The organism is Maribacter huludaoensis (assembly GCF_029350945.1).
GTDB lineage: Bacteria > Bacteroidota > Bacteroidia > Flavobacteriales > Flavobacteriaceae > Maribacter > Maribacter huludaoensis.
The window spans coordinates 32,145-147,487 of the sequence record NZ_JARKMS010000002.1; the positions used below are offsets into that span (position 1 = coordinate 32,145).

105 protein-coding genes and 1 tRNA gene (1 of these 106 only partly in view) are annotated in these 115,343 nt (G+C 34.1%); 34 read left to right on the forward strand and 72 right to left on the reverse strand.

Going from position 1 to position 115,343, the window contains the following annotated elements:
* Positions 1–209 precede the first annotated feature (209 nt).
* The 8 genes from PXC01_RS05250 to PXC01_RS05285 form a co-directional block, all read right to left on the reverse strand.
* Entirely contained in the window at positions 210–560 is a 351-nt protein-coding gene (locus tag PXC01_RS05250) for a hypothetical protein (RefSeq protein WP_276471278.1), read from the reverse strand.
* Positions 561–1,052 carry a DUF6265 family protein gene (locus PXC01_RS05255; protein ID WP_276471279.1) on the reverse strand — a complete coding sequence of 164 codons (492 nt, stop codon included), beginning with the start codon at positions 1,050–1,052 and terminating at the stop codon, positions 561–563.
* Positions 1,053–1,103: 51 nt separating this feature from the next.
* Positions 1,104–1,484 carry an SMU1112c/YaeR family gloxylase I-like metalloprotein gene (gloA2, locus tag PXC01_RS05260; RefSeq protein ID WP_276471280.1) on the reverse strand — a complete coding sequence of 127 codons (381 nt, stop codon included), beginning with the start codon at positions 1,482–1,484 and terminating at the stop codon, positions 1,104–1,106.
* A gap of 91 nt (positions 1,485–1,575) precedes the next feature.
* Complete coding sequence (locus tag PXC01_RS05265) at positions 1,576–2,085, reverse strand: outer membrane beta-barrel protein (protein ID WP_276471281.1); 510 nt, start codon at positions 2,083–2,085, stop codon at positions 1,576–1,578.
* Positions 2,086–2,285: 200 nt separating this feature from the next.
* Positions 2,286–2,840: a hypothetical protein gene (locus PXC01_RS05270; RefSeq protein ID WP_276471282.1), complete on the reverse strand. Its 555-nt coding sequence runs from the start codon at positions 2,838–2,840 to the stop codon at positions 2,286–2,288.
* Between the two features lie 25 nt (positions 2,841–2,865).
* Positions 2,866–3,417: a hypothetical protein gene (locus tag PXC01_RS05275; RefSeq protein WP_276471283.1), complete on the reverse strand. Its 552-nt coding sequence runs from the start codon at positions 3,415–3,417 to the stop codon at positions 2,866–2,868.
* A gap of 7 nt (positions 3,418–3,424) precedes the next feature.
* The gene (locus tag PXC01_RS05280; protein WP_276471284.1) at positions 3,425–3,643 is read right to left on the reverse strand and encodes a DUF6500 family protein; all 219 of its coding nucleotides are present in this window, start codon (positions 3,641–3,643) and stop codon (positions 3,425–3,427) included.
* 3 nt (positions 3,644–3,646) lie between these two features.
* Positions 3,647–4,219, reverse strand: coding sequence for a pentapeptide repeat-containing protein (locus PXC01_RS05285; protein WP_276471285.1), 573 nt, complete (start codon positions 4,217–4,219; stop codon positions 3,647–3,649).
* A 190-nt stretch (positions 4,220–4,409) separates the two neighbouring features.
* Between PXC01_RS05285 and PXC01_RS05290 the strand changes: the two genes are divergently transcribed.
* Positions 4,410–6,998, forward strand: a complete 2,589-nt coding sequence (locus PXC01_RS05290) for a cyclic nucleotide-binding domain-containing protein (protein ID WP_276471286.1) — start codon at positions 4,410–4,412, stop codon at positions 6,996–6,998.
* A gap of 135 nt (positions 6,999–7,133) precedes the next feature.
* On the opposite strand, the gene PXC01_RS05295 is transcribed toward PXC01_RS05290, so the two are convergent.
* Positions 7,134–7,337 (reverse strand): CDGSH iron-sulfur domain-containing protein, encoded by a 204-nt coding sequence (locus tag PXC01_RS05295; RefSeq protein WP_276471287.1) that lies wholly within the window; start codon positions 7,335–7,337, stop codon positions 7,134–7,136.
* Between the two features lie 150 nt (positions 7,338–7,487).
* Between PXC01_RS05295 and PXC01_RS05300 the strand changes: the two genes are divergently transcribed.
* Positions 7,488–8,123 carry a CatA-like O-acetyltransferase gene (locus tag PXC01_RS05300; RefSeq protein ID WP_276471288.1) on the forward strand — a complete coding sequence of 212 codons (636 nt, stop codon included), beginning with the start codon at positions 7,488–7,490 and terminating at the stop codon, positions 8,121–8,123.
* Positions 8,124–8,136: 13 nt separating this feature from the next.
* Here PXC01_RS05300 and PXC01_RS05305 read toward each other — a convergent pair whose 3' ends face one another.
* Positions 8,137–9,630: a sensor histidine kinase gene (locus PXC01_RS05305; RefSeq protein ID WP_276471289.1), complete on the reverse strand. Its 1,494-nt coding sequence runs from the start codon at positions 9,628–9,630 to the stop codon at positions 8,137–8,139.
* A 214-nt stretch (positions 9,631–9,844) separates the two neighbouring features.
* Here PXC01_RS05305 and PXC01_RS05310 point away from each other — a divergent pair, with 214 nt between their 5' ends.
* The 3 genes from PXC01_RS05310 to recQ all read left to right on the forward strand — a co-directional run bounded on the left by PXC01_RS05310 (position 9,845) and on the right by recQ (position 13,235).
* Complete coding sequence (locus PXC01_RS05310) at positions 9,845–10,531, forward strand: GNAT family N-acetyltransferase (RefSeq protein ID WP_276471290.1); 687 nt, start codon at positions 9,845–9,847, stop codon at positions 10,529–10,531.
* Between the two features lie 235 nt (positions 10,532–10,766).
* On the forward strand, positions 10,767–11,099 hold the full coding sequence (locus PXC01_RS05315; RefSeq protein WP_276471291.1) for a single-stranded DNA-binding protein: 333 nt from the start codon (positions 10,767–10,769) through the stop codon (positions 11,097–11,099).
* A 51-nt stretch (positions 11,100–11,150) separates the two neighbouring features.
* Positions 11,151–13,235, forward strand: a complete 2,085-nt coding sequence (gene recQ, locus PXC01_RS05320) for a DNA helicase RecQ (RefSeq protein ID WP_276471292.1) — start codon at positions 11,151–11,153, stop codon at positions 13,233–13,235.
* Positions 13,236–13,254: 19 nt separating this feature from the next.
* On the opposite strand, the gene PXC01_RS05325 is transcribed toward recQ, so the two are convergent.
* The 3 genes from PXC01_RS05325 to PXC01_RS05335 form a co-directional block, all read right to left on the reverse strand.
* On the reverse strand, positions 13,255–14,088 hold the full coding sequence (locus tag PXC01_RS05325; RefSeq protein WP_276471293.1) for a phosphatase PAP2 family protein: 834 nt from the start codon (positions 14,086–14,088) through the stop codon (positions 13,255–13,257).
* A gap of 78 nt (positions 14,089–14,166) precedes the next feature.
* Positions 14,167–15,069, reverse strand: coding sequence for a histone deacetylase family protein (locus PXC01_RS05330; RefSeq protein ID WP_276471294.1), 903 nt, complete (start codon positions 15,067–15,069; stop codon positions 14,167–14,169).
* Between the two features lie 7 nt (positions 15,070–15,076).
* Positions 15,077–17,200, reverse strand: a complete 2,124-nt coding sequence (locus PXC01_RS05335; protein WP_276472108.1) for a Tex family protein — start codon at positions 17,198–17,200, stop codon at positions 15,077–15,079.
* A 184-nt stretch (positions 17,201–17,384) separates the two neighbouring features.
* Between PXC01_RS05335 and PXC01_RS05340 the strand changes: the two genes are divergently transcribed.
* Positions 17,385–19,676, forward strand: a complete 2,292-nt coding sequence (locus tag PXC01_RS05340; protein WP_276471295.1) for a toxin-antitoxin system YwqK family antitoxin — start codon at positions 17,385–17,387, stop codon at positions 19,674–19,676.
* A gap of 78 nt (positions 19,677–19,754) precedes the next feature.
* Here the strand turns inward: PXC01_RS05340 and metG are convergent, their stop codons facing one another.
* Positions 19,755–21,842 carry a methionine--tRNA ligase gene (gene metG, locus PXC01_RS05345; RefSeq protein WP_276471296.1) on the reverse strand — a complete coding sequence of 696 codons (2,088 nt, stop codon included), beginning with the start codon at positions 21,840–21,842 and terminating at the stop codon, positions 19,755–19,757.
* A gap of 211 nt (positions 21,843–22,053) precedes the next feature.
* Between metG and PXC01_RS05350 the strand changes: the two genes are divergently transcribed.
* Positions 22,054–22,233 (forward strand): hypothetical protein, encoded by a 180-nt coding sequence (locus PXC01_RS05350; RefSeq protein ID WP_276471297.1) that lies wholly within the window; start codon positions 22,054–22,056, stop codon positions 22,231–22,233.
* A 55-nt stretch (positions 22,234–22,288) separates the two neighbouring features.
* Here the strand turns inward: PXC01_RS05350 and PXC01_RS05355 are convergent, their stop codons facing one another.
* A complete protein-coding gene (locus tag PXC01_RS05355; protein ID WP_276471298.1) occupies positions 22,289–23,992 on the reverse strand; it encodes a DUF1501 domain-containing protein in 1,704 nt (567 codons plus the stop codon).
* Between the two features lie 11 nt (positions 23,993–24,003).
* On the reverse strand, positions 24,004–25,497 hold the full coding sequence (locus PXC01_RS05360; RefSeq protein ID WP_276471299.1) for a DUF1800 domain-containing protein: 1,494 nt from the start codon (positions 25,495–25,497) through the stop codon (positions 24,004–24,006).
* A 186-nt stretch (positions 25,498–25,683) separates the two neighbouring features.
* Here PXC01_RS05360 and PXC01_RS05365 point away from each other — a divergent pair, with 186 nt between their 5' ends.
* Both PXC01_RS05365 and PXC01_RS05370 read left to right on the forward strand, forming a co-directional pair.
* The gene (locus PXC01_RS05365; protein ID WP_276471300.1) at positions 25,684–26,043 is read left to right on the forward strand and encodes a YraN family protein; all 360 of its coding nucleotides are present in this window, start codon (positions 25,684–25,686) and stop codon (positions 26,041–26,043) included.
* Between the two features lie 88 nt (positions 26,044–26,131).
* Positions 26,132–26,791: an aspartate kinase gene (locus tag PXC01_RS05370; RefSeq protein WP_276471301.1), complete on the forward strand. Its 660-nt coding sequence runs from the start codon at positions 26,132–26,134 to the stop codon at positions 26,789–26,791.
* On the opposite strand, the gene PXC01_RS05375 is transcribed toward PXC01_RS05370, so the two are convergent.
* From PXC01_RS05375 to mfd, 6 genes are all read right to left on the reverse strand, one after another.
* The gene (locus PXC01_RS05375; protein WP_276471302.1) at positions 26,788–28,107 is read right to left on the reverse strand and encodes a TlpA disulfide reductase family protein; all 1,320 of its coding nucleotides are present in this window, start codon (positions 28,105–28,107) and stop codon (positions 26,788–26,790) included. The genes PXC01_RS05370 and PXC01_RS05375 overlap by 4 nt on opposite strands.
* A gap of 130 nt (positions 28,108–28,237) precedes the next feature.
* On the reverse strand, positions 28,238–28,570 hold the full coding sequence (locus PXC01_RS05380; protein WP_276471303.1) for a tellurite resistance TerB family protein: 333 nt from the start codon (positions 28,568–28,570) through the stop codon (positions 28,238–28,240).
* A gap of 8 nt (positions 28,571–28,578) precedes the next feature.
* The gene (locus tag PXC01_RS05385; protein WP_276471304.1) at positions 28,579–28,908 is read right to left on the reverse strand and encodes a hypothetical protein; all 330 of its coding nucleotides are present in this window, start codon (positions 28,906–28,908) and stop codon (positions 28,579–28,581) included.
* 228 nt (positions 28,909–29,136) lie between these two features.
* Complete coding sequence (gene yiaK / locus PXC01_RS05390; protein ID WP_276471305.1) at positions 29,137–30,150, reverse strand: 3-dehydro-L-gulonate 2-dehydrogenase; 1,014 nt, start codon at positions 30,148–30,150, stop codon at positions 29,137–29,139.
* A gap of 99 nt (positions 30,151–30,249) precedes the next feature.
* On the reverse strand, positions 30,250–30,576 hold the full coding sequence (locus PXC01_RS05395; RefSeq protein ID WP_276471306.1) for a TerB family tellurite resistance protein: 327 nt from the start codon (positions 30,574–30,576) through the stop codon (positions 30,250–30,252).
* A gap of 1 nt (position 30,577) precedes the next feature.
* Positions 30,578–33,946: a transcription-repair coupling factor gene (mfd, locus tag PXC01_RS05400; protein WP_276471307.1), complete on the reverse strand. Its 3,369-nt coding sequence runs from the start codon at positions 33,944–33,946 to the stop codon at positions 30,578–30,580.
* A gap of 125 nt (positions 33,947–34,071) precedes the next feature.
* On the opposite strand from mfd, the gene PXC01_RS05405 reads away from it, so the two are divergent.
* The gene (locus tag PXC01_RS05405) at positions 34,072–35,421 is read left to right on the forward strand and encodes a dihydrolipoyl dehydrogenase family protein (protein ID WP_276471308.1); all 1,350 of its coding nucleotides are present in this window, start codon (positions 34,072–34,074) and stop codon (positions 35,419–35,421) included.
* On the opposite strand, the gene PXC01_RS05410 is transcribed toward PXC01_RS05405, so the two are convergent.
* Genes PXC01_RS05410 through PXC01_RS05430 form a run of 5 tightly spaced genes read right to left on the reverse strand, consistent with a single transcriptional unit; the run spans position 35,418 to position 42,239 of the window.
* On the reverse strand, positions 35,418–36,221 hold the full coding sequence (locus PXC01_RS05410) for a tryptophan-rich sensory protein (RefSeq protein WP_276471309.1): 804 nt from the start codon (positions 36,219–36,221) through the stop codon (positions 35,418–35,420). The genes PXC01_RS05405 and PXC01_RS05410 overlap by 4 nt on opposite strands.
* Positions 36,222–36,279: 58 nt before the next feature.
* A complete protein-coding gene (pdeM, locus tag PXC01_RS05415; RefSeq protein WP_338089447.1) occupies positions 36,280–36,990 on the reverse strand; it encodes a ligase-associated DNA damage response endonuclease PdeM in 711 nt (236 codons plus the stop codon).
* A gap of 52 nt (positions 36,991–37,042) precedes the next feature.
* The gene (locus tag PXC01_RS05420; protein ID WP_276471310.1) at positions 37,043–39,511 is read right to left on the reverse strand and encodes a ligase-associated DNA damage response DEXH box helicase; all 2,469 of its coding nucleotides are present in this window, start codon (positions 39,509–39,511) and stop codon (positions 37,043–37,045) included.
* Positions 39,508–41,217 (reverse strand): ATP-dependent DNA ligase, encoded by a 1,710-nt coding sequence (locus tag PXC01_RS05425; RefSeq protein WP_276471311.1) that lies wholly within the window; start codon positions 41,215–41,217, stop codon positions 39,508–39,510. Before PXC01_RS05425 ends, PXC01_RS05420 begins: the two co-directional genes overlap by 4 nt.
* Positions 41,214–42,239, reverse strand: coding sequence for a ligase-associated DNA damage response exonuclease (locus tag PXC01_RS05430; RefSeq protein WP_276471312.1), 1,026 nt, complete (start codon positions 42,237–42,239; stop codon positions 41,214–41,216). The genes PXC01_RS05425 and PXC01_RS05430 overlap by 4 nt, the downstream gene beginning before the upstream one ends.
* 102 nt (positions 42,240–42,341) lie before the next feature.
* Here PXC01_RS05430 and PXC01_RS05435 point away from each other — a divergent pair, with 102 nt between their 5' ends.
* Entirely contained in the window at positions 42,342–42,764 is a 423-nt protein-coding gene (locus PXC01_RS05435; RefSeq protein WP_276471313.1) for a tellurite resistance TerB family protein, read from the forward strand.
* Between the two features lie 50 nt (positions 42,765–42,814).
* On the opposite strand, the gene fbp is transcribed toward PXC01_RS05435, so the two are convergent.
* A complete protein-coding gene (fbp, locus tag PXC01_RS05440) occupies positions 42,815–43,825 on the reverse strand; it encodes a class 1 fructose-bisphosphatase (protein ID WP_276471314.1) in 1,011 nt (336 codons plus the stop codon).
* A 107-nt stretch (positions 43,826–43,932) separates the two neighbouring features.
* Between fbp and PXC01_RS05445 the strand changes: the two genes are divergently transcribed.
* The 3 genes from PXC01_RS05445 to PXC01_RS05455 all read left to right on the forward strand — a co-directional run bounded on the left by PXC01_RS05445 (position 43,933) and on the right by PXC01_RS05455 (position 47,598).
* A complete protein-coding gene (locus tag PXC01_RS05445; RefSeq protein ID WP_276471315.1) occupies positions 43,933–44,418 on the forward strand; it encodes a GNAT family N-acetyltransferase in 486 nt (161 codons plus the stop codon).
* Between the two features lie 30 nt (positions 44,419–44,448).
* Positions 44,449–45,696: an aspartate kinase gene (locus PXC01_RS05450; protein ID WP_276471316.1), complete on the forward strand. Its 1,248-nt coding sequence runs from the start codon at positions 44,449–44,451 to the stop codon at positions 45,694–45,696.
* A gap of 81 nt (positions 45,697–45,777) precedes the next feature.
* Positions 45,778–47,598, forward strand: coding sequence for a lysophospholipid acyltransferase family protein (locus PXC01_RS05455; protein WP_276471317.1), 1,821 nt, complete (start codon positions 45,778–45,780; stop codon positions 47,596–47,598).
* 1 nt (position 47,599) lies between these two features.
* On the opposite strand, the gene PXC01_RS05460 is transcribed toward PXC01_RS05455, so the two are convergent.
* The 17 genes from PXC01_RS05460 to PXC01_RS05545 form a co-directional block, all read right to left on the reverse strand.
* Complete coding sequence (locus tag PXC01_RS05460; RefSeq protein ID WP_276471318.1) at positions 47,600–48,100, reverse strand: GNAT family N-acetyltransferase; 501 nt, start codon at positions 48,098–48,100, stop codon at positions 47,600–47,602.
* A 9-nt stretch (positions 48,101–48,109) separates the two neighbouring features.
* The gene (locus PXC01_RS05465; RefSeq protein ID WP_276471319.1) at positions 48,110–48,433 is read right to left on the reverse strand and encodes an ArsR/SmtB family transcription factor; all 324 of its coding nucleotides are present in this window, start codon (positions 48,431–48,433) and stop codon (positions 48,110–48,112) included.
* Between the two features lie 79 nt (positions 48,434–48,512).
* Entirely contained in the window at positions 48,513–48,896 is a 384-nt protein-coding gene (locus PXC01_RS05470; protein WP_276471320.1) for a TM2 domain-containing protein, read from the reverse strand.
* A 55-nt stretch (positions 48,897–48,951) separates the two neighbouring features.
* Positions 48,952–49,338 carry a VOC family protein gene (locus PXC01_RS05475; protein ID WP_276471321.1) on the reverse strand — a complete coding sequence of 129 codons (387 nt, stop codon included), beginning with the start codon at positions 49,336–49,338 and terminating at the stop codon, positions 48,952–48,954.
* A gap of 6 nt (positions 49,339–49,344) precedes the next feature.
* Positions 49,345–49,800 carry a DUF1801 domain-containing protein gene (locus PXC01_RS05480; RefSeq protein ID WP_276471322.1) on the reverse strand — a complete coding sequence of 152 codons (456 nt, stop codon included), beginning with the start codon at positions 49,798–49,800 and terminating at the stop codon, positions 49,345–49,347.
* A 1-nt stretch (position 49,801) separates the two neighbouring features.
* Complete coding sequence (locus PXC01_RS05485; protein ID WP_276471323.1) at positions 49,802–50,746, reverse strand: 2-hydroxyacid dehydrogenase; 945 nt, start codon at positions 50,744–50,746, stop codon at positions 49,802–49,804.
* A gap of 10 nt (positions 50,747–50,756) precedes the next feature.
* Positions 50,757–51,122: a cupin domain-containing protein gene (locus PXC01_RS05490; protein ID WP_276471324.1), complete on the reverse strand. Its 366-nt coding sequence runs from the start codon at positions 51,120–51,122 to the stop codon at positions 50,757–50,759.
* 96 nt (positions 51,123–51,218) lie between these two features.
* Positions 51,219–52,571: a magnesium transporter gene (mgtE, locus tag PXC01_RS05495; protein ID WP_276471325.1), complete on the reverse strand. Its 1,353-nt coding sequence runs from the start codon at positions 52,569–52,571 to the stop codon at positions 51,219–51,221.
* Positions 52,558–53,424, reverse strand: a complete 867-nt coding sequence (rsmA, locus tag PXC01_RS05500; protein WP_276471326.1) for a 16S rRNA (adenine(1518)-N(6)/adenine(1519)-N(6))-dimethyltransferase RsmA — start codon at positions 53,422–53,424, stop codon at positions 52,558–52,560. The genes mgtE and rsmA overlap by 14 nt, the downstream gene beginning before the upstream one ends.
* A gap of 20 nt (positions 53,425–53,444) precedes the next feature.
* A complete protein-coding gene (locus tag PXC01_RS18410; protein ID WP_338089448.1) occupies positions 53,445–54,077 on the reverse strand; it encodes a DUF4286 family protein in 633 nt (210 codons plus the stop codon).
* A 75-nt stretch (positions 54,078–54,152) separates the two neighbouring features.
* Positions 54,153–55,940: a tetratricopeptide repeat protein gene (locus PXC01_RS05515; RefSeq protein WP_276471327.1), complete on the reverse strand. Its 1,788-nt coding sequence runs from the start codon at positions 55,938–55,940 to the stop codon at positions 54,153–54,155.
* 64 nt (positions 55,941–56,004) lie between these two features.
* The gene (locus tag PXC01_RS05520) at positions 56,005–56,331 is read right to left on the reverse strand and encodes a DMT family transporter (protein WP_276471328.1); all 327 of its coding nucleotides are present in this window, start codon (positions 56,329–56,331) and stop codon (positions 56,005–56,007) included.
* A gap of 44 nt (positions 56,332–56,375) precedes the next feature.
* Positions 56,376–57,278, reverse strand: a complete 903-nt coding sequence (locus PXC01_RS05525) for an endo alpha-1,4 polygalactosaminidase (RefSeq protein WP_276471329.1) — start codon at positions 57,276–57,278, stop codon at positions 56,376–56,378.
* A 103-nt stretch (positions 57,279–57,381) separates the two neighbouring features.
* On the reverse strand, positions 57,382–58,923 hold the full coding sequence (locus PXC01_RS05530) for an amidase (RefSeq protein ID WP_276471330.1): 1,542 nt from the start codon (positions 58,921–58,923) through the stop codon (positions 57,382–57,384).
* 246 nt (positions 58,924–59,169) lie between these two features.
* Positions 59,170–60,441 carry a serine--tRNA ligase gene (gene serS / locus PXC01_RS05535; protein ID WP_276471331.1) on the reverse strand — a complete coding sequence of 424 codons (1,272 nt, stop codon included), beginning with the start codon at positions 60,439–60,441 and terminating at the stop codon, positions 59,170–59,172.
* A gap of 80 nt (positions 60,442–60,521) precedes the next feature.
* The gene (locus tag PXC01_RS05540) at positions 60,522–61,853 is read right to left on the reverse strand and encodes an HTTM domain-containing protein (RefSeq protein ID WP_276471332.1); all 1,332 of its coding nucleotides are present in this window, start codon (positions 61,851–61,853) and stop codon (positions 60,522–60,524) included.
* 2 nt (positions 61,854–61,855) lie between these two features.
* The gene (locus PXC01_RS05545) at positions 61,856–62,782 is read right to left on the reverse strand and encodes a bifunctional riboflavin kinase/FAD synthetase (protein ID WP_276471333.1); all 927 of its coding nucleotides are present in this window, start codon (positions 62,780–62,782) and stop codon (positions 61,856–61,858) included.
* 53 nt (positions 62,783–62,835) lie between these two features.
* Here PXC01_RS05545 and PXC01_RS05550 point away from each other — a divergent pair, with 53 nt between their 5' ends.
* Both PXC01_RS05550 and PXC01_RS05555 read left to right on the forward strand, forming a co-directional pair.
* Positions 62,836–66,600, forward strand: coding sequence for a zinc-dependent metalloprotease (locus tag PXC01_RS05550; protein ID WP_276471334.1), 3,765 nt, complete (start codon positions 62,836–62,838; stop codon positions 66,598–66,600).
* On the forward strand, positions 66,597–67,283 hold the full coding sequence (locus tag PXC01_RS05555; protein WP_276471335.1) for a hypothetical protein: 687 nt from the start codon (positions 66,597–66,599) through the stop codon (positions 67,281–67,283). Before PXC01_RS05550 ends, PXC01_RS05555 begins: the two co-directional genes overlap by 4 nt.
* Here PXC01_RS05555 and pth read toward each other — a convergent pair.
* The 3 genes from pth to PXC01_RS05570 all read right to left on the reverse strand — a co-directional run bounded on the left by pth (position 67,280) and on the right by PXC01_RS05570 (position 69,610).
* Positions 67,280–67,909 carry an aminoacyl-tRNA hydrolase gene (gene pth / locus PXC01_RS05560; RefSeq protein WP_276471336.1) on the reverse strand — a complete coding sequence of 210 codons (630 nt, stop codon included), beginning with the start codon at positions 67,907–67,909 and terminating at the stop codon, positions 67,280–67,282. The two genes, PXC01_RS05555 and pth, sit on opposite strands and share 4 nt — an antisense overlap.
* 86 nt (positions 67,910–67,995) lie before the next feature.
* Positions 67,996–68,628, reverse strand: a complete 633-nt coding sequence (locus PXC01_RS05565; protein ID WP_276471337.1) for a 50S ribosomal protein L25/general stress protein Ctc — start codon at positions 68,626–68,628, stop codon at positions 67,996–67,998.
* Between the two features lie 40 nt (positions 68,629–68,668).
* Positions 68,669–69,610: a ribose-phosphate pyrophosphokinase gene (locus tag PXC01_RS05570; protein WP_276471338.1), complete on the reverse strand. Its 942-nt coding sequence runs from the start codon at positions 69,608–69,610 to the stop codon at positions 68,669–68,671.
* Positions 69,611–69,801: 191 nt separating this feature from the next.
* Between PXC01_RS05570 and PXC01_RS05575 the strand changes: the two genes are divergently transcribed.
* Positions 69,802–69,881, forward strand: a tRNA-Leu gene (locus PXC01_RS05575).
* A 692-nt stretch (positions 69,882–70,573) separates the two neighbouring features.
* Positions 70,574–71,647: a hypothetical protein gene (locus PXC01_RS05580; protein WP_276471339.1), complete on the forward strand. Its 1,074-nt coding sequence runs from the start codon at positions 70,574–70,576 to the stop codon at positions 71,645–71,647.
* A gap of 76 nt (positions 71,648–71,723) precedes the next feature.
* Here PXC01_RS05580 and PXC01_RS05585 read toward each other — a convergent pair whose 3' ends face one another.
* The 16 genes from PXC01_RS05585 to PXC01_RS05660 all read right to left on the reverse strand — a co-directional run bounded on the left by PXC01_RS05585 (position 71,724) and on the right by PXC01_RS05660 (position 85,948).
* A complete protein-coding gene (locus PXC01_RS05585; RefSeq protein WP_276471340.1) occupies positions 71,724–72,536 on the reverse strand; it encodes a glycosyltransferase family 2 protein in 813 nt (270 codons plus the stop codon).
* A 12-nt stretch (positions 72,537–72,548) separates the two neighbouring features.
* Complete coding sequence (locus PXC01_RS05590) at positions 72,549–73,583, reverse strand: DUF4872 domain-containing protein (RefSeq protein WP_276471341.1); 1,035 nt, start codon at positions 73,581–73,583, stop codon at positions 72,549–72,551.
* Positions 73,580–74,590 (reverse strand): hypothetical protein, encoded by a 1,011-nt coding sequence (locus PXC01_RS05595; protein ID WP_276471342.1) that lies wholly within the window; start codon positions 74,588–74,590, stop codon positions 73,580–73,582. Before PXC01_RS05595 ends, PXC01_RS05590 begins: the two co-directional genes overlap by 4 nt.
* A gap of 2 nt (positions 74,591–74,592) precedes the next feature.
* On the reverse strand, positions 74,593–75,057 hold the full coding sequence (locus tag PXC01_RS05600; protein ID WP_276471343.1) for an acyl-CoA thioesterase: 465 nt from the start codon (positions 75,055–75,057) through the stop codon (positions 74,593–74,595).
* Entirely contained in the window at positions 75,047–76,129 is a 1,083-nt protein-coding gene (locus tag PXC01_RS05605; protein ID WP_338089449.1) for a DUF4872 domain-containing protein, read from the reverse strand. Before PXC01_RS05605 ends, PXC01_RS05600 begins: the two co-directional genes overlap by 11 nt.
* Positions 76,116–77,078 carry a glycosyltransferase family 2 protein gene (locus PXC01_RS05610; protein WP_276471344.1) on the reverse strand — a complete coding sequence of 321 codons (963 nt, stop codon included), beginning with the start codon at positions 77,076–77,078 and terminating at the stop codon, positions 76,116–76,118. Before PXC01_RS05610 ends, PXC01_RS05605 begins: the two co-directional genes overlap by 14 nt.
* Positions 77,079–77,080: 2 nt before the next feature.
* Positions 77,081–77,902 carry a PIG-L deacetylase family protein gene (locus PXC01_RS05615; protein WP_276471345.1) on the reverse strand — a complete coding sequence of 274 codons (822 nt, stop codon included), beginning with the start codon at positions 77,900–77,902 and terminating at the stop codon, positions 77,081–77,083.
* Positions 77,899–79,143, reverse strand: a complete 1,245-nt coding sequence (locus PXC01_RS05620) for a beta-ketoacyl-[acyl-carrier-protein] synthase family protein (protein WP_276471346.1) — start codon at positions 79,141–79,143, stop codon at positions 77,899–77,901. Before PXC01_RS05620 ends, PXC01_RS05615 begins: the two co-directional genes overlap by 4 nt.
* A gap of 1 nt (position 79,144) precedes the next feature.
* The gene (locus tag PXC01_RS05625) at positions 79,145–80,581 is read right to left on the reverse strand and encodes a phytoene desaturase family protein (protein ID WP_276471347.1); all 1,437 of its coding nucleotides are present in this window, start codon (positions 80,579–80,581) and stop codon (positions 79,145–79,147) included.
* A 122-nt stretch (positions 80,582–80,703) separates the two neighbouring features.
* The gene (locus PXC01_RS05630) at positions 80,704–80,967 is read right to left on the reverse strand and encodes a phosphopantetheine-binding protein (RefSeq protein WP_276471348.1); all 264 of its coding nucleotides are present in this window, start codon (positions 80,965–80,967) and stop codon (positions 80,704–80,706) included.
* Positions 80,968–80,999: 32 nt separating this feature from the next.
* A complete protein-coding gene (locus PXC01_RS05635; RefSeq protein WP_276471349.1) occupies positions 81,000–81,755 on the reverse strand; it encodes an SDR family NAD(P)-dependent oxidoreductase in 756 nt (251 codons plus the stop codon).
* Positions 81,756–81,757: 2 nt separating this feature from the next.
* Positions 81,758–82,822 carry a hypothetical protein gene (locus tag PXC01_RS05640; protein ID WP_276471350.1) on the reverse strand — a complete coding sequence of 355 codons (1,065 nt, stop codon included), beginning with the start codon at positions 82,820–82,822 and terminating at the stop codon, positions 81,758–81,760.
* Positions 82,823–82,839: 17 nt separating this feature from the next.
* On the reverse strand, positions 82,840–83,283 hold the full coding sequence (fabZ, locus tag PXC01_RS05645; protein ID WP_276471351.1) for a 3-hydroxyacyl-ACP dehydratase FabZ: 444 nt from the start codon (positions 83,281–83,283) through the stop codon (positions 82,840–82,842).
* Positions 83,265–84,311 (reverse strand): ABC transporter permease, encoded by a 1,047-nt coding sequence (locus PXC01_RS05650; RefSeq protein ID WP_276471352.1) that lies wholly within the window; start codon positions 84,309–84,311, stop codon positions 83,265–83,267. The genes fabZ and PXC01_RS05650 overlap by 19 nt, the downstream gene beginning before the upstream one ends.
* Positions 84,312–84,315: 4 nt before the next feature.
* Entirely contained in the window at positions 84,316–85,233 is a 918-nt protein-coding gene (locus PXC01_RS05655) for an ABC transporter ATP-binding protein (RefSeq protein WP_276471353.1), read from the reverse strand.
* Complete coding sequence (locus tag PXC01_RS05660; protein ID WP_276471354.1) at positions 85,223–85,948, reverse strand: 4'-phosphopantetheinyl transferase family protein; 726 nt, start codon at positions 85,946–85,948, stop codon at positions 85,223–85,225. Before PXC01_RS05660 ends, PXC01_RS05655 begins: the two co-directional genes overlap by 11 nt.
* A gap of 253 nt (positions 85,949–86,201) precedes the next feature.
* On the opposite strand from PXC01_RS05660, the gene PXC01_RS05665 reads away from it, so the two are divergent.
* From PXC01_RS05665 to PXC01_RS05735, 15 genes are all read left to right on the forward strand, one after another.
* Complete coding sequence (locus PXC01_RS05665; protein ID WP_276471355.1) at positions 86,202–87,455, forward strand: ABC transporter permease; 1,254 nt, start codon at positions 86,202–86,204, stop codon at positions 87,453–87,455.
* Between the two features lie 3 nt (positions 87,456–87,458).
* The gene (locus PXC01_RS05670; protein WP_338089450.1) at positions 87,459–88,697 is read left to right on the forward strand and encodes an ABC transporter permease; all 1,239 of its coding nucleotides are present in this window, start codon (positions 87,459–87,461) and stop codon (positions 88,695–88,697) included.
* A 4-nt stretch (positions 88,698–88,701) separates the two neighbouring features.
* Positions 88,702–89,418 (forward strand): outer membrane lipoprotein-sorting protein, encoded by a 717-nt coding sequence (locus PXC01_RS05675; protein WP_276471357.1) that lies wholly within the window; start codon positions 88,702–88,704, stop codon positions 89,416–89,418.
* 125 nt (positions 89,419–89,543) lie between these two features.
* The gene (locus tag PXC01_RS05680; RefSeq protein WP_276471358.1) at positions 89,544–90,587 is read left to right on the forward strand and encodes a hypothetical protein; all 1,044 of its coding nucleotides are present in this window, start codon (positions 89,544–89,546) and stop codon (positions 90,585–90,587) included.
* 1 nt (position 90,588) lies between these two features.
* Positions 90,589–91,257: an ABC transporter ATP-binding protein gene (locus PXC01_RS05685; protein ID WP_276471359.1), complete on the forward strand. Its 669-nt coding sequence runs from the start codon at positions 90,589–90,591 to the stop codon at positions 91,255–91,257.
* A gap of 308 nt (positions 91,258–91,565) precedes the next feature.
* A complete protein-coding gene (locus PXC01_RS05690; protein ID WP_276471360.1) occupies positions 91,566–92,168 on the forward strand; it encodes a hypothetical protein in 603 nt (200 codons plus the stop codon).
* The gene (locus PXC01_RS05695) at positions 92,155–92,436 is read left to right on the forward strand and encodes a winged helix-turn-helix domain-containing protein (protein WP_276471361.1); all 282 of its coding nucleotides are present in this window, start codon (positions 92,155–92,157) and stop codon (positions 92,434–92,436) included. Before PXC01_RS05690 ends, PXC01_RS05695 begins: the two co-directional genes overlap by 14 nt.
* Before the next feature lie 161 nt (positions 92,437–92,597).
* Positions 92,598–92,921, forward strand: coding sequence for a hypothetical protein (locus tag PXC01_RS05700; protein ID WP_276471362.1), 324 nt, complete (start codon positions 92,598–92,600; stop codon positions 92,919–92,921).
* 245 nt (positions 92,922–93,166) lie between these two features.
* Complete coding sequence (locus PXC01_RS05705) at positions 93,167–93,451, forward strand: helix-turn-helix transcriptional regulator (protein WP_276471363.1); 285 nt, start codon at positions 93,167–93,169, stop codon at positions 93,449–93,451.
* 5 nt (positions 93,452–93,456) lie between these two features.
* Positions 93,457–93,897 carry a helix-turn-helix domain-containing protein gene (locus tag PXC01_RS05710; protein WP_276471364.1) on the forward strand — a complete coding sequence of 147 codons (441 nt, stop codon included), beginning with the start codon at positions 93,457–93,459 and terminating at the stop codon, positions 93,895–93,897.
* On the forward strand, positions 93,894–94,646 hold the full coding sequence (locus PXC01_RS05715; RefSeq protein ID WP_276471365.1) for a P-loop NTPase family protein: 753 nt from the start codon (positions 93,894–93,896) through the stop codon (positions 94,644–94,646). The genes PXC01_RS05710 and PXC01_RS05715 overlap by 4 nt, the downstream gene beginning before the upstream one ends.
* 178 nt (positions 94,647–94,824) lie before the next feature.
* Complete coding sequence (locus tag PXC01_RS05720) at positions 94,825–95,298, forward strand: BfmA/BtgA family mobilization protein (RefSeq protein ID WP_276471366.1); 474 nt, start codon at positions 94,825–94,827, stop codon at positions 95,296–95,298.
* 16 nt (positions 95,299–95,314) lie between these two features.
* Entirely contained in the window at positions 95,315–96,193 is an 879-nt protein-coding gene (locus PXC01_RS05725) for a DUF5712 family protein (RefSeq protein WP_276471367.1), read from the forward strand.
* 16 nt (positions 96,194–96,209) lie between these two features.
* Complete coding sequence (locus PXC01_RS05730) at positions 96,210–97,919, forward strand: type IV secretory system conjugative DNA transfer family protein (RefSeq protein ID WP_276471368.1); 1,710 nt, start codon at positions 96,210–96,212, stop codon at positions 97,917–97,919.
* Positions 97,920–98,059: 140 nt separating this feature from the next.
* Entirely contained in the window at positions 98,060–98,509 is a 450-nt protein-coding gene (locus PXC01_RS05735; protein ID WP_276471369.1) for a JAB domain-containing protein, read from the forward strand.
* A 118-nt stretch (positions 98,510–98,627) separates the two neighbouring features.
* Here PXC01_RS05735 and PXC01_RS05740 read toward each other — a convergent pair whose 3' ends face one another.
* From PXC01_RS05740 to PXC01_RS05775, 8 genes are all read right to left on the reverse strand, one after another.
* Positions 98,628–101,840: a type I restriction endonuclease subunit R gene (locus PXC01_RS05740; protein WP_276471370.1), complete on the reverse strand. Its 3,213-nt coding sequence runs from the start codon at positions 101,838–101,840 to the stop codon at positions 98,628–98,630.
* A gap of 9 nt (positions 101,841–101,849) precedes the next feature.
* Positions 101,850–103,640, reverse strand: coding sequence for a GmrSD restriction endonuclease domain-containing protein (locus PXC01_RS05745; protein ID WP_276471371.1), 1,791 nt, complete (start codon positions 103,638–103,640; stop codon positions 101,850–101,852).
* A gap of 2 nt (positions 103,641–103,642) precedes the next feature.
* A complete protein-coding gene (locus PXC01_RS05750; RefSeq protein ID WP_276471372.1) occupies positions 103,643–106,816 on the reverse strand; it encodes a P-loop NTPase fold protein in 3,174 nt (1,057 codons plus the stop codon).
* A gap of 14 nt (positions 106,817–106,830) precedes the next feature.
* On the reverse strand, positions 106,831–108,030 hold the full coding sequence (locus PXC01_RS05755; protein ID WP_276471373.1) for a restriction endonuclease subunit S: 1,200 nt from the start codon (positions 108,028–108,030) through the stop codon (positions 106,831–106,833).
* Positions 108,020–109,573 carry a type I restriction-modification system subunit M gene (locus PXC01_RS05760; RefSeq protein ID WP_276471374.1) on the reverse strand — a complete coding sequence of 518 codons (1,554 nt, stop codon included), beginning with the start codon at positions 109,571–109,573 and terminating at the stop codon, positions 108,020–108,022. Before PXC01_RS05760 ends, PXC01_RS05755 begins: the two co-directional genes overlap by 11 nt.
* Positions 109,574–109,832: 259 nt before the next feature.
* Positions 109,833–111,005: a hypothetical protein gene (locus PXC01_RS05765; RefSeq protein WP_276471375.1), complete on the reverse strand. Its 1,173-nt coding sequence runs from the start codon at positions 111,003–111,005 to the stop codon at positions 109,833–109,835.
* 1 nt (position 111,006) lies between these two features.
* Positions 111,007–113,553, reverse strand: coding sequence for an N-6 DNA methylase (locus PXC01_RS05770; protein WP_276471376.1), 2,547 nt, complete (start codon positions 113,551–113,553; stop codon positions 111,007–111,009).
* 59 nt (positions 113,554–113,612) lie between these two features.
* Entirely contained in the window at positions 113,613–114,614 is a 1,002-nt protein-coding gene (locus tag PXC01_RS05775; RefSeq protein ID WP_276471377.1) for a helix-turn-helix transcriptional regulator, read from the reverse strand.
* A 359-nt stretch (positions 114,615–114,973) separates the two neighbouring features.
* On the opposite strand from PXC01_RS05775, the gene PXC01_RS05780 reads away from it, so the two are divergent.
* Positions 114,974–115,343, forward strand: the 5' portion of a protein-coding gene (locus tag PXC01_RS05780) for a hypothetical protein (RefSeq protein ID WP_276471378.1). It continues 344 nt past the right edge of the window; the window shows 370 of its 714 coding nt (coding positions 1–370); it begins with the start codon at positions 114,974–114,976; its stop codon lies off the right edge, out of view.

Sequence of the window (115,343 nt, forward strand, 5' to 3'; positions counted from 1 at the left end):
AAGTACAAAGTAAGAAGTACAAAGTAAGAAGTACAAAGTAAGAAGTACAAAGTAAGAAGTACAAAGTAAGAAGTACAAAGTAAGAAGTACACCTATAAAAAAAGTCTCCTTAAAAGGAGACTTTTTTTATAAAGTTTATATTCCAACAACCAACAACCAACAACCAACAACCAACAACCAACAACCAACAACCAACAACCAACAACCTACTACTCCCTTTTTACGATCATGTAAAAATCATTGTCCAAGGGTAGATATCCTAGATCATATAGAAAGTAATAAGTAGTCCCTTTTTTAGTGGTGTATAGATTGGTGATAAAGTCAAAGTCAAATCCTTTATCTATTAAACGCATACGGGTGGTTTTTGTTTTACCGTCCTTTAACTTGTAACTGTCAAGTATACGGTAGTTTTTGCGAAGTTTATTATTAATATTTCTAATGAGGTTTTTACTGGCAGGATTAATCTTGTTGTTATATGCATTTCTGCATTGGTCATTACAGAATTTTTTGTCTATTCTGCCCATGACCTTGCTCCCACATTCTAAACATGCTCTTTCCATTTATTGTCTGTGGTAATTAAATGTTACTTCATTTGATGATCCTTCTTCTTCACTGACCTGCACATACATGTTTATCTCTTGATCAGATATGCGTTCAATGGTAAAATCATCAAAGTAAAACTTATCTCCTTCAATTTTTACAAGCTTAAAATCTATGTTTTCATCTTTTTCTTCCCAGCCACTTAAATTGCCATCAAAATGTTTTAGTTGAAGAATTAGAGTACCGTCTATTTCAATCAAATGTCCGAATTCATAAAAACTGACCGCGCCTTTATCCAATAACCTAAATGAGAACATCATAGAACCATCTGCGGGCGGACTCCAAATTTCCTCCGCAATTCCACCAAATGCTTCTCCCTTCCAATGCCCCGCTAGCCATTCTATATCGTTTAGCGTTGCGGCAGGACTCATCATGCCTTCTTCAAAGGATATTGTGTTTTGTGCTTGTAAAAAATAAGTTGTTGAAAGAAAGAAAAGCAGTAATAGTTTCATGAGTTCATATTTGTAACAAGATACAAATTAAACGTTTACAAACGGTTTTACTTATTTTTCATAAAACTCTATAGGTAAGTCATCTGGGTCTGCTATGAAAGTAAATCGTTTATTAGTGAACTCGTCTACCCTTATAGGCTCTGCAATAACTTGATGTTTTTTACAATGGGCAATTGTTTTTTCTATATCATCTACCTCAAAAGCTAAATGGCGTAAACCACATGCTTCTGGTCTTGACGGTCGTTTTGGTGGATTAGGGAAAGAGAACAGTTCAATGATATAATCTCCGTTTAAAGCCAAATCTAACTTGTAAGATTGACGTTCTTCGCGATAAACTTCACGAATTATTTCTAAACTCAATACATCTAAATAGAATTGTTTTGAAACCTCGTAATTAGAGCAGATTATGGCAGTGTGGTGTACTTTGTTCATTGCGTTTTAACTTAAACGTTAAATGTAATATAAAGAAAAAGGGTGGCTTACATTGTTGTAAGCCACCCTTATATTATTATGAAAAGTGTTTTTATAACTTGTAAGTGATTCCTATTCTTCCTCCACTTACAACATTACCACCACCTACTTGAAGGTTTATTGCAAAGTTGTCATCAAAGAAATAGCGGCCACCAACTTGTAAACCTATACCAAAACTATCTGCACCACCATAATCAACGGTGTTGCCGTCAATTTTAGTAGACCAGCTATAGTAAGTTAAATTAGCACCGGCATATAAATCCCATTGACTTGGAATTTCAAATACTTCATTAAAATGGTAATTACCATTACCTGTAATACCAAATATGGAGCTCTTAAAATCGCTACCAAAACCACTACCGTGATTGTAAGTTTGATAAGATAATTCACCACCAACAGAGATATTTGGTGCAACACCATATTCTAAACCTGCGTAAATAGGTACGCCCCATCCTGAGAAGCCTACTCCAGCATTTGCCTGTAATGCTCCTTCTTCTAATGGTGATTGGGCGTAAGTAAACCCAATTGTAAATAATGCTACTAATAAAGTGATTTTTTTCATGGTTAACGTTTTGACTAATAATCAGTTAAAAAATTGTTGTTTTTTAAATTAAATATGTGCGAAAGATAAATAAATTAAATAAGTGTTAATACGAATCGATAAATAAAAAAAAAGGATGTTATGATAAACGAATTCTTTTGTTTAAGTAAGTTGACTCATCGTCTAAATTTTATTTTTAAGATAAAGAAAAGTGAGTTATATTATTGTTCAAATTGTTTTTTCCTTTTCCAAAGTTGAAATACTCCAATTAATAACCCAATTAAACCTCCTAGGTAACTGAAATTATGAATAGTTTCTGCTCTTAAAAATGCATAAGGCGAAGTCATTATTTGAAGCGAATCATCATTAATTTTTCCATAATTAGGAAGATTAATGACTTCATAATATCTTTTTGGTTGCCATTGAAAGTAAGCAATTAGAAATCCTATGAAACCGAACATAATAGCAGTAATACAAACTGTTAGCAATGCTTTAAATTTATCTTTAGTTGTAAGAATATCATTCCATATCCATAATAACCCAAGGATAAATCCAATTATTAGCCCTATCCACCAAGTAGAATTCCAGCCAATTATACTGGCACCTAATCTTGCTGGTTGTGTAAAGTATTCTGGAAGGTCATTTTGAATAAATTTGAAATGTGTATAGTATTCAGAAGATATGCTAAATGTTACTTGATTATGGATAATACCGTATAAGCCAGCTAACAAAACAGTTAAAAATATAAATAAGAATAAACTTAAAAGTTTTCTCATTGTTAGGATTCAATCTTATTGATTCTTACTTTTCAAACAACTCAATCGCTTTTAAGTAATTAGTAGCGCCGTTCATAGTCATGTCATTTACAAAACCATCTAGTTTTGGGTGCTTTGTTTTAATAAAACTAACTAACGAATCTTTAGTTTGGTTCCATGTATCCCAATTTACATCAATATAATCTAACTCTTTAAACTTTGAAATTTTTCCTGAAGCAAAAGAAACTTTGACTTTCAATTGTAAAGGATTGTTTTTTAAAAACGAATTACGGATGTTCTTTTGACGTATAGTTACTATAATGTCATCGTTTTCTTCGCTCAATTCAAGTATTTCATATGACGGATCAAAAATAGAATCCCACTTATAAAATTCGTAAAAACCAATTTTGTCAAATGGCATGACATAATCACCGGAAACTATTGTAACACTATCATTGACAACTTCTTTAATTCTGTTGTACGTACCACTGTCTAAAGCTTTATAGTATGTGGTTACAACATCTTTACGGCTTAGTTTTTCTTTGCTGCAGCTGGTTAATATAACAATGATAGCCAAAATTAGAAATGAGTTTTTCATAGTTCTATTACTTAAAAGCTTGTATCATCTGTTTGATTTTTACCGCTTTTTCAAAATGGTCTAGTTTATGCTCTAAGATCCACCACTTGGCCACCTCCATTAAAAGCTCCGGATTGTCATTTTTATTTTTGAAAAAAGCATAGAAAGACAACCCTACATTTTCTCCTTTAGCAGCTATTTTAGCATCGCAAACCTGTATAATTTTTAATTTAATGTCTTTGTTCATGTGTTATTCCAAGATTTTCAATTGGTATTTATGTAATAATCCTTCGAGCATATCTTTTGAAAATATAGCACCTTTAATCGTGTTGTTTTCTGGGTCTATGCTAAAATCGGTTGCAGTGCTAAAATCTGCCTTTTGTAAATTTGTTCTTGAAAAGACGGTACGTTTTAAGTTACAGTCCATGAATTTGGCACTGCTTAAATCACAGTCACTAAAATCTGCCTCTTCAAGTTTACATGAGTTAAAAAGTTGACCTACCAACTTTAAATCCGTGAAAATGGAAAAACTTAAATTACAGTCAAAAAAGGCAAAACTCATTAAAAAACTGTTGCAGGTGTGGAACGCTAAACCCATAAGTTTACAATGCGAAAATTTTACTTCGTTAAATGTGGTGTTTACTATATTGGCATTGCTAAGATTACAATCAATAAACTCGCATTCCAGAAAAATTTGGTTGTCTAAATATCCTTTAGAAAAATTACAACCTTTAAAAATGCAGTTTTCATATTCTGCCTTTGGTAGTCCTTGGCTTGTGTAGTTCTCTCCTTTAAAGGTTTTATCTAATATTAGTGTATTCACAGAATATTGAATTCTAATTAAGGGTAGGTAAGATAGTAAAACAGAACATTAAAAATTGAATTTAGTTATTCTAAGTTTAATGGGGTATATTTTATCTTTTTCGTCAATATCAATTTGTTAAAATGACAAATTGGTTTTAATGTTGACAACACTTCTTTTTTCAACTTTATCTGGTTAAGTTAGAAGGAGTATGATACACAATAATAGACTTTTAAGGCAAGAGATTACTACTGACAAATTGAAAACATATTTTCCAAAAGGAAAAATAAATACCTATAGCAAAGGATATGCTATCAGTTATATTCATAAAAAGGTTAAAACATTTAGATGGTTATTGGAAGGTAGTGTCAACTACTATATTTCATTGGATAATCCGGAAAGCGATATTCTGGTTTGCCAAAACTCAGAGCCATTTTCTACTGTTGGCCTAAACGGTTTCAATACTCCCAAAAGGTTTACTTATAAGGCTACCGTTGCTTCCCCAAAAGCTTCATTCTTTGAAATTCCGTTTCAAGATTTGGAAGCGTATTTGAAAAAAGGACATCAAAATATATTATTGAAGAATATTGGGGCAAAGTTGTACCGTGTTCTACATACGGCATTGTCAAAGCAAACAGAATTACTGAGTCCTGTAAGATTTCAACCTTTTGTGGAAGACAGGAAGTTTTTTATATCGCCTGTTTCTGAACAAGAAGAAATTGTTTCGTTAATGAGGCGCTCACCGTTTTTAGATTATTTCGAGGAAAAAAACTTGGAAGCTTTGGCCGCATTGGCAGAGCGAAGAGAATATGAGCCAGATGAGGTATTGTACGTACAGGACGGCTCTAGTAACGGGTTATTTATATTGATCCATGGAGCAGTGACTATTAAAAGAATAGAGAACACTATCGAGATCAAACAACGCTCTATTAAAAATTCTGGTTTTGTGTTTGGATGGTCTTGTCTATTAAAGGAAAAAGATATTTGTTCGGCAATAACCAATACAAAGACCTCTGCCTATTTTATTCCTGAAGGTGATTTAATGAAATTGTTTAAAGATGACGATGTCTTTGAAGGTCAATTCTTTAAGCGATTACTTTGGCTTATGGGCAACCAGCTCAACGCCGCTTTTGTTCGTTATGTCGGTTTATTGGGCAAACATAATTTACAAGCGGTATATCAATTGATCAAAAATAATAAGTCTCGGTTATTACTGTCATCGCCCTTACACCAAGTGCCTCATCTATTAAAGAGTATTACGACCAAACCACTGGCTTATGATGCTTTGAACACGTTGGTAAAAAAGGGATCGTCCTTAGAACGTCATATTGCATCTTTAAGCTTAGAGCTACTGGTTGAAGATCAAAAAGAGCATGATTTTGTGAACGGTTTACAGCAAATTTATGAAAGCGTAGCGGAAAAGAGCGGTAAAAATCCAAAACTGAACAGAAAGATATGTGCAGAAGAGACTATTAAAGTTTTTAAAAATGTACCGTATATTATTGAGGGGAAAGAGAATTTGCCCAATGATTCTGGTAATATCTTTATTTATAACCATCTTTTGAACGACCCATACTATACCCTAAACAATAATTTTCAGATTACTTTAGATTCACATTTTTTAAGTGCAATGGTATTATATGAAAAATATAAAGAGCCAGGAATAAGGACAGTGCGTATTGGGCAAGGGCAAGAATATGGCCATCAGAATTATTATGACAATCTTGGTTATATAAATGTATATACCAAAGAGTCCGAACAACCTAGTGCCAATAGTAAAGAAGAGGCAAGAAGTATATTTTATAGGGAAGCATCAAAACATTTACAACAAGATTATAATTTGATCATTAGCCCAGAAGGTACTTCATACAGAACCGATGAATCACCCGGACCTTTTAAAATGGGCGCGTTTAAATTGGCACTGCATACAGAGCCTGAACCTTATATTATACCCGTGGTCATGGTAAATTTTGATCATAGAATAGGTAGGCCTTTATATTACTGTGCAATAAAAGAACCTTTTTTGTTGAGCGAAAAAGTACCTTCTAAAAGTAATGCGGATTTGTATGCGTTTATGGAAGAATACCAAAAGAAATACGTTGGTTATGTACAACAGGCCATAGAAAGGGCAGAACAATTAAACGTTTCTTCTTCTGGGGCGGACAGTTTAGAAGAACCGCCTGCCATTTGGTGTAATGAAATCAAAAGATTGAAAAGGAGAGTAGCCAAATTAGAGACTCAAGAGAATTTAATAGCTTTTTATGGTAGCTCTTCGGTACGTTTGTGGGTAAACATGAAAAGAGATCTTAGTCCGTTTAATGTGGTAAATTTAGGGTTTGGGGGATCTACATTTGCTTGGTGTATTCATTATTTTCATGAAATATTTGCCGATGCCAATCCTTCAAAAATTGTGCTATATGCAGGCGAGAATGACCTAAACGAAGGTAAAACTCCACAGGAAGTACTTTCTGGGTGTATGGAATTGGTTGGTTTAATACAGCATAAATATCCTGGAGTAGAGCTTGCGCTGATCAGTTTAAAGCCCAGTGTAGAACGTGAGGCATTAATTCCACTGATTATGGAGACCAACCTAATGCTATCAAAATATTTCATTACAGAGCTGAACGCGCAATATATCAACGTATTTGCACAAATGATTACTACGGATAATAGACCGATACCAGAATTATACCTTTCTGACGGATTACATTTAAACAAACAAGGCTATGCACTGTGGAGCAATGCTATTAAGAAAGCACTACAGGCAGCAGATAGCCTTGAGTTAGAACAACAAATGTAATTTTCAATTTTTGTTGACCTTTTTACAACTACAAATATTACCGGTAATTTTAAGTTGAATATAGTATTGTACCTATGTTCATTACAATGGGTGACCGTTACCCTTTATACGTAGATTTGTATGATGTAAAATAGCCTACCCTTGCCATTCTATTTTTCTGTGCGATCCATCACAAAATGGTTTGTTTTCCGAGACACCACAACGACAAAAACCTGTAGTCCCTTCTTTGGTGACAATTTCACCCGATGCTAATTGAATCTTTAAATTTCCTTTGATTTTTAACGGCCCATTGTTTGCCACAATAATATCTGTAACACATTGATCTTTGTTTTCTTCCATAGTATTTTTAGTAAAATAAATTAATAAAAGTGAAGTAACGTTCTTTATTTAAAAGACACAAGTTATCATAATTTTAAATTGAAATTTGAGGTTGTATATTTAATGCCGCAAGAAACCGATGATAACTTATTGTCAAAGTATAGAACATAGATGAAAAAGGAAATAGATATAGCTGAGTGGAATAGAGCGGGTCATTTTAAGTTTTTTTCGCAGTTCAGTGAGCCCTTTCATGGTGTAACCGTTAAGATTAACTGTTCTAAAGCTTATGATTATGCCAAACAAACCGGTAATTCATTCTTTCTTGTTTATTTACATAGAACATTAAAGGCGGCAAATTCCATTGCCCCGTTTAAATATCGTATTGAAGAGGGTAAGGTTTTTGAGTATGATGAGGTTCATGCATCACCTACCATTGGTAGAGATAACGGTACTTTTGGTTTCTCTTATATTAAGTATAAAACGTCTTTTATTGAATTTAGAGATGCGGCCAATAAAGTAATTGCAGATGTAAGGAAATCAACTGGATTGGAACTGCCTGAATGCGGATTAAACGTTCTACATTGCTCTAGTATGCCGTGGTTAGACTTTACGTCTGTTTCCCATGCACGACATTTTGAATTTGCAGACAGTTGTCCCAAGATTTCATTTGGTAAAATGACGGGTGAAGGAGAGAAAAGGACTATGCCCGTTTCAATACACGCCCATCATGCTTTAATGGACGGTTATGAAGTTGGTTTGTTCGTTGCAGAGTTTCAAAGGTTAATGTCCTTAGAAGGTGAAGCTTAAATTAGAATTTAATTCATTCACCAGCCTTAGATTTTTTAAAACGTAAAATGAATTCGGTGCCCTTATTGATTTCGCTTTTACAAATTATTTCTCCATCGTTCATTTCTACGAAATCTTTGGTGATCATTAACCCAAAACCAGTGCCTTTTTCCCCACTGGTACCTTCACGAACCATAGCGCTATGGTTGTTCTTGTTTTTTGAGTCGTCATGCCAATTCGTATGCATACCCAGTCCAAAATCTTTGACCCTTATTTCCACATTGTCAGAAATGCATTCAGAAGTCAATAGTACTTTTTGACCCTTTTCACTGAACTTTATGGCATTGGAAACTAAATTACGGAGCATAACTTTCAACATGTTTTCATCAATAAAGAGTTCATGGCAAGAAATGTCTAGCTCTATTTCTATGGCCTTATCATCTGCCATACGTTGAAACTCATTTTTTATACTTTTAAAAAGTGTAGCTAAATCGCAATTTTTTTTATTTAGAGTCACCCCTTCTAATTGCTTATAAGACCAATCTAGCAAAACATTGACCATAGAAATTCTTTCAATTACTTCATTTTTTAATTTAATCGTAATATTCTTCAGGTCACTTTCATCTAACTGGCTTTCTATCATTTCAATGATCGTACTTACGTTATTCAGCGGACCCCTAACGTCATGGGTAAGTAGCGAAAATAATTTGTTTTTAAGTTTATTTACCTTTTCAAGTTCTCTGTTTTGGTTTTCTAAGTCTTCTTTGGCTAGTTGCAAGTGCTTGGTCTGTTTTGCTACTTCGGTTACCAGTTTATTGTTCGCCTCTATTTGAATTTTAATAGTATTATCTTCAATAGATTTATACTTATAACTGACCAAAATGGAGAAAAGAATTAATTGTAGTGTAACAAGAGTGGAAGTAATCAATATGATAAGGTTTGAATCTATTTCATAATATTTCTGTAAAAACCATGCTCCAATATAAAATATAGAGCCAAGTAAATATGGGGAATAAGAGTATAAGTAGTATTTATTGAATTTTTCTGCATGATATAAACGCAGTCCTGAAAATAGACTTAAGAGTGCAGTTGAAAGCGCTGTAACTGCAGCCAGCATTACAAAAGAGGTATTCAACCAATTAACTTTAGTAAACAAATTATTTAAAATGTGCACACAAGGTAGAAATATCATGATAATTGAAAATGCGCTATAGACTGCAGATAACTTTGGGTGGTTGTTTTTGGTAATGTTCAAATAGCTTTTAGTAAACATTAATAATCCAAAAGTGGAAATCATTGCCGTGGTAAGCGTAGCTTTTTCAGCAATTAAGAGAATTTGGTCACTATAAGCACCCTTTAAAAAAATAGATAAACTCCAATGCAAGGTCAACCCGAATATTAAAATAGAATAGTAGAGTAATATCTTGTGCCTTAGAACAAAATAAGAGAGAAGGTGGTAAACACCAAAAACGCCAAAAATTGACGTGAATATTAATGGTATTAAGTTTCTAAAATCAATTGTATTCATCTAATGCTTGAGAATTGATTGAGAGCTCAGATTATATTTGCATTGCTATATTATTGATGCCTCTTTCTCCTTGAATTTATGATATTTAATTGAGAATTCTACAATTATCTTTATGATAGTTTGCTGATAAAACGATTTTTTCACATTTTTTATTTAATAAATGTATAGTTGAGATAGGAATCAATATTTTGGCAATGATTATAATTTTGTTACAATGGCAGACTTAGATACACAACTTAAAAACCCTGTTTGGTATGCATTAAATGAAACACATAAAAAGTTTTGTGTTGAATACGATGGAGTGCAATTCTATGATCAAGAGGTGTGCACTTTTGGAGCTTTTTTTGATGAAGGAAAAACTGCGAACGCTTCAAAACAATATTCAAAAACTACCGACAGTTTCTTTTTTGTTTCAGAAAATAAAACACCAGTAGTAGATGAAACTAAAATAATTTTAGAGAAGAAAGTTGATGGTTGCCAAATGGTATTAAATGAATTGTCAGATGTTTTGATAACAGAAGATATAGTTCTGTTGAGCGATGAATATATAGATGAGGTGTATGATTTGGTATGGTTGGTAATGCCCGGTTATTACCGTAGAAGAACTTTTAAAATGGGTAATTATTACGGAATTTTTAAGGATGGTAAATTGGTTTCCATAACTGGCCAAAGAATGCAGACCAATCTTTTTATTGAGGTAAGTGCCGTGGTAACCCATCCTGATTATACCAGAAGAGGTTTGGCAAAACAACTTATAGCTCATACAACAAAAGAGATTTTGAAAAAGAATAAGCAGCCTATTCTACATACCAATAAAGGAAACTTGGCAATACCACTTTATAAGAAGTTAGGGTATGAACTTACTAGGGATATGAACTGGTGGTTGTATCGTAAGATTTAAGTTACACTACTTTTTATGCAATTTATTTCTCTTTTTAAACTTTCTACTTACTAGTAATTATATTTTTTAAGTAATTGTAAATCAGTTATAAAAACATTTTTAAACGACTGTAAACGAATACAAACGACAGTAAACGTTTATTACCCGAATTTCATATCAATGCTGTTCTAGGTTTGCAGTGTCAAGTCAACCAGGCTTGGATTTTAAAAACTTTAAATCTATAAAAATTAGTAAAATGAACGCATTAAAAAACAAAGTACAGTTAATTGGAAATTTAGGTCAAGACCCAGAAATTGTAAACTTAGAAGGAGGTACTAAACTAGCTAAGTTTTCAATAGCGACCACAGATAGTTATAAGAACGCAAAAGGCGAAAAGGTTGATGATACCCAATGGCACAATATTGTTGCTTGGGGAAAAACGGCCGAAATTGTAGAGAATTATTTGGCTAAAGGAAAACAAGTAGCCATTGAAGGTAAGCTTACCCACCGTTCATATGAAACCAAGGAAGGTGAAAAAAGATACATTACCGAAATACGGTGTAATGAGTTGTTGATGTTAGGTAAGTAATATTGAACGATCATCTAGTTAAGACAATTTCAAACACTATTTTTGCAGAACATGATAGCAATAGAAAAGGACCTACTACCATTATTAAAAAAACATTTTGGTTATGATTCGTTTAAACCGAATCAGTTATCTATAATTGAAGATGCACTTGGTAAAAAAGATGTATTGGCAATTATGCCTACAGGTGGTGGTAAGTCTCTTTGTTATCAATTAACGGCACTGGCACTTGAAGGTACTGCGATTGTAATATCACCGCTGATAGCATTGATGAAGGATCAGGTAGATGTGCTGAAGGCAAACGGAATTCCAGCAGAATATTACAACAGCTCACAGTCCGTAGAAACACAACAAGAAATCCTAGGGAAGTTAGAACGAGGCGAGTTGAAGCTGTTTTATGTAGCTCCAGAGAGTTTAGGTTTTTTTAATACTATTCTAGGTAACTTAAGGATTAGTCTTTTTGCCGTAGATGAAGCACATTGTATCTCTTCATGGGGTCATGATTTTAGACCTGCTTACACTCAGTTAGGCGGATTAAAAAGAAGATTCCCCAATATTCCTGTTATGGCGCTTACTGCAACTGCGGATAAGACTACACAAGATGATATCGCAGATCAATTACAGATTGTAAATGCCAAGCGTCATTTGGCATCTTTTAATAGGCCTAATCTATATCTTGATGTAAAACCCGCTCAGGATAGAATAAAACATATTCTAGATTTTTTAGATGATAGACCCAATGAAAGCGGAATCATCTACTGCCTAAGCCGAAAAAGTACAGAATCTATTGCCGAGAAATTACGTAATGCCGGTTTTAATGCTAAAGCATATCATGCAGGTATGTCCTCTGATGAACGTTCTTCGGTTCAAGAAGAATTTATTACGGATAAGGTTCCCATTATTGCGGCTACCATTGCTTTTGGTATGGGTATAGATAAGAGTAATGTACGTTGGGTAATTCATTATAATCTACCCAAGAATATTGAAGGGTATTATCAAGAAATTGGTCGTGGTGGTCGCGACGGTCTCCCTGCTCATGCGTTGTTGTTCTACAGTTTTGCAGATGTAGCACAATTACGTAGGTTCATTACCCAAAGTGAAAATGCAGATGTTGAATATGCCAAGTTAGAGCGTATGCAGCAATTTGCAGAGGCATTGAGTTGCAGGAGAATTGCCTTGTTGAACTATTTTGGAGAACAGGTTAGCGAAGGTTGTGGTAATTGTGATATCTGTAATTCGCCACCTGCTTATTTTGATGCTACTTTGTTGGCTCAAAAAATTTGCTCCGGGGTTGCACGGTTAAAGGAACGCGAACCTATGGGAATGGTAATAGATGTTTTAAGAGGAGCCCAGAATGCACAGGTATTGGAAAAAGGATATCAGAATATAAAAACCTATGGTGCCGTGAAAGATGTCTCTTGGTTAGACTTACAGCAATATGTTATTCAATTGTTGAACCAAGGTGTGTTGAATATTAATTTTAGGGAAGGTGCCAGGCTTGGCTTGACCCCTCAGGCAAAAGAAGTATTATTTTCAGGTAAAAAGGTTCAATTGGCCGTGCTTCAGAAAGAAAAAGAAAAGAAAAAAGCGGTTGCCAAATCAAAAGTTAAGAAAACTGACTTGTTCGAAAAGTTACGATTGCTCAGACAACAGATAGCAACGGAACAGAATGTTCCTGCCTATGTAGTTTTCGGTGATGCCAGTTTAAAGGATATGGAAGCCAAATTACCTAAGAACGAAACGGAATTTATGGAGGTGTCCGGAGTAGGGCAGGCGAAACTAGAGAAGTATGCCGATGTGTTTTTACAGGAAATTAAAAAGCATGTAGGCACTAAAAAATCTAAAAAGAAAACTCACGATCAAACTTTTGAATTGTTTTCTGATGGATTATCGGTTTCTGAGATAGCCGCCCAAAGAAACCTATCTGAAAATACCATTTACGGACATTTAATGAAACAGCATGCCGAAGGTGAGGAGCTAGATTTAGATCAGTTTGTTGACGCTAAAGAAATAGCACAAATAGAAAAAGCCAAAATAGAACTAACCGATGCTACAGGGTTAAAAGACTATTTTGAATATTTTGAAGAAAAAGTGCCTTATTGGAAAATTAAGTTTGCACTATACATGTTAGATTCTTAGTAATGGATATTTGTCCGATTTAAAAATTAACGGTAACACCCAATTGACCTGGTCCAAAATTGAGATTCCAACTTACCATTTTGGTATGGTCGTTATATTTTTCATCATACCTTTTATCTAGATATCGATCTATAGACTCTACGGTAGCAATACTTATGGCAAAGGCAAATACCATATCGCTTAAATAATGCTGGCCATCCCAAACACGAGATATTCCCGGTATGGCACCAATAGTATATATACCGGCTTTTACCCACGGATTTTTAAATTGCTTACCTATAGCATATGCATTCGTAAATGCAAGTAGGGCATGCCCAGATGGAAACGAATGAAAGTTTCTGCTAGAGTTGAACGGGTCAAAAGTGTCTTTGCCTAAATTTGCCAAAGGTCTTGCCCTACCTACTACAGATTTTAAAACTTGTTGTAAAAGACCTGCAGAAGTGGCCGATGATACTAAGAGCACCCCTGTACGTCTTAATTTTTCATTCTTGGTTATTAGACCTACAGCATAAACACCAGAAGTAGCTATATAATTGTTTGAAGGACTTCCGTAGAATTCACCGTAATCACGAACAACCTTAGGTATACCTTCTCTATTATTTCTTATAAAACGAGATGTTTCATCATCTGCCAAGTAAACTAATCCGGTACCTGCAACTACAGCCCCAAATTGCGCCCATTGATTACCTTTCCAATGAAAAGGGCGTGCGTATGAGTATCCTACACCACCAACCATACTGCCCAAATCATGGGTAAACATCTTCCAACGGGTTTCTGTGGAGTCTTTAATGGAGTCTTGCGCATTTAATGAAAGACAAAAAGTTATTCCCAAAAGGATTATTAGATTTTTCATACCGCAAATTTAAAGTTATGGTGCTTTAGAATATAGTCAATTTAAAACAATGTTTTGCTCTAAACATTCCGCATCTCTTTAAAAATAAAGATTCTGGGCTATTCTAAACGTATTTGCATGGGCATTTACAATGATTTTGATATCTGGGGAATAACCACCGCCCATGCTGCATTGTACGGGTATTTTTAGTCTATGGCAAGTGCTTAGAACAAACTCGTCCCGTTTTTTGCATCCTTCTACACTCATTCCTAAAGTTCCTAATTTGTCACTTTCAAGAATGTCTACGCCGCAGAGATAAAAGATGAAATCTGGCTGTTCATTTTTAATTAGTTGGGGTAATTCTTTCTTTAAAGTAGAAAGGTAGGTCTCGTCGTTGGTTCCTTTTGGTAGGGCAATATCAAGATCAGATTCTTCTTTTTTGAACGGGTAGTTACTAGCCCCATGCATAGAGAACGTAAAGACCGACTCATCATTTTGAAATATTTCTGCAGTTCCATTGCCTTGGTGGACGTCCAGATCAACAATGAGAATTTTTTTCGCCAGCCCTTTATTCAGCAAATACCTTGCGCCAATAGCCTGGTCGTTGAGCATGCAAAAGGCTTCACCATGGCCGCTATAGGCATGGTGGGTGCCACCGGCAATATTCATGGCAATGCCATTTTTTAATGCATATTCACAACCTCGTATGGTGCCGTCGGCAATAATACGTTCTCGTTCTACCAGTTCTTCCGATAGCGGAAAACCTATTTTCCGTGCCATTTTTGGCGAAATCATAATGTTCAACAAATCATAGAAATACTCAGGATCGTGTACCGCTACAATATACTTGTCATTTGGTATTTCTGGCTCAAAGAAATTAGCCTCGGTACATGTGCCTTCATGAATAAGTTGCTGTGGTAGCAGTTCATATTTTAGCATTGGAAACCGGTGCCCTTCCGGCAATGGATGTTTGTAAATAGGGTGATAGGCTATTTTTAGCATTACATTTCTATTTCTGAAGCTTCAATTGAATTCTTTTTCTTGAAACATCAACATCTAATACCTTTACAATAATTTGTTGATGTAAATGAACATGCTCGTTAACATCTTTTACGAAGCTGTCCGAAAGATTTGAAACATGGATCAATCCGCTTTCCTTTATACCTATATCCACAAAACACCCAAAGTTGGTAATATTGTTTACAATACCTGGTAGTAACTGCCCACTGTGTAAATCGGTGATCGATTTAATAGTTTGATCAAAGGTGAACACCTTTGCCTTTTCTCTACGGTCTAGTCCAGGTTTTTCCAATTCTGAACGTATATCCTCCAAGGTGAGTAATCCAACTTCGGCGGTGCAATATTTTTGAAGGTCAATGTCTTTAAGGAGCGTTTTGTTGCCAATTAAGGAAAGAATTTCGGTTCCTTTATCTTTTGCCATTTGTTTTACGATACCGTAACTCTCTGGGTGAACGGCAGAATCGTCAAGCGGATTTTCCGCATCTTTAATACGTAGGAATGCTGCCCCTTGTTCAAACGCTTTGCCGCCTAAACGAGGAACATCCATAATATCTTTTCGGCTTTTAAAAGCTCCTTTTTCCTTTCTTTGGCTTACAATATTCTCCGCTAATTTAGGACCAATACCAGATACATAGCTCAATAAGGGAACACTGGCAGTATTGATATTTACGCCGACGGAGTTCACACAACTTTCAACTACCGTATCTAACGAAGTTTTTAGCTTGTTTTGGTCTACATCATGTTGGTATTGCCCTACACCAATAGATTTAGGGTCTATTTTTACCAGTTCGGCAAGTGGATCAGCCAAACGCCTACCAATAGAAACGGCGCCACGTACGGTAACATCGTAATCTGGAAACTCTTCTCGCGCAATTTTAGATGCGGAATAGATAGAGGCACCAGCTTCGCTCACTACAAAAACTTCTACGGGATTGTTGAATAGTACTTTCTTTACAACTTGTTCTGTTTCTCTTGATGCTGTGCCGTTGCCAATAGCAATTGCTTCTATTTTGTATGCATTTGCCAATGAACTTAATTTCTTGATTGCTCCAGCAACATCATTTTGTGGCGCATGCGGATAAATAGTTTCGTTATGTACCAAATTGCCCTGTGCATCTAAACAAACCACTTTACAGCCTGTTCTAAACCCAGGATCTATGGCAAGAATACGTTTTTCGCCTAGAGGTGCGCCCAGTAATAATTGTCTTAGATTATTAGAGAAAACAGCAATGGCATCATCGTCTGCTTTTTCCTTTGCCGCTTTTAAAAGTTCGTTGGATAAAGAAGGAAACAATAATCTCTTATAGGCATCTGCCAAAGCCATTTCAATTTGTTGGGCACAGGCATTATTTGTTTTTATAATTCTGTTTTCTATTCGGTCTAATAATCGTTCATCATCCAATTCAATTTTAACCCGAATGAATTTTTCAGATTCGGCGCGAAGTATGGCTAATAATCTGTGTGACGGACATTTGTTCAAAGGCTCGCTCCAATCAAAATAATCACGGAATTTCTGCGCCTTTTCATCATCTTTTTTTGTACCGATTACTTTGGTGCTAATAATGGCAAATCTTGCTAATTGAGATCTGATAGATGCTCTAATATCTGTTCTTTCATTGATCCATTCAGAAATAATATGGCGTGCACCTTCTAAAGCATCATCTTCATTTTCAACACTATTGCTAAGGTATTTAGAAGCCGTATACTCAATATCATCATTACGTTGCGCCATAATGATTTTTGCCAAAGGCTCTAGTCCGTTTTTACGGGCAACTTCGGCTTTTGTTTTTTTGCTTTTTTTGAAAGGCAAATAAAGATCTTCTAATTGGGTAAGGTCTTCAGCGCGCTCAAATTTTTGTTGTAGTTCCGTTGTAAGTACGCCTTGCTCATCAACCGCCTTTATAATTGCTTTTTTGCGTTTTTCAAGCGCTTCAAATTGTTCCTTGAATTGAACAATGGCTCCCACTTGTACTTCATCCAAATTTCCGGTTTTTTCTTTACGGTATCTAGATATAAAAGGTATGGTGCAATCGGCATTTAAAAGCTCAATGGTATTCTGTATTCCTTTTTCGGGCAGTTGGGTGTGTTTAAGTATAAAGGGCAGTAATTGCATGTAAAATCGTTTAGAACTTTTAAAAATACCCATTATTAGGTATTGAAATCAAGCTGTACAAGGTATTTATTTGTCAATAGCATCTCCCCTGTATAATTCTCCCCCGGTTATGGTATATAATAATCCAGTTATGTGGTATAGCTGAAATTATATTTTAATAATCATTAACTAAAACTAAACCATTATGAAAGTAAAAGTATTAACTATTTTCTGTGCCGTGCTGCTCACCATTGGGTGTAATAAAAACGATGACACAGTAGAAGAAACACAAGTAGAAAAACCAGAAGAGCAAGAGCTGCCCAATGAACCTACTTCTGTTACGGTATTGACCGGTAAGTTTATTGATGCTGCCGTCCAAGGACTATCTTTTGAAACCGCTACCCAAAACGGAGTTACCAATGAGAATGGAGAGTTTTCATATGTTGAAGGGGAAGAAATCACCTTTAAGGTAGGTGAAGTAGTATTAGGCTCTGTAATTGCAAAAGAGGAAATTACACCAATAGATATTGCTAAGGTGGCAGATGCTAGTGCGAGTATTGAAAGTCCGATAGCAAAAAACATAGCGGCTTTTTTGCAAACGTTAGATGATGATCAAAATCACACAAATGGTATTAATTTAAAGGCGGATGTTACCGCTACATTGGGCGTACAAGATGTAAATTTTTCAGGGAGCATATCATCTACACTAGCAGATATAGTTATTAATGTATCTCAACTTACGGGGGCTTATTTAGAGATTGTTTATCCTGAAACAGCTGCAGCGAATATGGCAACTGCTTTGGGCTTAGAATATACTCCACAGGAGAATTTGGCATTAACACATTTACTGCCTCTTCTTGAGTCTCTATATGCTTCTGATGTACCAAAGTCAGCTGTTTATAAAAATGTTTTTAATGCAGATGGTTCATTACTTTCTACTACAATCATTTTAAGATATTCAGGAAGAGTTTTGAATGAACTTACATTTTCTGCCTATAATGAGGTAGGGTTGCCTGTTAAGTTTACCAATTCATATGTAAGTCAGAAACTTTTAGGGGACATAGCTTTTTATCCTATAAGTTCATATTCACAATCATTTGATTTGGTTTATAATTTAAACAATCAAGTGGAACAACTTGTATTTGATAGTGGAGCAACAAACTCAGAACATCTTTTTCAAATTTCTGAATGGAATGAAGAGAACAAGGCTTTAACATATATAGAAAGTTTTACCGAAGAAACCAATGTTTATAGTCAAGAGAAAACCTATATAAACACATATGAAGAAGGAAAACTTAAATCTCAATCGATAATTGATGTTTCTGAAACTAATGATGTTTTAGGGCAGTTTTATTCTAATAGGAATTATACAATAACTACTAATTATCAATATAATGAGAAAGAAAATTTTTCAGAAATCAGTAATTCCTCTAGTAGCGAGTATTCATCGCAATATCAAAATGATTTGCCATATGAAAGCGTGTCCAGTTCTACTCAAGTTTGGGCGTTAAGCTATAGTGATGCATTTACTCTTACGGAATTAAATATTGAAAGCAATACGGTAGGTCAAGATTATATTTCTTCATTCGAAAACAATTTTATGTATGATGAAAATGAATTGGTAGTTGCCAATACTTTTACAAATAGTGATGGTTTTCAGCAAGTACGAACCTTACAAGGAGGATATTTACTTACTTCTGAAAATTTTAATAATGGAGTATTAACTTATAGCACCACTTATAAAACTGATGGTTCATATGTTGAAATGATAAATCAGTATAATTACAATTCGGAAATTACTTTTTCATATGCCAATAGCTGGGTCATACTTTCTACAGGATATTATGCAATTCAAAAAACTGAATATTTTGACGAAGATGGGGTTTTAACTGACTATTTAAGTTATGAATTTCATGATAATGGATTTGTTAAAGAAACACGTTCATACGATGCTTCAGACGAACTCAATTGGATCGATTATTATGACGAAACTGGCTACTTAATTAAAACTGAGTATTTTGATTTAGGTTCAATTTACTATACGTATCTCTATGAAAATGATGAAAATGGGCATAGGTTAAGTTCAGAAGGTTATGATGTGAATGGAATCTTGTCTGTAGCATTTTATTACAATGATTTAGGTGATGTTTCTTATGAAGAGTACTATGTAGAAGGAGTTTTAGCGGAATATTTCAATTATAACTATGAGAACAATATTCTTATAACGGTAGAAGGTTATTTAGCAAATGGGCAACTATTTTTAATTGAATATTATGAAGATGGTATTTATGTAAGATCTGAGTTTTATGATGCAGATGGTAACGTGACAAACAACTCTACTGGAAAGTCATTTAACATTCAAGCAAATAGACGTTCGGCATCCTTAAAATTAGACGTTGCTAAAAGGTTACATGACGTTTATGAATCTAAATCGGTTAAGCGTATCATTAAATCTAAATACGCTCTTAAAGACAAACGCATGCTAGATCAGTATTAAGCGATGATATAATATGATAAAATAAAAAGCCTTGGTGAAGATTTCACCAAGGCTTTTTAAATGTATAAAAATTGTGTGCTAATTTATCCCTTCACCATTACCAACTCCATCCTCATCTGGGTTGACGAATACCAATTTTCCATCGGCATTTTCAGTCATTAGAATCATACCTTCACTTTCAACACCGCGCAATGCTCTTGGTGCCAGGTTGACTAACACTGTTACCTTTTTACCAACTATTTCTTCTGGTTTAAAGCTTTCTGCAATACCGGAAACTATGGTTCTAACATCTAATCCGGTATCAACTTTAAGTACTAAAAGCTTTTTGGCTTTCGCCATTTTTTCAGCTTCGATAATGGTACCTACTCGCATATCCAATTTAGAAAAATCATCAAAGGTAATCGTATCTTTTTGTGGCATTACTTGTTTGTTTTCGTTCTCGTTGGCTTTTTTGGTCGCTTCTAATTTATCTAACTGAGTTTGTATCTCGGCATCCTCAATTTTTCTGAAAAGTAACTCTCCTTTATTTATTTGATGTTCAGGTTTCAATAATGCTTCTTTATTAGAAACATCTTTCCAGTTAAGACTTCGGCTACGCTCAGTCCCAGAAGAAGATAGATTTAAAATATTCTTTAATTTATTAGAAGTAAATGGTAAAAATGGCTCACTTAAAACAGCTAAACCTGCAGCTATTTGTAAAGCCACGTTCATAATTGTTTTTACGCGTTCTTCATCTACCTTGATGACCTTCCATGGTTCTTCATCGGCTAAATATTTATTACCTAAACGAGCCAAATTCATTAATTCTTGACCAGCTTCTCTAAAACGGTAGCGCTCAATAGAACTTGAAATGATTTCAGGGTATTTTGTTAATTGTTCTAGGGTTTCAGTATCAACGTTGGTTAAACTACCTGTAGCTGGTATTTTACCATCATAATATTTGTTGGTCAGTACAACTACCCTGTTAATGAAATTACCTAAAATGGCAACTAATTCATTGTTGTTACGTGCTTGAAAATCTTTCCAAGTAAAATCATTATCCTTAGTTTCTGGAGCGTTTGCTGTAAGTGTATAACGTAGCGAATCTTGCATTTCTGGAAAATCCACTAAGTATTCATGTAACCAAACCGCCCAGTTTTTGGATGTGGATAGTTTGTTGCCCTCTAAATTTAAAAACTCGTTTGCCGGTACATTTTCCGGTAAAATATAGCTTCCTTCTGCCTTTAGCATGGATGGGAAAATAATACAGTGAAAAACAATATTATCCTTTCCTATAAAGTGAACTAATTTAGTGTCTTTATCTTTCCAATAGGGTTCCCAGTCTTTACCTTCACGGGCAGCCCATTCTTTGGTAGATGAAATATACCCTATAGGGGCATCAAACCATACGTATAATACTTTGCCTTCTCCACCTTCAACAGGTACAGGTATTCCCCAGTCTAAATCCCTGGTGACAGCCCTTGGCTCTAAGCCACCATCGATCCAAGATTTACATTGGCCGTAAACATTTGGTTTCCAATCGTCTTTATGCCCTTTTAATATCCAATCTTTAAGAAAATCCTCATATCTGTCTAATGGTAAGAACCAGTGTTTTGTTTCCTTGGTGGTCGGTACCGTTCCGGTATTGGTCGACTTCGGGTTTATTAAATCCGTCGCATTTAAACTAGATCCACAATTTTCACACTGATCACCGTATGCTTCTTCATTTCCACACTTTGGACACGTACCTATTACAAACCGATCAGCTAAAAATTGCTGGGCTTCCTCATCATATAATTGAGCCGTAGTTTCCTCTATGAAGTCTCCTTTCTTGTAGAGTGTCGTAAAGAAATCTGACGCTGTTTTGTGATGAACGGGCGCAGAGGTTCTAGAATAATTATCGAACGTAATACCAAAATCCATAAAGGATTGTTTGATAATTGCGTGGTATTTGTCAATAATATCTTTAGGGGTAACTCCTTCTTTTTTGGCTTTCATTGAAATGGCTACGCCATGTTCGTCGCTACCACAAACAAATGCGACATCCTTACCAGTTAATCTTAAATAACGGGCGTAAATATCTGCAGGCACATAAACACCGGCCAAATGACCAATGTGTATTGGACCATTTGTGTATGGTAATGCTGCGGTAATCGTATATCTAGAGGGTGTTTTAATATTGGACATCAAAAATTAATTAGGCCACAAAAATACTGAATTTGCGGGGAGAATTACTACTATCCAAACAATTGAAGTTCTCGTTTTATTGAAACCGACGTCAACATTTGTTTGTCAATGGACGTAAAAGCTGATGTCACAATTGAAAATTATACTAAAACGATTAAAAAAAAGTTCTATTGTAAGAAAAAACTTATTTTTTAATCTAAACATATAAGATATGGGTGTTGGTAATTCTAAAAAAATTTTATTGGACAACGGTCTGGACGAAATAGAAAAGGCCATTGAAAACTCTAGTACCAGTAAAGAGGATGTGGTAAGACTTTACAAGGACAAAAATCACAGGGTTAAAAAGGAACTGCGGTTCGAGTCTAAAATGAACAATTCTAAGTTAACATAATTAAAAAGCCCTATTCAAAGAAATTGAATAGGGCTTTTTACATTTGGGAAACAAATTAAGCTACCATCACTGATTTACTCATATTTTGGTTTTGTACATTGATACGATAAATGTACTTACCTGTTGATAGCTGTTCGGGCATGCGCTCTCGTATATTTATTTCGGTAGAACCTTCAAACATCATCTCATTGAAAATGGTACCTACTTTTTGTCCTAAAATATTATATAGCTGAATATCTACATGTGCAGAAAATGGCATTTCCAGGTAAATATGTGGTGTACTATCTGTTGGGTAAAATGGTTTATGAACCACGGCGTTCAGCAAATCTGGAGTTATAGGGGATTGTGATTCTTCGTCCGGGTAAACCGGCGGTGTAACTTCACCATCACTATATGCAATGTCAGGAAAAGCTTCGCCGCTACAGCTAAATCCTAAATCTACCGGTACATATGGTTTGTAGTTCAGTAAATGAGCTTCTACCAAAGGTATATCTACACACAACCATTCAGCAAGAACAGTGGCATATAAGTCCCTAAAATCCATGGTATATTCTAAATTTCCCCTTCCGTCCGGATCATCTAAGGTGGGGTGGTCACCTACAAATGCACTACCATTTAAGCCTGATCCAAAGAACAATGTTGGTGTGGCCTTACCGTGATCGGTACCATTTGATCCGTTTTCAAAAATACGTCTTCCAAATTCAGAAAAAGTCATGCTCAACACTTTGTCATCTTGTTGGGTAAAGGCAATATCTTCATAGAAATTATTTACCGCAACAGATAAAGTTGTCATTAATTTGGCATGAGTCTGTGGTTGATTACCATGTGTGTCAAAACCACCCATAGAAATCATATATACTTTGGTACCTAAGTTACCTTTGATCAGTCTTGCAATAAGTGCCAATTGGCGTGCAAAACTATTATCCTGATATTCAACTTGGTTTTGCCCACGTGTATAAGCATCATGTATAATACCGGAATATTCATAGGTTGTGTTGGCAACGCCCCTTAAAAATTTAAGTTGATCACCATACATACAATCATTGAACAAGTTATCTTCTAGACCATATACTACACCAGATTCTGCAATTTCTTCTAATTGATCTACATTTGATGTTACAAAGGCATAATTAGTTTCGTCCCCTTGAAAGACCAAACTACCGAATTGACCAATTTGAATGGCTGCCGGTGCCGCTGGCGGATTTACCAAATAATCTGGGTAAATACTTTCAAAGTGCCTGCCCATCCATCCGGTATTTAAACCGCTAAAACCTGTTGTTTCTATATCAGTATTGGCAAAAATATCCGAGCCGGTAAAGTGTGATAGACTTTGTCCTTCATAACCTACACCATGTACAGCCTTAAACTGCCCTTCTTCCCACATAGGTGCCAGAGCACTCATATAAGATGGTACACCAAATTCATCGGTCAATTTTAAGATTTTACTTTCCGGTACATAAATGTTGGGCCTGGCATTTGCATAACTATCATATTGTTCTATGGGTATTACGGTACTTAGGCCATCATTACCGCCAGATAGGCGAATGAGTATAAGTATATTATCTGTCTCCGCTCCAGAAATAGCGGCTGATAAGGGCGATGGCGCAGATGCCGAAAGCATATTCGATCCTAACATCATAGAGCCAGAGCCAGCGATGCCCATTGCTTGTAAAAATGAGCGTCTGCTCCAAGTTTTATGTTCTTCATCATGGCCTTCATGATGTAGGCCTTTAAATGGGGTATGGTGTGTATTGCACATAGAAGTAGGTGTTATTTTAATTGAAACTCAGGTTGTCTTGCTAAATATTGAAAAAGTAGATATACTTGAAACGGACCTTGTGGCCAAGTAGCCAATGTCCATGATTCTTGATTACCACCTTCGTAGTAAACATCTTCTACATCACTTCTGAATATAGCAAACGCTTTGGCATATTCTTCTTCGTTTAGCAGTCCCTTCGTTAAAACGAAATCTATAATCAATCTTGCAACGACATCTGGATTAGGATTAGTTAGTCCTTCATTGCCAGAAATTGCAAGGCCAAATGAACGAAACTGCTCATTATCTGCCATATAGAATTCCTCTAGAATACTTTCAATGGTCAGCCAACGGCCGATCATAAAATTTGTGTTGATCCAAGATCTGTCTCTTTGCCAACCGGCAACGTCAAATGGTTCAAATATTTCTTGACTTAACAATGCACTATAGTTGACCATTTCGGAAACGTTAGTGTCAGTGTAGTTAAAATTAGATTCATTTAATGTGTTAAAATAGAAGTCTACAGGGCTCTTTATGATTACTCCAATAGCTTCATCATCAAAAAAGTGTTGGCTTTTGAACAAAAGCCTTAGTACTGGTGCCAACTCAAAATTATTGTTCATAAATGTTGCTGCCAGACCATCTATGATCATCTGGGCATTATTTGCATCGTCCCTAGAATCTGGGTGTACAAAAAACTCATATAGTTTTCGGCATATAAATTCTGCAATTTCCGGAGCTCTTTGTTCAAAAAGAATATTGATGACATCGTCATAGCCCCAGTTGCCTGTTTGGCCTAATATAGTTTTGGGACCTGCATCATGTTTTGTAGGGTCAAAAGTAACTGCCGAACACCCCACTTCACCACGTTCAACATAACCACTTAGGGCTTTTGCGGTCTCTATAATATCTTCTTCGGTATAACCGTTGCCTTCACCTAGGGTAAAAAGTTCGTATAGTTCACGAGCATAATTTTCATTAGGGTTGTTACCGTTATTATACACGCCATCTAGGTAATATAGCATGGCATTGGACAATCCAATTTCGCTAGTGAATGTTTTAAAGTTACCAAGAGAATGTCTTTGTAGGCAATCTATATACTCGTACAAAAATGCATTACAGTTATAGACTTCCAACTCGGTTACAAAATGGTTGCTCCAGAAAAAACTTAATCTATCCCTTAGATTATTGTTCAGTAAACCTTTGGCATAATTAAGTTGAAATTCCGTTTTTTGCTCTCTTTTTAGTTGATTTCTTGCATCATTATCTGCGGGGTAGTTGTCATTGTTCCAGTTGGCCCAAGTAGGTGCCGCAATTTCCGGCATACTTAAGGCTTCATCTATTAAGGTGTCTACCAACGCACCGGCAGATTGTCCAACAGCTTGGTTAATTGTTTCCACAGAGGCACTAAATCCTAAGCGGCGATATAAATGGGCTGCTCTTAGCTGATCTAGATTAGCTGTGTACGGAGCAAGAGTAGAAGTATTACAATTAATGAAATATTCCATATTCTTAAATAGGCGTTTGTATTACGTTCGTAGAGTTGGGGCTTCTATGCTAAACGTTAGGAAATTAGGTATAGTATTTAAAACTATCTATTTTCGATAATCACATTTCAAATAACGAGATTTATTGATAAAAAGGCGTTGAAATTCCTATATTTTCGATGAATTACTTAATCTGTTAACTATATCATGGGAAAACATAACGAATTTGGAAAAGAAGGGGAGCAGATAGCTGTAGATTACCTTATAAAAAACGGGTATGCCATTAAATACAAAAATTATAGATATTTAAAGGCCGAGGTAGATATTATAGCAATGAAGGATGATATTTTGGTAATTGTTGAAGTGCGTTCTAGAAGTACGGACTTTATTAAGAACATTGCCGAAACGGTAACACCTAAGAAAATAAAGCTATTGGTGATGGCTGCAGATCATTACGTAACGGATAATGATCTTGATGTAGAAGTGCGTTTTGATATTGTTACGATACTAAAAAACAGAAATAAATTTGAGCTAGAACATTTAGAATCTGCCTTTTATCATTTCTGAATAATCTACTAAAATAGTAGATTTATTAAAAAACATTTTGTTTTATTTATAACAAGTTGTTATATTTGCACAACAACCATACAATAAAATGAAAACAATATCATCAGTCGTTGAGGAGTACATCAAGAAAAAGCCATTTTTACAAAGTGCTCTAGCACAGGGTATAATCAATCTTACATCACTATCTAGAATAGTAAAACCAGAGATCGAGCATGAATTAGGAAAAGATATTCGTAATGGCGCTATAGTAATGGCGTTAAAACGTCTTTCAGATGACCTGGAGTTTAGGGCAACCCATAAAATTCTAAAAGTGCTTAAGAATATTGGCGAGATAACCGTAAGATCTTCTTTGACGGATTATACTTTTTTAGCTTCTGATAAAATATTGGTACACCAAGCTAAATTACTTGAAGAAATCAATGACAACCAAGATGTTTTCTATACTTCTAGCCGTGGTGTCAACGAGATTAATATTGTTATCAGTAATTTGATGGATAAAACGGTAGAAAGACTATTTAAGGATGAAAAGTGTACTCAAAAGGCTGAAGAGCTATCATCCATTACCGTAAAGTTGCCTGCAGAAAATGTATCGGTACCTGGTATCTATTACTTTATCTTTCAAAGGTTGGCCTGGGAAGGTATCGTTCTTTATGAAGTAATTTCAACGACCAATGAATTTACCATCTTAGTTAACGATGAGCAAGTGGATATGGCGTTCAAAACAATCAAAGATTTAAAATCTCTTTAATTCTTTAGAAATTCAACTACTTCTTTATCAGATTCAGGTTTGGCAATAAATCGTTTTTCGCTGTCCAGAATGAAATAGGTAGGTGTGCTTTGTATGCCAAATATTTTAACGTATTCATTATCCCATCTACCTAAACCTATTGCGTGATTGAAATTGGGCATTGTTGCAGATACATTTTTCCAGTTTTCTTCTTCTAGTTCCAGTCCTACGGCAATTACTTTAAGATTTTCGTAATCTTTTAGTTCTTTGTGAAGCTGAGGCAGCTCTTTTAGGCAATGTGAGCATGTACTGCTCCAAAAAACCAACACATAGTTTTCTGCACCTTCCAAAGTTAAAAGAGAATGTTCCTTGCCATTTGACTGCCAAGTAACATCTGGGGAAATTGCACCAATTCTTAACCGCGTTGCCATTTCTATCTCATCCACCAACTTTTGATTATTGTTCGTGATCGCAAGCTTTTTCAAATGATTTTTGAAGATATAGTCTTGTACCGCTGGCAAACCATTCACTTCTGCTATTTGCCATAATTGGTATACGGCTCTTTCTTTGAAACCAATAGGGGTAGGTTTTATAAACGCTACCGTTGTTTCTATATTTTTAATAACCTCAACGGTCAATTGCTCTTTTGAGGTAATATCTGCAGGTAACGCAGAAAAGACATAGCTAGCAAATTTGTCAGTTAAAAAATTAGAGCCCTGTAGAACCGGGTCGTTTATTGCTAAATGATCAAAATGATGTTGTTTCTTGTGTTTAAGAAATGTTTTTAGATCTTCAAATTCAGCCGGTATGTAATTTCTATTTGCCTTTATGAATTTGTGGGCAATTGTTGTTGTATGTTTTTCTTCAAAAGTGGTCTGTATCGTATTCAGTTCTTTAATGATATTGTTGAATTCCCTATTAGGTTCATTTTGGTTTTCATAGAATTCAATTAACTTATCCTGTGCGGCCGTAATTTTAGAAAAGTATTCATTGTACCACTTATTCTCTACAGAATTGGTAATGGTTAACCCATCTTTTAGATTAAAATTGAATGTTACATCTTCTTCTTTATTGTAGATTACATCTATATAAAACTCATCTTGCGGTACAGCATAAACCAATCTATACATACCAGCTTGAGCGCTTACTGGCATTTCTAATTTAAAAGTACCATCTTTTACGGCAGTGTCAGTGCTATAACGTTCACCGTTTGCAGTTAGCTCATAGGCAATTAACCATTTAAAATCTTTGGCAGGGGAAAAGTTTCCGGAGATGGAACCTTGTGCTTTAATACTTAATGAAAAAAATAACAGGCAAATACTAATGAGAACTTTCATATATTTTAAAAAACAATTATCGGACCAATGTGTATATTTTATTCTTAATAATATGGATTTTATCAAGAATACTACAAAGTCAATAAAAATAATATTTGGAAAGCAATTGTGGACTTAAATTTTGAAAAGCTTATGAAAATTCCTTTTCTATCTCCATATGAGCAAGTGCCTCGGTTATTTTTAGAAGCTCCTTATCATGAACAAAACCGTCAGAAATGGCCACTTCATCTAATAGTTTGGCAAGTTCTCTTTTTTTAGGAAGAGACATTAAGCTTAGAATCTTAAAAGCTTTTTCTTTATTCAGATTTCTAGCATGGCCTACAAAGAAACTATCAAAAGAAAAACGATCCATAAGTTGGGTTAGATAGCGCATTTCCGCAGGGTCTACTTTGCTATCTGCTAAAATAACATAGTCTACCATCTTAACAACAGCTAATTTTTCTTCTTCTGTGTACTCTATCATACTATTATTTACTCCGTTTCTTCTCCTAATCCTATATTTATAAAAGTATCTATAATAAGGTCCATTTCTTTTTTATGGATAGCACCATCTGAAATAGCGACTTCATCAAGAATTTCTGCTAGAGCCGTTTTTTGCTCATGAGGTATATTATAAAGGGTGATTAAAGCATTGTCATAATCCAATAATTTTGCGCGTTCTAAAAATGCGTCGTCAAATCCAATACCAACTTTTAGTTTGTTCAATATTTCTAGCTCGCCTGGGTGAATTTCACCATCAGCCTCTATAACCTCGTAAATCATCTTAACAAAAGCTGCCTTTACAAACTCTTCAAACTCCATTCTTTAATTTTAGGAGCTGAAAGATATGAAAAACAAGAGGATCTAGCATAGATTTTAACTTCTACTTATTCACTAAAATGATGTTGTTCAATTTCTGCATTTGAAAAAAGATTTGCTAAACGTAGTAATCTTGATGTTATGTAGGCTAACATTAAATGATAAAATATAGGCTTTACAGAAAGTACTATTTACTATACTTAATTTTCACTATTGGGTCAGCATTCTTTTTTAATCTACTAATTCAAGAATTTCTTCCCATATTTTTGAGCTTACCTGCATACCTTCTACTTCAGATTTTTTTCTGGTAGCCAAGGTTCGTTCCCCTGGGTAGAATGTTCTGCCATCCTTTTTCATATAAGGGCCGTCATGTGTAAATTTAATAATTTCGTTCAATAGATTTTGTTGTATCTCCGTATCTGAAAAAGTACTTGGGTCTATACACATAAATACCTGCGAGAGTGCGGTTTCATTTTTCTTAAGCCCTATTTTGTAGGTAGAATTTCCTGCAGACAATAATGTTGCCAGCATATCCAATATCATAGATAGTGCAGATCCTTTCCAATAGCCAACGGGTAATGCGCGCCCAGAATCCATTATATCCTTAGGATGTTTGGTAAGCTCATTGTAATTGTCCCAACCTCCATGAAAGGGTAGTTCTTCATTTTTTAATTCCAAGCTTTGCATTTTTCCGAATGAAAACTGTGAAAGTGCCATATCTAAAACTACATGGCCATTTGGTCTTGGTATGGCAATAACTAATGGATTATTGCCAATTCTGTTCTCTTTTCCTCCCCAAGCGGGCATATTGGGTATGGTATTGGTAAATAGTATTGAAATACAACCTTGTTCCGCTGCACGCCAACCATAAGTTCCACCACGCATCCAATGGTTGGTGTTTTTTAGGGCAACTAAGCCCAAACCGTAGGTTTTGGCCAATTTAATGGCTTGATCCGTACATGTAAGTGCATTTAAGATTCCGGACCCCAAATTGCCGTCCCATCTTTCAATGCTGCCCATTGAAGCTGTTTTGGTGGCAATAGCATCGGTTTTTATCAAACCTTTCTTTATATAATCTATAAATACCGGAACCCTGTTTACACCGTGGGAGTAAACACCATCTAAGGTGCTTTCTGTGTGAATTTTAGCCAATGTAAAGGCTTGTTCTTTTGTAAAAGAGTGCTTTTGGAACAAAGACTCTAAAACAGATTTCATTTTTTTAGATGAAACTCTAATCTCGCTCAAAACGGTAATTTTAAATTTAACCGTTAAGATACATAAGTTGTTTAGCTCCGTAAATTATATAAAGAACAATGTAGCTAAAAGGTTTTAAATAAAGTAGAACTAGGCTTTCTTGGATAGACCTATTTGTGAGAAGACATGACGTATGACCACACTTTCTTTTTCATGAATATAACCGTCGGAAATTGCAACTTCTTCCAATATTTCCGCTAGCTTACTTTTTTTTGATTCTGACATGTCTTTTAGAATATGTACGCTTTGGTCTATATCTATGGTACGGGCCTGAATTAAAAAGTTACTGTCAAAATCTATGATAGGCATTAATCTACTTAACGCGTTTATTTCACCATTATGGACTTCGCCATCAGCTACAATAACAGAGTCAATAAGATGTACGATCGCTAATTTCTCTGGTATATCAAATTTCATATTATCCAGTTGTTTTTTCTTTAATTTCAAATGGCTTCAGTGCCAAATATGCCCTGTCTACAGATCGTATATTTTCAAATACCAATAATAATCGTAAACCGTTACGGGTCTTTTTTTCTTTTATTTTACATTGTTGTGCATGTGATTGCACGTATTGCAATACTCTTGTAAATGTTGAAGTTTGATAAAATGCCGATTGTTGGTCACTTATAAAGTACCCGATCATTTTACCTTGCTTCATTACTATTTTCTCTAGACCTATACCATTGGCAATCCATTTTATACGAACTGAATTTAATAAGTCTTGAGCTTCTTCCGGTAATTCACCAAAACGATCAACTAATTGTGCTTCAAACTTTTGAAGTGCTGCTTCGTCTTTTACCTGGTTCAACTCTGTATATAACGTAAGTCTTTCAGTAATATTATTGATATAGTCATCAGGAAAAAGAAGTTCAAAATCAGAATCTATCTGGGTTTCTTTTACAAAAACCTTCTCCTGTTTGCCTTCTACCTCTTCATACAGGTCCTTAAATTCGTTTTCCTTTAATTCATCTATGGCTTCTGCTAAAATTTTCTGATAGGTCTCAAAACCAATTTCATTTATAAAACCGCTCTGTTCCCCTCCCAGTAAATCTCCTGCACCTCTAATTTCCAAGTCTTTCATAGCAATATTGAAACCACTGCCCAATTCTGTAAATTGTTCCAAAGCTTCAATACGTTTGCGGGCATCTGTAGTCATTACTTCATAGGGCGGTGTAATAAAATAACAGAACGCCTTTTTATTTCCACGACCAACTCTACCGCGCATTTGGTGCAAATCGCTTAACCCAAAATTGTTGGCATTATTAATGAAAATTGTGTTGGCATTGGTAACATCTAAACCACTTTCAATTATTGTTGTCGATACCAGAACATCAAACTCACTGTTCATGAAGCCCAGCATTAACGCTTCTAATTTTTTGCCTTCCATTTGACCGTGGCCAATACCTACTTTTGCATCGGGTACCAATCTTTGGATCATAGCGGCCACTTCTTTTATATTTTCAATGCGGTTATGTATGAAGAAGACTTGTCCGCCTCTTTCGATCTCATAGCTTACCGCATCCCTAATAGTTTCCTCGTTAAAGCGAATAACTTGACTTTCAATTGGATACCTGTTTGGTGGTGCGGTGGTTATGGTAGATAAATCTCTGGCGGCCATTAAACTAAACTGAAGTGTTCTTGGTATTGGCGTAGCTGTTAGCGTTAAAACATCTACATTCTCTTTAATAGATTTTAATTTGTCTTTTACCGCAACCCCAAATTTTTGTTCCTCATCAACGATCAATAGACCTAAATCCTTAAATTTTACATTCTTGTTCACCAGTTGATGTGTACCTATGATGATATCAACTTTTCCTTCACCTAAACGCTGTATCGTATCTTTTTTCTCTTTAGCCGTTCTAAACCTGTTTAAATAATCTACGGTTACAGGCATGTCTTTTAATCGTTCAGAAAAGGTTCTGTGATGTTGAAAAGCCAATATGGTAGTTGGTACTAAAACCGCAACTTGTTTGCCGTTATCTACTGCTTTAAATGCCGCACGTATGGCAATTTCCGTTTTTCCAAAACCTACATCGCCACATATTAAGCGATCCATAGGACGCTCGCTTTCCATGTCTTTCTTAACATCTTCCGTAGCGGTACTTTGGTCTGGCGTATCTTCATAGATAAAAGATGCTTCTAGTTCATTTTGTAAGTAGCTGTCAGGGTTGTATTGAAACCCCTTTTCCAGCCTTCTTTTTGCATAGATTTTAATAAGGTTGAAGGCAATTTTTTTGACGCGGGATTTGGTCTTGTCCTTAATTTTTTTCCAGGCACCAGAACCTAATTTGTAAATTTTAGGCGGTGCGCCATCCTTACCGTTAAACTTGGATATTTTATGTAAAGAGTGAATGCTCACGTATAAAATATCTCGCTCGCCGTACATTAATTTAATGGCTTCTTGCTTTTTACCTTCAACATCTATCTTTTGTAATCCGCCGAATTTTCCAATTCCGTGGTCTATATGGGTTACATAGTCTCCAATTTCAAGCTTATTCAGCTCTTTTAACGTTATGGCCTGTTTTTTTGCATAACCGTTCTTTAAATGGAATTTATGATAGCGTTCAAAAATTTGATGGTCGGTATAACAAACTAATTTTTGGTCATCATCAATAAAACCTTGAAAAAGCGGAGAAACAATGGTTTGGTAATGAACTTGTTGGTTCACTTCTTCAAAAATGTCATGAAAACGTTTTGCCTGCTGCTCACTGGCGCAAAAGATATAATTGGTATACCCTTGTTCTTTATAACCATTTAAATTTTCGATCAATAAATCGAATTTTTTATTGAAAGATGGTTGTGGTTTTGAGTGGAACTCAATTAGATTAGGTGCGTCTCGCTTGGCATCTTGGGTTAAAACCGTAAAATTAGATAGTTGCTGATTAAATTCTTTGCCGCCCATGAACAACTCTTCGGGTTCGGCGTGTTTTATGTCTTTTGATAATTTTGTAAAGGCTTCTTTTGCTTTACCAAAAAAGTCATCTAAACGATCGTAAAGAAAATCTGTATTCTTGGCAAAGACAAGTGTATTAGATGCTATATAGCTCAAAAAACTTTGTCTTTTGTCTATCAAGAACTTATCTGCCATGTTAGGTACAATCGTAATGGACTTCACTTTTTCTTTGGACAGCTGTGTTTCTACATCAAAAGTTCTAATACTATCTATTTCATCACCAAAAAATTCAATTCTATAGGGTTCATCATGAGAAAATGAATAGACGTCCACGATACCTCCACGAACAGAAAATTCACCAGGTTCGGTAATGAAATCTACTCGCTTAAATTTATATTCAAATAAAATTTCGTTTAAAAAGTCTAAAGAAAGTGTATCCCCTAGTTTCATTTTTAAGGTATTCTTGTCCAACTCCTTTCTTGTTACTACTTTCTCAAATAACGCATCTGGGTAAGTGACGATTACCGCAGGCTTTTTTCTAGAATTTATTCTGTTCAATACCTCTGCCCGTAAAAGCACATTGGCATTGTCCGTCTCTTCAATTTGATAAGGTCTTCTATAACTTCCGGGATAAAAAAGTACTTTGTCTTCCCCGATCAATCGTTCAAAATCGTTTAGATAATAGGCAGCCTCTTCCTTATCGTTCAAAATCGCCAAAAATGGGCGGTCTTCCGATTCAAAAATACTGGAAAGTACAAAGGATAACGACGACCCTACAAGACCCTTTAATTGAACATTTTTATTACCTGAATTTTCAGATTTGGAAATAGCTGCTTGCAGTTTCCCTATTTGGGGAGACTGGCTATACCGTTGTTGGATAGAAGAATGACTCAACAGTTTAAATTTTTGCAAATATACGTATACCTAATTAATGGATACCACTCATTATTATCACATATGGGCTACACATTGCCCTTAAAAAGTTGGAAATTGTGGCGTAGCTAATAAAGTAAGGTTTTATGGAAGAGAATAATTTTGATGTTTTTGTAATAGGTAGTGGTATTGCAGGGCAAACCGTGGCAAAATCTTGTACGGAAGCTGGTTTGAAGGTTGCCATTGCGGACAATCGTGAATTTGGCGGTACTTGTGCAAATAGAGGTTGTGATCCTAAGAAAATATTATTGGGTGCAATAGAGGCTTATGAGCTAGGAAAGAATTTAAAGGGAAAAGGTATTGGAAAAGTTGCCAAAATTGATTGGAAACAATTGCAGAAGTACAAGCGTAATTTTACTGTAAATATTCCAGTTTCTACAGAGCGTGTGCTTAAGGAACTGGACATAAAACTCTTTCATCAATCTCCGAGCTTTTTAGACGAACATACACTTCTTGTAGAAGGTAAAATTGTTACTGCCAAAAAAATAGTAATTGCCACAGGGCAAGTTCCAAGAACCCTGGCTATTCCTGGAGCCAAACATTTTAAAAATAGCGATGACTTCTTGGACCTTAAAAAATTACCAAAGAAAATTGTCTTTGTTGGTGGTGGTTATATTGGAATGGAATTTGCCCATATGGCCGTTAGGGCCGGTGCCCAAGTTACTATTGTGGATACCGGCAGTAGACCATTACATGCTTTTGATCCAGATTTAGTAAAAGAACTTAGAAAATATTCCGAATCCATTGGTATAAAATTTATTTTCAATGCAGAGCCTACAAAACTTAAAAAGAAGGAAAAGAAGCTCACATTAACTTATGAAGTTAATGGTAATGAAAAGACCATTGAAGCTAACATTGTATTTAATACCGCTGGTCGTGTACCGGCATTGGCCGGTTTAGACTTGGGCAACGGTAATGTACAGTTTACTGATAAAGGTGTGGAAACCAATAGTTATTTACAAAGTATTAGTAATGCTAATGTTTATGCTTGTGGGGATGTTTCCGATAAGAATTTACCACTTACGCCACTTTCGGGTAGACAAGGTTATGTGGTGGCGGAAAATATTATAAACGGTAATAAAAAGGAATTGGAAGTACCCAAAATACCTTCTGTAGTATTTACTCTACCGAATTTGGCTACGGTAGGCTACTCTGAAGAAGAAGCGGCCTCTAGATATAAGAATATTCGAGTAGCTTATAATGTAGCTACAGATTGGTTCAATGCCAAACGGATCAATGCGCCTCTATATGCTTATAAAATAATTATGAACGATAGAACGGGTGAAATTGTAGGAGCTCATTTGGTGGGTCCCGATGCTGGGGAGACCATCAATATTTTAACCATGGCAATCAATAACGGAATGACGGATAAGGATATAAAATCTACAATTTTCTCATATCCGTCCTGGGTAAACGATATTAAGAATATGGTTTAAGGTTGGTTGTTTAAACGTTGTTGAAGCTTTTTTAGCGGACTTGTTTCGTGATTTTTTATGCCGTGTATGGCAGCTGCAATTAACAGAATTATTGCACCTGTTATTGCTGAGTAGGCTATGTAGATATTAGACCCGTTATGTCTTATGAAAATTGCGAACAATGCCCAAACACCAACCAAGGCAAACTCTCGCATGTTTCTTTTCCAAATCATCAGAAGATTAATGAATGTTGCCGCTACTATCATATTAATTGTCCAGGCCTGTTCGGTTAGGATTCCACCGTTCCAGTCCAGTTTACTTAGATAAGCAGAAATATTGGCAATTGTGGCAACCGATATCCATCCGCTATAAAGACATATTGGCCACCAAACAAAGGCCAGTATTTCTATAGGTGCATCCCAACGCTCCATATTCGTGTTCAGAATAATTTTTATCAGGGAAAGCAGAATGCCAAACATAATTATAACTGAAACGCCAGTGTAATTGTACATAAAAGCAAATACCCAGCAGCAGTTTAAAATGTTGGCAATAAAGAACCAATATCCTGTTTGTTCAATAAAATCACTTGGTTTATCACTAAAAAAAGCTCTTCTTACTTGAAAAATGCCATAAGCCAGTAAGCCTAGAAATATTACACCCCAAATGGCAAAAGCGTATCCTGCCGGGGTAAATAAGTTTTCATATTGGGCGCTCATTTCACCTATGGTAGTATCATTAAGTGAAAATGCTTGTGAAATATAATTGACGGCAATAACCAAAATAACCGATGCCAAATTAAGAACAGATAATTTCTTTTTCATAAGGGTAAAAGTATAATGGTTATCTTATAAAGTTATGCTCTTTAGCACATTAAACGAACTATTTTCGGTAAGAACGCTTCTTTTTTACCTCTTTTATGGGCACGGGCAATACTGCATCACCTAAAAGCGCATAGACTTCACAGCCATCGCAAGGTTCTAATGTATACGTTCCCGTAAATTCTCCAAAAGCGGGTACAATCATTTGATGTTCCGTTTTGTAGAAGCACGGTAAACGTACCGATTGTCTACCTAATCCACTCAATTTAATGGCAGGATGTATGTGCCCCGAAAAATTGAATAAGCCGTCTCTTTCTTCAGGGTGATGGGTTAGAAGAAATGATTCTAAAATTAACTCAGGAATTACTTTAATATGTAATTCTTCATATTTCAGCGGAGAAATAATATCGTGATTACCACTCACTAAAATTATTTCTTGAGCGGTTTTCTGTACCCAATTTTCAAATAACAGCCATTCCGTATTTAAGGCAGAATGGAATAAATCTCCTAAAAAAACAATCGTTTTAGTTTTAAAATGGTCTACAACTGCAGTTAAGGCATCAAAATTTTGTTGTACGGCTTGTTGTGGTACCGCTGCACCATATTTTCTAAAATGGGAAACTTTGCCCAGATGCACATCACTGATCAACAGCATTGATTGTTCTGCCCAATAGAGCGCTCCAGAAAAGTGCATTTCAAAAGTTTGCTTATGAAGGGTAATGGAATGAGTCATTGATGCAAAATTACGAGAAAGTCCGGATTTAAAATTCATTTTAAACTCAAGAACATGAATTCCCCCGTTGTGGGTTAAGGGGCAAGGTTCTTTATTTCTTCATCAATAGTGCAGCCATTTTTTTAATTCGGTCTGCTAGTTTCTCGCTAGATAGTTTTTCGCGCCCAACACGTTCTGTAATTAACGGGAAGGAGAATGGTGTGGGTTGCTTACAAGCTTTCCAAATAATTTCTTGTGTTGCAATTCTTTCTAAGGATAATCGTAATCGCCCTTCTTCCAACTGGTGTTCAAAGGTTTCTGTAAAGGCTTGTTGGAAGAGTAAATTTTCTGGTTCGTAATCCCTAAATACATCGAACAATAGCTGGGAACTACTTTGCAAGTGCTTCATTTTAATACCTTTTTTTGGGTATCCGGTAAAGACCATACCGCTTATAATGGCAACATCCCTGAATCTTCGGCGAGCCATTTCTGTGGCATTCAGACTTTTTTGCAAATCATCCAGCATAAAATCTGTAGTGAACAGGTCATTGTCCAATACTTGCTTAATGTCTATGGGTTGGTCAGACAATAGTTCAAAACCATAATCATTGAATGCCAGCGAAAATGTAATAGGCGATAATAAACTTATGCGATAGCCCAATAAACTGCCCATGGCTTCATGAACAAATCTGCCTTCAAAAGGGTAGAAGAGGTGGTGATATCCGTCTCTGGTCTTAAAGGTTTCAATTAAAAATTCTGATGGTTTGGGTACAATGCTATCTCGTCTTTGTCTTTCAAAAAGTGGTGCCAAAGCCCTTATTTCCTCAGATTGATTTTTTATTGGTTCACCCGAGCTATACAGTTCGTTTCTCAATAACTCTGACATTTGTGCGGAAAGGGTGAGTCGGCTCCCCATCCAACTCGATATTTTGTTGGTTTTCTTATTGCTATTACGCACCTGCACCGTCATTTCTTTTATTCGGATGAATTCTAAGTTTCTACCGGCAAATGTAAACACGTCGCCTGTGTTGAGTTTAGAAACAAAAAACTCTTCTATAGACCCTATATATCCTCCTTTTTGATATTTAACAGATAAATTTACATCGCCAACAATAGTACCTATTTGAAAACGGTGCCGCATGGCAACACCACGGTTATTGACCTTAAATTTGCCATCCTCCTCAATTTCTACCTTTTTGTACTCATCATAACTTTGCAGACTTTGACTGCCCATCACCAAAAAATTCAATAACCATTGCCATTGGTCTTCGGTCAACGTTTGGTAGCAAAAAGTTTGCTTCACCTCTTTAAAAATTTCTTTAGGGTAGAATCCGTCAGATATGGCCAAGGTGGTCAAATATTGCAAAAGCACATCATAGCTGTTAAGGTAGGGTATACGGTCTTCAACAGAATTCATTTTTACCGCTTTTTGTAAAGCCGATGCTTCAATAAGCTCAATGGCGTGTGTGGGTAAAAAATAAATGACACTTTCCTTACCGGGACTATGACCACTGCGACCGGCACGTTGTAAAAAACGGGCAACACCTTTGGGTCCTCCTATCTGTACTACCGTTTCTACAGGGGCAAAATCTACTCCAAGATCTAAACTAGAGGTGCAAACCACCGCTTTCAACTGTTCATTGCGAATTGCATTTTCAACCCAAACGCGAGTTTCTTTATTAATGCTGCCATGGTGCATTGCCATTTCTCCCGCATATTCTGGGTGCTTTTCCAAGATTTTTTGAAACCAAATTTCACATTGGCTACGGGTATTGGTAAAGAGCAAAGTGGTCTTGCTATTATTGATGATGGGGACAACATCTTCTAAAAGGTGTAAACCTAAATGACCACGCCATGGAAAGGTTTCCATTTTTTTTGGAATGATACTTTTAACCGTAATCTTTTTGTTGAGCTTGGCTTTTATGAGTACCGAGTTTTCTATCGTTTTAGAATCAATGCCCAACAAAACATCTCGTGCCTGTTCTAGATTGCCAATGGTTGCAGAGATGCCCCAAATTCTTAATTGCGAGGATATATTTTTTAAACGTGATAAGGCAAGTTCCATTTGTACGCCACGCTTGGTGCCCAATATTTCATGCCATTCATCTACTACAATTGCCGAGCAGTCTTTAAAAATTTTGTCATAACCTTTTGTAGCAAGAAGTAACTGAAGACTTTCTGGAGTGGTGATCAACAGATCGGGCATATTCTTTTTTTGCTGCGCCCGCTCTTTGGTGGTAGTATCTCCAGAGCGAATACCCACGGTCATCTGTGTTCCCAGGTCTTGTGTAATGCGTTCTGCCGATTGCTTAATTTCTTGCGATAATGCACGTAATGGCGTTATCCAAATAGCTTTTAGCCCTTTTTTATGTTTGGTCTTGTAGTTGGGATTGTTCTTTATGTAATTTAAAACAATAGGAAACCATAAAGCATAGGTTTTACCACTACCTGTTGGAGCATTTAGTAATCCGTCTTTACCTTGTAGAAACGCTTTCCAAGTATCTTTTTGAAACTTGAAGGGTTTCCAATGCTGTTCGGCGAACCAGTTTTCTGCGATGTTGTATAATTGTTCTCGGTTCATTGCGGAATTAGGTTTTTCAAATCATCCAAGGTATTTGCTTCATGGATGTTCTTATCTTTTCTCCAGCGTAGCATTCTGGGAAAACGGGTAGCAACACCACTTTTATGTCTTTTTGATAATGCTATACCCTCAAAGGCGATTTCAAACACGTGATGAGGAGTAACACTACGAACGGGTCCAAATCTTTCCAAAGTATTTTTCTTTATCCAAGCATCTAGTTTTCTGAATTCTGCATCGGTTAATCCGGAATATGCCTTTGCAAAGGTTACCAGTTCTTTTTCTCCTTCTTCATTATCCTTCCAAAGGGCAAAAGTATAATCTGTAAAAAGATTACTTCGCCTACCATGACCGCGCATGGCATAGGTAAGAACCGCATCTATGGTTAGTGGGTCAACTTTCCATTTCCACCAATCGCCCTTCTTACGACCAACTAAATAGGGCGAATCTTTGCTTTTTAGCATTAAGCCTTCACTGTGCATTTCGCGAGAGCGGTCTCTTTCTTCAGCCATCTCTTCCCATGAATTAAAATACATGGTTTTAGAGAGGTGAAGGGGAACATCACTTCGACTAGGCTCAGTGACCTCGTTTCGGCTACGTTCAGTGTCCTCACTTCGGCTACGCTCAGTGACCCCACTTTGGCTATGCTCAGTGACCGCATTTTGGTTTTGCTCTGTGACATTTTTAAAAAGATGTTCTAAAATTTCTCTACGTTCTACAAAAGGTAATTGGCGAATATCTTCTCCTTCCCATTCAAGAATATCATATGCTTTTAAAATTACCGGAACTTTTTTTAAAAGTGCGGCGGTTACGTTTTTTCTACCAATGCGGGTTTGTAAATCGTTAAAGGTGCCAATAGCACCGTTTGGAAAAGGTAGAATTTCACCATCTATGACCGTACCGTTTGGGATAACGCGTATGAATTTTTCAAACTCGGGATACTTATCCGTTACCAATTCTTCGCCACGGCTCCAAACAAATAATTCATTGTTTCTTAAGATCACTTGAGAACGAATTCCGTCCCACTTATGTTCTGCAGACCATTCTTGTATATCGCCTAAGTCTGACACTTCACCTTCAATGGCATACGCCAAATAGAAAGGATATGGTTTTGAAAGGTAATCGCTCTCATTTTCCTCTAAGACCAATTGCTGAAAAGTAATTTTATTCGGGTCCCAGTTGCCCATTAATTTATAGGCTAGAATATCTTCGTCAATTTCGGTGGCTTTTGCAAGGGCACGTGTCATTAGTTTTTGACTTACCCCAATTCTGAATCCGCCAGTAATCAGTTTAGTGAATACAAACCGTTCGTAGTAGTTTAAAACACTCCAATTTTCGCAGAGATATGCTCTTTTTTCTTCGTCTGTTTTCTTTTTAAGAGCAATCATTTCTTGAAGAAAATCGGTTAAACTTTTGTCCGATGATTGGTCAGCTGCCGGAATGACCAAGGCGATAGTTTCTGCAAGATCACCAACAATATGATAGCTTTCTTCAAATAACCACAGTGGAATATTTGCCAGTTCTGAAGCCCAAGTTCTTAATAGCGTTGTATTTACCGGTCTTGGTGGTCTACGATGCGATAAAATTGCGATGGTCCAAACCTTATCGGCATCATCGGCTTTAAGAAAATAGTCGGTCAATGCCTGTACCTTAACCGTAGTTTTATTGGTACTATCCAAGGTTTTTATAAGCTGTGCAAAATTTCTCATACAGATGCTGTCGATTTTGAAGCTAATGCAGCTTCTGTTTCTTCTTCACCGTATTGCGTTGCTTCTGTACGGGCATCATAACCTTGTTCCCGTAAATATTTCGAGAATATATCTGTATAGCCATGTGTACAGATAATTTTTTCGGCGCCTGTGGCTTCAATACTTTCTAAAAGACCGGGCCAATCGCAATGATCGCTTAAAACAAAACCTTTGTCAATAGCCCTTCTTCGTCTTGCTCCCCTAAAGGTCATCCATCCGCTTGCGGAAGCAGTAACATAGGGCACCATTTTTCTAATCCAAGTACTACCATGTGCACTTGGTGGTGCCAATACTATATTGCCCAATAGCTGCTCTTTTTTGGTGTCTCTGGTAATTAAAGTGGTCTTGGGAAAATCTACCAACGGTCTTAGTACCTGGGTCATATTTTCAATGGCGCCATGGGTATATATTTCTCCAATGTCGGTGTCTAGGTATTTTAATAATCGTTGTGCTTTGCCCAAACTATACCCAAAGAGTATGGATGTCTTACCTTCAGCTCTATTTTCTGCCCACCAATTGTTAATGTTTTCTAGAACTTTTGCCTGGGGTGTCCATTTAAATGCGGGTAATCCAAAAGTACATTCTGTAATAAAGGTGTTACATTTTATAGGTTCATAAGGTGTGGAAATACCATCATTTTCAGTTTTATAATCTCCTGTAAAAACCCAAACTTCACCTTTATGTTCTACCCTAATTTGTGACGATCCAATAATATGCCCGGCGGGATGTAGGCTAAATTTTACGTTGTTAATGATAAAAGTTTCGCCCCATTCTTTTCCAATAACGTTTATTTCACCTAAACGATGTTGTATAATGGGTACATTTCTGTGATGGGTTATATATTTTTTGTGCCCATATCTACTATGGTCCGCATGCCCATGTGAGATTATGGCATGGTCTACAGGTTTCCAAGGGTCAAGATAGACATTGGCCGTTTCGCAATATATGCCATTGCTTGTAAATTGTAATAAAGGAGATTTCATAGCGATAACAAGTTACGAATTTCACATGCAAACAAAGTTGATGTCAAACTAAACTATGACCTCTAAAAAATTTATATTTGCTCAATAATTAAAAAATAAGATATGTCTTTTGCAGATTTATATACCAGTGGGGAGCATAGAAGAAACCTGGCTCACTTTGCGGCCTTGGCAACTTTAGCTTCTATTGATGGTGAAATTAGTACTGAGGAAAAAAAATTATTAGACCGTTTTGCTAGTAAACTGGATATTACCGAGACGGAGTATAACGAAGTATTTAAGAAAGAAAATAAGTACCCAATAGATTCTACACCAGATTCTGAGAAGAGGTTAGAGCGTTTATATGACCTATTTAGAATTGTTTATTCTGATCATGAAATTGATGATGAAGAAAGGGTGCTGATTAAAAAGTATGCGATCGGTCTAGGCTTTACAGATGAAAAGGCAGATAAAATTATTCAACGTTCTGTTGCTATTTTTGGTGGTAAAATAGACTTTGATGATTATTTATACTTAGTAAAGCGCTAAGTGTTTATTTGAACGATATAAAAAAAGGGAGCCAAAGGCTCCCTTTTTATTTAATGATATTTATTCAAGAATTCTTGGAGTTTTTTGACCATATTTTTGCTTCCACAGAAGAAAGGAACACGTTGGTGTAATTCAGTTGGTTGAATATCCATAATTCTATTTTTACCGCCAATGGCCAATCCATTTGCCTGTTCGGCCAGAAAAGCCATAGGGTTGCATTCATACAACAATCTTAATTTTCCACTTTCACTAACACTACTCTTAGGATACATATAAATACCACCTTTGATCATGTTTCTATGAAAATCCGATACTAAAGAACCTATATACCTAGAAGTATAGGGTCTGTCATCTTCTTCCATTTGGCAGTATTTAATATAATCTTTTACACCTTGGTGAAAATGAACGTAGTTACCTTCGTTTACGGAGTAAATTCTACCATCTTCTGGAAATTGCATATTTGGGTGCGATAGATAGAAGGTGCCTAATGCCGGGTTTAGTGTAAACCCGTTTACGCCGTCACCTGTTGTGTACACCAACATGGTAGATGTACCGTAAACCACATAACCTGCAGCAACCTGCTTGTTGCCGGGTTGTAGAAAATCTTCCATTGTTACCGGTGTGCCTACGGGAGTAACACGTCTATAAATGGAAAAAATAGTACCTACGGATACATTTACGTCTATGTTGGAAGAACCGTCCAAAGGGTCTATAAGTACAACATATTTGTTTTGATGATTTTCATCGTTACTGTTAATACTGATGAAGCTGTCTTCTTCTTCAGAAGCAATACCACAGACAATTTCTCTGTTCTTTAATGTTTGAATGAATTTGTCGTTCGCGAAAAGATCTAATTTTTGTTGGTCTTCACCTTGAATGTTGGTTTCTCCAACTCCGCCTAAAATATCTATTAGCCCTGCTTTGCTTACCTCGTGGTTAACAACTTTTGCAGCTAATCTAATTGCATTGATAAGTTTTGATAATTCACCTGAAGAGTATTGAAATGAATCTTGATTTTCAATAATAAACTCCCCTAGGGTCTGATTTCTTTTTGGAGACATTTTTTAGTTTATGGTTTATACAAATATCGTGTATTTTGTTAAACGTTTCATTTTCATTTTAATTACATTTTTTAAATTTATAACTTTGTGTTTTATTTGTAACAATTATGGATTATACAATTAGAGTTGCCCAAAGAGAAGACATGAAGCAAGTGCTTCGTTTAATTCAGGAATTGGCCACGTTTGAAAAGGAAGAAGATGCTGTAGAAGTAAGTGTGCAAAATCTAGAGGAAGATGGGTTTGGTAAACAAAAATTGTTTCATTGTTTTGTTGCTGAAAGTGACAATAAAATTGTTGGTATGGCATTGGTGTACCCTAGGTATTCTACTTGGAAAGGACCGGTCATACATTTAGAGGATTTAATTGTTACCAAAGAAATGCGCGGTACGGGTTTAGGTACTGCTCTATTAAACGAGGTAGTGAAATATGGTGATGAATTGGGAGTGAAGAGAATATGTTGGGAAGTATTGGACTGGAACGAACCTGCCATAGGTTTCTATGAAAGTAAAGGTGCCAACGTAATGAGAGATTGGGACGTGGTTCAATTAGATGAAGCCGGTATAAAGGAGTACTTAAGTACTCTGGCGAATTAAAAATCAAAAGAATTTAGATAGATATTGAGTATGAGGGTTTTTAAATTTGGGGGAGCATCCGTTAAAGATGCAGATGCTGTTAAAAATGTAGTAAAGGTTTTAAAAGAAGTAGGGTATGAGAATACGCTTTTGGTTGTTTCTGCAATGGGCAAGACTACCAATGCTATGGAAGATATCATAAATGCTTATTTCAACGATAAACAGGAAATACCTTCCAAGGTCGCTGAGATGGTAGATTATCATTTAAGTATTGTTTCAGAATTGTTTCCAAATTCGCAGCATGCCATTTATAAAGATATAAAAGTATTGGTCGATGAGATCAATGGTTTTTTGGTGTGGAACAAGTCACCCAACTACAATTTTGTTTATGATCAAATTGTTGGTTACGGAGAATTGATCTCTACCACCATCATTAGTGCTTACTTCAAAGAAGTTGGCATTAAGAACAATTGGCTAGATGTAAGAAACTTTATTAAGACTGATAGTAATTATAGGGATACTACGGTTGATTGGGAACGTACTCAAGAAAACGTTACTAAAATAGACCAAAAGGTTTTAAACATTACCCAAGGTTTCTTAGGTAGCGACGACAATAACTTTACAACAACTTTAGGTCGTGAAGGTTCCGATTATTCCGCTGCAATACTTGCGTATTGCCTGAATGCAGATTCAGTAACTATTTGGAAAGATGTACCCGGTGTTTTAAATGCCGATCCAAGGTATTTTGAAGAAACCCAATTGCTAAACAACATCTCTTATAGAGAGGCTATTGAATTGGCGTTTTACGGTGCATCTGTAATTCATCCAAAAACATTACAACCATTGCAACGTAAAGAAATTCCGTTACACGTAAAATCTTTTGTAAACCCTAAGGGAAAAGGTACAACGGTTGGTAAAGGAGTTGGTATTGAACCAAAGGTTCCTTGCTTTATTGTTAAAAAGAACCAGGTATTGGTAAAATTATCTTCGCTAGATTTTTCTTTTATTGTAGAAGATAGTATCAGCGAACTTTTTAAACTGTTTCATCAGCACAAGATAAAAGTAGATTTAATTCAGAATTCAGCTATTAGCTTTTCCGTTTGTATCGATAATAAATTTGGAGGTTTGGAAAAACTTTTGCAACAATTAAAAAGTAGGTTCAAGGTAGCTCATCATGAGAACGTATCATTATATACCATTAGGCACTTTGATAACAAAGCGTTAGAAACTTTACAGAATGGGCACGAGCTGCTATTGGAGCAACGTGGTACGGAAACCGTTCAGCTTGTGGTGAAGTAAAATCAAGGTCATTTCAGACATGTTTAATAGGTAGCTGCAAAAGCTATTTTCCTATATTTACAGTCTAATCGATGATGATTTATGGGTTTAGTTACCGCGAAGGAAGTTGCCAAGGCTATCAACCTCTCTAAATACGGAGTGTTAGGTACCTTTATTGGTTGGATATTGTTGAAAGTTACCAGAATATCCAGTATTAATCGATTTTATGATACTATTGCCCATTTAGAGGGTGAGGACTATGCCAATGCCATTCTAGAGCATTTTGAAATTGATTTTGAAATTCCTGAGGAAGATTTTAAGCGTTTGCCCAAAGAAGGGTCTTACGTAACCATTAGTAATCACCCATTGGGTGCCATCGATGGTATTTTGCTGTTCAAACTAATGGTCAAGCAACGACCGGATTATAAAATTATGGCCAATTTTCTTCTGGAAAGAATGGTGCCTTTAAAACCCTATATATTACCGGTCAATCCTTTTGGCGACCATAAAGATGCCAGAAGTAACTTGGCCGGATTCAAAAAAACACTGGAACATTTACAAAACGGCCATGTTTTAGGTGTATTTCCGGCAGGAGAAGTTTCTACCTATAAAGACGGCAAGCTCATAGTTGACAAACCATGGGAAGAGGCGGCTATAAAATTGATAAGAAAAGCTGAGGTACCCGTTGTGCCTATATATTTTCATGCCAAAAATAGCTCTTTGTTCTATCGCATTTCTAAGTTAGGAGATTCGTTACGGACGGCCATGATTCCTTCTCAAGTGTTTTCCCAAAGAAATAGGCCAATTAAAGTGAGAATAGGGCAACCTATCTCCGTAACAGCACAAAAAGAACAGAATAGTTTAGAAGAGTATACAGATCTATTACGACGTAAAACCTATATGCTCTCCAATGCTTATGAAAAAGAGCGTTTGATCGATCAAATACCTACATCGCTTAAATTGCCCAAGCAACCTAAGAAAATTGCGGATGCTGTTCGTAAAGAGGTTATGGAGGGTGAAATAGAGAAGCTTAGGGAGAAAGAATGTCGTTTGCTTCAAAGCAAAAATTACGAAGTGTTTCTTGCAAAAGAAAAGGATATGCCTTTTATTTTAAAGGAAATAGGGCGGCAGCGAGAAGTTACCTTTAGGGCAATAGGGGAAGGGACTAATAAGGCTATTGACCTGGATAGTTTTGATAGTTATTACCACCATTTGTTTTTATGGGATGATGAGGCTAAATGCATTGTTGGCGCTTACAGAATGGGAATGGGTTCTGAAATATTTGCCCAGCACGGGATTAACGGTTTTTATGTTCAAGATCTTTTTAGGGTTGAGCCAGAGTTGTATGATATGATGGAGCACTCTATTGAAATGGGACGTGCCTACATTACCAAAGAGTATCAACAAAAACCTATGCCTTTATTTTTACTTTGGAAAGGTATTGTGCATACTACCTTAAGATTTCCTGAGCATAAGTATTTAATAGGTGGCGTAAGTATCAGTAACCAGTTTTCCAACTTTTCTAAATCGTTGATGATCGAATTTATGAAGTCTAATTACTGGGATCCCTATGTTGCACAATATATAAGGCCAAAGAAGGAGTTTAAGGTAAAGCTGAAAGATGCTGATAAGGAGTTCGTTTTTGATGAAACCCAAGCCGATTTAAATAAATTTGATCGTTTAATAGATGAGGTAGAGCCAGGTAGTCTTCGTTTACCGGTTTTGATTAAGAAGTACATTAAACAGAATGCAAAGGTGGTTGCTTTTAACGTAGATCCCTTATTCAATAATTCAGTTGACGGATTAATGTATATCAAAATCGCCGATTTACCAGAGAGTACCGTAAAACCGGTTATGGAAGAGTTTCAGGCAGAGCTGGAGCGAAAATTGTTGGAATCTCAAAACCCCGAGCCGGAAGTATAATCTAGTCTACACCAACAACGCTACTTCGCCTCTCAAAAAGTACATTGTCTACCCATTGCCCGTGTAATTTGCCAACGCGCTCACGTTTGCCGATCATTCTAAATCCTGTGGTTTCATGAAGTTTAATGCTACCATGGTTAGTTGGGAAAACACCGGATTGTAGTGTCCAAATACCTTCTTGTTCACTAGCGGAGACTACGTGTTCCAATAATACCTTGCCCAAACCTTTACCCCTGCTATTTCTAGAAACATAGACACTTATTTCGGCTACGCCGCCATAGACGCATCTATTGGAAACTGAGGATAGGGCTACCCAACCCAATATTTCATCTTTTTGTTCCGCCACAAAACGGCAGTTGCTCATATGTGCTTTGTCCCAATTTTCAAACGTGGGTACCTTGGTTTCAAAAGTGGCAATGCCGGTATCAATACCTTCTTGATATATTTTGGCAACAGAATCCCAGTCCTCAGCCAACATCTTTCTTATAATTAAATCCTTCATATGTAGTTTTTAGCAACAATTATCTTTAGTGGTTTCAAAAAAAGAATTTAGAAGTGTTTGTACCGCCGTCCATTGTTTAAGATTAATACAATAGCATACTTTCTTGCCTTCAATTTCACCTCTTATTAAATCTATACTCTTAAGTTCTTTTAAATGCTGTGAAATAGTAGGCTGTGCCAATCCTATTTCATCTACAATATCATTACAAATACAAGCATTTTGCTGACTTATATATTGTAAAATAGCAATACGGGCAGGGTTAGAGAGTACTTTGAACATGATTGCAAGTTCATTTTGCTCTGTATTGAATATTTGCGTTTTGGTTATTCCCATTTCATATTTTAATATTGCTATATTACGATGATATATGATGTAAAAAAAGCCAGATGAGTTCTCATCTAGCTTTTGTAGTTTAGAACCAAGGTTTTCTACCTACCTGGTATGTGTTGTAAAATTCTTCGTCTGATTTTGTTAGGTATATAATACCTTCAATAATGCCTACCACCCACATAGCAGATGCACCAATACCACAGGTTACAGCTCCCAATACCAGGGTAATAACTAACATTATAATTCCTTCTTTCTGATATCCTAGAATAAATTTGTGAATACCTAACGAACCTATTACGATAGCCAATATACCAGCTAACATTTTTTTGTTTTCTCCTCCAGGGCCTCCACTGAAAGCTTCTTTTGCTCCTGCGGTAAAATCACTGGCTGCTTTTTTAGCTCCTTCGCTAAATTCTTTTGCAGATTCCTCTGCCTTATCTCCGAAATCTTTGTTTTCTTCTGACATTTTAATTGTTGTTTGGTGGTTATTATAAGTTTTAAATGTAACGATTATATTAACATCATAAAAATGCTTTATCAACTGGTTCCGAAAGTTCTATCTTGTTTCCATCTGGGTCTAAAATCCAACCAAATTTTCCATATTCAAATTCTTGGATTTCACCAACCACTGTTACCCCCTCTTCCTTAAGCACTTTTAATAATTCTACAAGATTCTTCACCCTAAAATTCATCATAAAACTTGATTGACTTGGTTCAAAATACGATGTATTTGCATTCATAGGGCTCCATTGAGTAGAACAGTCGTTTCCTTCTTTATCTTTCCACCAAAAAGTACAACCGTATTGGTCAGTGTTTAATCCTAAATGCTTGTTATACCAATTTTTAGAATAATCGGGATCTTTAGTTTTGAAAAAGAAGCCTCCTAAGCCTGTTACTCTGTTTTTCATAACTGTCTATTTTTTGATGTTATTCTCGTATAAATCAATCCATTGTTGGGGAGTCATTTTAGTGCATAGTTCGGCAATAAGCTCGTATGGTATATCATCCATGCTTTTAAATCTGATACAACTTTTGCCCATATCTAGTTTGCGTTTGCAGTGTTTAGGGTATTCGCTCTTAAACCAGTTCATTAAAGTAATATCTGCATAAATACCAGAGTGATACAAGGCGATAAAATTCTTTTGTGAAGCCAAATTGATAAACGGTAACGGTAGTTCAGGTTTTACATGATAACCTGCCGGATAAATATAATGTGGCACTACATAGCCCAACATACCATAACTTAATTGCTCTTCAAAACGATGGGGTAATTCTTTTAAAATAATACCTCTTAGTTTTTCAATTGCCACTTTACGTTCCGGTGGCAATTGTGCAATATAATCATTTGGTGAGTTGGCTTCATATTTCATATCACTCTAAAAATTTAGCTTTTACTTTATCGACTACCGTTTGGGCAAGTTTAATTTTACTTTCTACCGTCCAACCTGCTACGTGTGGCGATAGAATTACTTGGTCAGAATTTATCAAGTATTGAAAAGCTTCTGGTAAAGTATCATCGGTAAACATATGTTCAAAAGATGCTTTTTCGTATTCCAAAACATCTAAACCTGCACCAAGAACCTTGCCCGATTTTATAGCATCGACCAAATCTGAGGTAACTATGCATTTTCCTCTGGCGGTATTTATAATCCAAATAGGGTTATCGAACTTTTCTAGAAATTCGGTATTTACCATACCAATGGTCAGTTCTGTCTGTGGTACATGTAAGCTTATAACATCAGCTCTATTTTGAAATTCCATAATACCTACTTGGCGCGCATTTTCATCTTCTACACCACCTTTTATGTCATAGCAAATTACCTCTTCCACATCAAAGCCTTTTAACTTTTTAGCAAAAGCTTTTCCCATATTGCCATAACCTATAATACCTACTACTTTGCCTTCTAGCTCTATGCCACGGTTACCTTCACGGTCCCATTTGCCACTTCTAACTTCTTTGTCCGCACTGTTCAATTTATTAAAAAGTGATAATAGCATACCTAAGGCGTGTTCGCCAACCGCGTTACGATTGCCTTCTGGCGCTGCGGCAAGAAAAATACCAAGAGATTTGGCATATTTTGTATCTATATTTTCAAGTCCCGCGCCTAATCTGCCTATAAATTTTAGATTTTTTGCCTTATCCAAAAAATGCTCGTCTATGGTAAACCTGCTTCTAATAATGAGTCCGTCATAATCTTCTATCTTAGCTTCAATCTGTTCTTTGGTAGAGCTATAATCTTCATAGTTCTGAAAACCTAATTCTGAGAATTGCTCAATAATCAATGGGTGATTGATGTCTACGTGTAATACTTTCATTTAAACTTTATTATATTTCGGGGTAATCTGTTTTTGTTTTTTCGTCTTTAATGTTTCCGGTGTGGGAAGTGCTTAATTTTTCAAAAAGCATAACGTGTACTTCTTCATTATTTTTGGTCATAGGGCAATGCTCAACACCTTTGGGGACTATAATAATTTCGCCTTGTTGTACTATTTCTGTACGTTCTCTAAACTGCATGTATAAAGTTCCTTTTAGAACTTGAAAAAGCTCATCTTCATTTTCGTGTGCATGCCATACAAATTCACCTTTTAACTTTGCCAGCAATACTTGCATATTATCTACAACACCTATTTGGTGCGGATGCCAATGCCCGTCTATAAAATCAAATTTTTCTTTTAGTTTGATGCTTTTCATGGGTATGTACATTCTATCTTAAACTATGAACGAAAGAAATTCAATATAGTAATATACGGAAAGCCACAGTATTCTAAAAAGGAGAAGGGCAGTTTATTATATGCCCAAAATCAATTTGGCTATAGAGAAATAAATTAAAATACCAAAAATATCATTACTTGTGGTAATGAACGGGCCAGTTGCAATGGCGGGGTCAATGCCCCTTTTATCTAAAAATAGCGGTACGAAAGTACCTATGAATCCGGCAACAACGATTACCGCGATCAATGAAATTGAAATTGCCAATGAGGTAAGAAAATCTCCTTTCCAGATCCACGTAAAGATCAGTAATAAGCACGAAAGAATAAATCCGTTCAACAATGCTAAAAGCATTTCCTTAATTAAACGGCTGCTTATACTTCCTTTAATATCGTCATTGGCAAGACCTTGAACTATTATGGCACTAGACTGTACGCCAACGTTACCGGCCATTGCGGCTATTAAGGGCGTAAATAGAAATAGTACCGTGTACTCACGAAACATTTCTTCAAAGCCGCCCATAATCAAGGCTGCACCTGCACCACCAAAAAGTCCTAAAATTAACCATGGTAAACGCGCACGTGTAAGATCCCAAATACTATCATCTGCTTCTACATCTTGAGATATACCTGCCGCCATTTGGTAATCTCGCTCTGCTTCTTCCTTAATAACATCAACGATATCGTCAATAGTAATACGACCCACCAATCTGCCAATTTCATCAACTACAGGTATGGCTTCTAAATCATATTTACTCATTATTCTAGCAACTTCTTCTGGATCTTCATTAACGTTGACAGAATCTACGTTTTTTATAAAAACATCTTTAATATGTGTTTTGGTTGAAGTGGTCAATAGATCTTTTAACGATAATCTTCCTTTTAGCTTGTCCTCATCATCTACCACATAAATGGAATGTACGCGCGTTACATTTTCTGCCTGTGTGCGCATTTCCTTAACGCAAGTAAGCACATTCCAGTTTTCATTGACCTTTACGAGCTCTTTTGCCATAAGACCACCTGCGGAATCATCTGCATATCTTAAAAGATCAACGATATCTTTTGCGTGTTCTCTATCTTCAATTTTAGAGATGACGTCTTGTATCTGATCTTTTGGAAGCTCGCCAATAATATCTGCAGCATCATCGGTGTCCAGTTCCTCTAATTCGTCTGCTATTTCTTTTGTAGATAGGCTGCTTAATATGGCTTCACGGACATCTTCATCTAGTTCTGTAAGAACATCGGAGGTCTTGTCACTATCCAATAATTTAATAAGATAGGTTGCTTTGTCCTTGTCTAATTCATTGATGATTTCAGCGACATCGGCATAATGAACGGCACTTAACATAGAATTTAGTTCAGTATCATTGTTTTGTTCAATGAGCTGTTCTATCTCTACTACAAGTTCTTCGGTAAGCTTAAAGGGTGTCATCTGCTATTTTCTTCGTCAATGCTATAAAATCGGCAACTGCCAACTGTTCCGGTCTAAGGTCAAATATAGCATCTTCTCTTAGATTATCTGATAAAGAGAATGTTTTTAAACTGTTACGTAACGTCTTTCTTCTTTGATTAAAAGCTGTCTTCACCACTCTGTACAGCAATTGCTCATCACAAGAAAGCTCAAAGTTAGTTTTGCGTGTTAATCTAAGAACGCCGGACTGTACTTTTGGCGGAGGTTCAAACACATCCGGTTCTACCGTAAAAAGGTATTCAGCGTCGTAAAACGCTTGGACCAAAACAGATAGAATACCGTAAGCCTTACTACCTTCTGATGAACAGATACGTTGCGCAACTTCTTTCTGAAACATTCCCGAAAATTCAGGAATTTGATGGCGTAGCTCCAACATTTTAAAAACGATCTGTGTAGATATGTTATATGGGAAGTTGCCGGTAATGCCAAATTGCTCATCACCGAACAAACTAGCAATATCAAAATTTAGAAAATCTGCTTCAATCACTTTAAAAGAGCCTTCGCCTTCAAATGCCTTTGGGTGTTCTAAAGGAAAAGTTTCGTTTAGGTACGTAATGGACTCCGTATCTAAATCCATAGCTACCAAATTACTATTATTTCGTAAAAGGTATTTGGTCAAAACACCGGTACCCGGACCAATTTCTATAACATTCTTGTACCCTTGTTGTAATAGGGTTTCTGCAATTTGTTTGGCAATGTCCTCATCTTTTAGAAAATGTTGGCCTAAATGTTTCTTTGCTTTTACAGGACCTTTTTCATGATGTTTTTTATGAGCATACTTATCACCTTTGTTCTTCTTTCTCTTCGTTCCCATAAATCTCTTTTAACGGTACCTTATTTTGCAATATAGGCCCATGCATTTTTTCCTGAAGCCAATTGGATCTGAATTCTTTCGTAAGCTTCACCTTCATATCTATCCGCTTTTTGTAATTCTTGATGAGATAGGGTGTATACTTGACCTTTAATAGCATCTTCTTTTGATCCCGTATGTTGTAATGTTGGGTACAGTCCCGCCACCTTACTATCAGATATGGTGTACAACGGTAATTCATCTTCAGAGCCGATCAAAGGCCTGGCGAATACGTCTAATTGTACTTCTCTTTCCTGTAAAGTGCCATAAGTGAACAAATAGTGTGTTGCCGCCGCTCTTTGCACAAAGAATTCATCTACCACTTCTAATTCAGTTTTAAAAGAAACCAACTGACCGGCAAATTTTTTCTGAATACTTTCTATTAGTGCCGGTGCATCTTCCTCATAATACCTTTCTAGAGTAGCTTTGTCCGGTACGGTATACTGAACAGAATATGTGAAGCCTCCCATATCTTCTTCAACCAAAACTTTGGTAAATTTTGCGCTTAAGAATTTACCTGTTGAAAGTACTTGCGGTATATGGCTTTCTTTCATCCATTGCAACCAAGCATCATGGGCAGATTCTTCTATATTGGTGGTAACGTTATAAATATACATGCGTTATATCTAGTTCTATTTGAATTGCAAAGTTAGTTCAACTAGGTCTTATAACGAATTTGATAACGTGCGATTTTAATTTATGGCGTCTCCCCTTAAAATTCTGAAGTTTTTTCGGGCTTCTGGAAAGTAGTAACTGTCTTGATAATTATAGATAATTTTCTCGTACTGCTCTTTTGCTTTAGTAGGGTCGTTGAATTCTTTTCGGTAAAGTTCTCCTAGTGCATAATAGGCATCATCGGCAAGAATACCATTGCCATAAAACGTGATAATCTTTTGATAGTTTAATTGGGCATCCTCGTATTTCTTTTGCTTTTCATATAGCTGTGCTTGTTTTAAAAGCGCCTCGTCTTCAATTTTTTCGCCCTTATGATTTTCTAAAATGTCGCCCAATGCGGTAATGGCTTCATTGGTTTTATTCTGATAGGCTAAAAAATCTGCCCTGGCATATTTTTTCAATGCGGTTTGTGTAGAATCTTCTAATGAATTGTCCGATATCAATAGGCTCAACTGCATGGCATCATTTGCAATAAGCTGAGAAGTAGAACTTCTAAGTACCTTTAATTGGGTTAAGGCCCATTCAAAATCACCTTTGTAAAAACTGGTTTGCGCCACCTTAAAACGAGCATCTTGACCTAATACATCGTTTTTTAATTTCGATTGTATCTGTGAGAAATAGATGAGAGCTTCGTTAAACTTTTTATTATATACCAAAATATCGCCCAATGCCAATTTTAAATACGCGGTACCCCTGTCGCTCAAGGGTAATTCTAGACTATTTTTCAGTAATTTTTCCGCAGGTGCGGGATTGTTCTTGTTAAACGTAAGAAAATTTGCGTAGGCAACTTGTAACTGCAGTGATTGCGATTTATACCCATAAACATCAACAAGTGCGTCATACTTTTTTTGAATAGCATCTAACTCTCCGTTTGTTGCGTTTATTAAATCAATATCAATAAGGTTTAGTTCTGCGTCTAATTGCGTAATCTTATTACTGGTGTTCTCAATAATGTAGCTGTAAATATCTTTTGCAGTGTCATATTCTTCATTAGCTAGGGCATCATTGCCCAAATTTTCCAAACGTGTGGTAGAGCTGCCGTTCATACGTTTAAAAATGGCTTTTTCTTGTCTAAACGCGCTTCCATATTGTTTCTGTTGAATGAATAGCCAACTTAGAAGCTCGTTCCAGAGAATATCAGGATTTTTCTGTGCACGCTCTAGCAATACTTTTTTTAACAGGAGGTTATTTTTATTCTCGGCATTTTCGGAAATAAAATCATCTATACTTCTTAGAATGTTAGATTTAGATGTTTTGCCATCAATAACAAGGTTTAAGTAAGAATTGTACATGGCTTCAACATTTCCTTGTTCCCCATAGATTCTTGCCATTTGAAAATTAAAGTTCAACGCAGGATTCAGTTCCATGGCATTTTTAAAGGCTTCTATGGCAAGGTCCAATAAATTATACTTTTGAAATTGTAGGCCTAGAGCATAACCATAATTAGGATTTTTAGAGATGATCTTCAATGCTTTGTCATAATAGGTCTGTGCCATTGTCTCATTCTCCTGAAGGGTGTGATTATAGCCTAAATCAATCAATAGCGTAGGGTAGGGGTTGCGGTCCTTTAGTCTTGCGTTCAAAAAGTCTTCTGCTTCTTTATAGCGTTGTAACTGCTGGTAACATGCAACTAAGTCCTGGACATACTCAGTTCTTCGTGGGTTTTTTTCAACCAATTTTTCATAAAAAACCACAGCTTTTTCAAAATTACCATCGGCAAAATATTGCTTTGCCAAAAAATCATCTTGGGCAAAGGCGAATGTAGATAACGTAATATATGCAAAAATGAAAAGGATAAACCGCATATTCAAAGATACATAGAAAGCCGTAAGATGTTGTTAACGCTTTGATAAGAAGTGCATAATGGAATTAATGCGATACTACCTTTAAGCCTATTATAGAGCCTATTAATGTGCTGATAAAAAGAATACGTAAGAAGGTTGCCGGTTCTTTGAATACAAATATGCCTACCAGTACGGTTCCTACCGCTCCAATACCTGTCCAAACTGCGTAAGCTGTACCTATTGGTAATGTTTGTGTCGCTTTCACTAATAGTATCATACTTATGGCAAGTGCAACTAAAAAACCAACATACCAAAGATACATTTCGTTGCCAGTAGTTTCTTTGGCTTTGCCTAAACAGAAAGCGAAGGCTACCTCGAAAAGACCGGCGATTATTAATAGTGCCCAATTCATAATATACCTGTTTATTTATACTAAAGGTCGGCATTCTCTCTAGTTTACTGATTATAATGCAGGTATTTTTTTAGATCAATGTCCTCACAGATATATGAAAGATTTTCGTTGTAAATAGCCTGGTAGTCCGTATATACTTGGTCGCAGTTGCTTTCGTTATAATGAATAATAACAACTGGTTTTTCATCATCCAAAAAACTTTGTGCACCAGAGGCATCCCACCAATTTTTATCGTCATTATAAGATTCATAAGTAACGCCATCAAAATCTTCGGCATTTTCAACGAAGTTCTTAGCCATACACTTCATTCCTTTTTCATGTACATAATTGCAAAGTTCTTGAAAATAGGCTATGCTTTGTTCTTTTGTTACTTGTATGCCATATGTTTCTCTTGTTTCATCATACAAAGCCCAGTCCATATTATCGAATTCTACCCAATCATAGCCTAGATCGGCAATCTTATCTATTCTGGCTTTCATCACATCAACTATTCCTGTGGTAGTCGTATTTACGAAATATTCCCCTTGCCATTCCGCCCACTGTTGGGTAGTGAGAAAAGGCTGTAAATCTGAAAAATCATCTCTCCAATCTTCACCTGTACCAATACTTATGTAAGCTGCAATTTGATTTCCGTTCTCTTTTATTTCTGCTATAGATTCAATAACGTCATCATTGAATGGGTCTACCAAAACATATGCGTTGGATGCATTTAATACTATGTATGCTACCTGGTCTACTTCATAATTTTCAATATATGCATGGTTGAAAACTGGTATGGCGTTAAAATTTTCATTTTCTTCCGATACGTCATCCGATACGTCATCCGATACGTCATCCGATACATTATCCGATACTTCCTCGGTTACAGTTTCTGTAATACTACTGTCATCTTGATTGTTGCAGGCTATAATAGTTAAAAGTATAATAAGTAGAATACTGTTTTTCATACGAGTTATTTAAAAGCAGTGTGTCCACAGATTTTTATCTGCTTGTTTATATACGCCTTAGAATAACAAATAGTCTATATATCTTTAATTTATCTTTTGTCAACTAGTTTAACTTGGGCGGTTTTCTGTGTTTAGTGCCTTGTTCATAAGAATACGTAAGTCCTATCAAAATTGGTTCGTCATACATTCTGCCTAAAAATTGGAGTCCCGCTGGTAAATTTCCACTTGTAAACCCCATAGGCACTGTAAATGCAGGTTGACCGGTATGCGGACTAATTACCTGACTATTATCTCCTTTGTATTCCTTTTGAAATTGATCAATTGGGGCTGGTGGGTTGTTCCATGATGGGTAAACAATGGCATCTAGTTTTAAAGAATCCATTACATTTTCAATAGCTTCCCTAAAAGCTATCCTACGTATATCTGTGTAGGCATCTAAGCATGGGATTTCTGAATCTTCCCATCTGCCCGAGTGTGCCGCGTTTCTAACTAACCTTTCTCTAGCAAAATCAGATGTACTGCCAACAGCAATAATATCTTCAATAGTTTTTAAAGAATCATTTTTAACGTAGTCTTCTAAAAAGGTTTCTACATCTGTTCTAAATGTTGCACACCATTGGTTCTGTCTTAAATCTTGAAATTGGGGAACGACAACAGAATCTATAACCGAAGCACCTAAAGAGTCTAACTGTACAAGGGCATTATTAAATAGCTTGGTAATTTCAGGGTGGGGGTTATCTTCACTTAATGTTCTAAAAACACCTATTCTAGAACCTTTAAGTGCATCTTTTTTAAGAAACTGCGTATAATTTTCAGGTTTTTTACCTTCTGAATATTTTGTAAGTGGATCCTTAGCGTCTATGCCTGCAATGACTTCTAATACCTTGGTAGCATCTTCAACTGAACGGCACATTGGTCCTACTACATCATTTCTTAAATAAAGCGGAACAATAGCACTACGACTTACCAAACCTAGTGTTGTTCTAAAGCCTACCAGGGCATTATGGGAAGATGGTCCTCTAATAGAATTCCCCGTATCTGTACCTAGACCTATGGTGCCAAAATTGGCAGCTATCGACGCGCCAGTACCACCACTGGATCCCGCCGGCACATAATCTGTGTTATATGGATTTCTAGTAGTACCGGCAGTAGAACTTTCGCTATGCATTGGGCTAAATGCCCATTCTGCCATGTTAGATTTTGCTATGATTATAGCGCCTGCATTGACCAGTTTTTCAATAATAAAGGCATCTTCCTCTGGTATGTAGTTTTGTAAAGCCAAAGAGCCTGCCGTAGTTGGTAAACCGGCGGTATTAATGTTATCTTTTACAATTAGGGGAATACCGTGCAACGGACGTAAAACTCCTGTACTTGCATATTCTTCATCAAGAGATCTGGCAATGTTAAGAGCATTTTCATTTATTGTGGTAAGAGCATTCGTTAAAGTGTCATATTTTTCAATTCTACTTAAATATGCTTGTACTAATTGTTGGCTATTATAGGTTTTGGCTTCATACGCTTTATGAATGTCAGAAATAGTCAGTTCTTCAATATCAAATTCTTTATCTTCTGTAATTTTTTCATCAGAACAACTGAATAAAACCATACTGATAATCAACAAATAGTAATTGAATTTAAAATTCATAATGTAGAAGATTTTAAGTTTATGCCAATTTGCGTTACCAATGAAAATTGAACGTTCTACTAAAATAATGAATATAGATGGGGATGGGTGGTAGCGTTAGGAATGAAAAGATAATTTTATCATTTCCATATTTTTAGATATATTTTTTTAATATAAAACGCCGTAAAACAGAGGTTGTACGGCGTTTTATTCAATATTATATGTTGGCAAAATCTATTAGTTACTAGAAGACAGCTTTTTTAGTGGTTAATCAATCATATCAAAACCACAATAAGGCACTAAAACATCCGGAATTTTAATTCCGTCTGCAGTTTGGTAGTTTTCCAGTATTCCGGCCAGAACACGTGGTAAGGCCAAAGAGCTACCGTTTAATGTATGTGCCAATTGGTTTTTACCGTTTTCATCCTTAAAACGTAGTTTTAATCTATTGGCCTGGTATGTTTCAAAGTTAGAGACAGAGCTAATTTCTAACCATCTATCTTGTGCAGTTGAAAATACTTCAAAATCAAAAGTTAGCGCAGCGGTAAAGCCTAGATCACCACCACATAGTCTAAGAATACGGTATGGTAATTTTAATTCTCTAAGAATATTCTTTACATGCTCAACCATGCCATCCAATGCATCATAAGATTTTGTAGGGTGTTCTACACGTACAATTTCTACTTTATCGAATTGGTGTAAACGATTTAATCCGCGTACATGTGCCCCGTAACTACCTGCTTCTCTTCTAAAGCAAGGTGTGTAGCCGGTATATGTTATAGGAAAATCGCTTTCGTTTACAATCGTATCCCTAAAAATGTTGGTTACAGGTACCTCTGCCGTTGGTATTAAATAAAGATCATCTGCAGTTACATGGTACATTTGACCTTCTTTATCCGGTAATTGACCGGTGCCATAACCAGATAGTTCGTTTACCAAATGTGGCACTTGAATTTCTGTATAACCAGCCTCGGTATTTTTGTCCAGGAAATAAGCAATTAAGGCACGTTGTAAACGAGCGCCTTTTCCTTTGTAAACTGGGAAACCTGCACCGGCTATTTTAACACCTAGTTCAAAATCTATAATGTCGTATTTTTTTGCCAGCTCCCAATGTGGTAAGGCACCTTCTGTTAATTTAGGTATTTCGCCTTCACTGAATATTTCTTCATTGTCCTCTTCTGTAGAACCTTTTTTAACAGATAAATGTGGGGCGTTTGGTAGTTGGTATAGCAGTGTTTGTAACTCTTCTTCCGCTGAGCTTAGCGCTTCACTTAACTGCTTTGATTCTTCCTTTAATTTAACCGTTTGTTCTTTAAGGACATTGGCTTCCTGAGCTTTTCCGGTTTTGTACAATACGCCAATTTCTTTGGAAATTTTATTCGATTCTGCTAATACATTGTCCAAACTTGTTTGGGCAGCACGTCTATTTTCATCTAATTGAAGCACTTTTTCAATTAAAGGCAGTGCGTCAATGTTTCTTTTTCCAAGGGCAAGGATAATATCTTCTTTATTATCTCTTATGGTCTGTATTTGTAACATTGTAAAAATCTATTTGACTGCAAATTTACATTAATCCTACATTTATAATGGGCACTTTTAGGTACTAAAAACGTATAGAATTATTTTTTAGGCTTTTCAAGGTTAGACGGTAGGATCCAGTCATGGTGTTTTGTTCTGTACCAAGTCTCGGCAGCTAAATCCGTACTGGAATCTATAAAAGGAACATAAGGTTTGCGGTTAATACTGATTTTTGAATTTTCTATATATACCGAAACGTTTCTGTCTTCTTTTTTAAACTCCTTTTTTAAGTATTGGGCAAACTGCCATGTAAAATCTGGATAGGCAAATATTTTCCGTTCTTGGCTTTTAGATACAAAATCTTTAGGTTTTATGATAAATACTTCTTTAGTGTCCTTGTCAACTACTTTAAACCTGCCTTTGCCTTGTCTGCTGCGTAGCATCATGCGCCAGCTCATTCTATGGCCTTCTTCTGTCCAAAGAACATTGTCGTTAATTGCATGGTGCCTTACTGGTAGCAGTAATTGAATGATAAAATATACAGTAAAGCCTGATAGAAGTGCGTTTTTGTGTCTTGGAACAATTAGTTCTGACGAAGTATACGGTCTCTTAGATTTGAAAAATATCTTGCGAATAGTTTCTGGTTCAAAAAAGAATACGCTAAAGGCAATGGATAGGTAGGGGAAAATGCCGATCTGAAATATAATAGAATTGAATAGATGAAAGAACAGTGAAAGAAAGAATGCAATTTTTCTTGTTGGTTTCCAGAGTAATGCAGGTACAATAAGCAAATCGAACAAAATACCAACTGATCCAATGATACTATGGATCCATGGTTCTTGTAAAATATTGCCTACAAGCCAATAATTCTTTTTTGCATGCATTAAAACGGCTATGGTGCTGAAGTCTAACCAGTCTCCATATAATTTTGCTACCGAGGCATAAACGTAAACGATGAAGAGTTGTAGTACTACTATCCATTTTATATAGGCGTACATGGAATTACTTTCCAGTTCCGGATTCATTTTTACATCATACGACCGACTTCTTTCCGCTGGAAAAAAACACATGATCAACGAAATAAGTATAAGTAGGTAGTAGTGGTTGTTGTAAGCTGTTTTTTGCATTAAATAGGTAATAGTCCATAATACGGTAAACGATATAATACTGGCTCGGTATTTAAATCCAATGGCTATAAAGAGACCAAGTAGCCCCATCAGTACAAAATAAAAATACATGCCGTTGCCGGGCAATGGCCGTAAAAACTCAAAATCAATGAAAGGGAACGTGTATTTGGGTGAAATTAAATTTCGGTTTACCCAACCTGTAGCAATAGCTCCAAAACATTCTAGGGAAATAAGAATACCAAAAAATATACGGAAGATAATTAATGGGCTATTATCTATACGTTGAAATAATAACCTGTTGAGCATAATTACCGATTAATGAATTGTAAAGATTTTTCTTTGTCCCTTCCCAACTGGGTTTTAAGGGCATCTATAGACTCAAATTTATGTTCATCTCGTAAACGAACCAAAATATTAACTTGAATTTTTAAGTCGTACAGATCTGCATCAAAATCGAAAAAATTAATCTCTATAGACTGGTCCGTGCCATTTACGGTTGGGTTGTACCCTATGTTCATCATTCCATGAACAACTTTTCCGTTCAATGAACTATTTACAATGTAAGCCCCGTTTTTTGGTATTAGCTTATAATCTTCGGCTATGGACAGATTTGCCGTTGGGTAGCCCAACTGTTTGCCAATGCCTTTGCCTTTAATGATGGTGCCGGTAAGCATATATTCATAGCCCAAGTAGCTATTTGCTGTTTCAATATCACCGTCTTCTAGCGCTTTTCTAATTTTCGTTGAACTTACGGATACATCGTCAATTTCTTGAGCAGGAATTTCATCTACCGCAAAATCATAAGTGCCGCCAAAAGTGATCAGGTCTGATATATTGGCATTTCTATTGCGGCCAAATCTATGGTCATAGCCAATGATGACTTTTTTGATCTTCAAGGTGTTTACAAGCATATCTCGAACAAATTCTGTTGCCGTAAGTCTAGAGAATTCTTTGGTAAACGGGTGAATAATAAGTATATCAAGACCTAATTTTTCCAAAATGCCAATTTTTTCGTCTATCGTATTCAGCAATTTTATATTGGTGTCTTTTTGTAACACCATTCGCGGATGCGGAAAAAATGTAAGTACCGAAGATTTCAATTCGGTATTCTTGGCATGATTTATGATTTTGTTAAGTATTTTAAGGTGGCCTATATGAACCCCGTCGAACGTGCCTATGGTAATGACCGTAGGATGTTCTTCTTTGTATTTAGAAATGTTGCGGACTGTAATCACCTATGATAGAAAATAAAAAGACTTATATTTGATTTTGAGTTAAAAGCCTCTTAATGATTGCAAAATTACGCCTTGTTTTTACAATTACCATAGTATTTCTTTCCTTTTCCGGTTTGGCTCAAACTGCTTATTGGAAAAATACGGAATTGAACAATACGGCCAAACAATTCACTAAGCAACAGTTGCGAGTAAATAAAGGAACTGCTTTTAAGCTTGATCAGCAACAGTTTTTACGGTCGTTAACAAAGAAAGAAGTATCTAAGATTGTTTATTTTCCGGATGAAACGGGAAAGCTAATTCCTTTTTTGGTGGAAGATGCCCACCTTTTTTCTAAAGAACTTGCGCTTAAATATCCATCTATAAAATCATACAAAGGTGTTGCTTTGCATGATACTACCAAGCAAATTAGATTTAGTGTTTCTGATAGGGGAATACAGAGTACCATGATGACTTCTGGTGAAAATGGAGCGTTATTTATGCAAAAATCTACCGATGACACCTATATTTTGTACCGCAGGACAGAGCAAGATGAACGCGATGTGGATTTTGTATGTAAAACTATGCCAGAGGTCAAAGAATATTCACAAAACCTTACCGCAAAACTTGTAGATGATCAAAAATTGAGAAAGTTTAGGGTTGCCATTTCAGCATCGGGCGAGTATACCGAGTTTCATGGTGGTACAAAAGCAGACGCCCTTGCGGCAATCAATGCTACCTTAACCAGGATCAATGCAATTTTTGAGCGTGATCTGGCAATAACCCTAGAGTTAATAGCCAATACAGATCTTGTAATCTATACCGATCCGGATACGGATCCATATACAGGTAGTTTAAGTAGCCAAGTACAAAATACATTGACCAGCGTAATAGGTGAGGCCAATTATGATATAGGACACCTTTTTAATCAACAGAATAATACTTTGGACGGTAACTCTGGGTTCATAGGTGCTGTCTGTATAGATAGTAGAAAGGGCAGTGGTTATACCACATTATCCTCTCCCGTGGGCGATGCTTTCGATATTGATCTGGTGGCACATGAAATGGGACATCAGTTTGGGGCAAATCATTCTTTTTCACATATATCTGAAGGTACAACGGTACAGGTAGAACCTGCTAGTGGAACCACTATTATGGGGTATGCCGGTATTACGGGAGTAAATAATGTTGCCTCTAACAGTGATGACTATTTTCATTACGTGAGTATTGTGCAGATACGTGATTATCTTGAAACGGTTTCATGCGGTGAGACAGAGGTGCTTGTAAATAATCCGCCAATAATTTCTCCGCTAACAGATTATAGCATACCCAAAGGAACTCCTTTTGTTCTTACGGGCGAGGCAACTGATGTTGATGCCACAAACGTATTAAGCTATACTTGGGAGCAAATTGATAACGGTATAGTTACCCAAGCTACATTTGGTCCCGATAATCCTGCCGGGGCAAATTTTAGGTCATTACCGCCAAAACTGACTCCGGAAAGATATTTTCCTAGTTTAAAAAGAATCTTAAATGGAGAGCTTACGCAAACGGTACCTTCCTCTGGAACTGCTTGGGAAACCCTGGCCAATGTTGGTCGCGATTTAAATTTTTCATTGACCGTTAGGGATAATGCTATAAATGGAGGGCAGTCAGCTTCAGATGAGATGACGGTGTCCGTAATCAATGAAGCCGGTCCGTTTTTAATTAATTCTCAAAGCACCGAAGAATCTTTTGAGGCAGGTACTGTACAAACTATTACTTGGGACGTAGCCAATACCGATATATCACCTATAAATGCCCAAACTGTTTCTATATACTTATCTACGGATGGTGGTGACACTTTCCCAATCGCTTTGGAAGAAAATACATTGAACGATGGCAATCAGGCTATAATTATACCCAATATTGCAACAAGCGAGGGGCGTTTTATAATCAGGGCAGATGACAATATTTTCTTTGCGGTCAACGATGTAAACTTCTCTATTACACCATCAGAAATTGTATTGGACTTTGACGAGGTTATTTTTGATATCTGTAAGCCGGACGATCTTAGTGTCGATTTTACATATGAAACGGATCTGGGCTTTAATGAAGAGAGTACTTTTAGTGTGCTTAATCTGCCTATAGGTATGACCGGGACCTTTACACCTGCAGTTGCAGATGCGGACAATACCTTGGTTTCTATTGATTTTGAGGGTGTTTCTGCGGTAGATGCAGGTATATATCCTGTAAGGGTCTTGGCAATTGCAGAAACGGTAACCAAGGAAATCATGCTTCAGCTGAGAATTTATGATGATGATTTTGAAGAGGTTGTTCTGATCTCGCCTGTTGATGGATTTGAAAATGCCTCTACCGATGTTTTGTTGGAATGGGAAACTTCTGTGGGAAATACGCTATATGATATAGAAATTTCAGATGATGCCGCATTTACGAATATTATAGAATCAACTACCGTTAGCGGTAGTTCGTTCTCGCCCACACAAATAGATAACAACAGTACTTATTTCTGGAGGGTTAAGCCAAAAAATGACTGTGGGGAGGGTGTATTTAGTGCTTCATTTAGTTTTTCTACGGTGCAGTTTAACTGTGCTACAAAAAGTGCTACAGGTACGCCAATTGCCATTTCTAGCAGTGGCACACCGGTAATTACCTCTAAAATCGTTTTTCTTGAAGATTTGCCGGTAGCAGATATTAATGTACAACTTGATATAGAACATACATTTTTGGCAGATTTGGTAGTAAGTTTAACCTCACCGGCAGGTACTACCGTAATACTGGTTTCTAATTCTTGTGGAGATTCAAGGGATATCAATGCGGTATTTGATGATGATAGTCCCGCATTTACATGTTCGGTAAATCCAGGTATTAGTGGTTCCGTAAAACCATTGGGTAGTTTAAGTTCTTTTAATGGAGAATCTATATTGGGCGAATGGATTTTGGAAGTAAAGGATAACGCTCCTTCTGACGGTGGTAGTTTAAACTCATTTTCTATTGAGGCCTGTGTAGAGGGTGTGTATAGGCCAGATGCCGATAATGATGGTGTTTTTGATGATGGTGATGATCTTTGTTTGGGTACACCGGCGGGTCAAGAAGTAGATGCTTCAGGTTGTTCTATTTACCGTTTTCCGGTAGAGAATTTCATAATCAGTCTAGAAAGTGAGACCTGTAGTGATAATAATGATGGTTCTTTGTCAATAGTTCCAAAATTGGCTCTTGATTATGAAGTTATAGTGTCGGGTAATGGTTTAAGTCTTGCACAGAGTTTTTCAAATGCCTTTAATTTAGCCAATTTAGAGTCTGGCGTCTATACCTTATGTATAACGGGTACTGATGGCATAGTTGCATATCAAGAGTATTGTGTTGAGGTGCAGATTACAGAGCCTTCACCGCTAAGCGTAACCTCTAAGGTGGCAATAGATGGCTCTCAGGTAACATTGGAAATGAACGGTTCATCATTTTACACTATAGAATTGAACGGTGTAGCGGTACAGACCGAAGAATCGATCGTTGCGTTAAATCTGGAAAAAGGATTGAACACATTAAAAGTGTATACGGATATACCTTGCCAAGGTGTCTATGAAGAAAAAATTGGTTTTTATGCAGAGCCTATTGCGTATCCAAATCCTGTGAAAGATATTGTAGAGGTGTATTTAGGCGTTCAACAAGAAGAAGTGAATGTCAGCATTTTTAGCGCCGATGGAAGATATATTTCTAATAAATCGGTTAAGGTTACCGGTGGTGTAATGCAGTTAGATTTAAGTTTGCTCTCTACGGGTATTTATTATTTAAAATATGAGGGTAGAACAATTAATGGAACTTCTAAAATAATTAAGGAATGATGCGTTTTGTAGCACTTATTATATGTTTGTTCTTGGCCGTAACCAGCTGTAAAAAGAAAAGCGCCGCGAACCCTCCGGAAGCTGTTCTTTTGGTGTTTCCAGAAGAGAATTCCGAGTGTACTACAGGTGTTAGTTTAGGTGAGGAAACCAGTCAAGTAGAGTTTAGGTGGAATTTGGCAGATAATACGGAAACCTATGAGCTGCGTGTTACCAATATAGCAACAGGTACGGTTCAGACTATTGTATCAGCTTCTAGTTCGGCTAGATTACCTTTGGCCAAAGGGGAGCAATTTTCATGGTTTGTACGCTCTAGAAATAGTGAGGTAGAAGAAACGGTCTCTAGTCAAGAGTGGTATTTTTATAATGCTGGCTCAAGGTCAACATTTGCACCTTTTCCCGCAACTATAATAACGCCTGCTTCGTCGGATAATGTTTTTAAAGATATTAATAACGAAGTAGAGCTATCATGGTCCGCATCTGATCTAGATGACGATATTGTAGGTTTTGAAGTATATTTTTCGGTAGAAACACCACCAATAGATTTAATTAGAGAGCTATCGTCAACAGAAACAAGTGTAAAGGTTTCCGTAACTACGGATACTGTTTATTATTGGAAAGTCATTGTAATTGATGAAGAAGGTAATAGATCGGATACCGGGGTGTATAGCTTTAAGGTCCTCTAAGAATTATTGAATTGGTTCATGGTTCTTGCAATTCCTGCAAGGGCAAATGAATTTATGATTTCAGTCGATTTTTTTAAACGTTCTGGTAGGAGCGCTTTTTCTTCATCGTTCCATTCTCCTAAGACGTATTCTACCTGTCTGCCTTTACCAAAATCTGCTCCTACACCAAACCTATACCTATTGTATAGTATTGTTTGTAGATAGAGCTCTATGTCCTTTAATCCGTTATGGCCTCCATTACTACCCTTGGTTTTAATGCGAATAGTGCCAAAAGGTAAATTAATGTCATCTGTTATCACCAAAACATTACTTTGAGGAATTTTTTCTTTATCCATCCAGTATTTTAAAGCTTTGCCACTACGGTTCATGTATGTAGATGGTTTTAGGCATATGATCGTTCTGCTTTTTACTTTGTAAGATCCTATGTCGCCAAGTTTAGCGGTTTCAAAAGTAAAGTCATTTACTTTGGCAACTTCATCAAGTACTTTAAAGCCTATATTGTGTCTTGTTTCAGTATATTCTTCTCCTATATTGCCAAGGCCAACGATTAAAAATTTTTTCATGGGGTCTTTCTCTTCGGTAATTATGTTCTTGTCGTTAAAAAATGATTTTAAAAACTGAAACATTGGTAGTTTAATTTAGGTTGCAAAAATACAAAAGCATCCTGATACAAGTACCAGGATGCTTTAATGTATAATTTAGACTGTTAAGACTATTCTTGAGCAGCTTCTTCAGATGCGCCTTCTGCACCTTCTGCACCTTCTTCTCCATCTTCATCTTCATCGTCTGTAACAACAGCAGTACGAGCAGTTTTAACTTGTACAACAACTTGACTTTCTGGATGTAAAATTGTGAAATCTTCACTCATAAGAGATCCAACGGAAATGTTTTGACCGATTTTCAATTTAGAAATATCGACATTGAAGAAATCTGGTAATTTACTTGGTAAAGCTTTAATGGCAAGTTTACGTTTTCTGAACAATAAACGGCCACCGTTACGTACACCTGGAGAATTTCCTTCTAATGTTACAGGAATATTCATAGTAACCATTTTGTCATCGAACAATTGATAGAAATCAATATGGATGATGGCATCTGTTACAGGGTGAAACTGAATATCTTGCATAATGGCTTTAACCGAAGCTCCACCATCTAATTCAATTGCAACTGTGTGTGCATTTGGAGTGTAAACCAAATCTCTGAACGCTAGTTCATCTGCTGAAAAGTGTAATGGTTTATCCCCTCCGTATACCACGCAAGGAACCTTTCCAGCATTACGTAGGGCCTTTGTTGCCTTTTTGCCCACGCTTTCTCTTTCTGATCCTTTAATTGTAATTGCTTTCATTATATATATTAAAAATTAATATTCTTGTTTTGCTTCTAACTTACATTAAGAACTTAGAAGAAATAGAGTTATTGTTATGAACCTTGTCCATTACCTCTGCGAATAAATTTGCACAGGTCAACACTCTTACTTTATCACTCTTAACCTCTACCGGTATAGAATCCGTAATGATCAACTCGGTCAGTTTTGAGTTTTCTATTTTTTCATATGCGTCACCAGATAAAAGACCGTGAGTTGTAATGGCCCTAACACTAATGGCGCCACGCTCCATCATTAAATCTGCTGCTTTTGTCAATGTACCTGCGGTATCTACCATATCATCCACAAGAACCACGTTTTTGCCCTGTACGTCACCAATCAATTCCATGTGCGATATTACATTGGCTTTTGCCCTTTGCTTATAACACACTACAACATCACTATCTAAAGCTTTAGAATAAGCGTAGGCTCTTTTAGAACCTCCCATGTCCGGTGAAGCTATGGTTAGGTCTTTCAAACCTAAACTTTTTAAGTATGGTAAGAAAAGTGTTGAAGCGAACAAATGATCTACCGGTTTTTCAAAGAAACCTTGAATTTGGTCTGCATGAAGATCCATGGTAATAATCCTGGTGGCACCTGCCGTTTCAAGCATTTTTGCAACAAGCTTTGCCGCTATAGGTACTCTAGGTTTATCTTTTCTATCTTGTCTTGCCCAACCAAAGTATGGCATTACTGCTGTAATATGTCTTGCAGATGCTCTTTTTGCGGCATCTATCATTAACAACATTTCCATTAAATTCTCTGGACCTGGGTGTGTAGAACCTATAATGAAAATTCTTGTTCCACGGATAGATTCTTCGAACGAAGGTTGAAATTCTCCATCGCTATAACGAGAAAAAGATATCTTGCCTAATTCAGTTCCGTAAGCCTTGGCGATTTTTTCGCCTAAGATTTCACTTTGTGTACAAGCAAATATTTTCGGTTGAGGAACTTGGTATGGCATGTCTTTCTAGTTGTTTTCCAAATAGTTGGTTCAATAAAATATTGAGGCTTTTATTTTAAGAAGGTGCAAATTTAAAAATTAAATTTGGTTGCTAATGCATAAATCTTGATATTTTTGGTGTTGAAAAGAAAATAATTATTTAGTTTTGCAGTCCTGTTTTGACAGTGTGCCGGTTTTATCTGGTAAATTATGCTCGAGTGGCGGAACTGGTAGACGCGCTGGATTCAAAATCCAGTTCTTCGGAGTGCGGGTTCGATTCCCGCCTCGAGTACTTGTAAACCCTCTTAATCATCTGATTAAGAGGGTTTTTACTTTTTTGCAGTAACAGTATGGTAACAAAAAAAGAGATTATATAGGTAATGTTATTATTATCTATCTAGGTTTTTTAAATCTAAAAATAAGTCTTCAATTGAAATTGATAAATTTTTATTAGATTATGTAGTGAATCCTAAAGCTATTTCAAATTCAGTAGTATCTTCGTTTAAACATTTAAGAATTATATCTTTTTATTCTGCTCAGCGGTAAAGGAGCATAAAAAATTCAATAAAAGTGCTCCGTGTCTTTTTCTTTTTTTAGTAAAAAAATTCTAGCAATTGCTAAGATGTCCTCTTTGTATGGTCTAAATCTAAATTGCAAACCAATTTTTGCTCCAAAATTTATTTTATTTATAGAAGAACGCCTTGCCGGTGGTGTTTTGTAAAGGAATTGTTTTTGTAAATACTTGCTCAGTTCTATTATCAAGTCATTAATCATGTGTATTTTTATCACTTTCACTATTATTAAAATATTTTTAATATTCCAGATTATATTATTTGTTAAATTTCAAAAAAAAAATGAAAATTTAGAATATACTTTTTTCTGCAATTGCGACATTTAAAAAATTTGAGTGCGTGCCATGGATTTTGATGAGATTAGCCAATGATGGAATAGTTTTTGTTTTATTTAATAATTTAAAACCACTAGATGAATATTACCAATACTCAAGCGTCTATTAGTCCTAGTAATTTAAGTTATAGTTACATTTATCATGAATTGCGAGATAAATTGATTAAAGGTTTAATTTCATATGAATTCTATCATGTAATAGGTGAAGAAACTAGGGAGAATGATAAAAATGAATATGTTTCGTATCAGGAAGTTTCAAAATACATTAAGGAAGAATTATTACCCTTTATTGATTCCATCTTTAATTATAATTTATTTGATAGTTATGTAAATACTCAACCAGTTAATTCTTTACAGATTGTCGATTCAATTCAGCAAGGTTTTATAAGTTTAATATATAATGAAGCCAACGAAATAGCATCTTCAATTCTGATGTTTCAGAAAGGTAATGAGAGATTTTATAAAGAATATTTCGGTTTAGAGGAGATATTGTTGACAAAAATTTTTCGCTTTATCTTTCATAATATGAGATTTACAAATGTTGAAGGTAATTTTGTTTTTAACGCTAATTCAAATCAATTTATAAAGGAATATCTTAATTTGGTTTTAATCAAAGTAAGGGAAAAACCAAATTCTACTAATTCCGGGTTATTAGAGGTTGAAATTAATCGAGTTCAAACTTTAATTCTTAAAAATGCCAATTTCAATTTCTTGAATTGGTATCTGAGTGAATTAAAAAGTGTTTTGACTGATTTAAAATATATACATAAAAATCAACATAATTACGGATTAAGTTGTTCAGTACAAAAACTAAAGAAGCTCTATTTAGAATTAAAAAAGTATGATTTTATTCAGTTAGAGTATACTACTCAAACTGATTTTATAGATGTCTTTTTAGAAGATTGGTATTCGCACGATTCTATCTGTGTTTTAAAAATGGACAATCCACAAACAAAATGCTTTATAAATAACTTTAAAATACACGTTGATAGTAAGCTGTCCATGGCAGCTGTCGAAAAAGCACATAATATATCAAATAATAGTGGTTACATTAAAAGTTCATCATTAAGCTCTTCATCAAGCAGGAATAAATTAATTGGTCCTAAAAGAGAGCATGATATCATGACTGCTTTTAAAGAAATAAGAGGTTAAATTTTCAAATTTCTTTGGTTGACTATTTCTTTTAAATAGTATTTAAGTTCATAATTAAGTTAATTAATAATTTAAACTACCATAAAATCGGCTTCCATCCTTTTTCGAGAACATGATATTTTAAAACTTGTTCCCTTAATTTAACAAAATTATTTTGCCTCCAAGAGGCTACATCATCACTTCCATAAGCTTTTTTTACGTTTCCACAACTATCTTTATCAACTTGAGCAATTACATAGGTTTGCACACCTGCAATACTTTTTGCTGATGCTGATAAATGCATGTCCTCTCCAGAAAGAAAGGTGGTTGGCCAAATTGCCCAGAATAAGCTCAACCATTCTCTTTTAAAGAAATAACTATTGCATCCATAATCGACAACTGTATCTTGGCTACAATAGTTCTTGAATAGATAGGTCATATCTCCAATAAAATATTTTGATCTTTCTACTGTGCCAGGTAGCTCTGGACAAAAATTTTCTTTCGGTAGGATTCTACCTGTGCAAGATATAATTGCATTAAATTCATTACATTTTTTAAAAGCATTATTAAGCCATTTTCTACCGGGAATGACGTCATCGTCAACGATAAATATATATTCAGTGGTTACGTTTATAGCTATAGAAAATCTTCCAAAATATTTGAGGTTTTTAGATGAATGAATATGGGATAATGACGGAAAAAATTCTTTATATTCTTCAATTAAATTTTTGAGGTCAAGATGTTTCTCATACTGTATTACCCAAATTTCTTTTGGTAATAATGTTTGATTAAAAATGGAATTGAGTTGCTCAATGAAATGGTTTCGTTTCCATATGTTAAGAATTACAGTAATATCCAAGCTGTTTTTATTTTTTATTTCTTTTAGAATAGTTTCGTCAATTTTTATCATGATAAAATTATTTTAGCTTACGAGTTTTCCTATTATATTAAATCCATCATTTTCTGACTGAAATACTTTATTCAAAGAGGAAGTTAAATTTGACTTTTCGTGTTCAAAATCAGTCGGAATATCTTTATTTAATATTTTTTTTAATGCTTTAGCAAATTCATTCCAATGAAAAGCGGAATCTCTAAATAGTTTAGAAGCTGTTGCTAAATCAGAAGAGCTAGATTTGTTTGCTGCTGTTTTTAGAAAGTCTGCGTATAAGAGTCGATACCCTCCTTTTATACCACCGGCACCTGTAATTGACAGCAGTATCCTATTTAGGGTCTCAACCAATTGTTGAGGGGTCATTATTTTATCCCAGATAGCAATATGTCTTGATAACTTTTCTAAACCATAACTGCCAACATATAATGATTGTATGTTCTTTATTTGGGCAAAGTTCATAAAAGTCTTCCGCAATGAGAGATCAATCGAAGATTCAATTGGGTATAAACTGTCATTGAACATAACATCATAATAGTAGTTTTGTGGATTTTGTTCACTATTTCCTGAATTACGAGCTAGTAGAAATGTATCGAAGCTGATTTTGACAGAATTAAACTGTCTGTTGTCATATGTTATTAATATTTCTTCTGCTTCATTGTAGTCAACTATTATTATCCAGTGAGTTGGCAAATATTGCTTTAAGCTTTCAGGGGTAACCCTAATTAGACCTTCACAATAATTAGGGTTAAGTTGAACCGCTACTGGTGATTTAGCATCAAGGGATTGTTTTATTAAATTTAGACATTGCTCACCGTTGGAAAACTGTGTAATATTTAAATCTACACCAGTATTTATTAAAAAATCTTCAACTAAACTTGAAGAGGTTAAACAGATGTCAAAATACTTAAGATTGGTCAAAGCACAATAACCTAGATATAAACCACTTCCTAAACCGAAGACCTCGCCTTCGTTAAAGTTGTAGCCTTGTTGTCTATATACTCCACTCCAGGATACACTAGCACAGCTACCTCCAGGATTATGAGAATAAGATTTCTTTATTATCATTTTTTTAGTATTGATTTTAAACTATATAAAATATTTTTCTCGGCATTATATAATTCGTTGTATATATTTTTAAGATTATCAGCTGAAACCATAGGATTTATATTTAATTCTGAATATGTATTACTCCAAATTAGTCCAGATTTTTTAAATAGAATACTGGATTTTTCAAATCCCTTCATATTTAATTGTTTTCCTAATAAATCAAAGCATTTTCCTGCATAATTTCGGCTCATATCATATTGTCCAGATATGCTATTTATTTCAATAGAATCAATTAACAATCTTTTGTGAAGGTTTAGGTTCTCGGGTGATTTATTCAGATTCAAGTCTTTTACAAGATTTAAAAATAAATTCGGACCTATTTCATTATTTTCACGATTAAGGTTTAAGACATTTCTTGTTAAAGAATTTATAATCATTAAACGCATGGATTTACTAAAATCGTGAAAAGTAGGAGGTATTATTACAAATCTATTTATACCGAGAGGTCTAGAATTCGAAGTGTTTTCCCAGTATTTTAAGAATTTTGAACCGGTCAGCTCGATTGAAAACTTGTTATCTAATTCAAAATTTATTTTTTTATTGGAAAAAGGTTCCTCAGTAGACTCTCCAATTGGATGCACTAAGCTATAAATTAATTGGGGAGAATCCTTTTTTTTTTCCTTGATTATAGAATTGGGTAAGGTTATTAAGGTCTTAGCACCTTCTAAATTATAGTAATCATTGATTATCCATTTTAAATCTCTTGTGCCATTTCTTGGTTCTACTCTAAGAACAGAATTAATAACTGTTGCAAAATTTTGAAGTGCTAAAGTATTTGTTCCGGAAATATAGAATGATTTTGTTGCCAGTAAATCATTATTAAAATTTACGACATGTCCAGTATTTTTTGATAGTAATGATAGGTTATGACATGACCCTAATACGAATACAAGTTCTTCATTAAATGTATAATTATGTGTATTTTTAAAATAATTAGAAATACAATATGAAAAATTTTCTCCCATATTTATATCTTTTGAGGTTTAATGAAAGCTGAAGGCTCTTCCATAATTGAACGTTTAATGGAATCTTTGAAAAAGCTGGGCGTTTGAAACTTCAGTTTAAAATTCTCATCTACAAATGCTTTTTTTACATAAGATTTGCATAAAGGATTTGATTTGTCCTTATCATGTGAAAAATAGATTTCTTGATGAAAAATGAAATAGGGTGATTTATTTAATTCTAGAACAGTTACTATCACGAATTCATTACCCCATTTTATTTTGTTTATATATGAACAACTGCATTCTATTACAGGCAAGAAAATTTTTGATGTTTCAAGATCACCTACGGACATACCGAGTACATTTTCGATAAATGCAAACCTAGCTTCCTCGAACCACACCCAGTACCTTGAGTGATGTACTACTTGCATCATGTCTGTTTCTGCGAATCTCGGTTTAAATATGAAATAATTTTTTTTAGTCAACATATCCCCAATTTTTTTTAAGCCATAATCGAAGTTCTTCCATACATACTATTTCATCAGAAACAATTTGATCAATCTGTAATTTTAGGGATTGACTAAAACTTCTAGTATCCTTTTGATTTATAGCTGTATATGATATGTCTTTGACAAAACTCTTCCACTTATTACCCAATTTGGAAAACTCTGAGGCGATGATTTTTAAATCATCGCAACCTATTAAAGATGAAAAATCTGAAAGAAAATAACCATATAATTTTCTGCCTAGACCACCACCACTCATCCCGCTTTCCATAGCGTTCATTAAAAGTATCGAATCTTTAAGCCTGTCAATAGAGTTTTGATCTTCCACAAGTGTATATACCATTTGCTGAAAATTTAATAACGCTTGATATCCAAAAATGAAATCAACTGGAGAATGAAAAAAATTAATTATGACTTTTTCAATTCCTTGATAACAAGCAGAGATAAGTTTGTCATTAGTCAATTTTTTATTACAGAAAAAAGCATACCATTGCCCGTCAACCAATTGTAAAGGATCAATATAATCGCGAGTTGATTTTAAATCAGAAAACCAAATTGTCTCCAATTGTTCTTCTGTTATTACTATAGGTTTTGCTGAGTCAGTTTCGAAAATGGTTATTTTTCTTTTCTTTGTATCATAATCAGTAATTGTTACATAATGGAACCCCATATTGATTTGATGCGAATTTAAACCTAGTATTTCTTGGAGTAAACCTCTGTTAATGGCTACATTAATAGGTAAGCCCATGTTTAAGAATTGAGGTATTTTACTACGAAAATCTTCAATTCCTAGCATCCTACCTCTAATTAAATAGATATTCATGTTAAATGCAAGTCCCTCCAGTGATTGGTCATTTATACCTGCCACAACAAAATGTGGCAATCGTGAATAAATTTTACCATCATTATAACAAAAAATCAAAGAACCGGCTAGTCCTAAGATCATAGAATTAGATAGCACTATGTCGTTAAGTGCAAGGCAATTGCGAAATGTTGAAAGCCTACAGTCGAAACCAGGAATATATTTTTTTTTAAACTTTTCAGTCATTGTCATACTTTTTCCAATTTATCATTTGACCCTTTTTTATATAATAATCTAAGTTGATGTAGTGTTCTTCTAAATTAACGGTTTGAAGGTTGTTCTTTTCTTGGCTACAGATTTTGTTAAAGTCATTCAGACTCATCATTCCGTTGAAGAAATTAACATAAGCGATTATTTCTTTTGACTTTTTATATTTTTTAAGTAATAAAGAAACATTTTTGGCCATAGCTTGCTTTACTTTTAATAAGTTACGTTCATGGTCTAAATGGAATAATGCTAAATCATTATGAAATTTAAATTTATAACCCATTTTAAATGCTCGAAATGTTAAATCAATATCCTCAGGTCCCCAGCTTTTAAACGACTCATCAAAACCGTCTAGAATATCTAACATTTTTCTAGGAAAGCACATGTTCCCACCTGTAACCAACCCCCACCAACAAGAGATGTCTTTATTTGAATCGCTTTTAAATGCAATAGGAAGCGTTCCGTAAATTGCATCGAGGTATGATATTTTTAATAAATCAGTCTTGGGTAGAGGATTTCCTGAACACAGTTTATTTATTATTTTTGGAACATTTTTTATAGAAATCAGACCAATATTTCCTGCATGTACACAATCTGGATTTTTTTTGGTATAAAGTATAAGTTTATCAAGATAATTATGTTCTAAAATAATGTCATTGTCTAAAAACAATACAAATTCACCACAAGAATTTTTGATTCCAGTATTTCGAGCAATAGCGGAACCTCCATTCGGAGTGTTAATAATCTTCACTTTATATGGGAATTCCAGATTTTCTAGAAATTCCTTTGAATTGTCTGTACTTCCATCATTTACAATAACAAACTCTATGTCATTGGTAACAGATAGATGGGTTAAATTGGATAGTACAGCTTTAAGATACGTTAGTTTATTGTAGGTTATAATGACTACACTTAAGTAACATCGATTTTCCATGATTAATAATGTTCATTGATATATTTGGATAGTCCTTCAGGACGTATAAGTTCAAAATACTCTCGGGATTTAGTATTGTTTGAAAAATTACTAGTTTCCTCTCTATTATTATTAACTAATCGAAGAAGCTCTATTTTTGACATTATACCAAAATAGTCAACTGTTTGAAGTTGTGTTTGGTAACATTTCATTGCCTCTAATTTTACCTTTTTCATTGCTTCTGTAAGTTCTACATAATGAGTTGCATTCACAGGACCCCATATTTCATATAATAAAATTTCTTTTATGATGGACTGTTTGGCAAGAGTTAGACTGTTAATTAATTTGAGACTTTCTTTACAAACACTTCGATGGTCTGGATTCATATCGAAATGGTTTGGTATTAGGATAATTTCTGGGTTAATTGATAGAATGTGATACTTTATTTTTTCTTGAAATATTAATTTTGCTTTTTTGTTGTCATTTAATGTTCGTTCATTTATCATTAAGTAATGAGCTCGGTCATACTGTAAAATGTTTTTGGCTGCTTTGCTTTCGTCTATTCTTAGGTCTGTACCTTGTTCGGATAATTTAGGTTTTGATACAGATCGACCATCTTCTTTTGTAACAAAACATATATCAATACTACAATTATGACTAAGTTTTAAAAATTGTATTAGTCCTCCACATCCAATAACTTCATCATCAGTATGTGGGGCAACGATAAGAATTTTATTAACATTTTTAAAAGAGATTGGTTTTGGAGAACTTTTTTTTAAATTGGCAAATTTCTTTTCAAGCTGTCCGTATAAAAAAGTAGTTCGCAATTCCTTAATTGATCTCATATGGGTTCATTGTTAAATTCACTGAAAATCAATGAAGCACAATTTCCTCCAAAACCGAAAGAATTACTCAATACATGTTTAAGTCTTACATTGTGTCTAGTTTCTTTAACAATATCATAATTAAACCCTTTGATTTTATTACTAAAATTAAGATTAGGAGGTATAATATTATTTCTCATGGAGAGAATACTTATAATTGATTCGATAAGTCCAGCAGCACCCAATGTATGACCCGTCATGGATTTTGAAGAACTCATCGGAATTTTTCCTTCATTACCAAAAACCTGTTCGACAGCTTTTAGTTCAGTCATATCATTGTGTTTTGTTCCAGTTCCATGAAGGTTTATATAATCAATATCAATTGGATTTAATTTAGCTTCATTCAAAGCATTTTTAATAGCTAAAATTGCTCCAACTGCATCTGGGTGAGGTCTTGTACTATGAAATGCATCATTAGAAACTCCACATCCTGTCAATTCAGCATAAATATTGGCTTTTCTCTTAAGAGCATGTTCTTTTGATTCAAGTACTATGCAGCCTGCACCTTCCCCAATCAATAATCCGGAGCGATTTTCGTCCATTACTTTTAACTCATCTTTGGTCATGGCCATTAATGAATTAAAACCTAATAAAGTTAACTGAGTTATGGGGTCGATTCCTAAAATAACTGCAGCATCCACCCGTCCGGAGTTAATAAGGTCACGACCATGAATTAAAGCATTTGCACTAGCACTACACGCTGTCACACTTGCACCTATAGGTCCACCAAAGCCGTAACGTCTAGCAATTTCATGCGACATTAATGAAAATGGAATGTTTCTAATTATATCACCTATTTCATTGACTCTGGAACATGGATTTAATTGAAATTGTTTATTGTTAGATATTTTAGTATTATCTAAATAAAGCTTATCAACAAATCCTCCATACCCGCCTATTGATGTACCAACAGAAACAGCGACTCGGTTTCTATCAAAATGGTTTTGCTCCAGAATCAGGGAATCTTGAATTGCTTCCTCTGCAGCAATGGTCGTGAGAATATTACTTCTAAAGCCATTTAGTGTTGTGCGTTTTTGAAATGATTTAATCACTCCACCAAGGTTATTCCGAAAAGATGATAAATCCATTTCCGTAATTTCATCAATACCGGATTTTGAATTAATCAAAGATTCAAGTACCTCATTTCTATTCATTCCAATTGGTGATACAATACCAATGCCAGTAACTACAGTTTGTTCCATTTTAAGTGCTTTTAAGTTCAATTTTTGATGTAATCTGTTTTGACGAAAGATAAATAGGAAAAATACCGCTGCCATATTTGTCCCAGCAGCCAATTTGTATTAAATTATTTGCAATTTGTTTTACGTATTTGCCTGAGTCCCAAAAATTAGTATTAGGTGACCAGCCTGAGCCAGCACCGTCAGTGCAGCCTGAAAGATTTTCAAAATCAGACGGTAGCCATAATAATGTTTGAAGAATATCTTTGGTTTGTATATTTAATTTATTTTTTAGAACGTACAGAATGGAATTTTCAATGCTTTTTCTAGTAATATTATTTGGTATAGAAGAATTCTTTACGTCACATTCAACCCTTAAATTATATGAATTTTTCTCGGTAAAATCTATGGATTCAACATCTTCAATGTTAATTTTCATGCCGTTTGTTAATTCAAAAAAGTTGTTCTCTTTCCTTTTGTAAAGATTTATAATATCGAAATCTTCAAATAAGTATATTCTAGATGGTTTTTCGGCTAAAATTTTTTCTGGTAGTTTTTTGACTACTAAATAAAGAGTGATTGATGAAAGAGACTTTTCTTTTGTGATTAATTGCTTTTCATTATTTTCGTTTCCTATTGGTGTTATCATCTCGCAAAGCAACTTTGACATATCCATAGCTGAAACAATTAAATCTGTTTTAATTTTTTTGCTCTCTATTTGTACATACTTAGCTTTTTTATTTTTAATACCTATAGAATTTGCTTTGGTATTTAGGTATACTTCAATATTGTTTTTTAAGAGATTTTCATATAGTACATTGGCAATATCTTGACCGTTTGTTTCTTGAAAAAGACCACCATATAAGATTTTCCCCAAATAGGATAGCATGGTTAACATACTAACGTTAGAACCAAAAACTCGAGCTGAAAGAATTGCTTTCAAAATTTTATCTTCAAATAGTGAATTGAGAAAATGGTCATACGTGCTACCCAAATGTTTTTTTACCATTTCATTCTCTATTAGCGAGGATAAACCTCCTAATTTGCTGAAAGCATTGTGTATATGCAGCATAGATTTAAAGAAAATGTCGATATTATGTAATTCGCTAGGAAATGCCTTCTCAATTTTACTTCTAAATATATCTGAGTCACATTCTAATTTAAATTCAAAATCAGGAAAAATATAGAGGTCGGCGGTATTGACTTTTGTAAATTGTAGTTTGGGACATAAATTTAGTTCGTTCAGAAATTTTAATAATGGACTTCGTTTTTCCATACCAAGATAATAACTTACCGTTGAGTCAATTAACTGACCTTTCAAATTGATTTTTGAAAAGTATCCCCCTGCAAATGAGTTTTTTTCTATAACCAATACTTTTTTACCACTTTCAATTAACATATTACCGGCAAATAAGCCGGCTATTCCTGCACCAATAATTACACAATCGTATTCTTTTTCCATTAGACCTATTTTAAGACTCTTTCTAAATCAAAATTTAGCTTCATTGCATGAGAAAATATAATTTACCTGAAATCACTATAGCATTGATAAAATAGGCACGAAGTTAATCGTGCCTTATAAATTTAAGATTGTTGTAAACATCCTTCTATAAAGGCGTCTATAGTTTCAACAGAATGAAAAATATGCATATCTTCATCTGAAATTTCTACCTCAAATTCATTCATTATACCGACAGCAATTTCCAGGGCATCTACTGAATCTAGACCAACTCCACCATCCTCTTTATTTGCAAAGAGAATTGCGTCATCTGAAATTTCATTAGGAGAAACTTGCAAGTTGAGTTTCTCAATAATAAGTTCTTTAATTGTTGTTCTTCTTGTTACCATTTGTTATAAAATTTATAGATTAATTAATTTTTTTAAACTGAAATTGAAAGTCCACCATCTATAATAATTGATTGACCAGTAATATAGCTCGAATTTTCCGAGAGCAGGAATGCAACCACAGATGCAACTTCATTGCTGCTACCAAATCTTTTTAGTAAAATAGCCTCTTTATTTTGTTTGTCTTGTTCAGTTGGTTCCTTTAACATTCCACTAGAAATATAGCCTGGAGAAACTCCATTGACACGAACATTAAAAGTTGCGAGTTCTTTAGCTGCAATCTGAGTAAGCGAATTTAGTCCAGCTTTTGAAGCGCTATAGGCACTTTGTCCTTTTAGCCCCATAGTTCCTGCTAATGAACTAACGTTTACTATGTTACCTGATTTTTGTCGTATCATTATTTGTGAGATATATTTCATAACTGCAAAACTTCCAACTAGATTTGTATTAACTATATGTCGGAATTTTTCAACCGATTGCATTGCTATAAAGCCTCTTGTTAATATTCCGGCATTATTAACTAATCCATCGATTTTAGAATATTTCTTTTTTAACTCATCTATAGCAGATTTCAGTTCGAGTTCATTATTAATGTCAAATTGAATTATATCAGCAAGCAATCCTTCTTTGTTAATCTCATCAAGAAGTGTTTTTACTATATTTCGGTTTGAGTTGTAGTGCATAATTGGATTACCACCGAGCTGGGATATTTTTAATGAAATTGCCGAACCAATTCCTCCACTTGCACCTGTAACAAGAATATTCTTTCCTTTTAAGCTATTTAATTTCATTTTTATGGTTTTTGAATGCTAATCAATGTTGATGAAAAATTACCTCCAAGATCATAGGAATTAATAATAATTTGAGTTTCAGATGGATTCTTTAATAGGTGGGTATAACCGCAAATAATATTGACAAAATTATTGTTTGCGAAAGATTCTCCTAATTCATCTTTAGGGTATAGAATTTGAACTTTTTCAACTCCAAAAGTGTTATCTATAATTGATTTTTCATCGACAGCTGCTTTGGAGTCACTTGTAAATGCAGAAACAAGTGTCTTAATTCCATATTTATTGGTCTCTTTTCTAGAGAAAATTTCTTTTATTGGACGTAAAATTGTTTCTTTTTCTATGCTATCTGAATTATCAAAGGTGTAATTGTTATTAATATTATATGCTATTTCAAATCCAATCAAATAAAATAGAACTGGGAGGTTGTTCTTTTTTGCAAAATTCTCTTTAGTTATAAAAAATGTTGATGCACCTTCAGAGTAATTGCCATTATAGAATAAATTACCTGGTAAAGAAATTTCCGCAATTTGTTTTGTCACTTCATCAAAACCAGATACAAATAAACCTTTTGTACGATTTAAATTCAATAAATCAAAGCTATACCCAATGGGATTGTATCCGGAGAGGGTCGTATTGAAACCATTAACTCCTAGTTTGGTTGTAAGAATTCCGTTGGAAGCATTGGGTACCGTAAAAGGGAATATTATGGGGCTTGCATTTTTTACCCCTTTATTCAATGCTGTATTTACAAAGTCTTCAGAACTAGACATAGACCCGAACACGGTACTACCTATCGCTCCTATATCTGATTTAAAATCTTTTAATCTTTTAAATTGAAGGTTTTCCATGCAATTAATTCCTGATACTAGAAGTAATTTGCAAATTTTATCAACCCTTCTCACCTCCGCGTATGGTAAATATTTCAAAATCTCAGAGTCTAATTTTTCTCCGTTTATGATTTTGTCACATTCAATGGTCGAATTCCCTCGAGTGTTATCATTGCTATGCTTTAAATATTTCATTCCATGGTGAAATATTCCAATTGATGATATTACTATATTATCCATATTACAAATTCTTTAGTTTACATAAATGAATAGACTATTTTACCTTTTCCGACTAATTTGCCATCAACCTCCGCATCACAATCAACCTGAATAAATTTTTGAAGTTTCGAATGGTACCTAGCAGTAATAATTATGGAATCACCAGGAACAATTACCTCGGTAAATTTAAAATCGACAACTCTTGCTAAATATCCAGTACCTTTTATTAATTTACCTACAAGTATACCTCCTACTTGAGCACAAGACTCGATTAATAGTACGCCAGGATATACTGCTTTTTCTGGAAAATGACCCTGTAGATAAGGATCTGTGCCTGAAACATTTTTCATCCCTACTATTTGATTTTCTTCAACTTTCAAAATTTTGTCAACCAATAAAAAAGGGAATCTATGCGAAATAACTTTTTTAATATCATCATACGATAATTCTTTGCAGGTTGGTTTTAACTGTTCTCTTTCCATTTAAATGTTTTTATTGAAAAATAAGCTATAATAGAGGTCATAATTATATACCCTAAGATGTACTGTTGAAAATTTAAAAGTGCTTCATTATAATTAGCAACTTTTCTTGTTACCTCTACTAAGTATGTTAAAGGGTGAAACCAAGCAATCTTTTGAACTATTTCTGGTAAAGACGATAGGGGAATAAAAACACCACATATAAAACTAGCAGGAAATACGAAGAATCGATTAAAGTTATTACCATTCTCTACAGTATTACAGGCATTACATAGTAATATTCCTAAAAGTATAAATAGAACACTTGACCCAATAAGTAAGGTTATTACATTCGTCAAAGATCCATAGAATGAATATTCAAAAATCAAATTTGCTATACCATAGTAGCCTAAAACTTGAATGATCATTATACATAAGTAACAGCTGACATATCCCAACAAGAATTCCCACTTTCTTAATGGTGTTATTTTTAATCGCTTTAAACTTCCTTTAGTTCGTTGAACTAATAACATAATGCCTCCTGAAAGACCTACTTGCATGATAGAAAAAATTAATATTCCTGGGAAAAAGAAATCAAAGTAGCTCTTATTTCTTGTTTCAATCGATACAATATGTACAACGGGTGGCGAGACTCCATAAGCTTTTAATGCGGCAACCTCTACAGTTGACTGTAAGAATTTTGACCATAAAGCTCTTTCGTTATCAGCAAACAAGGACAATTTTTTATCCGAAATGGATAAGCCTAAAGTTAGATTACCATTTTCTAAATCATTTTTAAATTTTTCATTATCCCCGTAAATTTTCAACTTTACGTTTTTTTGAGATTCAAAATCTGTCACAATTTGTTTGTAAACTTTGTTATTAATACCGCCATAAATTCCAATATTTACATCATTTTCATATCTATTTTCCATAGATATTCCGAAAATCACCATTATAAAGGCATTAAAAAAGAAAATCATAAATAGGTTAAAACGATCTTTAATAAAAATCTTGGAGAAAAGTTTAAATATGTGGAATACTTTAGTCATTGAATTAGCAAATTGAAGTTGTTGCATTATAAATTTCCATGTACACATCTTCTAGATTAGCGTCAGTAATTTTGACATCAATTACTTGTATATCCTTGTTTTTAAATATTTCAAAAACAAACATTAAATCTTTCATTATGTTTGATGATTTAATTCTAATCTGTGTGCCATTTGCTATGCTATCGAGTCCATGCATTTCTTCTCGTGTAATGGGTTTGTCAACTTCTATTACTAACTCTTTAGGAATATTAATTGTCTTAGTTAAATTTTTGGGAGTATCATCTGCGACAATTTTTCCTTGGCGCATAAATATTATTCTATCACACAACTCTTCTGCCTCTTCCATATAATGAGTTGTTAATAGTATTGTATGCCCAGCGTTTTTAAGTTCTCGTATTTTATCCCACAATTCTTTACGAACTTTTGGGTCCAGTCCTGTAGTAGGTTCATCTAGAAATAAAATTTTAGGGTTGTTTATCATTGATAGACAAAGATTTAACCGTTGAAATTGTCCGCCAGATAGTCTGCCTACTTTTGAATTCTTTATTTTTTCTAAATCGAACTCATTAATAATATCTATTATATTTTTTTTGACTCCATAAAGCCCATAAAATATTTTGACATTATCTTCAACTGTAAGTTCTTCAAATAATGAGGTTTTTTGTAATTGTATGCCTATATTTTTTTGGATTTTTTTTTGATGCTTTTTGATATCCAGACCTAGAACTTTTATATTTCCATTATCTATTTTTCTTAAACCTTCGATACTTTCTAAAAGAGTACTTTTTCCCGCACCATTAGCGCCTAAAATTCCAACTGTCTCACCTGATTTGATTTTGAAGTTAATGTTCTTCAATACTGGAAGACCATCGTAGAATTTATTTAAACCTACTATTTCGATTATATATGAATTAGCACTCATTTGAAGCTATTATATTATTATTGTAATTATTGGGCTCACACCATTTCTGGATAATTTCATTAAGATTAGAACATTTAGTTTTTTGAATGGTTTTTTTCTGTTGATATATATCACATTCACTAACTATATGTAGTTCAGGTTTGTTGAGAATTTTGGAGCATAACGAAATATTATAGTCTGTTTTATATAATCTATGTGTTAGGTAGATTTCGGGATGTCCTACAACAGAGTATTGATTACCAAATTTATCTATAGTAAAACTTGAGAAAGGAAGTAGTAAACCTAATCCATGATACTTAGAATAGCTTTCTTTTAGTGACCATAATGTTGCAAAGTCTAATTTGTTACTATCTACTGAATGCAACTTGGACCATTCTTGTTCTGAAAAATAAGGTTTCATTCTAGGTTTAACAAAATTATCCCTAGACTTTTCAATGTCAATACCAACAGGATGCCTGCTGCAAATGAATACATAAATACCAGATTTATGCGAAAGGTTGAAATGTATATCAGTAACATCTTTTAAATACGGCTTGCCATATTTTCCTTTTGCAAAATGAATATTATTGATTTTGAGATTTGAGCAATGTAGTAGACAGTATTCCATGAAAGATTTTCGAATATCATAACCTTTAATTTGACTATATGAATCATCATATATATAAATTGAACTTATGACTTTATTTAAGCTAGGTCGGTTATGTTTTATTTTCATAAATAGTTCTATAAAATAATTAACTTTATAATTTAAACTACTTTAGCAAATATGAAATATAATTTTCATATGTACAAATAAACTGACATTTTTTTTTTAAAATATTGATTTGTAGTCTTATAAGTTGGTATTAGGATTACGTATAAGAAACTCTTATTTGTTAAGTGTGAGAATAGTTAATTAAAAAAAAAGTAATTTTAACAGTTTATAAAATAAAGTACTTTATATTTGTTGAATAAATATATATCTATATATGAAAGCTGAACAGATTAAATATGTATTAAGAAATCTTTATCGGAAGAAGCGACAAACATTGTTTTCTTTTTTATGTGTTGGAATTTCTTCTCTGATTATACTAGCGAATATGTCTTTTAATAATGGTATTCAAAGGCAATTAAAGAGAGGTATTAATGAAGGTATTTCTGGAAATATATCGGTATATCAATCTAACAAGGATAACATTAATATTTTGGAGTCTCAGCTTAGTAAGCAAGAGAAATTTAACTTTGATAAAAACTCTTTAAAGGCTTTTTCTGAAAAATTTCCTGAACTGACTTTAAATAAAAGAATACGATTTGGCTCTCTAGTATCACATAAAGAAGAAACTTCATACTTAAACATTCATGCGATTTCGGATAGTCATCTTCAAAGAATCTCAAAACATTTTAAGTTGCGGGCTGGGATTTTTCCTAAGAATGAATCAGATGTTTTAATAAGTGCATCGTTTGCGGAAGAAATAAATGTGCATTTAGGAGATACGTTACTCTTGGTAGCTGACAATACAAATGGATATATGAGTGACGCTGTTGCAACTGTGAAAGGAGTTTTTGAAGAAGAAGGATTAGCAATTTTTTTTGAAAGAGTAGGCTTTGTAAAATATGATTTTGGTAGAAATATGGTTCAGCTCGATAATTCAGAGACTGTTGAATTGATTGTAAACCCAGATTTTAATCGACAGTCTGATATCTCTGATAATCAGTTCAAAGAGATTAATAAATATTTCTTTAATTTGAATGAGACTTTTAAAACTGCCTCTTGGCAAGATACTGTGCCTTTGCTGTTTTCCATAGTTAATGTATGGAAGTGGGGGGGGAGATTTACTCTTATCATTTTTCTTACGTTCAGTCTAGTAATATTAGTTAGCGTTTCAACATTAGTTGCTAATTCAAGAAGAAAAGAATTTGGGACGTTTATAGCTATGGGGTTCCGCTGGTTTGACGTTTATAGAATGATGCTTATGGAGTATTTAATCATAGCATTTTCAGCAATTATATTTAGTATTGCATTATTGAAATTCATAATTTTTTCTTTTCTTTCATCACCTGGTCTTTACATTTCTTCTAAAGATTTACAGGCTGCTTTACTAGCTGAATATATTCCTCCCACAATAACAGGTAAAGACATCATATTTATCATTATAACCTTTGGGGTGGTAATATCATCTTCATTGGCGGTTACAATTTTGAAAACAAAAAACACCAATCCTTTAGATTTAATCAATAATTAAGATATGACAATTCTATTCAAATTTGCGGTTCGGAATGTACGACGAAATTTTAGCTCTACTTTACTCAACGGAATTGGTATTACATGTACTGTTTTAATACTCTTATTGATATTATCACTATCAAGGGGTATTGAAAAATATATTGTTGAGAGAAATATTCAATTTGAAAATGGAGCATTAACAGTTGAGTTGAGTAAGAATATAATACGTCAAACTAATAGTAAGCAATCAAATGTTTTTTTTGAAAGGCTTAAAAAAATATTGGAAGATGAACCAGAAATTTTAAAATATTCATTTAGAGTATATCCTCCTAACTGTCTCTTATATTTTAAGGATAATTCTATTCGAATCAATCCAAATGGGCTAAGTGATGATGATATCCCTTTAATTAACGAAATGTTTAAATCGATTGATGGTTCTCTTGATTTAAAGTCTGATAAGAGCATCCTTTTAAGTGATGGCATATCAAATGAATATGATATAAAGGTAGGTGATCAGGTTACCTTGATGGTACAAACTGCTGATGGGACTATTAATCTAGATGATTATGCCGTTTCCGGTATATTTAGATACACTTCAATGGCAAATAAGGATAAAATCTATATGAGATATGATCATGCAAAAACTTTGTACAATGCAAATTTGCCTTCTAAATTAAATGTACAGGTAACTGATATGTCACAGGTATTGAAAATAAAGGATAGAATAGAACTAAAATTGCAAAAATTACAGGAACAATTATTAATTCAGGATGATAGCATTGTCGTTACTTCATTTTATGACGGGTTAGGATTGGCGCGTTCATTGTCAAATATTAATAAGTACAGTATGATGAGTTTAGCATTTTTTCTCCTACTAATTTCATTTGTGGGTATTTGGTCCATGCAAACTGAAAATAAATTCTTGAGGGAAAAGGAAACTGGAACATTGCTCTCATTTGGCTTCTCAAGAAATGCAATAAAAACTATTTATATATATGAAAGTTTATACATGAGCGCCATTTACATTAGTATAGGAGTATTAATAATGATAGTCACAGTAAAAATTATAAATATATTCGAAGGAATATATCTTGGAGATGCAGCCTCATTCGCTTTTGGATCTTCAATAATAAATCCGGTATTAAATTTTAGAGATATAATTATTACTGTAGCTGTTGCTTTTTTCTATCCAGTACTTGCTACATTTTTATCTGTTAGAATTCCGAAAAATAATATAATCAAATTACTTCAAAATAAATAGAATCATGAAGAATATTATGAAATACTTTTTTAATTTATTATTGACTTTAGTTCTCACTTTTGGTTATTCTCAAGAAGAAAAAATCAATTATTTAGAATTGATGGACAAGTGCTTGTACATTGAATATGCAAATCTTCGTATGGACATTTATAAAAAAGATAAGGTTGTTAAGTTTTACGATATGATTTCATATCGAGTAGGTGAAAAAATGCGCCTTGAATTTGTTGAACCAGCAACAGAACGAGGAAGAAAAATGCTAAACGATGAGTCCAATTTATGGATGTATCTGCCTAGAACTTCACGTGTGATGCGACTTCCTTTAAAACAATCTTTCATGGGAAGTGATGCATCTAACAGGGATTTAATGCGAATGTCATACCAAAGAGATTATGATATTATTAAAATTGAAGAAACAACTGAAGAGGTAATTTTAATCTTAAAAGCTAAGGACCTGACTGTATCTTATAATAAAGTCGTATTAAGAATTAATAAAGATAAAATGTCACCTGTTAAACAAGAAATGTTTAGCCTCTCTAATAAACTGTTGAAGACTATTGTTTATGAGAACCACATTGTTTTGGATGATATAGGTTTTCCTACTACTTATACAATTGTAGATAATCTATTAAATGATAGTAAAACAATTATGCAATATTCTAATGCAAAACGAAAAAATAATATAGCGAAGGAATTTTTTACTCTAGGTTCGATAAGAAGATAATAACAATGGGCTTTTTAATTCTAACATTTCATAAGAGAAGTAAGCTGATAATTATCGGTTGTCTAATGATTTTATTTTCAATGACAACTTATAGTCAATCATCTAATTTTACCCATCTATTCATTATGGAAAACTATAACGAATTCAATGTACTAGACAAGCAATCTAAGGTAAATCCGGATAATTTATTAGGATTGAATGATATATCTTCTATAACAAGATTTTATCCAATCCTAAGTTATAATGACACGATTTCAAATGAATTTATCGGTACATTCCAAGTTGAACCTGGTTTCTTTAATAACAATTTAAATTTTTCCTTGGATTTAAAATTTATGGAATTATATACCGCAATCAAATTTGATGAAAAAAACCGTTTATTGATTGGAAAGAAAAGACTAGATTGGGGAAGTGGACTTGTTTGGAATCCAACTCTTTTTTATACCCAAAAAGATCCTTTAAGAACACAAAATAGACTTGAAGGTGTTTATCAATTAAATTATAATCATCTATTTGAGAAAAGCGATTTAGAGTTTTACATATTCCCGGATTCCACAATTTCAAAATCGAAAATTGCCATAAAGTACAATATGTTTGGCAACAGAAGTAATTTTAGTTCTACATATATTTACTCAGGTGAAGGGCATCAGCTGGGTTATGACATTTCATATGGTGGCAATCAATTTGTTCTGTATTCTGAGGGAATTGCAAAAACTTATTCTCGAAGATTTTCTATTAATCCTGAAGGTTTGATTATAGACCCCACTTCAATAAAAAAAACTTTAAATATTGAAGTCGTTCTTGGTTCTTCAATTAATTTAAGTGAACGGATTACCAGTTATTTTGAATATAGATATTCTGGAGATAATTTAAATCGTAATGAAATTAAAGCTTTTCGAAATTATTTACCAAATAATCTTATACTTTATGACCCTATATCAATGGGTCAACATTCATTTTTTGGGAGTGTCAATTATATAGGCAGTTATGGTAGATGGTCATTAAATTCACGCGGATTTTATGATCCAACTTCCCATCAATTAATTTTATCCCCGTTATTTGTCTATTCATTAAATAACCTTCAACTAGAATTATCAGCACTAGCATTTCATAATTCATTTGCGATTTACGATTTACAATCAACATTATTAATCAGCTTATCTTTTTAAAATGGAAAATATAATTGTCTTAGAAAAAGTTAATAAATCTTACTTCAACGGTGAAGTTAAAACTCATGTATTAAATGATTTTTCATGGTCTTTTGAAAGGGGGTGTTTTACTATATTGGCCGGACCATCTGGTTCTGGAAAATCTACTATATTGAATATTATGGGAACTTTGGATAATCCTACCGATGGTAGATATTATTTAAACGATAAGCTCGTAGATTTTTCCGACAATCGAAGTTTGACATCTTTACGAAGAAAGAATTTTGGCTTTATTTTTCAATCATTTAATCTAATACCAGTACTCACGGCGATTGAAAATGTTGAGCTTCCATTAACTCTTTTAAATCTATCCTCTAAGCAGAGAAGAAAAATGTCTATTGAGGCTTTAAAGGCAGTTGGCTTGGAGAAAAGAATGAACAATAGACCAGGTCAGATGTCTGGAGGAGAACAGCAACGTGTTGCTGTAGCTAGAGCAATTGCACGTAAGCCTGAGGTTATTTTTGCTGATGAACCTACAGCTAGTCTTGATAAAGAAAATGCTATTAATATTATAAACTTAATGAAAAATCTCAATATCAAAACGGGAATTAGTTTTATTATAGCCAGTCATGATGAGAAAGTTATATTAAGCGGAAAAGATGTGATTACAGTTGGGGACCTTATTCTTTAAACCAAATGTGTTAGTGCCAAATCTATAAAATTTTAACCTTTATATTTGTAAAATCTATAAATATCAATATATAAGAGTAAGGTGTTAAAAGTATGTAGTTGTAGATAAATGTTGGTGACCTTTAATTGTTTGGTTTTAAGGTTTCTAGTAATATAAAGTATGTTGAAAGTTAAGTTTTTTTTAGATTTAATGTATCATTCAGTTAGTCAATATTTTTTTGACTTTTCATAGTATAGCTTTATATTAAAACTCAAGTATTAAAAAATATGTTTAAAATAAAACTTATAAAAAGGTCAATATATTAATTTATGGGACAACCTAAGAAGTTATCAAATCAAGACAGCCTTGATCTTATTACTAAAATGATAGAACAGGCTCGCGCAAATATAGAGACTAAAACTGGTCCATCAATGCTTTTAATATGGGGTTATACAACTGTGATAGTTGGGCTCATTATTGGTATATTGGGCTACATGAATATTTGGTCTTATCGCTCATTCCTTTGGTTTTTAATTCCCCTCATTTGCTATCCGCGAATTGTTAAATATGTTAAACAAAAAAATGTCATACCTTCTTACATTGATATTAGTGTTAATAATATTTCACTATTATACATAGTTATTTGCACCACAGTTGCAGTAGCTAGTACTTGGATAGAATTCCCAGTTTTTTTTATAGAAGGTTTATTGATATCAATGTGGTCGTTTACACTTGGTGTTTTGGTGAAATTTAAGAAAGTAATGATTGGAGGTATTTTTGGTATAATACTTTCTCACATTTTCTTGTTACTAGGAAATTCAGATTTCAATATATTTTTATTCTTAATTATTATTGCTTTTACAATTATAATTCCTGGACACGTCTTTTCAAAATTACAGTCAAGTCGGAAAGAAAGTTATGAAAAAACTTAATCCAATAATACACTCAGCATTAAGGCTCGCCGTGATTTCATTGTTAATTACATTGGAAGAGGCTGACTTTAATCTTATTTTGAGTGAAACAAAATCTACTGCAGGAAACTTAAGTGTTCAGTTAACTAAGTTGGAGAAAGTTGGATACATAACTATTGATAAAACCTTTAAAGGTAAGAAACCTAATACAGTATGTAAAATTACTAAGAAAGGTATCAGAGAATTTGATGTATATGTAAAAAACCTTAAATCTTATTTAAATATTTAGCATTATAATTATTAAATCGAAAGCTATAATTGATTATTTTAAGTCTTAACAGATATTTTTAGTTTTTGAGATTTAGAGAGAATTATAAAAAGGTTGCTTTATAAGAAGGTTTTACCAAAATTTTGAAAACTCTCTATAAACCCCGCATTAAAAGTAGAATTATGAATAGGGAGTTAAGAACATTCATCGGAGATGAGACTAAAGCTACTTGCTTAATTTGTAATACATCGTATTATAATGGTAACCCTATCATTCCTCAGCCAAGTTGTGACTGTGGAAACATACCCTATTTTGATATTACACCGGCTTACGTAAGATTTGCTATTAATTTTCCTTTAGTCACTGTTTCGAATTTAGATAATTGGCAAATTGAAATTCTTGGTCAAATAAAAAATTATGGGCATCCTTTGCATTATAGAAATCTAAAGGATGATAAACATCATTTGGATTTAAATCAATACTTAAATTCCACTAAGAAGGGATAATTCATTTAAGATAATTATCTTATTAAATTCTTTTAAGAGAGAAAGTAACCCAATGGGTGCTTTCTCTTTTTTATTTGACACCTAATCATTCTCTAATACCATAAAGAGAAAGTTTGTAATTCTAAATAAGGTTAACATGTTAACCTTGTTAACCCTGCCATTCTTTTTCTATAGTTCTTTTGTTTCAAGAATTCGAAAACAAAGGAAAGTGCACTTTCCATTTAGTCATTTTTAAAATAGAATTAATGGATTTAGAATTAGCCCAAAGATTAGATAGAATTGAACGCTTATTAGCGACTCAGAAAAAGGTATTGAATTTCGACGAAGTCTGCGATTATACAGGAATTTCAAAAAGTTACCTCTACAAATTAACCTCTCATAATAAAATACCATTTAGTAAACCAAATGGTAAGGTGATTTTTTTCGAAAAAGAAGAGTTAGATAAATGGTTACTGCTTAATAGACAAAAAACCATAAAGGAAATAGAAGACGAGGCTTCAAATTACATGTTCCAGAACAGAAAATTTTAGTTGATATGAATCGTGCTTTTAAAGGTATATGGATTCCAAAAGCTGTCTGGATTATAACTGAGCTAACGCTTCAAGAGAAGGTGTTTGTAGTTGAGATAAACAGTCTTGAGAACAATGGCAAAGGAGGCTGTTATGCCAGTAATAAATATTTTGCTGAGTTTTTTGTGATATCAGAAAGTAGGGTCTCCGATGTGATTAAATCTTTGGTTGATAAAGGAATGATAACAAGGAAGATTACCAAAACGCAAACAGGGTCTAAAAGATACATTAAAGTTTCACAGTACTTAAAAACTGCAATTGCGCACTGTAATAATTTAATAGATAGCACTTCGCAGAAGCACCATCCGCACTATGTGAAAAATGACAGCATATTAATACAAGATATTAATACACCTATTAGAAAAGGGAATAAAAGAAATATGAATGTAAATCCAAGGAAGAAATGAAAGATTCATTAGGGAAAAGAGTAAAAAGAAATTTTGGTTTAGAAACTGAATTTGAAAAGAAAAAACGAGTTGAAGAAAATAAGAAAGCAAATCAAAAAGGGATTGAATATTTCGAGCGTATTTGGTCAAAACCAGATGTGAAGAAGGTTCACAATATTACAACTAATCAATTTAAAACCTTGCTGTGGAAAGTTGGTAATGAGTACTTTAAAAACCTAAATCGTTCTTTTGATGTTGATGACAAAAACAAGCATTTTTTAGATTTAATCGCCAAATACTTCTCAGGTGACCCTGCTTTTGAAACTGAAACGAGTGGGGAATTACGAAAAGGTCTGATGATTTTTGGTCCATGTGGAACAGGTAAAAGTTCTGTTTTTGACATCATCCGAAAAATATGTATTGACTATAATTTGATGCAATATTGGTTTTCAAATGTTTCTGTTCATGATGTAGTTACAGAGTTTAATAAACATGGTGAAAGTATAGTAGATAAATACAGTAAAGGTGTCGTTCATTTTGATGATTTAGGTACAGAAAAAATGGTTCAACTCTGGGGAGTCAAAGAGAATTTATTTACAAGATTACTTCAAATACGCTATAACAATTTCAAATTAAAAGGCACTAAAACTTACGTTACCACAAACCATTCTATTAAAGATTTAGAGAAAATCTACGGAAAACAAGTGTACGATCGATTGTATGAAATGTTCAATTTCATTGAATTAGGAGGTGTTAGTAGGAGATATTAAAAGTCTTTTTTTAAAGAGCGAGTCGGACAGGGGCAGAGCCCCTTTCCAACTCGCCCTGCGGGAGCTCTCAACTCAATGAGAATAGGCGTTTAAGATAGGAGATGCGGTTATAAAACTTTATAATTTTCGGTATAATATTAATAGTAAGACCTTGATTAACAGTATTTAAAAATATAAAATGAAAAAGAAAAGTATCATAATTGGTCAAAGAGGCCATAAAGACATTAAAACTTTGTCTGAGACCTTTGGCAGTTCAATAGGTTCATTGGTAGAGGCAATGATTACCTATTTTAAAAGGACAGGAATAAACCCAAGGGATGCCATAAATGAAAGTCCCTCGACAATGATAAAGGCTCTTGATAAACGTATTGTTTCTTTTCTGAGAGTGCAGGAAAGAGATATTTTAAAACCAATGCGTGATGAAGTATACGCCAATGGTCAATTACAAAAAGAATCATTGGAAGGGCTTACTGATAACCTTCAAAATTTATTAAGTCAAATGAATTCTGCTGACCAAAAACGTACAGATTATGTCAAAACTGAACTCTATAAAATGCAGATAGCTTTTAATGTTTTGGCTGAATTTTTAGACGAAAGAGATAAGTCAGGAATTAATAGCAGGTTAAGAAGAGTTTTCGACCATGCCAATTAGTAAAGTGCATAGTAGTATGGGAGGAGGAAATAAGGGAAGTTCTGCCTTGTTGGTTAATTATCTGGATAAAGAAAATCAAGATTTAGAAAAAAGGGCGATGCAGGCGTCTAATCGAAATAAGGAAATAGAAATACGAAACCGACAACAATATTTTTTTAATCATCAATCAGATGCTGTAAGTCAAACAAAAGTAAGAGAAGATTTAGATACTAATATTTCAAAGCTTGGTAAAAATGATGCTAAATATTATGCGCCCACAATAAGCTTTAGTAATCAAGAACTAAAACATATTTCCAAAATAGCGACAGCTGGTAGAGATGTTGATAATGTCGATCAAATGAGTAACACGGAGTTTGCTCGATACAATGCCTATTTAAGAGACTATTCTAGGTCTGTAATGAATAATTACGCCGAGAATTTTAACCGTCAGGAGAAAGGTTTAAAATCCGGGAATGATTTGGTTTACTATGCTAAGATTGAACATCAACGGGCGTATAAAGGTAATGAGGAACAAGTTCGTCTAGGAAATGCAAAGTCAGGAGATAAAAAACCGGGTTTACAGTCACATGTTCATGTGATAGTAAGTAGAAAAGATAAAACACAACGCTTAAAATTAAGTCCGGTCGCAAATGAAAAAGCAACTACTCGTAAAATCGGAAATAACAAATATCATGTTGGTTTTGATAGGAAAAATTGGATAGATAAAAATGAAAAGAGTTTTGATAGCATGTTTGAATACAAACGAAAGGAGATAGAAAAATTTGAAATTCAAAATGCTTTAAAAAACGGAAGTCCTGAGGAAAACTTTGAAGCTTTAAAACGAATTGAGAAGGAAAAGGAGATATCAATAAAACAAATGCAAAGCAAAGACAAATCTCAAAGTATTGAATTATAACAGAAATTGAACACATATGAAGAATCAAATATTTATTTTTTTAATTGGACTAGCACAATCATTTTATGACATTATAGAAATTATACAAATAACAATCTTTGTTGGACTCATGATATATGGTATGTATCTAGTTTCAAGAGTTTTAAATATATCGATGATATGGTTGATACTATCTCTGTTATTCGGTTTTACAATGTTCATATTTGCTTTTTATCCTATTGCACATCATGCGATACTCTTCTTTAAAAATGGGTCGTCTTTTAAGTTGCCAAAAAAAGTATCTGAAATTGGATTTAGTTTTAAGACCAAAAATGGTAAGGTCAATCTAGACAACCCATTTAGAGGCATTTATATTCAAGGTGGAGCGGGAAGCGGTAAGAGCAAGAGTTTGTTTGAACCTATTATTGATCAGATGGTTCAAAAATCTTACACTGGTATTTTGTATGATTTTAAGAGTCCCGAATTAACCAGGCATGTTTATGCGGCTGCGGAAAAATACAACACAGAGGTTAAATATTATTTTGTTGATTTTAGGGAGGCTTCAAAAAGTCATAGAATAAACCCATTGGACCCTAAGTATCTAACTAAAACTGCTTATGCTTTTGAATTTAGTAAAGCTTTAATAAATAACCTGCTACCTGAAACGGTAGCAAAACAAGATTTTTGGGGACGTAATGCACAAAGTATTCTAGCTGGGTTAATATGGTATATGAGGAATCAACACCCTAAATATTGTACGTTACCGCATATAATAAGTCTATTGCTTCATAGTAATATTGAGAAGTTGTTGACTAAAGTCAATGAGGACCCTGTGGCAGGTGGTATGATCGTAAGTCTTGTTCAAGCCATTGAAAGAGGTGCAGAAAAGCAAGTGGCGGGTGTTTTGTCTACTCTTCAGAATGCACTTTCAACTTTAAACACTGCTGATATATTTTGGATTCTTTCGGGAAATGATTTGAATTTAAATCTAAACGATCCTGCTTCACCTAAGTTTTTGTCAATTGGGAACGAGAGTAGTTTAGCTGAAACATATGCTCCCGTCATTTCTTTAATAATAGCTGTGTCTAGTAAGATGATGAATGTTCCCAACAGGCAACAAAGTGTAATTATGTTAGATGAGGCTCCAACCATTTACATCCCAAATTTTGAACAGATTCCGGCAACGGGTAGAAGCAATAAGATAGCAACGATTTTTGGAGCTCAAGATATTAGTCAAATAAATGATAAGTATGGAAGAGAAAAATCTCAAGTTATCATTTCTAATCTGGGAAATCAGTTTTATGGTAGAACAACTAATTCAAACTCGGCTAAAATGATAAAGGAGATTTTTGGCACACATGAAACTAGAATGTGGTCAAAAAGTCGTAGCAAAAGTACCTCAGGTACATCATTGTTTGGAGGTAAATCAAGTCGGTCAAAAAGTAAAAGTGAAAAAATTCAGGAAATGGATAAGATACGAGCTGAAGATATTACCCAACTTAATTCTGGTCAGTTCTTTGGAATTTTAGCAGAAGGAAACAAAAAAGAATTGCTAGGAGTACAGTTCAAGCCATTTTTATCAAAAGAAATTGATTTTAGAGTCAAAGGTGCTACAGCTAATGAACTGGATATAGAAAGAAATTATAAGCGAATTATTGAAGAAGTTAAAAACTTATTTGAGAATGATATCAAAACGGTTAATTCAAAAAGTAAATCTCGAAATAAATATTTGAACCTAGATTTTTAGATAGAACCATAATTGAGCATTCGATTTCATCCGTTCAATGTTTGATTTGCAAGCTCCAGGTTTTGTGTGAAACGTCAAATGAAAGTATTTGTCTTATTCAAACAAAACCTGGTTTACGCTCACCATCAAAAATTAAACAGATGGAAAAAGCGAACGAAATTAAAATTAGTTACAGTCAAAAAACTAACACCAAAAACCTTTTGAAAATTACTTCATCAACGGAAGCCAATCAGATAATTCAAAATTCTTGGGATCAAGACAATATTGAACTATTTGAAACTTTTAAAGTGATTTATCTTAACAATAGTAATGTAGTTAAAGGGATAAGTACCATATCAACAGGGGGTATTACAGGAACTATAATAGATATTAGATTGATATTTGCTACAGCTTTAAAAACACTTTCTACCGCAATAATTCTTACACATAATCATCCAAGCGGTACCCTAAGACCTAGTGAGGCGGATAAAAGAATGACTGAAAAGATTATTAAAGCAGGGGAGTTGCTGGATGTAAAAGTTTTAGATCATTTGATTGTGACTCCGAATAAAGAATATTACAGTTTTGCTGATAATGGATTGATAAAATAATGAATTTTTGAATTACGTAATTTAAAATATTTAATAAAATTGTTTAGTATGAGAACTAATTTCATACAATTTTAGGTCTACCTGCATTTATGTAATTTATGGATTGATAGTAATTCTTTTATTTTCTATTTTTCTTAAAATTCTCCGCTTGTGAGAATATTTCTTCATAAACTTCGTCTCTTTCTACCGGAGGATATCCAAACTCATCAAGTAGTAAAATCAATCCAACTTTTAAAGCTGCTTTAATATCGTTTCGTTTACTCCAATCAGGAAATTTTGCTTGACTGTCTACTAGTTCTTTAACCTTCTTAGCTAACTCAATTAACTTTTCTTCTGGATAGGTAAAATCATATTTGCTACATAATTCTAATAAGATGTCGTAAAATGCTTTTTCCTCAAAGTCGATTCCGAGCTCGTCCCCTGCATTAAATTCATCACGTACTTGCATAATCATTTCAGTTAATGCTTCTGCTATTTCATCATAGACCTCACTTCGTAAGATATCATTCTCGCTTCTGTCATTGTATCTAGCAACTAATGAGTCCATTTTTTTAGTAAAATCAACGCCTTTTACTTTATTTACTTTCTTCATTTCCCCAATAGCTTTTGCTAATAGTTTTTGAAGAAGCTTAATTTTGGTATTTGGTAATTTTATCTTGTCTATTTTGGCTAAATAATCATCATCAAAAATATCTTGTTCAGCTTCTGTGTTTTCGCCTAGTTTAAATATTTCTTCTACACCATCACTTTGCAACGCATCTTTAATCATATCACGCACTTTTGCATTCATTTGTGCGGTATCTGGTGCATCTCCTCTTGTTAATTTGAAAACGATAGAACGAACTGCTAAATAGAAATGCGTATAATCTCTTTCCTCTTGCGAGAGCTTTTCACTTCCTGCACAAATGTCATAAGCCGCTTTTAAACGCTTTACTAAGCCCATAAAACGGGTTTCAGCTTCTTTAGTTACTTGTGCAAATTCTGCTGCTTGATTTAAGGTGTGTAATTGGTCTAATGCCGAACCATTAAAATATTTACTATTGTCAAATTTGTGAAAGAACTTACTTAATAAATCCAGGTGATTACGAACTATAATTAACGAAGATGCTATATCTTCAAAGTTGTCTTGGTCGCCTTTTCCGTATTTGGCTAAAGCCATATTCATAGCTTTTTTAATACCAATATAATCCACAACTAAACCTTTGTTTTTACCTGCAAATTTTCGGTTTACACGAGAAATGGTTTGAATTAAATTGTGTTGCTGAATTGGTTTGTATATGTAAATACTGTCTAAAAATGGCACATCAAAACCTGTGAGCCACATATCTACTACTATAGCAATTTTAAAATTTGATTTTTCATTTTTAAACTGACGGTCTAGTTCTTTTCTGTACTCTTTTGTGCCTAAAGAATCATAGAGTTCTTTTGGGTCGTCTTTACCACGTGTCATTATCATTTTAACACGTTCCATAGGTTTAATTTCTTTTTTCTCTTTTTCTGATAGTTCAGCTCCTTCTTCCGCTTGTTTTATGTCTGCCCATTCTGGTCTAAGTGCAATAACATTTTTGTAAAACTCATAGGCAATTGGTCTACTTGGGCAAACAAACATTGCTTTACCTTTTACCGTAGCTCCTTCATTAATTCTATTTTCATAGTGAGTGACGAAGTCAACTGCAATTTTTTGTAGCACATCTGGGTCGCCCAAAATAGCATTCATATTTGCAGATTGCTTTTTGCTTTCTTCTACTTGATATTCATTTGCTCCAGCTTCGGCTGCTTCTTCGTAATACTTCTCAATTTTTTCTAGTTCGCTGTTGTTTAAAATTACTTTTGCGGCTCTACCTTCATATACTATTCTTACGGTGATTTCGTCTTTTACAGATTCTGTCATGGTATAAGAATCTACTACTTTACCAAATACATCCAATGTGGCATCTATTGGTGTTCCTGTAAAGCCAACAAACGTTGCGTTAGGAAGTGAATCGTGTAAATATTTAGCAAAACCATAGGTTTTCTTAACCCCTTTCTCGGTAACTTTTATTTTTTGGTCTAAATTGGTTTGACTTCTATGTGCTTCGTCACTTATACAAATTACGTTAGTTCGGTTTGTTAGTAATTCTAAGTCTTCGGTAAATTTGTGTATGGTGGTTAAAAACACACCACCAGATTCGCAACCTTGCATTAGTTCTCTTAAATGACTTCGACTCTCAACACTTACAATACCATTATCACCTACATAGTTTTTAGCATTGGTAAATTGTTCAGAAAGCTGCGTGTCTAGATCCGTACGGTCTGTGATTAGTACAATAGTTGGATTTTTAAAATACTCGCTTTTCATTAATAAGCGCGTTAAAAACAACATTGTAAAACTCTTGCCACAACCTGTAGCACCAAAATATGTCCCACCTTTGCCGTTTCCATCTGGTTTTTGAGCTAGTTTTATATTGTCATATAATGCTCTTGCCGCATAATATTGGGGATAACGACACACAATTTTTTCATCTTTTTTACTGCTATCTGGTAGGTAAATAAAATTGCGAATAATATCTCTTAATCTGTTTTTATGCAACATTCCTTGAACGAGCGTAAACATAGAATCTATGCCATCTACATCTTTCGCTAATCCAGAAACACGTCTCCAAGCATAGTAAAACTCATAAGGTGCAAAAAATGAACCCGCTTTGTTATTTACACCATCACTAATAACACAAAATGTATTGTAGATAAAAAGTTGTGGAATATCTCTCTTATAACGTGTTGTTAATTGTACATAAGCATTGTGAATGGTAGTGTTTTCTTGTATGGCTGTTTTGAATTCAAACACCACTAGAGGTAAACCATTGATGTAGAGAATACCATCTGGAATACGTTTGTGTGTACCTACAATTTCTAATTGATTGACAAATTTATAGATGTTATTATCGTCATAAGTTAATTCAGGTTCTGCAACTTTAATCGTTTCTATGCTTGCGCTTTTAACTTGTTTTTCTAAACCTGAAAAATCTATTAATTGTACGTAGATATCCTTTTCACTTGGGTCTTCTCTTTTTAAAATAAATCCATCTGAAAGCATACGAATAAAACGTTTATTACTTTCATATAAATCAGAAGCAGGTAATGTTTTTAATTGTAGAATAATACCGTCTATCTCTGTACTAGAAATGTTTTCTCTTTCATATTTTGAAGCTAAAAACGAACGTAAATCGTCTTCCAATATAACTTCATCATCTGCACGATTTAGCGAATTGCCTAAATGGTGTGGATAGCCTTCATTTTCTAATAGTTCAGAAAAAGCGGTTTCTAGTTGTGCTTCTGTAAATTTTTGACCCATCCGTTACATTTATAAACTTTCGTAATATGCTTTTAATTTCTTAGACATCAGCTTACGCCTTTCTTCTAAAAAACTTGTGTAATCTTGGTGTGTTGCCTCTTTAACAAAAGACGGAATATCGTTAGCTCTAATATTTTCTTCTAAAGCATCTTTAGTATCTATAGTGCTGATTTCATTAATCCCTTCGTTTATTTGGGTTTCTATTTTGCTTAGGTATTCAACGGGTGGCATTTTACCTACTTTTATATTGGTGGCTTGTTCTGTGTATACAAAATTTGCTACTTGGTTGTATGCTTTTTGTGAGTACCCGTTGGCTATTAAATATTGCTTAGGGAAAATGTGATGAATATCCCCGCGTTGCTCAATAAGGCTGGTAATAGTCATTGATTTAGATAAGAAAGCCACAGCATTACTATTTACTTGAGCAGCCAAATACAAGGTATAGGCGTTATTGTTTACACTAGAACTTTCTAAGTCGTTAATTAAACCAAAATCCCAGAAGCCCTCGCCCAAATGAGCTTGCTCCATTTGTAACAAATAGGCGGCAATACCTTTTTCGTTAATTTGTTTTATGTCTTCATCTATTCTAGATTCTGCGGAACCTGAATAACGCCCAATAAATATGGATAAGACTAACCATCTTTTTACATAGCCTTGTATTTCTGGTTCACCCATTCCTTCATCACGTAATTTTAGGTATAAGGCGTAGGCAAAGTTTAGACTGTTTTGTGATGAAATAAGCTTTCTGCTTATTAACCCAGTCGATTTTAATATCATTACAAACCTTTGGTAATTGGTTTGGTTAACAAAGGCTTCTAAGCCTTCTGAAAGCTTATTGTAACTGGCAGCTGCAATTTCATTTTCGTAAGTTCTGGTTTCAAAATTTCTACCAGATAACAAAGCTACCAAATCACTAAACTTACCGCGGCTAAATTTAAAAGTGAACGCTACACGGAGCATATCTATATAATCAGGGCAATACAAGTCGTCATTACCCGTAGCCATCCATTTAATGGCTTTATAGTAGTTACTTTCTGCAAAATTGGTGTCGTTATCTACAATATGTTTGTTGAAACCTTTATCTACCAATAAACGGCAGAAATAATCTACCATTTTACGCATTTTGTTCCCGCCGTGTTGCTCGTCTGAAGCAATTTTAGACATTACAAAATCTGCATTACTTAGTACCACACCTTTTTGATTAATACGAATAAAAATTTCGGTTACCGTATCTATATCTAAACTGGCATCAAGCTCAATAATACCAACTTGTTTACTTTTTATTTTTTTTAGATTTTCAATTCTATCTTCTATTAAATCTTCATCAGCTTCTGGGTTATCTTTTAAGTATTGACGAATGGCTTTGGTAATAGAAATTTCATCATTTACAATAGGATTGATGTTGTTGATCCATTCTGGACTTCTTTCTTTTGCTTTGTTTAAAACCTCAAAAGCTTCTGTTAATGGATTAAAGGCAATGCGAATATTAATTTCTTTATAGTTTTTGTTTAACACCCGTTGCCCAACTATAGCGGCTGTTAAAGCCGTAATACGTTGTTGCCCATCTATTAAAACTTTTTTACCCGCCGATAACTCTCCATTTTTTAATTTAACATCAGGATTTCGCCAAGTAATAATATAACCTACAGGATATCCTTGATATAAAGAATCTATTAAATCTCTAACTTTTGCAGCTTTCCAAACAAATGGGCGTTGAATTTCTGGTATGGCGATATCGCCAGATTTTATCCAACTCAATAAGGTTTCTACGGGTTGTTGATGAACACTATATTTTGCCATTATCAATTATTTTTTGGGTCTGTATTTTCATCACCAGAATCTTTGGTTTCAGCTTTTATTATAAAACCAAGCTCTTTGGATAATTTTTCAATTTCCTCCTTGTCTATTCTTGCCTTTAAACCATCTCTAAAATCATCTTTAGATTTACCAGAACTACTCAAAATTATTTTAATTCTTCCAGAATTATTCTTCATTATAGATACACATTCATCTGAATCTAGTAATTCTGTTTTAAAAATTGTTCGCACAACATCGCTTGCTTTATCCTCTAAGCTAGCGTGTGCTAAAAGGGCTTCTGAGAAAAGAATAAAAATTTCATTTGTTATATTATTATTCTGAATTAAGCGATCACGTAAACTTTTTAATGTATTATCTAAATCTCTTTCACTTTTTTCAAAACTTTTAAGTAACCATTCTACGATTTCTTTATTATCTATTTTTGAATCATCTGCTATTTTTAATAATACTGAATCAAAGACTTCTAAAGCAAAGCGATTCCAATTGATAAATCCAATAGTTTTTAATTGTTTGAATAACTTACGGTTTAAATCGCTGAAGCTTTCTTCCCATTCATCTTTAGATTTATCTTTATAATGATTGTTAAATACTTCTATTACTTTAGAAGCTATCTCTGATGAGCTGCCTTTAAGAATTGATAATATTGAAGGCTCTAGTTTTAAAAGTCTAGCTTCATCCAGTTCATTTGAGTCTTCTATTTGTAGCGTATTTAACAATTCTTCTGCTTCAATTTTATTCGTATTACAAATAGCAATAATATTCTCTAAAATTGGCTCTATGGAATAATCTCTGTGGGTTGGATTTATTTGAATTAGCTTATTAACAACACCAATGGTTAATTTATTAGTGAAAGAAATAGAGCCAACTAAAAAATCACTATAACTTATGTACCATTCTAATTGATTGGCTACTTCATCATAGAACTCTTCATTTTCGCTATTCAAAACTTTGTTATAGACAGCATTGTATGCTGTGTTGCTACTTGTCAGTAATGATAAACGTAACGCAGCTAAATCAACATAAATATTATCTCCAATTGTTGCACCGTTTACCATATGATGTATATCAGCATCAAGTATCTTTGACTTGACATCTAGTTTTGTGTTAGCTGTTAATTTTAACTTTTCTAAAATTTGAAATAATATATTTTCATCTCTGTTGTTTGGAGTAATATAACTGATAAGTTTTTTGTGGAACTTAGTTAACTTTAGAGGGGTTTTAATAAATTTCACAAAAGAAGTTTCTGCTAAATCTTTAGCCTCAAAAGTAATTAAGTAATCATCAATCTTTTCAATTCCACAGTTTAATTTATATTTGCTATATTCTTCTTCTTTATAATCAATTATTGTTTTTATTTTTTCTGGATTTACAGATTTAGATACTAAGTGATTAAAAGCTTTAAGATTCAAATTATTTTTGGCACAATATTGTACGACTTTATCAATATTATCTACATAATTAATAATTTCAAATTCGTCGTTGTCTAACCACAAACTTTTTAAGATACTAGTTAACCAATCTTTTTGCTTTTTTGAGGTAAGGTTTTTAAGAAGAGTTAATTGATAATTTTCTACTTTACCTAAATTTAAGTCATTAGATTGAAGATTTGAATATATGATGTTCCAAATCAAACCTTTTTGACTGGCACTAATGTTATCATTTTCAGACAAGCTATCTAATACTATAATTGGCTTTCTATAATCTTCCAATTCAGAAACTACTGGCTTAATTATATATTTAAAAGCAGGTATTTCTTGAATTTCTTTAAATACATTAATTTCATTATTTATTAAACTGTCACGTAATCGATTTTTATAGATTACCTCAATTGCATTATCTGAATCAATTTGATAAGCGAGTGCTGTTATATACTTTGGAAAATCTTCATCATTTTTATAAATAGGTTCGAGTCCATTTAAATAATTTAACTCGGTAATTGTGGAAAGTGTATTATCCAGTATTTTTTCTTGACACAATAAATATATAGCTATATACCTATCTGGTATTTTATCATCGATTAATTTAATTGAAATAAAATTATTGATAAAAGAAACAATTTCTCTTGGTGTTATCGCTGTATTTAATATTTCATAAGCTTGCTCTACTCTTTCAAATTCATTTTCATCATAGGTTGCAAATGCAGTTTCCCAATTATTTTTAAAAAACTCTTTCCAACTAGACATTATTGGTGGTGCAACCCTAAAAACAATATCAAATGTTTTATTAATGTAATCATCTGCATAATTTGTGTTCTCATCACCATTTAGTTCAGAAAACGCATTTTTAATATGCTTTCTATCAAAAGGAATAATTACTTTAATTTTTTCATACTTCTTCTCAGCAAAAAAAACGTGTATGGAGGACCAAACGTTTAAAATGTGTTTTTTAGGTAATCTGTCAAAATTATCAAGAACCAAAACTAAATTTTTATTCAAGTCATAATCAATTTCTGTCATCCACTCTTGAAAATCTTTTACACTTGGTTCTTCTTCTGAAATACTCTCAATTTTAGTTTCTTTCTTTTGCTTATTTGTGTAAATCTGAAAAGTTTCTTGAGCTGATAGTTTAAATGAATTCCAAAAACCATTGCAATAAATCCAATTTTTTACCAGGTTCCAGACATAAATACCAATAACAATAAAGATTGGACTTAGAACTAATACTATTTTCCAAAAGATGCTTTCTATTTTTAACCAATCATCCAGTTCTCCTCTAAAAGTGGTTACTGTCGAAGCATAAACAATAGCAAAAAGTGAAAATATAAAGCCTACACTTAGATATGGTAGGTTTTCTGTCGTAACCTCCTTCTTCTTTGATAATAAAATTGTCAACTTTTTTTCCCATTTTCCCTTTTTAATAAAGTTATTTTCTTTTTTAGTCAAGTAATTAGTTAACTCTATTAAAAGGGAGCGTCTTTGTTCATCTTCTTGATGTCCCCAAACATCATAAATAAAAAATATATGGTCAATTAGTTTGTCTTCTACAATTTTTACAAGATTACTTTTACCAACTCCCCAACCTCCATCAATACCAATCACTTGAAAAGTGTTTTCTTTTATAATATTAGTAATTACATTAGAAGTTCTTTCTTGAGATTTACCTTCAAACAAATCTTTTCCTAAAGGTTTATTTTCAATAAATTTATATTTCTTACTCATAATTTTCTGGCTATTTAAACTTCTACTATTGTCATTTTTGCTAATAATAAACTTTGCACTTCTTGGAGGGTTTTTGTTTGATTACAGTTGTCAAAAATCATAGTATCAATTTTGTTAATTTTTATTTCAAATAAATTGGCTATGATTTTATTATATATAACTTTCAAATCAAACAATTCATCTTTATTTATTGAACTAAAAATAGTACCTGTTCCTTTATTTGAATCGAATAATTTTTTATAATCCTTCATCAAATAAAAAGTATAACTAATTTCATTACTTCTAATTGACGCTAAACCTCTTCCAATACAACAATCAGTATTTGCAATATTCAAATCTCCTACGGGTGCTCGAACAGACATTAAAATATCTCCTTTTTTTGCTAATCTTTTCGGTTCAGAAGTATAACTTCTTATTGTTGGTATTCTAAAACCAAAATCAGTTCTACCTTGATAAAAAATTTTCCCATTACCTAAATCGTTATAACTTCCTCCACTTGGTGATTGTCCCATAGTTATCTTAGAAACGTCTTTTAATCTCTCCACACTCCACCCAACAGGAATCTCCTTATCCAATTCTTCATTATACACCATTTTACCTCCCGAAGATTTATACCCTTCGGCTCCGCTCAGGCTACCATCTTTATTAAGCACAGGAAACTCAAAATCTACAAACCAATGTTTGTATAAGGCTTGTGCCGTAGCCTCTAGGTTGGTGTTTATTTTGTCGTTGAGTTGTATGCGGTTGGTTACGATGTTGTACTCATCTACAATTTGTTGTTGTTTTTCTATGGATGGGATGGGTAATGTTACTTCACACATTTCATCATAGTCAAAAAATTCGTGAGCAGAGCCGTGTGACCTAAATCTTGCATAACGGTCAAATTCTGGTCTACGAAACCACATCATTAGATATTCAGAATTTAAAATATTTTCATCTTTTGATTTGAATATTCTATATGAAGGAGAAACAATACAATCTTCTTTAAAACGTAATGCAATGGAAATTCTATCTCCATTTCTAGTAGTTGCTCTATTGAAAGCAAACTGCCCTGTTCTAACTATTCTGTACTTTGATAAATCAACTCCAATTGTATTTGTTTTAGCTTTTTGAAAATATTTTCTATTGCTAATTCCTTGAAGTAACTTTATTTTATTTCCAATATTTTTTTCATTACAAGGTTCGATGTAATCGCCCAAACGTTTATAATTCATAGCCTAGAGATTTAAAAACGTTTTGTAATTCGCTTTTAGAAGCTTCTTCCTGTACTAAAAGGTCTTTCAGTTCAGTTTGTAAGCTTGTCATTTTGGTATTAAAATCTATGTTTTCGTCTCGATTTACAAACTCAATATACTTACTAGGGACTAAAGAGTAATCTTTTTTAATAACCTCGTCTTTAGTGGCACTGTAGCAGTATTCAGGTATATTTTTATAAGCTTCTTCATCAGTCTGCCATGTATGAAAAGTATTAGCAATATCCTCAATTTGCGTATTTGAAAATTGAATATATTTCTTTTCAAAAGGCTCGCCTTTTTGACGCAAGTCCATAAATAAAATTTCACTTTCGCGAAAGCGGTACTCACGGGTTTCCGTCCCTTTGTCTACTTTCTTTTCCGTTTTGTTTTTATTTACAATCCAAATTGTTACAGAAATATCAGTCGTATAAAACATACTACTTGGTAAAATGACAATCGCTTCTACTAAGTTATTTTCAATGAGTTTTTTACGAATCTTGTATTCATCACCACCACCAGAAAGTGCACCATTTGAAAGTACAAAACCAGCCACACCATTATCGGAGAGTTTAGAAACCATATTTAAAATCCAACCGTAATTGGCATTAGATTTTGGTGGTACGTCATAGCCTTGCCAGCGTGGGTCGTCTGTTAGTTCATCTTTACCACGCCAATCTTTTTGGTTAAATGGAGGGTTAGCCATTATAAAATCGGCTTTTAAGTCTGGGTGTTGGTCAGCACCAAAGGTATCGGCTGCTTTTTCACCCAAATTGGCAGATATACCACGTATGGCTAAATTCATTTTTGCCAGTTTGTAGGTGGTATTGGTATATTCTTGCCCATAAACAGAAACTTCTTTTTTGTTTCCGTGGTGATTCTCAATAAACTTAACAGACTGCACAAACATACCACCAGAACCACAAGCAGGATCGTAAATAATACCTTGGTAAGGTTCTATCATTTCTGCAATGAGGTTTACAATACTCTTAGGTGTATAGAATTCTCCTTTTCCTTTCCCTTCTTTAATGGCAAATTTGGCTAAGAAATATTCGTACACACGCCCTACAATATCATTTTGCTTATCGGCAATAGTGTTTATCTCACTTATTTGGTCAATAAGCGAAGCCAGTTTGGTTTTATCTAACCCCAAACGCGAAAAGTAATTGTCTGGCAAAGCACCTTTAAGTGCAGGATTGTTCTTTTCAATATTGTGAAGAGCGGTATCTATTTTAAGCGCTAAATCGTCTTGTTTGGCGTTTTCTTTTATATAAGACCAGCGAGAAGTTTCGTTTAAGAAAAAAACATTTTTCATATTGTAGAAATCCTTCATTTCTACATATTTTTCTTTTCCTTCTTTAATGAGTTCTTCTCTTCGTTCTTCAAATTTATCACTGGCAAATTTTAAAAAGATGAGACCTAGTACAACGTGTTTGTATTCGCTAGATTCTACGGAGCCTCTTAATTTATCGCAGGCTTGCCATAATGATTCTTCTATTGATTTTGTTTTTTCTTGTTTTGCCATTCATTTCTTTATTAAATAATTTTTATAGTCCGATTTGGAATTTTTGCTATTTTTTAAAATATTCTACCTTTTACGCTGAGTAAATTAACGATGCCTTTTTAAGGTTGTTTGATTTTTTACTTTGGTCAACTAATGTATCGAACAAGTTTTAATTAGTTTCTATTCTTATTAAACCTTTTAATGTTTCATTGCACGCGCATTGTATTGGCAGAGAGTAAAGTTTGGTTTTTAATAATTTTAGTTGGTCATTATACATATGTTATAAATCTACTTTCTTGATTTCATCAATAAATGTCTTTGTTCCACAAGCACTTGGCTTGGTTGTAATTTCTAACGCATCCCCCTCATTTAATAAATATTCCTCTATTTTGTTAGGTAAAATACTTAATGTAGAATCGCCATTGGTTGGCTGAAAAGTTCCATAACCATTGTCAGCGACTTTTGTTATTTTTCCGGTAATCCAATGTCCCGATTCAATAGCAGTAGCTTGAACTAATTGCCATTTACTTTGGTTTTTAGATTTATCTAAATTCTCATCAATAAAGGGTTTTAGATTATCTAAAACTTCTAAAAGCGAATAACAAAGAGACCGGTATAAGTAGGTGTTTGAAGTATTAGTCAAATAGGTATCTGCCCGTAATTTATTTCCTTCATTATGGGATGCATCTTGTGTTAAGCTAATTAGATGACGTATGGACTCAGCAATAACAGGATGAATTAATTCTTCATTGTAGGTATACCCTTTATTATAACCGGCTAAAAACAGACTAGCTCCATTTATTGACCCTCTACCATTTTGAATTTCATCAGGTATTAAGCCAATAGTGTTTAATTTTTTAAAAATAGCCTCCAAAATTTTACGCATTGGTGATAATGCATCTTGTTGATTTGTAATGTTTTCTGGTTTCTCAACATCTTTTATCAATTGTAGGATTCTTTCAAACTCTTTGCGTCCTAAATAATTATCATCACATAGTAGAAAAGCATTTAAGTGTTTATGTTTTAGTTGAGTTATTTCTTGATCTTCTACAGCTTTTTTAATGTCTTTAAATAATCTATTAATTTCTTCATCGCTCCCTTTTTTATAAACCTTTGTAAAAGCTTTTTTAAAGGTTTTGTCTTCATAAGCTTCAGCCTGGCCTGTAAGTACAAATACTTCAAACTTCTTCTTTAACTGCAACAATCGCTCTTTGGTCCTATGTATATTATAAGTATCCTCAGATCCTTTAGCATCATCCTCATTTTCAAAATACTTGGCGTCTAATAAAACCCCATCGTAAAAAGTGTAATTCCGTTCCAATTCACTCATGCCGCCATTTAATGATTTAAATGGGAAAAGGTTAATGCCATGTCGTTTTGCGCGACCCTTAGTGCCCCCAAGCGTTTGGTGTTCGTCATCAATCCATAGAATATTGTAAAAGATGTTTTCCATATTAATTGATTAATTTTATAGTAAATCTAAAATTAAATTTCACTGGGTATATGGGGTCTTCATCTAACGTTAAATCCCATTCAGGATTATTGAATTCAGTGGCAATTCTATGTATATCATAGCCACCCAATCCAGTACCTGATTTGGTCTCAGCTGTTGAATATTTGGTTATGAACTTTTCTCTGTCAAAATTTTTCGGAAAGGATTTGCCATTATTGCGTACCTCAATTGAAAGGAAATCATCTATTTCTTTTAACTCGATAACAACTTCGTTTCCGGTTGCCTTTTTCACAAATCCGTATTTATGAGCATTTGTTAATAAATTATCTAATAGTGTCTTCAGAAGCGTTTTATTTCCATAAATTCCACGCTCTTTAAGTTTTTCACCAATTAATACAAGCTTTTTTATTTTGAAATTTAATCCATTATTTGAAAGTTCATTAATTAGTCCGTTAACTTGTGATAGCGAAATAATGGTTTTGTCAAATTCCTTCAGAACAAATCCATTTTCTCCTTTTTCAAGAACCTCAGTCATGAAATTCACATCATGTTTTATTTCTTTGAGGGCTGAGAGAATATCGGTTTCGTAGAAATCTAAGAACGTATTGTTTAGAGCATCAAATCCATCGGGTTTCTCATTGAAAAAGTGAAATAAATTATCTGTCCAATCTAGAATATTTTGTCTAGGTCTGCCCAACGTATGTTTTAATGAGGCGAATTCATTAAATTGACCGATTTCCTTTCCATGAGCAAGTGCATTTCGTTCTTGTTGCAGTAATTTAATTTTGTTAGAAAGTTCAGTAATACCCTGTATTTTAGCTCTTTGCTCTTCCAGAGTAGGTAGCTTTATGACAATTTCAAGTAAGTCATCTTTCCTAATCATTGGAATTGCAGCACCCTGTCGATATGATTCTAATTGCTCTTCAACGTAATCTGCTTGAAGTTCATTAATTAAGTAACCTATATCCACTAAATTTTCATCTACTTTAAATGATATTATATCGGGCTGTAGAAAAATAGGGGTGCCAGTAAATTTAAATAAGGTAGGTTTCAATGTTTTCCAACGTGTGGCAATTAATAACGAAGATTTGTCTATTTGTCTTAAACTAAATTTACGCAATTCAGTTTCTTCAATATTAGGGACATCCAAATTATAGTCTACCTGATCATTTTTAAGATCTTTAAATCCAACTCTCTTTCCTTTATCAGGTAACTTACCTCTTTTGCCTCTTACAATTTCAACAATCTCTTTAAGTTTTACTCCTTCAATTTGTTTTTGAAAATATCGCGGCACATTAAGATTATAATCAAATTCTATAATTTGATTAATAGGCACAATACGTTCAATTTTGGATATCCCAGTTGTATCGCGATTTGTACTTAATGAGCTATATTCTGATAAAGGTTCGTTAACCAGGTTTTGACCATCAATTATTTCATATTTATCTTTATTACTATCGGAGAAATATTTTAATAGCTTAGAATCATTTAAAACCTTTTGTTTACTGTTTTTAGATTCTACAAACGTTTTAGCATCAATGAAACGTACTTTGCCAGGTAGTTTCTTGTTTTTGTCAATAACAAGTATAATTAGTGGGATACCTATATTTGTAAGTAGCCCACTTGGTAAAGAAATTATGGAGTCAATTAAATCTTTTTCAACCAGATATTTTCTTAACCGTTGATCTTGCATTCCTCTAAATAGAAAACCGTGGGGTATTAAGGCAATTAATTTCCCCTTTTCATTTAAGGAATTCATGCCTTTTTCAATGAGAAACTGTTCAATAGTTCTAATGCCCGGTTCAATTTCTTTTTTTTGGTGGCTTAAGCGCATCCCATAAGGTGGATTTGCAATAACTAAATCAAATTTTTCAGGTTCTTTAGGCCAATGTAAAATGGAATCATCATGTACATAATTAATGGTGTCTGGTTTTTGATAGGCCATAATACGTAAGGCACCCAAAGCCCAAGTTGTTTGGTTTAATTCTTGACCAAAATAATCATGTCCTTGATTTAGAAAAACTCCGAATGATGCAAGACCTGCAAAGGGATTGTAAATCTTAGAGTTTTTAGGTAGATCAGCAATAGCACACATTAAACGTGTTATTTCTACGGGCTGAATAAACTCCCCTCCAAATCTTCCTTGTGAATTCGTTATTCGATATAAAGTAGAATCGAATATTACGCTAAATTCTCTTTTAAGGATAACCTTGTCAATTTTAAATAATGCCTCAATAAGTTCTTTAAAGCCTTTATTTCTAATATTTACAAGAGAAGAACTAAAGCAATCAATAATTTTTGAATAGTCATTCTCAGGCTTATCAAAAATTGTGTCGTCTAATATTTGAGGCTCCTTATAATTCAGTTGACTATCTCCAAAGAGAAAATCTTTAGAGATTTGATCATCTCTATAAAGTGAAAGGAATAAAAGAATAATAGGATATTCGTTAGATCCAATTGAGTTATTCCTTAGAATATCAAACATTTCCCATATCTGACTTTCTATAGTTTTTATTGGTGTAAGATTTTCTATTTTATTTTCTTTCATCTTCTTTAATTAGTTTGCTGAGTTACAAATATCTATTGCATATATGCAGTCTTAGTGCATTAATCATATGCTGTTATATTTTTTTGTAATCTCATTCTTAAAGAATCGCGGAAATGGGGGGGGGAGAGCACTGTCATTTCCTCACCAAAGGAGAGAATCATTTTTTCTAATTCAAAGTTTGGAATAACTTCTAAAGTCAAATGGATAAATTCATCAGTAACATATTTCTTCTTTTGTGAACCATGAAGTGGTTTTGTTTCTACATAAGGCCATAATTTCTTGGTGACTTTAAGTTCTATAATTTCCGGTTGACCTTCGTTCAAGGTAACTCCAATAACATCATCAAAGTAATTATCAAAATCAATTTTACCTTCTTGAAATGGTTGGTCAGATTCTTCAATAGAAATGATTCTGTCTAAAGGATAATTACTGAGATTTTCATAATCTGGATTACGACCAAAAAGAAACCACCTTGAGTTAAATTGTTTTAAGTGATATGGATAAAAAGTAGTTATTAATGGTTCTTTTGCAAATGGTTGATATGTAATTTCTAATGTTTTGCTGTAACTAATGGCATTGAAAATAGGATCTAAAAACTCTAGACCTTTAAGAAAAGGGTTACTTTCAAAAGACATGATATGATTTTCTTTATCCTTTAAAAGAAAGGTCTGGTCTAATTTTGGAAGCAATTCATTTACCCACTCAAACTGAGGCAAACCTTTAAAGCGGGTCAGCACCATCATAGCTGATTTAATTTGTTCAGCCTCTAATTCATTAATAGGATTGTTCGTGATAGAGAAAGAGGTGTCTATGTACTTATAAAATGTTCTTCTACCTTCTTTGGTCTTTTCTAACTCTATAGAATAACCTTGGCTAGATTCCATAAATTTAATATCCTCATAAAGCTGTCTTTTTTTTATGCCCATGGCATTTGGGTTGAACTCAAAAAGAGCATCATTACACATTTCCAATAAAGTATTAATATCATAACGACGCCCAGGGTTAGAAAAACATCTGTCTAGTGCTTGGTATCGAATGAGGGCATTTTTGTTTATTGGCATATTAGCTATTTGTAACTAATTTAAAGAATATGTGCAGAATACCTTCACATATAGAGTTATGTTTTTAAAATAAATTTTTAGAGTGATATCATTTTATGAATTAAATGCTTTAGGACAAAGAGTTTATGCAATTTAGGTGGTTTTGTTTGATTCACTTTACGGTTTTCCGTAAGTGCTTTTTTTAATTTTTCATCAGAGTGAATTCAAATGGACTTATTGGTTTTGGGATGATGAATTTATTTGTGCAGATAGGTTGCGCGTATCGCCCATAGCTTTACAGTGTTCACTTAAAAACATTGCATCATGAAGTCATACTCTTAAGTAATGATTTCTTGTCTGCATTTTAAATATCATACAACATGAAAAAACTATCGGTTGAAAATAGAATATTAATGAGAATTCAAACACTTTTGAATACCTATCTAAGTGCCCCGAATACGGCAGTGGAAATTAATTCTATTGAACTTTATGATGTTATTAAAAAGAATCCGGAATTAAGAAAACGTTTTTCATCTAATACTGCCTTCAATAGGTTTCTTAGAAATTCACATAAATATGGGGATATGAAATCTCTTATAAATTATAGAGTGGATGACTCTAATAACTTAAACTTTCGATGGTTTTTTAGATTTAAGAATCTTAGAGAAAAAGCAAAAAGCACTAACACTACAGTAAATAAGGGTACATATAATTACTATAAATATTCGCAAACTGCAATTGCATCAGATG

What these genes read in the sequence shown, in the direction of transcription:
- PXC01_RS05660 (WP_276471354.1), bottom strand. Translation starts at nt 85,948, where the DNA reads ATGAAAATAAAACATAACCGACCTAGCTTAAATAAAGTCATAAGTTCA.
- PXC01_RS05720 (WP_276471366.1), top strand. Translation starts at nt 94,825, where the DNA reads ATGAAAAAGAAAAGTATCATAATTGGTCAAAGAGGCCATAAAGACATT.
- PXC01_RS05360 (WP_276471299.1), bottom strand. Translation starts at nt 25,497, where the DNA reads ATGGAATATTTCATTAATTGTAATACTTCTACTCTTGCTCCGTACACA.
- PXC01_RS05325 (WP_276471293.1), bottom strand. Translation starts at nt 14,088, where the DNA reads ATGAAAAATCTAATAATCCTTTTGGGAATAACTTTTTGTCTTTCATTA.
- PXC01_RS05610 (WP_276471344.1), bottom strand. Translation starts at nt 77,078, where the DNA reads ATGGAAAATCGATGTTACTTAAGTGTAGTCATTATAACCTACAATAAA.
- PXC01_RS05630 (WP_276471348.1), bottom strand. Translation starts at nt 80,967, where the DNA reads ATGGTAACAAGAAGAACAACAATTAAAGAACTTATTATTGAGAAACTC.
- PXC01_RS05280 (WP_276471284.1), bottom strand. Translation starts at nt 3,643, where the DNA reads ATGAACAAAGACATTAAATTAAAAATTATACAGGTTTGCGATGCTAAA.
- serS (WP_276471331.1), bottom strand. Translation starts at nt 60,441, where the DNA reads ATGTTACAAATACAGACCATAAGAGATAATAAAGAAGATATTATCCTT.
- PXC01_RS05625 (WP_276471347.1), bottom strand. Translation starts at nt 80,581, where the DNA reads ATGGAAAAAGAATACGATTGTGTAATTATTGGTGCAGGAATAGCCGGC.
- PXC01_RS05775 (WP_276471377.1), bottom strand. Translation starts at nt 114,614, where the DNA reads ATGCCAATAAACAAAAATGCCCTCATTCGATACCAAGCACTAGACAGA.
- PXC01_RS05255 (WP_276471279.1), bottom strand. Translation starts at nt 1,052, where the DNA reads ATGAAACTATTACTGCTTTTCTTTCTTTCAACAACTTATTTTTTACAA.
- fabZ (WP_276471351.1), bottom strand. Translation starts at nt 83,283, where the DNA reads ATGGAAAGAGAACAGTTAAAACCAACCTGCAAAGAATTATCGTATGAT.
- PXC01_RS05305 (WP_276471289.1), bottom strand. Translation starts at nt 9,630, where the DNA reads ATGAATACAATTGATTTTAGAAACTTAATACCATTAATATTCACGTCA.
- PXC01_RS05740 (WP_276471370.1), bottom strand. Translation starts at nt 101,840, where the DNA reads ATGGGTCAAAAATTTACAGAAGCACAACTAGAAACCGCTTTTTCTGAA.
- PXC01_RS05690 (WP_276471360.1), top strand. Translation starts at nt 91,566, where the DNA reads ATGGGACAACCTAAGAAGTTATCAAATCAAGACAGCCTTGATCTTATT.
- PXC01_RS05370 (WP_276471301.1), top strand. Translation starts at nt 26,132, where the DNA reads ATGAAAACAATATCATCAGTCGTTGAGGAGTACATCAAGAAAAAGCCA.
- PXC01_RS05715 (WP_276471365.1), top strand. Translation starts at nt 93,894, where the DNA reads ATGAAAGATTCATTAGGGAAAAGAGTAAAAAGAAATTTTGGTTTAGAA.
- PXC01_RS05525 (WP_276471329.1), bottom strand. Translation starts at nt 57,278, where the DNA reads ATGAAAAACAGTATTCTACTTATTATACTTTTAACTATTATAGCCTGC.
- PXC01_RS05340 (WP_276471295.1), top strand. Translation starts at nt 17,385, where the DNA reads ATGAAAGTAAAAGTATTAACTATTTTCTGTGCCGTGCTGCTCACCATT.
- PXC01_RS05460 (WP_276471318.1), bottom strand. Translation starts at nt 48,100, where the DNA reads ATGAAGGATTTAATTATAAGAAAGATGTTGGCTGAGGACTGGGATTCT.
- PXC01_RS05365 (WP_276471300.1), top strand. Translation starts at nt 25,684, where the DNA reads ATGGGAAAACATAACGAATTTGGAAAAGAAGGGGAGCAGATAGCTGTA.
- PXC01_RS05675 (WP_276471357.1), top strand. Translation starts at nt 88,702, where the DNA reads ATGAAGAATATTATGAAATACTTTTTTAATTTATTATTGACTTTAGTT.
- PXC01_RS05725 (WP_276471367.1), top strand. Translation starts at nt 95,315, where the DNA reads ATGGGAGGAGGAAATAAGGGAAGTTCTGCCTTGTTGGTTAATTATCTG.
- PXC01_RS05565 (WP_276471337.1), bottom strand. Translation starts at nt 68,628, where the DNA reads ATGAAAGCAATTACAATTAAAGGATCAGAAAGAGAAAGCGTGGGCAAA.
- PXC01_RS05475 (WP_276471321.1), bottom strand. Translation starts at nt 49,338, where the DNA reads ATGAAAAACAGAGTAACAGGCTTAGGAGGCTTCTTTTTCAAAACTAAA.
- PXC01_RS05635 (WP_276471349.1), bottom strand. Translation starts at nt 81,755, where the DNA reads ATGAAATTAAATAGCTTAAAAGGAAAGAATATTCTTGTTACAGGTGCA.
- PXC01_RS05665 (WP_276471355.1), top strand. Translation starts at nt 86,202, where the DNA reads ATGAAAGCTGAACAGATTAAATATGTATTAAGAAATCTTTATCGGAAG.
- PXC01_RS05375 (WP_276471302.1), bottom strand. Translation starts at nt 28,107, where the DNA reads ATGAAAGTTCTCATTAGTATTTGCCTGTTATTTTTTTCATTAAGTATT.
- PXC01_RS18410 (WP_338089448.1), bottom strand. Translation starts at nt 54,077, where the DNA reads ATGTATATTTATAACGTTACCACCAATATAGAAGAATCTGCCCATGAT.
- PXC01_RS05710 (WP_276471364.1), top strand. Translation starts at nt 93,457, where the DNA reads ATGAATCGTGCTTTTAAAGGTATATGGATTCCAAAAGCTGTCTGGATT.
- PXC01_RS05605 (WP_338089449.1), bottom strand. Translation starts at nt 76,129, where the DNA reads ATGACAATGACTGAAAAGTTTAAAAAAAAATATATTCCTGGTTTCGAC.
- PXC01_RS05670 (WP_338089450.1), top strand. Translation starts at nt 87,459, where the DNA reads ATGACAATTCTATTCAAATTTGCGGTTCGGAATGTACGACGAAATTTT.
- PXC01_RS05745 (WP_276471371.1), bottom strand. Translation starts at nt 103,640, where the DNA reads ATGGCAAAATATAGTGTTCATCAACAACCCGTAGAAACCTTATTGAGT.
- PXC01_RS05380 (WP_276471303.1), bottom strand. Translation starts at nt 28,570, where the DNA reads ATGATAGAGTACACAGAAGAAGAAAAATTAGCTGTTGTTAAGATGGTA.
- PXC01_RS05465 (WP_276471319.1), bottom strand. Translation starts at nt 48,433, where the DNA reads ATGGGAATAACCAAAACGCAAATATTCAATACAGAGCAAAATGAACTT.
- PXC01_RS05290 (WP_276471286.1), top strand. Translation starts at nt 4,410, where the DNA reads ATGATACACAATAATAGACTTTTAAGGCAAGAGATTACTACTGACAAA.
- PXC01_RS05615 (WP_276471345.1), bottom strand. Translation starts at nt 77,902, where the DNA reads ATGAGATCAATTAAGGAATTGCGAACTACTTTTTTATACGGACAGCTT.
- PXC01_RS05685 (WP_276471359.1), top strand. Translation starts at nt 90,589, where the DNA reads ATGGAAAATATAATTGTCTTAGAAAAAGTTAATAAATCTTACTTCAAC.
- PXC01_RS05420 (WP_276471310.1), bottom strand. Translation starts at nt 39,511, where the DNA reads ATGAACCGAGAACAATTATACAACATCGCAGAAAACTGGTTCGCCGAA.
- PXC01_RS05470 (WP_276471320.1), bottom strand. Translation starts at nt 48,896, where the DNA reads ATGTCAGAAGAAAACAAAGATTTCGGAGATAAGGCAGAGGAATCTGCA.
- PXC01_RS05410 (WP_276471309.1), bottom strand. Translation starts at nt 36,221, where the DNA reads ATGAAAAAGAAATTATCTGTTCTTAATTTGGCATCGGTTATTTTGGTT.
- PXC01_RS05755 (WP_276471373.1), bottom strand. Translation starts at nt 108,030, where the DNA reads ATGAATTATAAACGTTTGGGCGATTACATCGAACCTTGTAATGAAAAA.
- PXC01_RS05530 (WP_276471330.1), bottom strand. Translation starts at nt 58,923, where the DNA reads ATGAATTTTAAATTCAATTACTATTTGTTGATTATCAGTATGGTTTTA.
- PXC01_RS05515 (WP_276471327.1), bottom strand. Translation starts at nt 55,940, where the DNA reads ATGCGGTTTATCCTTTTCATTTTTGCATATATTACGTTATCTACATTC.
- PXC01_RS05485 (WP_276471323.1), bottom strand. Translation starts at nt 50,746, where the DNA reads ATGAAAGTATTACACGTAGACATCAATCACCCATTGATTATTGAGCAA.
- PXC01_RS05350 (WP_276471297.1), top strand. Translation starts at nt 22,054, where the DNA reads ATGGGTGTTGGTAATTCTAAAAAAATTTTATTGGACAACGGTCTGGAC.
- PXC01_RS05520 (WP_276471328.1), bottom strand. Translation starts at nt 56,331, where the DNA reads ATGAATTGGGCACTATTAATAATCGCCGGTCTTTTCGAGGTAGCCTTC.
- PXC01_RS05270 (WP_276471282.1), bottom strand. Translation starts at nt 2,840, where the DNA reads ATGAGAAAACTTTTAAGTTTATTCTTATTTATATTTTTAACTGTTTTG.
- PXC01_RS05620 (WP_276471346.1), bottom strand. Translation starts at nt 79,143, where the DNA reads ATGGAACAAACTGTAGTTACTGGCATTGGTATTGTATCACCAATTGGA.
- fbp (WP_276471314.1), bottom strand. Translation starts at nt 43,825, where the DNA reads ATGTCTCCAAAAAGAAATCAGACCCTAGGGGAGTTTATTATTGAAAAT.
- PXC01_RS05580 (WP_276471339.1), top strand. Translation starts at nt 70,574, where the DNA reads ATGAATATTACCAATACTCAAGCGTCTATTAGTCCTAGTAATTTAAGT.
- PXC01_RS05385 (WP_276471304.1), bottom strand. Translation starts at nt 28,908, where the DNA reads ATGGAGTTTGAAGAGTTTGTAAAGGCAGCTTTTGTTAAGATGATTTAC.
- PXC01_RS05550 (WP_276471334.1), top strand. Translation starts at nt 62,836, where the DNA reads ATGATTGCAAAATTACGCCTTGTTTTTACAATTACCATAGTATTTCTT.
- gloA2 (WP_276471280.1), bottom strand. Translation starts at nt 1,484, where the DNA reads ATGAACAAAGTACACCACACTGCCATAATCTGCTCTAATTACGAGGTT.
- PXC01_RS05680 (WP_276471358.1), top strand. Translation starts at nt 89,544, where the DNA reads ATGGAAAACTATAACGAATTCAATGTACTAGACAAGCAATCTAAGGTA.
- PXC01_RS05570 (WP_276471338.1), bottom strand. Translation starts at nt 69,610, where the DNA reads ATGCCATACCAAGTTCCTCAACCGAAAATATTTGCTTGTACACAAAGT.
- PXC01_RS05265 (WP_276471281.1), bottom strand. Translation starts at nt 2,085, where the DNA reads ATGAAAAAAATCACTTTATTAGTAGCATTATTTACAATTGGGTTTACT.
- PXC01_RS05445 (WP_276471315.1), top strand. Translation starts at nt 43,933, where the DNA reads ATGGATTATACAATTAGAGTTGCCCAAAGAGAAGACATGAAGCAAGTG.
- PXC01_RS05650 (WP_276471352.1), bottom strand. Translation starts at nt 84,311, where the DNA reads ATGACTAAAGTATTCCACATATTTAAACTTTTCTCCAAGATTTTTATT.
- PXC01_RS05480 (WP_276471322.1), bottom strand. Translation starts at nt 49,800, where the DNA reads ATGAAATATGAAGCCAACTCACCAAATGATTATATTGCACAATTGCCA.
- PXC01_RS05310 (WP_276471290.1), top strand. Translation starts at nt 9,845, where the DNA reads ATGGCAGACTTAGATACACAACTTAAAAACCCTGTTTGGTATGCATTA.
- PXC01_RS05430 (WP_276471312.1), bottom strand. Translation starts at nt 42,239, where the DNA reads ATGAAATCTCCTTTATTACAATTTACAAGCAATGGCATATATTGCGAA.
- PXC01_RS05395 (WP_276471306.1), bottom strand. Translation starts at nt 30,576, where the DNA reads ATGAAATTTGATATACCAGAGAAATTAGCGATCGTACATCTTATTGAC.
- PXC01_RS05275 (WP_276471283.1), bottom strand. Translation starts at nt 3,417, where the DNA reads ATGAAAAACTCATTTCTAATTTTGGCTATCATTGTTATATTAACCAGC.
- PXC01_RS05750 (WP_276471372.1), bottom strand. Translation starts at nt 106,816, where the DNA reads ATGAGTAAGAAATATAAATTTATTGAAAATAAACCTTTAGGAAAAGAT.
- PXC01_RS05490 (WP_276471324.1), bottom strand. Translation starts at nt 51,122, where the DNA reads ATGAAAAGCATCAAACTAAAAGAAAAATTTGATTTTATAGACGGGCAT.
- PXC01_RS05330 (WP_276471294.1), bottom strand. Translation starts at nt 15,069, where the DNA reads ATGCTAAAAATAGCCTATCACCCTATTTACAAACATCCATTGCCGGAA.
- PXC01_RS05695 (WP_276471361.1), top strand. Translation starts at nt 92,155, where the DNA reads ATGAAAAAACTTAATCCAATAATACACTCAGCATTAAGGCTCGCCGTG.
- PXC01_RS05355 (WP_276471298.1), bottom strand. Translation starts at nt 23,992, where the DNA reads ATGTGCAATACACACCATACCCCATTTAAAGGCCTACATCATGAAGGC.
- PXC01_RS05540 (WP_276471332.1), bottom strand. Translation starts at nt 61,853, where the DNA reads ATGCTCAACAGGTTATTATTTCAACGTATAGATAATAGCCCATTAATT.
- PXC01_RS05335 (WP_276472108.1), bottom strand. Translation starts at nt 17,200, where the DNA reads ATGCAATTACTGCCCTTTATACTTAAACACACCCAACTGCCCGAAAAA.
- rsmA (WP_276471326.1), bottom strand. Translation starts at nt 53,424, where the DNA reads ATGGGAACGAAGAGAAAGAAGAACAAAGGTGATAAGTATGCTCATAAA.
- PXC01_RS05300 (WP_276471288.1), top strand. Translation starts at nt 7,488, where the DNA reads ATGAAAAAGGAAATAGATATAGCTGAGTGGAATAGAGCGGGTCATTTT.
- pdeM (WP_338089447.1), bottom strand. Translation starts at nt 36,990, where the DNA reads ATGAATTTTAAATCCGGACTTTCTCGTAATTTTGCATCAATGACTCAT.
- PXC01_RS05450 (WP_276471316.1), top strand. Translation starts at nt 44,449, where the DNA reads ATGAGGGTTTTTAAATTTGGGGGAGCATCCGTTAAAGATGCAGATGCT.
- PXC01_RS05735 (WP_276471369.1), top strand. Translation starts at nt 98,060, where the DNA reads ATGGAAAAAGCGAACGAAATTAAAATTAGTTACAGTCAAAAAACTAAC.
- pth (WP_276471336.1), bottom strand. Translation starts at nt 67,909, where the DNA reads ATGTTTCAGTTTTTAAAATCATTTTTTAACGACAAGAACATAATTACC.
- PXC01_RS05730 (WP_276471368.1), top strand. Translation starts at nt 96,210, where the DNA reads ATGAAGAATCAAATATTTATTTTTTTAATTGGACTAGCACAATCATTT.
- metG (WP_276471296.1), bottom strand. Translation starts at nt 21,842, where the DNA reads ATGTCCAATATTAAAACACCCTCTAGATATACGATTACCGCAGCATTA.
- PXC01_RS05250 (WP_276471278.1), bottom strand. Translation starts at nt 560, where the DNA reads ATGGAAAGAGCATGTTTAGAATGTGGGAGCAAGGTCATGGGCAGAATA.
- PXC01_RS05295 (WP_276471287.1), bottom strand. Translation starts at nt 7,337, where the DNA reads ATGGAAGAAAACAAAGATCAATGTGTTACAGATATTATTGTGGCAAAC.
- PXC01_RS05435 (WP_276471313.1), top strand. Translation starts at nt 42,342, where the DNA reads ATGTCTTTTGCAGATTTATATACCAGTGGGGAGCATAGAAGAAACCTG.
- PXC01_RS05590 (WP_276471341.1), bottom strand. Translation starts at nt 73,583, where the DNA reads ATGATAATAAAGAAATCTTATTCTCATAATCCTGGAGGTAGCTGTGCT.
- PXC01_RS05425 (WP_276471311.1), bottom strand. Translation starts at nt 41,217, where the DNA reads ATGAGAAATTTTGCACAGCTTATAAAAACCTTGGATAGTACCAATAAA.
- PXC01_RS05640 (WP_276471350.1), bottom strand. Translation starts at nt 82,822, where the DNA reads ATGGATAATATAGTAATATCATCAATTGGAATATTTCACCATGGAATG.
- mgtE (WP_276471325.1), bottom strand. Translation starts at nt 52,571, where the DNA reads ATGACACCCTTTAAGCTTACCGAAGAACTTGTAGTAGAGATAGAACAG.
- PXC01_RS05655 (WP_276471353.1), bottom strand. Translation starts at nt 85,233, where the DNA reads ATGAGTGCTAATTCATATATAATCGAAATAGTAGGTTTAAATAAATTC.
- PXC01_RS05405 (WP_276471308.1), top strand. Translation starts at nt 34,072, where the DNA reads ATGGAAGAGAATAATTTTGATGTTTTTGTAATAGGTAGTGGTATTGCA.
- PXC01_RS05760 (WP_276471374.1), bottom strand. Translation starts at nt 109,573, where the DNA reads ATGGCAAAACAAGAAAAAACAAAATCAATAGAAGAATCATTATGGCAA.
- PXC01_RS05765 (WP_276471375.1), bottom strand. Translation starts at nt 111,005, where the DNA reads ATGGAAAACATCTTTTACAATATTCTATGGATTGATGACGAACACCAA.
- PXC01_RS05600 (WP_276471343.1), bottom strand. Translation starts at nt 75,057, where the DNA reads ATGTTGACTAAAAAAAATTATTTCATATTTAAACCGAGATTCGCAGAA.
- PXC01_RS05555 (WP_276471335.1), top strand. Translation starts at nt 66,597, where the DNA reads ATGATGCGTTTTGTAGCACTTATTATATGTTTGTTCTTGGCCGTAACC.
- PXC01_RS05455 (WP_276471317.1), top strand. Translation starts at nt 45,778, where the DNA reads ATGGGTTTAGTTACCGCGAAGGAAGTTGCCAAGGCTATCAACCTCTCT.
- PXC01_RS05315 (WP_276471291.1), top strand. Translation starts at nt 10,767, where the DNA reads ATGAACGCATTAAAAAACAAAGTACAGTTAATTGGAAATTTAGGTCAA.
- PXC01_RS05700 (WP_276471362.1), top strand. Translation starts at nt 92,598, where the DNA reads ATGAATAGGGAGTTAAGAACATTCATCGGAGATGAGACTAAAGCTACT.
- PXC01_RS05705 (WP_276471363.1), top strand. Translation starts at nt 93,167, where the DNA reads ATGGATTTAGAATTAGCCCAAAGATTAGATAGAATTGAACGCTTATTA.
- recQ (WP_276471292.1), top strand. Translation starts at nt 11,151, where the DNA reads ATGATAGCAATAGAAAAGGACCTACTACCATTATTAAAAAAACATTTT.
- PXC01_RS05770 (WP_276471376.1), bottom strand. Translation starts at nt 113,553, where the DNA reads ATGAAAGAAAATAAAATAGAAAATCTTACACCAATAAAAACTATAGAA.
- PXC01_RS05595 (WP_276471342.1), bottom strand. Translation starts at nt 74,590, where the DNA reads ATGGGAGAAAATTTTTCATATTGTATTTCTAATTATTTTAAAAATACA.
- PXC01_RS05585 (WP_276471340.1), bottom strand. Translation starts at nt 72,536, where the DNA reads ATGATAAAAATTGACGAAACTATTCTAAAAGAAATAAAAAATAAAAAC.